The organism is Mesorhizobium sp. WSM4311, assembly GCF_002295115.1.
Lineage (GTDB): Bacteria > Pseudomonadota > Alphaproteobacteria > Rhizobiales > Rhizobiaceae > Mesorhizobium.
Map to the genome: position 1 here is coordinate 170,520 of NZ_NSFV01000002.1, position 112,831 is coordinate 283,350.

108 protein-coding genes and 1 pseudogene (2 of these 109 only partly in view) are annotated in these 112,831 nt (G+C 64.7%); 64 read left to right on the forward strand and 45 right to left on the reverse strand.

The features are described 5' to 3' along the window. The 8 genes from CK226_RS04605 to CK226_RS04640 all read right to left on the reverse strand — a co-directional run. Positions 1-814, reverse strand: partial view of a substrate-binding protein gene (locus CK226_RS04605; protein ID WP_095771259.1) — the 5' portion only. Its footprint begins 356 nt before the window's first position; only the first 814 of its 1,170 coding nucleotides appear in the window; its start codon is at positions 812-814; its stop codon lies beyond the left edge, outside the window. Positions 815-883: 69 nt separating this feature from the next. Beyond that, on the reverse strand, positions 884-1,585 hold the full coding sequence (locus CK226_RS04610; protein WP_095791174.1) for an ABC transporter ATP-binding protein: 702 nt from the start codon (positions 1,583-1,585) through the stop codon (positions 884-886). 2 nt (positions 1,586-1,587) lie between these two features. Beyond that, the gene (locus CK226_RS04615; protein WP_095786778.1) at positions 1,588-2,292 is read right to left on the reverse strand and encodes an ATP-binding cassette domain-containing protein; all 705 of its coding nucleotides are present in this window, start codon (positions 2,290-2,292) and stop codon (positions 1,588-1,590) included. Next, positions 2,289-3,275 carry a branched-chain amino acid ABC transporter permease gene (locus CK226_RS04620; protein ID WP_095791175.1) on the reverse strand — a complete coding sequence of 329 codons (987 nt, stop codon included), beginning with the start codon at positions 3,273-3,275 and terminating at the stop codon, positions 2,289-2,291. Before CK226_RS04620 ends, CK226_RS04615 begins: the two co-directional genes overlap by 4 nt. Continuing rightward, positions 3,272-4,189 carry an urea ABC transporter permease subunit UrtB gene (gene urtB / locus CK226_RS04625; RefSeq protein ID WP_245437659.1) on the reverse strand — a complete coding sequence of 306 codons (918 nt, stop codon included), beginning with the start codon at positions 4,187-4,189 and terminating at the stop codon, positions 3,272-3,274. The genes CK226_RS04620 and urtB overlap by 4 nt, the downstream gene beginning before the upstream one ends. After that, positions 4,134-5,255 (reverse strand): class II histone deacetylase, encoded by a 1,122-nt coding sequence (locus CK226_RS04630; protein WP_095791176.1) that lies wholly within the window; start codon positions 5,253-5,255, stop codon positions 4,134-4,136. The genes urtB and CK226_RS04630 overlap by 56 nt, the downstream gene beginning before the upstream one ends. Before the next feature lie 82 nt (positions 5,256-5,337). After that, positions 5,338-8,052 (reverse strand): LuxR C-terminal-related transcriptional regulator, encoded by a 2,715-nt coding sequence (locus CK226_RS04635; RefSeq protein WP_095791430.1) that lies wholly within the window; start codon positions 8,050-8,052, stop codon positions 5,338-5,340. Further along, on the reverse strand, positions 8,049-8,696 hold the full coding sequence (locus CK226_RS04640; protein WP_095786775.1) for a GNAT family N-acetyltransferase: 648 nt from the start codon (positions 8,694-8,696) through the stop codon (positions 8,049-8,051). Before CK226_RS04640 ends, CK226_RS04635 begins: the two co-directional genes overlap by 4 nt. A gap of 177 nt (positions 8,697-8,873) precedes the next feature. Here CK226_RS04640 and CK226_RS04645 point away from each other — a divergent pair, with 177 nt between their 5' ends. Genes CK226_RS04645 through CK226_RS04660 form a run of 4 tightly spaced genes read left to right on the forward strand, consistent with a single transcriptional unit; the run spans position 8,874 to position 13,216 of the window. Next, the gene (locus CK226_RS04645; protein WP_179300966.1) at positions 8,874-10,175 is read left to right on the forward strand and encodes an ArgE/DapE family deacylase; all 1,302 of its coding nucleotides are present in this window, start codon (positions 8,874-8,876) and stop codon (positions 10,173-10,175) included. Then, positions 10,172-11,230 carry a phosphotransferase gene (locus tag CK226_RS04650; protein WP_095791177.1) on the forward strand — a complete coding sequence of 353 codons (1,059 nt, stop codon included), beginning with the start codon at positions 10,172-10,174 and terminating at the stop codon, positions 11,228-11,230. The genes CK226_RS04645 and CK226_RS04650 overlap by 4 nt, the downstream gene beginning before the upstream one ends. Continuing rightward, positions 11,231-12,547, forward strand: a complete 1,317-nt coding sequence (locus CK226_RS04655; protein ID WP_179300967.1) for an aspartate aminotransferase family protein — start codon at positions 11,231-11,233, stop codon at positions 12,545-12,547. Positions 12,548-12,559: 12 nt separating this feature from the next. Continuing rightward, positions 12,560-13,216: a GntR family transcriptional regulator gene (locus tag CK226_RS04660; protein ID WP_095786773.1), complete on the forward strand. Its 657-nt coding sequence runs from the start codon at positions 12,560-12,562 to the stop codon at positions 13,214-13,216. A 21-nt stretch (positions 13,217-13,237) separates the two neighbouring features. Here the strand turns inward: CK226_RS04660 and CK226_RS04665 are convergent, their stop codons facing one another. The 5 genes from CK226_RS04665 to CK226_RS04685 are packed head-to-tail and all read right to left on the reverse strand — an operon-like array spanning position 13,238 to position 17,970. Beyond that, complete coding sequence (locus CK226_RS04665; protein ID WP_095791178.1) at positions 13,238-14,542, reverse strand: FAD-dependent oxidoreductase; 1,305 nt, start codon at positions 14,540-14,542, stop codon at positions 13,238-13,240. After that, the gene (locus CK226_RS04670; protein WP_179296358.1) at positions 14,539-15,522 is read right to left on the reverse strand and encodes a branched-chain amino acid ABC transporter permease; all 984 of its coding nucleotides are present in this window, start codon (positions 15,520-15,522) and stop codon (positions 14,539-14,541) included. The genes CK226_RS04665 and CK226_RS04670 overlap by 4 nt, the downstream gene beginning before the upstream one ends. Then, on the reverse strand, positions 15,519-16,427 hold the full coding sequence (locus tag CK226_RS04675; protein ID WP_095791179.1) for a branched-chain amino acid ABC transporter permease: 909 nt from the start codon (positions 16,425-16,427) through the stop codon (positions 15,519-15,521). The genes CK226_RS04670 and CK226_RS04675 overlap by 4 nt, the downstream gene beginning before the upstream one ends. Further along, on the reverse strand, positions 16,424-17,173 hold the full coding sequence (locus CK226_RS04680) for an ABC transporter ATP-binding protein (RefSeq protein ID WP_095791180.1): 750 nt from the start codon (positions 17,171-17,173) through the stop codon (positions 16,424-16,426). Before CK226_RS04680 ends, CK226_RS04675 begins: the two co-directional genes overlap by 4 nt. Then, positions 17,170-17,970: an ABC transporter ATP-binding protein gene (locus tag CK226_RS04685; protein WP_095791181.1), complete on the reverse strand. Its 801-nt coding sequence runs from the start codon at positions 17,968-17,970 to the stop codon at positions 17,170-17,172. The genes CK226_RS04680 and CK226_RS04685 overlap by 4 nt, the downstream gene beginning before the upstream one ends. A gap of 124 nt (positions 17,971-18,094) precedes the next feature. On the opposite strand from CK226_RS04685, the gene CK226_RS04690 reads away from it, so the two are divergent. The 7 genes from CK226_RS04690 (at position 18,095) to CK226_RS04720 (ending at position 24,074) form a co-directional block, all read left to right on the forward strand. Then, complete coding sequence (locus CK226_RS04690; protein WP_095771452.1) at positions 18,095-18,829, forward strand: GntR family transcriptional regulator; 735 nt, start codon at positions 18,095-18,097, stop codon at positions 18,827-18,829. Continuing rightward, positions 18,826-19,314, forward strand: coding sequence for a DUF3830 family protein (locus CK226_RS04695; RefSeq protein WP_095786769.1), 489 nt, complete (start codon positions 18,826-18,828; stop codon positions 19,312-19,314). The genes CK226_RS04690 and CK226_RS04695 overlap by 4 nt, the downstream gene beginning before the upstream one ends. A gap of 1 nt (position 19,315) precedes the next feature. After that, positions 19,316-19,669 carry a TIGR04076 family protein gene (locus CK226_RS04700; protein ID WP_095786768.1) on the forward strand — a complete coding sequence of 118 codons (354 nt, stop codon included), beginning with the start codon at positions 19,316-19,318 and terminating at the stop codon, positions 19,667-19,669. Continuing rightward, entirely contained in the window at positions 19,666-20,721 is a 1,056-nt protein-coding gene (locus CK226_RS04705; RefSeq protein WP_095791182.1) for an aldo/keto reductase, read from the forward strand. Before CK226_RS04700 ends, CK226_RS04705 begins: the two co-directional genes overlap by 4 nt. After that, positions 20,718-21,149 (forward strand): DUF4440 domain-containing protein, encoded by a 432-nt coding sequence (locus CK226_RS04710; protein WP_095791183.1) that lies wholly within the window; start codon positions 20,718-20,720, stop codon positions 21,147-21,149. Before CK226_RS04705 ends, CK226_RS04710 begins: the two co-directional genes overlap by 4 nt. 48 nt (positions 21,150-21,197) lie before the next feature. After that, a complete protein-coding gene (locus tag CK226_RS04715; protein WP_095791184.1) occupies positions 21,198-22,457 on the forward strand; it encodes an ABC transporter substrate-binding protein in 1,260 nt (419 codons plus the stop codon). Positions 22,458-22,670: 213 nt separating this feature from the next. Continuing rightward, positions 22,671-24,074, forward strand: a complete 1,404-nt coding sequence (locus CK226_RS04720; protein ID WP_095786765.1) for an FAD-binding oxidoreductase — start codon at positions 22,671-22,673, stop codon at positions 24,072-24,074. A gap of 47 nt (positions 24,075-24,121) precedes the next feature. On the opposite strand, the gene CK226_RS04725 is transcribed toward CK226_RS04720, so the two are convergent. From CK226_RS04725 to pcaQ, 8 genes and pseudogenes are all read right to left on the reverse strand, one after another. Further along, positions 24,122-25,567: an aldehyde dehydrogenase gene (locus CK226_RS04725; RefSeq protein ID WP_095791185.1), complete on the reverse strand. Its 1,446-nt coding sequence runs from the start codon at positions 25,565-25,567 to the stop codon at positions 24,122-24,124. 34 nt (positions 25,568-25,601) lie between these two features. Continuing rightward, positions 25,602-26,386, reverse strand: a pseudogene (locus CK226_RS04730) (coniferyl-alcohol dehydrogenase). A gap of 2 nt (positions 26,387-26,388) precedes the next feature. After that, complete coding sequence (locus CK226_RS04735; RefSeq protein ID WP_095791186.1) at positions 26,389-27,456, reverse strand: branched-chain amino acid ABC transporter permease; 1,068 nt, start codon at positions 27,454-27,456, stop codon at positions 26,389-26,391. Further along, a complete protein-coding gene (locus tag CK226_RS04740; RefSeq protein ID WP_095771232.1) occupies positions 27,453-28,349 on the reverse strand; it encodes a branched-chain amino acid ABC transporter permease in 897 nt (298 codons plus the stop codon). Before CK226_RS04740 ends, CK226_RS04735 begins: the two co-directional genes overlap by 4 nt. Beyond that, complete coding sequence (locus CK226_RS04745; RefSeq protein ID WP_095771231.1) at positions 28,346-29,074, reverse strand: ABC transporter ATP-binding protein; 729 nt, start codon at positions 29,072-29,074, stop codon at positions 28,346-28,348. The genes CK226_RS04740 and CK226_RS04745 overlap by 4 nt, the downstream gene beginning before the upstream one ends. Next, complete coding sequence (locus CK226_RS04750; protein ID WP_095786754.1) at positions 29,071-29,814, reverse strand: ABC transporter ATP-binding protein; 744 nt, start codon at positions 29,812-29,814, stop codon at positions 29,071-29,073. The genes CK226_RS04745 and CK226_RS04750 overlap by 4 nt, the downstream gene beginning before the upstream one ends. A 15-nt stretch (positions 29,815-29,829) precedes the next feature. Continuing rightward, on the reverse strand, positions 29,830-31,146 hold the full coding sequence (locus CK226_RS04755) for an ABC transporter substrate-binding protein (RefSeq protein WP_095791433.1): 1,317 nt from the start codon (positions 31,144-31,146) through the stop codon (positions 29,830-29,832). Positions 31,147-31,288: 142 nt separating this feature from the next. After that, positions 31,289-32,206 (reverse strand): pca operon transcription factor PcaQ, encoded by a 918-nt coding sequence (gene pcaQ, locus CK226_RS04760; RefSeq protein ID WP_095791187.1) that lies wholly within the window; start codon positions 32,204-32,206, stop codon positions 31,289-31,291. A 69-nt stretch (positions 32,207-32,275) separates the two neighbouring features. Between pcaQ and pcaD the strand changes: the two genes are divergently transcribed. Genes pcaD through pobA form a run of 6 tightly spaced genes read left to right on the forward strand, consistent with a single transcriptional unit; the run spans position 32,276 to position 37,112 of the window. After that, positions 32,276-33,109: a 3-oxoadipate enol-lactonase gene (gene pcaD, locus CK226_RS04765; RefSeq protein WP_179300968.1), complete on the forward strand. Its 834-nt coding sequence runs from the start codon at positions 32,276-32,278 to the stop codon at positions 33,107-33,109. Then, positions 33,102-33,509: a 4-carboxymuconolactone decarboxylase gene (gene pcaC / locus CK226_RS04770; protein ID WP_095791188.1), complete on the forward strand. Its 408-nt coding sequence runs from the start codon at positions 33,102-33,104 to the stop codon at positions 33,507-33,509. Before pcaD ends, pcaC begins: the two co-directional genes overlap by 8 nt. Continuing rightward, positions 33,499-34,254 carry a protocatechuate 3,4-dioxygenase subunit beta gene (pcaH, locus tag CK226_RS04775; protein ID WP_095791189.1) on the forward strand — a complete coding sequence of 252 codons (756 nt, stop codon included), beginning with the start codon at positions 33,499-33,501 and terminating at the stop codon, positions 34,252-34,254. Before pcaC ends, pcaH begins: the two co-directional genes overlap by 11 nt. Beyond that, complete coding sequence (pcaG, locus tag CK226_RS04780; RefSeq protein ID WP_095791190.1) at positions 34,254-34,868, forward strand: protocatechuate 3,4-dioxygenase subunit alpha; 615 nt, start codon at positions 34,254-34,256, stop codon at positions 34,866-34,868. The genes pcaH and pcaG overlap by 1 nt, the downstream gene beginning before the upstream one ends. A 19-nt stretch (positions 34,869-34,887) precedes the next feature. Beyond that, on the forward strand, positions 34,888-35,940 hold the full coding sequence (locus CK226_RS04785; protein ID WP_095771225.1) for a 3-carboxy-cis,cis-muconate cycloisomerase: 1,053 nt from the start codon (positions 34,888-34,890) through the stop codon (positions 35,938-35,940). Further along, positions 35,940-37,112 (forward strand): 4-hydroxybenzoate 3-monooxygenase, encoded by a 1,173-nt coding sequence (pobA, locus tag CK226_RS04790; protein WP_095791191.1) that lies wholly within the window; start codon positions 35,940-35,942, stop codon positions 37,110-37,112. Before CK226_RS04785 ends, pobA begins: the two co-directional genes overlap by 1 nt. Before the next feature lie 60 nt (positions 37,113-37,172). Here the strand turns inward: pobA and CK226_RS04795 are convergent, their stop codons facing one another. The 3 genes from CK226_RS04795 to CK226_RS04805 are packed head-to-tail and all read right to left on the reverse strand — an operon-like array spanning position 37,173 to position 40,215. Beyond that, on the reverse strand, positions 37,173-38,036 hold the full coding sequence (locus CK226_RS04795; RefSeq protein ID WP_095771223.1) for a carbohydrate ABC transporter permease: 864 nt from the start codon (positions 38,034-38,036) through the stop codon (positions 37,173-37,175). After that, positions 38,033-38,923: a sugar ABC transporter permease gene (locus CK226_RS04800; RefSeq protein ID WP_095771222.1), complete on the reverse strand. Its 891-nt coding sequence runs from the start codon at positions 38,921-38,923 to the stop codon at positions 38,033-38,035. The genes CK226_RS04795 and CK226_RS04800 overlap by 4 nt, the downstream gene beginning before the upstream one ends. Further along, positions 38,923-40,215: an extracellular solute-binding protein gene (locus CK226_RS04805; RefSeq protein ID WP_095791192.1), complete on the reverse strand. Its 1,293-nt coding sequence runs from the start codon at positions 40,213-40,215 to the stop codon at positions 38,923-38,925. Before CK226_RS04805 ends, CK226_RS04800 begins: the two co-directional genes overlap by 1 nt. Before the next feature lie 316 nt (positions 40,216-40,531). Between CK226_RS04805 and CK226_RS04810 the strand changes: the two genes are divergently transcribed. The 7 genes from CK226_RS04810 to CK226_RS04840 are packed head-to-tail and all read left to right on the forward strand — an operon-like array spanning position 40,532 to position 46,845. Then, positions 40,532-41,803 carry an extracellular solute-binding protein gene (locus CK226_RS04810; protein ID WP_095771220.1) on the forward strand — a complete coding sequence of 424 codons (1,272 nt, stop codon included), beginning with the start codon at positions 40,532-40,534 and terminating at the stop codon, positions 41,801-41,803. A gap of 52 nt (positions 41,804-41,855) precedes the next feature. Then, on the forward strand, positions 41,856-42,788 hold the full coding sequence (locus CK226_RS04815) for a sugar ABC transporter permease (RefSeq protein ID WP_095771219.1): 933 nt from the start codon (positions 41,856-41,858) through the stop codon (positions 42,786-42,788). Next, positions 42,785-43,642, forward strand: coding sequence for a carbohydrate ABC transporter permease (locus CK226_RS04820; RefSeq protein WP_095791193.1), 858 nt, complete (start codon positions 42,785-42,787; stop codon positions 43,640-43,642). Before CK226_RS04815 ends, CK226_RS04820 begins: the two co-directional genes overlap by 4 nt. After that, positions 43,639-44,379, forward strand: coding sequence for a PIG-L family deacetylase (locus CK226_RS04825; RefSeq protein ID WP_095791194.1), 741 nt, complete (start codon positions 43,639-43,641; stop codon positions 44,377-44,379). Before CK226_RS04820 ends, CK226_RS04825 begins: the two co-directional genes overlap by 4 nt. Next, entirely contained in the window at positions 44,376-45,251 is an 876-nt protein-coding gene (locus tag CK226_RS04830) for an ROK family protein (RefSeq protein WP_095791195.1), read from the forward strand. Before CK226_RS04825 ends, CK226_RS04830 begins: the two co-directional genes overlap by 4 nt. Further along, positions 45,248-46,018, forward strand: a complete 771-nt coding sequence (locus CK226_RS04835; protein WP_095791196.1) for a GntR family transcriptional regulator — start codon at positions 45,248-45,250, stop codon at positions 46,016-46,018. Before CK226_RS04830 ends, CK226_RS04835 begins: the two co-directional genes overlap by 4 nt. A gap of 35 nt (positions 46,019-46,053) precedes the next feature. Beyond that, positions 46,054-46,845, forward strand: a complete 792-nt coding sequence (locus CK226_RS04840) for an SIS domain-containing protein (protein WP_095771214.1) — start codon at positions 46,054-46,056, stop codon at positions 46,843-46,845. A gap of 103 nt (positions 46,846-46,948) precedes the next feature. On the opposite strand, the gene CK226_RS04845 is transcribed toward CK226_RS04840, so the two are convergent. Together CK226_RS04845 and CK226_RS04850 are read right to left on the reverse strand one after the other, a co-directional pair. Further along, positions 46,949-48,232, reverse strand: a complete 1,284-nt coding sequence (locus CK226_RS04845; RefSeq protein WP_095791197.1) for a D-tagatose-bisphosphate aldolase, class II, non-catalytic subunit — start codon at positions 48,230-48,232, stop codon at positions 46,949-46,951. Further along, positions 48,229-49,182, reverse strand: a complete 954-nt coding sequence (locus tag CK226_RS04850) for a sugar kinase (protein ID WP_095791435.1) — start codon at positions 49,180-49,182, stop codon at positions 48,229-48,231. Before CK226_RS04850 ends, CK226_RS04845 begins: the two co-directional genes overlap by 4 nt. A gap of 261 nt (positions 49,183-49,443) precedes the next feature. On the opposite strand from CK226_RS04850, the gene CK226_RS04855 reads away from it, so the two are divergent. Beyond that, complete coding sequence (locus tag CK226_RS04855) at positions 49,444-50,478, forward strand: LacI family DNA-binding transcriptional regulator (protein ID WP_095791198.1); 1,035 nt, start codon at positions 49,444-49,446, stop codon at positions 50,476-50,478. Here CK226_RS04855 and CK226_RS04860 read toward each other — a convergent pair. The 3 genes from CK226_RS04860 to CK226_RS04870 all read right to left on the reverse strand — a co-directional run bounded on the left by CK226_RS04860 (position 50,466) and on the right by CK226_RS04870 (position 53,708). Continuing rightward, entirely contained in the window at positions 50,466-51,416 is a 951-nt protein-coding gene (locus CK226_RS04860) for an alpha/beta hydrolase (RefSeq protein ID WP_095791436.1), read from the reverse strand. The genes CK226_RS04855 and CK226_RS04860 overlap by 13 nt on opposite strands. Before the next feature lie 113 nt (positions 51,417-51,529). Beyond that, a complete protein-coding gene (locus CK226_RS04865) occupies positions 51,530-52,678 on the reverse strand; it encodes a Gfo/Idh/MocA family oxidoreductase (protein WP_095791199.1) in 1,149 nt (382 codons plus the stop codon). A 268-nt stretch (positions 52,679-52,946) separates the two neighbouring features. Further along, a complete protein-coding gene (locus CK226_RS04870) occupies positions 52,947-53,708 on the reverse strand; it encodes a DeoR/GlpR family DNA-binding transcription regulator (protein WP_095771447.1) in 762 nt (253 codons plus the stop codon). A gap of 162 nt (positions 53,709-53,870) precedes the next feature. On the opposite strand from CK226_RS04870, the gene CK226_RS04875 reads away from it, so the two are divergent. From CK226_RS04875 to CK226_RS34735, 13 genes are all read left to right on the forward strand, one after another. Beyond that, positions 53,871-54,674, forward strand: a complete 804-nt coding sequence (locus tag CK226_RS04875; protein ID WP_095786737.1) for a class I fructose-bisphosphate aldolase — start codon at positions 53,871-53,873, stop codon at positions 54,672-54,674. A gap of 3 nt (positions 54,675-54,677) precedes the next feature. Further along, the gene (locus tag CK226_RS04880) at positions 54,678-55,628 is read left to right on the forward strand and encodes a PfkB family carbohydrate kinase (RefSeq protein WP_095791200.1); all 951 of its coding nucleotides are present in this window, start codon (positions 54,678-54,680) and stop codon (positions 55,626-55,628) included. A 90-nt stretch (positions 55,629-55,718) separates the two neighbouring features. Continuing rightward, on the forward strand, positions 55,719-56,864 hold the full coding sequence (locus CK226_RS04885) for an ABC transporter ATP-binding protein (protein ID WP_095791201.1): 1,146 nt from the start codon (positions 55,719-55,721) through the stop codon (positions 56,862-56,864). 134 nt (positions 56,865-56,998) lie between these two features. Further along, a complete protein-coding gene (locus tag CK226_RS04890) occupies positions 56,999-58,225 on the forward strand; it encodes a sugar ABC transporter substrate-binding protein (RefSeq protein ID WP_245437681.1) in 1,227 nt (408 codons plus the stop codon). Positions 58,226-58,358: 133 nt separating this feature from the next. Further along, positions 58,359-59,255: a sugar ABC transporter permease gene (locus CK226_RS04895; protein ID WP_095786734.1), complete on the forward strand. Its 897-nt coding sequence runs from the start codon at positions 58,359-58,361 to the stop codon at positions 59,253-59,255. A gap of 4 nt (positions 59,256-59,259) precedes the next feature. After that, the gene (locus tag CK226_RS04900; RefSeq protein ID WP_095771204.1) at positions 59,260-60,102 is read left to right on the forward strand and encodes a carbohydrate ABC transporter permease; all 843 of its coding nucleotides are present in this window, start codon (positions 59,260-59,262) and stop codon (positions 60,100-60,102) included. Between the two features lie 63 nt (positions 60,103-60,165). Further along, a complete protein-coding gene (locus CK226_RS04905) occupies positions 60,166-60,987 on the forward strand; it encodes a sugar phosphate isomerase/epimerase (RefSeq protein ID WP_095791203.1) in 822 nt (273 codons plus the stop codon). A gap of 12 nt (positions 60,988-60,999) precedes the next feature. Next, a complete protein-coding gene (locus CK226_RS04910) occupies positions 61,000-62,076 on the forward strand; it encodes a Gfo/Idh/MocA family oxidoreductase (RefSeq protein WP_095791204.1) in 1,077 nt (358 codons plus the stop codon). Beyond that, positions 62,076-62,894, forward strand: a complete 819-nt coding sequence (locus CK226_RS04915) for a sugar phosphate isomerase/epimerase (RefSeq protein ID WP_095791205.1) — start codon at positions 62,076-62,078, stop codon at positions 62,892-62,894. The genes CK226_RS04910 and CK226_RS04915 overlap by 1 nt, the downstream gene beginning before the upstream one ends. Beyond that, on the forward strand, positions 62,894-63,727 hold the full coding sequence (locus tag CK226_RS04920) for an alpha/beta hydrolase (protein WP_095791206.1): 834 nt from the start codon (positions 62,894-62,896) through the stop codon (positions 63,725-63,727). Before CK226_RS04915 ends, CK226_RS04920 begins: the two co-directional genes overlap by 1 nt. Further along, complete coding sequence (locus CK226_RS04925; RefSeq protein WP_095791207.1) at positions 63,724-64,446, forward strand: ribulose-phosphate 3-epimerase; 723 nt, start codon at positions 63,724-63,726, stop codon at positions 64,444-64,446. The genes CK226_RS04920 and CK226_RS04925 overlap by 4 nt, the downstream gene beginning before the upstream one ends. Next, positions 64,443-65,462 carry an ROK family protein gene (locus tag CK226_RS04930; RefSeq protein WP_095791208.1) on the forward strand — a complete coding sequence of 340 codons (1,020 nt, stop codon included), beginning with the start codon at positions 64,443-64,445 and terminating at the stop codon, positions 65,460-65,462. Before CK226_RS04925 ends, CK226_RS04930 begins: the two co-directional genes overlap by 4 nt. 4 nt (positions 65,463-65,466) lie before the next feature. Next, entirely contained in the window at positions 65,467-65,631 is a 165-nt protein-coding gene (locus CK226_RS34735; RefSeq protein ID WP_179295779.1) for a hypothetical protein, read from the forward strand. Between the two features lie 13 nt (positions 65,632-65,644). Here CK226_RS34735 and CK226_RS04935 read toward each other — a convergent pair whose 3' ends face one another. Then, entirely contained in the window at positions 65,645-66,973 is a 1,329-nt protein-coding gene (locus CK226_RS04935) for a dicarboxylate/amino acid:cation symporter (RefSeq protein WP_095791209.1), read from the reverse strand. Between the two features lie 321 nt (positions 66,974-67,294). Here CK226_RS04935 and CK226_RS04940 point away from each other — a divergent pair, with 321 nt between their 5' ends. From CK226_RS04940 to CK226_RS04950, 3 genes are all read left to right on the forward strand, one after another. Next, positions 67,295-69,115, forward strand: coding sequence for a sensor histidine kinase (locus CK226_RS04940; RefSeq protein ID WP_095791210.1), 1,821 nt, complete (start codon positions 67,295-67,297; stop codon positions 69,113-69,115). Then, a complete protein-coding gene (locus CK226_RS04945; protein WP_095791211.1) occupies positions 69,112-70,497 on the forward strand; it encodes a sigma-54 dependent transcriptional regulator in 1,386 nt (461 codons plus the stop codon). The genes CK226_RS04940 and CK226_RS04945 overlap by 4 nt, the downstream gene beginning before the upstream one ends. A 68-nt stretch (positions 70,498-70,565) precedes the next feature. Then, positions 70,566-70,988, forward strand: coding sequence for a GNAT family N-acetyltransferase (locus CK226_RS04950; protein WP_095791212.1), 423 nt, complete (start codon positions 70,566-70,568; stop codon positions 70,986-70,988). Here CK226_RS04950 and CK226_RS04955 read toward each other — a convergent pair. The 9 genes from CK226_RS04955 to murA all read right to left on the reverse strand — a co-directional run bounded on the left by CK226_RS04955 (position 70,985) and on the right by murA (position 81,768). Then, the gene (locus CK226_RS04955) at positions 70,985-72,100 is read right to left on the reverse strand and encodes an anhydro-N-acetylmuramic acid kinase (RefSeq protein ID WP_095791213.1); all 1,116 of its coding nucleotides are present in this window, start codon (positions 72,098-72,100) and stop codon (positions 70,985-70,987) included. The genes CK226_RS04950 and CK226_RS04955 overlap by 4 nt on opposite strands. Beyond that, positions 72,100-73,101 carry a serine hydrolase gene (locus CK226_RS04960; RefSeq protein ID WP_095791214.1) on the reverse strand — a complete coding sequence of 334 codons (1,002 nt, stop codon included), beginning with the start codon at positions 73,099-73,101 and terminating at the stop codon, positions 72,100-72,102. The genes CK226_RS04955 and CK226_RS04960 overlap by 1 nt, the downstream gene beginning before the upstream one ends. 223 nt (positions 73,102-73,324) lie before the next feature. Beyond that, a complete protein-coding gene (locus CK226_RS04970) occupies positions 73,325-75,073 on the reverse strand; it encodes an ABC transporter ATP-binding protein (protein WP_095791215.1) in 1,749 nt (582 codons plus the stop codon). After that, the gene (locus tag CK226_RS04975) at positions 75,070-75,909 is read right to left on the reverse strand and encodes an ABC transporter permease (protein ID WP_095791216.1); all 840 of its coding nucleotides are present in this window, start codon (positions 75,907-75,909) and stop codon (positions 75,070-75,072) included. The genes CK226_RS04970 and CK226_RS04975 overlap by 4 nt, the downstream gene beginning before the upstream one ends. Continuing rightward, positions 75,909-76,868 (reverse strand): ABC transporter permease, encoded by a 960-nt coding sequence (locus CK226_RS04980; protein ID WP_095791217.1) that lies wholly within the window; start codon positions 76,866-76,868, stop codon positions 75,909-75,911. The genes CK226_RS04975 and CK226_RS04980 overlap by 1 nt, the downstream gene beginning before the upstream one ends. Positions 76,869-76,902: 34 nt before the next feature. Further along, the gene (locus tag CK226_RS04985; RefSeq protein WP_095791218.1) at positions 76,903-78,420 is read right to left on the reverse strand and encodes an ABC transporter substrate-binding protein; all 1,518 of its coding nucleotides are present in this window, start codon (positions 78,418-78,420) and stop codon (positions 76,903-76,905) included. Between the two features lie 124 nt (positions 78,421-78,544). Next, positions 78,545-79,468 carry an N-acetylmuramic acid 6-phosphate etherase gene (murQ, locus tag CK226_RS04990; RefSeq protein WP_095791219.1) on the reverse strand — a complete coding sequence of 308 codons (924 nt, stop codon included), beginning with the start codon at positions 79,466-79,468 and terminating at the stop codon, positions 78,545-78,547. 162 nt (positions 79,469-79,630) lie between these two features. Continuing rightward, positions 79,631-80,515: an N-acetylglucosamine kinase gene (locus CK226_RS04995; RefSeq protein ID WP_095791220.1), complete on the reverse strand. Its 885-nt coding sequence runs from the start codon at positions 80,513-80,515 to the stop codon at positions 79,631-79,633. Next, a complete protein-coding gene (gene murA, locus CK226_RS05000) occupies positions 80,512-81,768 on the reverse strand; it encodes a UDP-N-acetylglucosamine 1-carboxyvinyltransferase (protein ID WP_095791221.1) in 1,257 nt (418 codons plus the stop codon). Before murA ends, CK226_RS04995 begins: the two co-directional genes overlap by 4 nt. A 164-nt stretch (positions 81,769-81,932) precedes the next feature. Here murA and CK226_RS05005 point away from each other — a divergent pair, with 164 nt between their 5' ends. From CK226_RS05005 to CK226_RS05020, 4 genes are all read left to right on the forward strand, one after another. Beyond that, positions 81,933-82,793, forward strand: coding sequence for a MurR/RpiR family transcriptional regulator (locus CK226_RS05005; protein ID WP_095786716.1), 861 nt, complete (start codon positions 81,933-81,935; stop codon positions 82,791-82,793). Positions 82,794-83,017: 224 nt separating this feature from the next. Then, positions 83,018-83,977 (forward strand): transporter substrate-binding domain-containing protein, encoded by a 960-nt coding sequence (locus CK226_RS05010; protein WP_245437661.1) that lies wholly within the window; start codon positions 83,018-83,020, stop codon positions 83,975-83,977. A gap of 1 nt (position 83,978) precedes the next feature. Further along, positions 83,979-85,340, forward strand: coding sequence for a cation:dicarboxylase symporter family transporter (locus tag CK226_RS05015; RefSeq protein ID WP_095791222.1), 1,362 nt, complete (start codon positions 83,979-83,981; stop codon positions 85,338-85,340). Next, on the forward strand, positions 85,337-86,149 hold the full coding sequence (locus CK226_RS05020; protein WP_095791223.1) for an amino acid racemase: 813 nt from the start codon (positions 85,337-85,339) through the stop codon (positions 86,147-86,149). Before CK226_RS05015 ends, CK226_RS05020 begins: the two co-directional genes overlap by 4 nt. Positions 86,150-86,160: 11 nt before the next feature. Here the strand turns inward: CK226_RS05020 and CK226_RS05025 are convergent, their stop codons facing one another. The 3 genes from CK226_RS05025 to CK226_RS05035 form a co-directional block, all read right to left on the reverse strand. Further along, on the reverse strand, positions 86,161-86,325 hold the full coding sequence (locus CK226_RS05025; RefSeq protein WP_179295777.1) for a helix-turn-helix transcriptional regulator: 165 nt from the start codon (positions 86,323-86,325) through the stop codon (positions 86,161-86,163). A 58-nt stretch (positions 86,326-86,383) separates the two neighbouring features. Further along, on the reverse strand, positions 86,384-87,739 hold the full coding sequence (locus CK226_RS05030) for a glutamine synthetase family protein (RefSeq protein ID WP_095771183.1): 1,356 nt from the start codon (positions 87,737-87,739) through the stop codon (positions 86,384-86,386). Positions 87,740-88,028: 289 nt separating this feature from the next. Continuing rightward, positions 88,029-88,727: a GntR family transcriptional regulator gene (locus tag CK226_RS05035; RefSeq protein ID WP_095791224.1), complete on the reverse strand. Its 699-nt coding sequence runs from the start codon at positions 88,725-88,727 to the stop codon at positions 88,029-88,031. A gap of 557 nt (positions 88,728-89,284) precedes the next feature. Here CK226_RS05035 and ftsZ point away from each other — a divergent pair. From ftsZ to CK226_RS05070, 7 genes are all read left to right on the forward strand, one after another. After that, entirely contained in the window at positions 89,285-90,316 is a 1,032-nt protein-coding gene (ftsZ, locus tag CK226_RS05040) for a cell division protein FtsZ (RefSeq protein ID WP_095771181.1), read from the forward strand. A gap of 175 nt (positions 90,317-90,491) precedes the next feature. After that, complete coding sequence (locus tag CK226_RS05045; RefSeq protein ID WP_095786712.1) at positions 90,492-91,535, forward strand: substrate-binding domain-containing protein; 1,044 nt, start codon at positions 90,492-90,494, stop codon at positions 91,533-91,535. A 36-nt stretch (positions 91,536-91,571) separates the two neighbouring features. Further along, entirely contained in the window at positions 91,572-92,843 is a 1,272-nt protein-coding gene (locus tag CK226_RS05050) for an ABC transporter substrate-binding protein (protein ID WP_095791225.1), read from the forward strand. Between the two features lie 167 nt (positions 92,844-93,010). Continuing rightward, positions 93,011-93,856 carry a sugar ABC transporter permease gene (locus tag CK226_RS05055; protein WP_095791226.1) on the forward strand — a complete coding sequence of 282 codons (846 nt, stop codon included), beginning with the start codon at positions 93,011-93,013 and terminating at the stop codon, positions 93,854-93,856. 13 nt (positions 93,857-93,869) lie between these two features. Continuing rightward, a complete protein-coding gene (locus CK226_RS05060) occupies positions 93,870-94,715 on the forward strand; it encodes a carbohydrate ABC transporter permease (RefSeq protein ID WP_095771177.1) in 846 nt (281 codons plus the stop codon). Positions 94,716-94,736: 21 nt separating this feature from the next. Further along, complete coding sequence (locus CK226_RS05065) at positions 94,737-95,777, forward strand: ABC transporter ATP-binding protein (protein ID WP_095791227.1); 1,041 nt, start codon at positions 94,737-94,739, stop codon at positions 95,775-95,777. A 22-nt stretch (positions 95,778-95,799) separates the two neighbouring features. Continuing rightward, positions 95,800-97,077, forward strand: coding sequence for a trehalase family glycosidase (locus CK226_RS05070; protein ID WP_095791228.1), 1,278 nt, complete (start codon positions 95,800-95,802; stop codon positions 97,075-97,077). 17 nt (positions 97,078-97,094) lie between these two features. Here CK226_RS05070 and CK226_RS05075 read toward each other — a convergent pair whose 3' ends face one another. Together CK226_RS05075 and CK226_RS05080 are read right to left on the reverse strand one after the other, a co-directional pair. Next, positions 97,095-97,820, reverse strand: a complete 726-nt coding sequence (locus CK226_RS05075; RefSeq protein ID WP_095791229.1) for an MgtC/SapB family protein — start codon at positions 97,818-97,820, stop codon at positions 97,095-97,097. A 106-nt stretch (positions 97,821-97,926) separates the two neighbouring features. Next, positions 97,927-98,085 carry a peptide ABC transporter permease gene (locus CK226_RS05080; protein WP_095771174.1) on the reverse strand — a complete coding sequence of 53 codons (159 nt, stop codon included), beginning with the start codon at positions 98,083-98,085 and terminating at the stop codon, positions 97,927-97,929. 188 nt (positions 98,086-98,273) lie between these two features. Between CK226_RS05080 and CK226_RS05085 the strand changes: the two genes are divergently transcribed. From CK226_RS05085 to CK226_RS05135, 11 genes are all read left to right on the forward strand, one after another. Next, the gene (locus tag CK226_RS05085; RefSeq protein WP_095791230.1) at positions 98,274-99,248 is read left to right on the forward strand and encodes a sugar-binding transcriptional regulator; all 975 of its coding nucleotides are present in this window, start codon (positions 98,274-98,276) and stop codon (positions 99,246-99,248) included. A 46-nt stretch (positions 99,249-99,294) separates the two neighbouring features. Next, entirely contained in the window at positions 99,295-100,740 is a 1,446-nt protein-coding gene (locus tag CK226_RS05090) for an extracellular solute-binding protein (RefSeq protein ID WP_095771173.1), read from the forward strand. 158 nt (positions 100,741-100,898) lie between these two features. Next, positions 100,899-101,822: a sugar ABC transporter permease gene (locus tag CK226_RS05095; protein WP_095771172.1), complete on the forward strand. Its 924-nt coding sequence runs from the start codon at positions 100,899-100,901 to the stop codon at positions 101,820-101,822. 9 nt (positions 101,823-101,831) lie between these two features. After that, positions 101,832-102,689 carry a carbohydrate ABC transporter permease gene (locus CK226_RS05100; RefSeq protein ID WP_095791231.1) on the forward strand — a complete coding sequence of 286 codons (858 nt, stop codon included), beginning with the start codon at positions 101,832-101,834 and terminating at the stop codon, positions 102,687-102,689. A 2-nt stretch (positions 102,690-102,691) separates the two neighbouring features. Further along, a complete protein-coding gene (locus CK226_RS05105; RefSeq protein ID WP_095771170.1) occupies positions 102,692-103,810 on the forward strand; it encodes an ABC transporter ATP-binding protein in 1,119 nt (372 codons plus the stop codon). Continuing rightward, positions 103,807-104,931: an ABC transporter ATP-binding protein gene (locus tag CK226_RS05110; RefSeq protein ID WP_095791232.1), complete on the forward strand. Its 1,125-nt coding sequence runs from the start codon at positions 103,807-103,809 to the stop codon at positions 104,929-104,931. The genes CK226_RS05105 and CK226_RS05110 overlap by 4 nt, the downstream gene beginning before the upstream one ends. Next, complete coding sequence (locus CK226_RS05115) at positions 104,931-106,484, forward strand: FGGY-family carbohydrate kinase (protein WP_095771168.1); 1,554 nt, start codon at positions 104,931-104,933, stop codon at positions 106,482-106,484. The genes CK226_RS05110 and CK226_RS05115 overlap by 1 nt, the downstream gene beginning before the upstream one ends. Before the next feature lie 10 nt (positions 106,485-106,494). Next, on the forward strand, positions 106,495-107,535 hold the full coding sequence (locus CK226_RS05120) for a 2-hydroxyacid dehydrogenase (protein ID WP_095786706.1): 1,041 nt from the start codon (positions 106,495-106,497) through the stop codon (positions 107,533-107,535). A gap of 45 nt (positions 107,536-107,580) precedes the next feature. After that, entirely contained in the window at positions 107,581-109,098 is a 1,518-nt protein-coding gene (locus CK226_RS05125) for a glycerol-3-phosphate dehydrogenase (RefSeq protein ID WP_095791233.1), read from the forward strand. Next, complete coding sequence (locus CK226_RS05130; RefSeq protein WP_095791234.1) at positions 109,068-110,156, forward strand: class II aldolase; 1,089 nt, start codon at positions 109,068-109,070, stop codon at positions 110,154-110,156. Before CK226_RS05125 ends, CK226_RS05130 begins: the two co-directional genes overlap by 31 nt. Positions 110,157-110,205: 49 nt before the next feature. Beyond that, positions 110,206-111,147 carry a TIM barrel protein gene (locus tag CK226_RS05135; RefSeq protein ID WP_095771164.1) on the forward strand — a complete coding sequence of 314 codons (942 nt, stop codon included), beginning with the start codon at positions 110,206-110,208 and terminating at the stop codon, positions 111,145-111,147. A 61-nt stretch (positions 111,148-111,208) separates the two neighbouring features. Here CK226_RS05135 and fba read toward each other — a convergent pair whose 3' ends face one another. Next, positions 111,209-112,273, reverse strand: a complete 1,065-nt coding sequence (fba, locus tag CK226_RS05140; protein WP_095771163.1) for a class II fructose-bisphosphate aldolase — start codon at positions 112,271-112,273, stop codon at positions 111,209-111,211. 275 nt (positions 112,274-112,548) lie between these two features. On the opposite strand from fba, the gene CK226_RS05145 reads away from it, so the two are divergent. Continuing rightward, positions 112,549-112,831, forward strand: the beginning of a protein-coding gene (locus tag CK226_RS05145; protein ID WP_095791235.1) for a DeoR/GlpR family DNA-binding transcription regulator. The gene runs 488 nt beyond the window's last position; the window shows 283 of its 771 coding nt (coding positions 1-283); it begins with the start codon at positions 112,549-112,551; the stop codon falls past the right edge of the window.

Genomic DNA, 112,831 nt, shown 5'->3' on the forward strand with positions numbered 1-112,831 from the left:
GCGCATAGGTGCCGGCGGCGACGCCTGGCGGCAGCGCGTCCTTGTTGAAAACCTCGTCGAGCGGCGCGATCAGCGGCTGCTTGATGTCGAAAGAACGATACTGCTTGAGCTGCGTGACGGCATCGTTGCCGACCACCATCGACCAGACGACATCGGGCTTCAGCGACTTGATCTTCTGGAAGGCCGGGCCGAAATCCGTGGTGCCGAACGGATAGTAGTCGGCGCCGATGATCTTGCCGCCGGTCTTCTCGTAAGCTGCCGTGATCGCCTCCGTCATCTTCTGCGGCCAGGCATAGTCGGAAGCCATGATGTAGATCGTCTTGCCGAGATTCTCGGCCACCCATGGCATCATCGGGTCGACCTGCTGCATCGGGATCGGCCCGGTGGCGACGAAGTAGCGATTGCATTCGCCACCCTCGAAATTGGTCGGGTAGAAGAACAGCTTCTTGGCTTTGGAGGTCACCGACAGCGTCGCGCTGCGCTCGGGCGAGATGATCGTGCCCATGACCACATCGACCTTGTCCTCGTTGATGAGCTTGCGCGCCTTGTCGATCGAGCCCTTGGTCGTGGTCTGGTTGTCCTCGATGAACAGTTCGATCTGGCGGCCGCCAATGCCGTTGGCGGCGTTGAGTTCGGCGGCGGCGAGCTTGTAGCAATTGAGCAGCGTCTCGCCGAGGATCGCCTGCAGCCCGGTGATCGGGATCGACAGGCCGACCTTGACGGTGTCGGCGGCGCGCAGGATCGACGGCGCGCCGACCATGGCGAAGGCGGCGGCAGCGCCGCCGGATTTCAGGATCGTTCTTCTGCTTATCATTGTTATGTTCCCTTCCAGTCCGGGCGCGCCCCATGCACGCCTTACAAAGTCAGCAGGTCCAGGCGCGCCTCATAGGGCCAACAGGTCCTTCAGCAGGCTCTCGTCGGCGAACGCCGCCGGCGTGCCCTCGTGCACGATCCTGCCCTTTTCCATCACCAGGCAGCGGTCCGCCGCCTTGAGAACGAGATCGAGGTTCTGCTCGACCAGAACGATCGCGATGCCGCGCTCGCGGGCGATGCGCGGCACCAGTTCGGCGATCGACTGCACGATGTTCGGCTGAATGCCTTCCGAGGGCTCGTCGAGCAGCAGCACCGAAGGCAGGCCGCACAACGCGCGGCCGATCGCCAGCATCTGCTGTTGGCCACCCGACAGCGTGCCGGCGATTTGCGCCTCGCGTTCGCGCAGGATCGGAAAATAGCCGAAGATGTCGTCAGGAATGCCGCCGTCGCCACGGTCCCTGGCTGCGCGCGTGCCGACCTCCAAATTCTGCCGCACGGTCAGCTGGTTGAAGATGCCGCGGCCCTGCGGCACATGCGCTATGCCCGCCCGCGCCCGGCGGAAGGCCGCCGCGTTGGTAAGGTCCTGATCGCCGAGAACCACGGCGCCGCCGCTCGCCCTCAGGCCGCCGGCGATGACGCGCAGCAGCGTCGTCTTGCCGGCGCCATTGCGGCCAAGCAGGCCGACAACTTCACCCGGTGCCACGCTGAGATCGATGCCGTTCAGCACAGGGAGCAGGCCGTAGCCGGCCGAGACCGCGAGTGTCCGCAGCATGGTCAGCGCCTCCCCAGATAGACATCGCGGACCATTTCGTCGGTCTCGATGTCGTGGAAAGGACCGCTGCGCAGCCGGCGTCCCTGGTGCAGCACCAGCGTCTCGCAGTTCAGTGCCCGCACGAAGCGGATGTCGTGCTCGACCGCGACGATCGAGAACTCGCCCTTTAGCCGCAGCAGCATCTCGGCGGTAGCCAGCGTTTCCTGCGGCGTCATGCCGGCGGTCGGCTCGTCGAGCAGCAGCAGCCTTGGTTCGATCGCCAGCGCCATGCCGATCTCCAGCCATTGCTTCTGGCCGTGCGCCAGTTCGCCGGCCAGCGTGGCCGCGCGGTTACCAAGCGCGACCAGGTCCAGCAGCTCACCGACCGGACGCACCGGTGAAGAGGCGCCCCACCGTGCGACCTTGAGGTTGTCCTCGACCGAGAGGCTCGGAAAGACCGACGGGATCTGGAATTTTCGGGCGATCCCGAGCCGGGCGATCCGGTGCAGCGGCAGGCCGGCGATGTCATGGCCGAGAAAGCGCACGCTGCCGCTGGTCGGGCGAAGCGTGCCGGTCAAAAGGTTGAGGAAGGTGCTCTTGCCGGCGCCATTCGGCCCGATGATGCAGCAGAGCTCTTTGTCGCGCACCGTCAGGTTCAACGCTTCCAGCGCCTGCAGCCCGCCAAAGCGGATGCCGACGTTCTCGGCCTGAAGCAGCACGTCGCTCATTGCGCCGGCCTCCTGCCGTTGAACAGGCTCTTCAGCCGCGCATAGATCGACAGGATGCCGTCCGGCAGCACGAAGACGATGATGACGAAGACGCAGCCGAGCAGCAGGGGCCACAGACTCGGGTTGAAGCTGCTGATCGTCTGCTGCGCGCGCTGGATGGCGATGGCGCCCAGCACCGGGCCAAGCAGCGTGCCGCGCCCGCCAACCGCCACCCAGACGATCACTTCCGTCGACAGCAGCAGCCCGGACAAATCGGGCGCCACCAGCCCGGCCATGCAGACATAGAGCGCGCCGGCAAGCCCGGCGATCGCAGCGGACAGGACGAAGGTGGCGAGCAGCCTTAGCGGCGCATTGTGGCCAAGGGCGGCCACCCGGACTTCATTGTCCTGGATGGCGGTGAGCACCATGCCCCAGCGACCACGGCTGATCGACCACAGCGCCAGTACAACCACCGCGACGATCGCCGCAACGAAGATGTAGGAGGGCAGGTCCTGGCTGAGATCGACATGCAGCCCGCCGAGATCGAACGCGATCGGCGGGATGCCGATCAGCCCGCTGTCACCGCCGGTGACCGAGCTCCAGGAGACCGCGGCCTGCTGGCAGATGACGCCCATGGCGAGCGTCACGATGGTGAAGTAGCTGCCGCGGATGCCGCCGAAGAACAGGAAGTAGCCGATAATGGCGGCGACGAAGGCAGCACCCGCAATCGCGCCCAGGATGCCGAGCACGCTGCCCAAGGGGATGGCGTCGTTGAGGGTGGTGAGCGCCATGATGTAGCCGCCAATGCCGAAGAAGGCGGCATGGCCGAAACACAGAATGCCCGTGCGGCCCCAGAAGAAGTCGAGGCTCGCCGCGAACAGGCCGAAGATCAGCGCGTCGCGGATCACCGTCAGCTGGTAGCCGTCGGCGAAGAAAGGATAGACAATCGCGAGCGTCACGCAGACGGCGAAGATCACCAGCCAGTTGCGGTCGCGCGCGATCATCGCGACGCTCCGTTGAACAGGCCGTTGGGCCGCAGCCGCACGGCGACGATGGCCGCCAGCAGCACGATCGCCTGTGCCAGCGATGGCGAGATCTGGTAGTTGAGCACACTCGTCAGCCCGCCGACGAAAACACTTCCGGCAACGAGACCGCCGATCGAGCCGACGCCACCGACAATCACGACGAAGAAGGCGTTGGCGAGATAGTTCACTCCCATCTGCGGCAGCACGATCGCCAGCGGCGCGACCAGCCCGCCGGCGAGCCCGGCGATCGCCGCGCCGAAGGTGAAGGCGATGGCGTAGGTACGCCGCGTGTTGATGCCGACGCCTTCGGCCATTTCGCGGTTCTGGATGACGGTGCGGATGTCGAGGCCGAACGACGTCCGGCTGATGAGCAGCACGACACCGAGCAAGGTCAGCATGGCTATGGCGATCAGGATTAGCCGATAGGCGGGATAGACGGTGAAGAACAGGTCGAGCGTGCCCTCGATCGGCGGCGTAACCGGCTTGGCGCCGAGACCGAAGGTCAGTTCCAGCCCCTGCTGCAGGATCAGGCTGACGCCCCAGGTGGCGAGTACGGTCGAGACCGGCCGCGAATAGAGATGGCGGATGATGGCGAACTCCAGGATGCAGCCGACCACCGCGCCGGCGATCGGGGCAGCAAGCAGCCCCAGCCAGAACGAGCCGCCGACGCTCTGGACGAAATAGACCGCGAAGGCGCCGACGGTGACGAATTCGCCATGCGCCAGATTGGTCACGTTCATCAGGCCGAAGCTGATCGCCAGCCCGAGCCCGACCAGCATCAGGATGCTGATCAGCGTCAGTGCGTTGAGGAGCGTGGTGACGACAAAATCCATCGTGTCAGGCAGCACTTGCGAGGCGTTGGCGCAGGCCGGCGAGCAGGCCTTCGGCCGCATCGATCACCGCGGCCTGATGCGGCTGCAAGTCCTGCCCGGCCCATTCGTCGATATGGTCCGACAGCGGATCGACCACTTCGGTGCGGTGATTGGCGAGCGTTTCGATGACGGCATGGCCGCAGAACGGCACATAGCCCTCGGAATAGCCGCCTTCATGGGTCATCATCAGCCGTCCGTTGGAAGTCTCGGCCGCCAGCGCCACCATGCGCGCGGCGAGGCGCCGGAAACACCCGCTGTTGAGCATCATGCGGCCGAGCGGATCGAAGCCCGACGCATCGAAGCCGGAGGCAACAATGACGAGATCCGGCTTGTAGGCGCGCAGCGCCGGAGCGACGACGCGGCCGAAGGTGGCTTCGTAGGCGCCGGTGCCGCTGCCGGCCGGCAGCGGTATGTTGATGTTGTAGCCTTCGCCTTCGCCCTTGCCATTGTCGGCCAGCGCGCCGCGCCCGGTCGGATAGAGATTGTCCTGGTGCAGGGAAATGGTCAGCACCGACGGATCGGAATAAAACACCGTCTCGGTGCCGTTGCCGTGATGCACGTCCCAGTCGACTATCGCCGCGCGGCCGAGCAGGCCTTCATGCTGCAACCGGCGCACGGCAACACCGATGTTGGAGAACAGGCAGTTGCCCATTGCCTGGTCGGGCTCGGCATGATGCCCCGGCGGCCGCGCCAGCGCATAGGCGTTGTCGACACGGCCGGTCAGCACCGCGCGCATCGCGGCATAGGTGGTGCCGGCGGAGAGCAGGGCGATGTCGAAACTGTTGAGGCCGATCGGCGCCTGCGGGCCGGCGAAGCCGGAACCGCGTTCGCTGAGCATCCTGATGTCGTCGACATGGCGCTGCGTGTGCACGCGCAGCAGATCCTCGACCGTCACCGGCTCGGCATGGATCGGCACCAGGTGGCGCGCCAGGCCGCTGACCTGGATGAGGTTGTTCAGCCGACGCTTCGACCCCGGCGATTCCAGGTGCCGGCCGGGTTCCACGAAACGGCCGGGAGGCATCATGTCGGCGCTGGGGCCGGTGTCATGCCACATCAGTTGTTCGTGAAAAACGTAACCTGTCGCCATAAGCAGCGTCCCTAAAGTCTGGACGACGCTAGCAGGCTAACGATGCCATGGCCCGACCCGAAAGAGGGGTTGTGCCTGGTATCTATGCCCCTCCTTTCGGAGGGGGACGGAGGTTTGCGGCCGCCAGCGCGGCACGCACGGCCTGGACGCGGTTCGAGACCGAGAGTTTGCCGAAAATGTTCTTCAAATGCCATTTCACCGTCGTTTCGCTGACCGACAGCGCGACCGCGATATCGCGGTTGGACATGCCTTCCGACAGGCAACGCAGCAGCTCGGATTCGCGCTGGGTGAGCTGTTCGTTCTCAGCCGCAGGTGCGGCCAACTTTCGTGTCGCCACGGGCATGGCCTGCGCGGCGTCAATGATGCGCGTCGCATAGGCCGACACGGACGGGTCGGTCTTTGCTTGCGCCGCCCGCAGCCGCATCAACGCTTCGACCACAGGCCTGCCTTCGTCGACGAAGGAGCGGATGAAGCCGGAAGGCTGGGCAAGGCGCAGCGCTTCGAGAAGATAACGGTCGGCCTCGCGCTGGTCATGGCCGGCGCTCTTGGCACGCAGGATCAACGCCAGTATGTGGCGGCGCATGCGCCCACTGCTTTTCGTCCGCTCCAGCAGCGCGTCGAAAAGCGCCGCGGCCGCCGCGGAGGATTTTTCCGCCGTCAGTAGCCGGCCTTCGGCGAAGAACTCGAATTCGTTGGCGACGGTGGGGGCGGCTTCCGCGCTTTCGCGGCGATGCTCGTCGAGCAGGGTGCGTGCCTCGGCGATGCGATTCTGGTCAATCAGCAGCCGGATGCGATCATGCACCAGCACCGAAGCGAGGCGGCGGTAGACGGAGCCACGCACGCGCTGGTAGACGCGTTCCAGCATGTCGAGTGCCGCGTCGCCGCGACCGGTCAACTGCAGGACGCGGGCATAGGTCGGCACGCTGGCCAGGGGATAGACGATGACCGCCGCACCCTCGATCAGCGGCCCGAGATTCTCGACCAGCGTCAGTGCCTCGCCGGATGCGTTGGTCTCGTAGGCGAGTTCGGCCAGCAGCGTTCCGGCCAGCGCCTCGGCATAGGAATTCGCGCCAATGCGCGTCCTGGCCTCGATGATCGTGTTGCGCAGCAATTTTTCGGCGGCGGGCAGACAGCCAGCCGAGCGTTCGATGACCGCCATGTAGCAATTTGCGATGGTGACGCCGAGCAGGCTGCCGCTTCGCTCATGCGCCTTGCGCGCCGCGTCCACCGCCGCCCGCGCCCCCTCGAGGTCGCCCAATGCGTAGAGATTGTAGCCGATGACATTGGCCGTCGCCCCTTCCATGAACCAGGCATCGGGCGCGATGATGCGCAGGGCGGCCAATGCGGTGTCGCGCGCGGCTTCGAACCGCTCCAGCGTGCTGTGGACGGCGGCATCGAGGACGGCGATTTCGGCCTCGATCGTGGTGCCGGTCAGCGTACCCGGATCCTTGCTGTCGGCCGGCCCGGTCTCAACCAGCTTGCGCGCATTGGCGAGCGTCTGCTGGGCGATCTCGGGCTGGCTGCTGTGCACCGCCAGCCACAGCACCACGAGCTGCAGGCGGATGCGCTGGTCGACCAGTTTCCTCGGCAGCAGCGCCAGCAATTGGCGCACGTAAAGCAACTGGCACTGGGCGATGAGCTCGAGCGCGTTGTTCTCGACGAACACCGCCGCGCGCGCGTGGTCGCCGGCGGCGAGCGCATGCCCGATCGCCTCGGTCAGCATCTTGCGTTCGCCGAACCATTCGGCGGCGGCCAGGTGCAGCGGTGCGATCATCTCCGGTTCGCGCCTCTCCATTTCGCGGCTGAGGAAGTCATGGAACAGATGATGATAGCGGAACCAGCGCCGCTCCTCATCGAGCGGCACCAGGAAAAGATTGCGGGTCTCGATCTCGGTGATATCGGCCTCGGCATCCGCCGCCCGCAGGACCGCCCGGCACGCTTCGGCGCTGAAGCGCTCGAAGATCGAACTGTGGAGCAGGAACTTCGCCAGGGCCGGCGGTAGCCCCAGGAAGACTTCGCCCATCAGGAAATCGGCGACGTTGCGGTTGGCGCCGGTGAAATTGCCGATGACGGTTTCCGGTGCATGCGCGGCGCTGAGCGACAGCGAGGCAAGTTGCAGGCCGGCGGCCCAACCCTCGGTCCGCGAGCACAGGGTCTCGACCGTGCCGCTGCTGACGCTGAGACCCAATTTGTCGTTGAAGAAGGCTTCGGCTTCGGACGAAGCAAAACGCAGGTCGTCCGGGCCGATTTCGAAAACGTCGCCAAGCACCCTGAGCTTGCCGAGCTGCAGGTCGGGCAGGTTGCGCGAACCGATGATGAAGGCGACGTTGGTGGGCGCCTGCCGCGTCAGGCGTTCCATGAACCGTTTGACCGCTGGCGCTTCGACGACATGGTAGTCGTCGAAGAACAGGGTGATTTCGGCGTCGCGCGCCGCAAAACCCGCCACCAGCGCCGCGAGCACCACATCGAGTTGCGGAATCGGGCTCGACTGGAAGGCGAGGTCGAGCTCGGCAGGATTCTGGACCAGGTGGCGCAGCGCCCCCACCAGATGCGACAGGAAGGCGCCTTCGTCATTGTCCGTCGCCTCGCAGGACAACCATGCCGTCAACCGGCCGTGGCGCGCGACCTCAGCCGCCCATTGCGCCATCGTCGTCGACTTGCCGAAGCCGGCGGGCGCGGCGAACAGCACGATGCGCGTGTCGACATGCCGCTCCAGCCTCGACAGGATGCTCTCGCGCCGCACCCACCGGCGATGGTGAGACGATGACAGGCCGGCGGGTTGCGAAGACGGTCTCATCTGGCGCCGGGCACCCATTCCGTTTCGATCAACGGGATTTGCGGGGCGGCATCGCGCGGCAAGGTTCCCTTGATCCGGGGATCATCGGTGATTTCGAAGCCGGCCGCATAGGGCTCAAACCCGCAAGCCCGGTAGAAACCGATGACGCTGTGATGGTCGATGCTGCTGGTGTGCAGCCAGATGCGGCCGGGGCCGAGGCGCCATGCCTGGTCGAGCGCGCCGGCCATCAGCCGTTTGCCAAGGCCGCGGCCGGTCAAGCCGGGGAACAGGCCGAAATAGGTGATCTCGATCTCGTTGCCGTCGGCCATGCGGAATTCGACCATGCCGACATGGCCGCCGCTGTCATCATGGCCATAGTAGAGATGCTGGCGCGGATCGGCGAAATGCGCTGATACTTCGGCATCCGACATTTCGGCGGCGCGATCCCACAGCCAGGGAGCGCCGATCACGAGGAAGATCGCGCGGTAGGCGGCGCTGTCGGGCTTGGAGATCCGGGTCATGGCCAGGGGCTGGGCGAGACCTGGTACCGGCGCCCGCGCTTCCATCCATGTCACCGCATTGACGATCTTGCCGGCCGGCACGCGCCGGTACCCTGACGTGAGATCGGTGATTTCATCCGGCAATGCGCCTTCGGTGACCTGCATCTGTCCTCGATCTTCGCCATGCAGCTTTACTGGCATGCAAGAAGCTGATGCCAACTCTGCGCCCGCCTGCCAAGAGATTCCCGGGTTGGGCCATAGTTTTGGCCCGACCTGTCTCCTTGCCTTTCCAGGAAATGGCATATGAGATATGATACACCATTCACGGGAAAGCGGAATATCATGCCTGAGCGAATTGCCGACGAAGCCATTTTGCGCGCGGTCGACGACGGCTTCGCGCGGCAAGTCGCGTTCCTGGCGGAACTCGTGCGCTTTCCCTCCCAGCGCGGCGAGGAGCACGCGGCGCAATCCTTCATGGCGGCCGCCTATGAGGCAGATGGCTATGCCGTCGACATGTGGCGTGTCGATGTCGACGCGATCCGCGACCTTCCGGGGTTTTCGCCGGTTGCGGTCTCCTATGACGATGCTTTCAATGTCGTCGCCACCCACACGCCGAGAAACGTCACCGGCCGTTCGCTGATCCTCAACGGCCATATCGATGTGGTGCCGACGGGGCCGCTCGACCGCTGGGTGCGCGACCCCTACGATCCGGCGATCGAGGATGGCTGGATGCATGGCCGCGGCGCCGGCGACATGAAGGCCGGCCTGTCGGCCTGTCTCTACGCGCTCGCCGCCTTGCGCAGCCTCGGCTGCCAGCCGGCCGCCAATGTTTACCTCCAGTCTGTGGTCGAGGAGGAGTGCACCGGCAATGGCGCCCTCGCCTGCCTGCAACGCGGCTACCGCGCTGACGCCGCCTTCATTCCCGAGCCCTTGGAACCGCGCTTGATCCGGGCGCAGGTCGGGCCGATCTGGTTCAGGGTCGAGGTCGATGGCGATCCGCAGCACGCTTCCGGCGCTTTCTCGGCCGGCGCCAATGCCATCGAGAAGGCCTTTCTCATCATCCAGGCGCTGAAGCAGCTCGAAATCGTCTGGAATGCGCGCAAGGTCGATGACAAGCATTTCTGCGATCACCCGCATCCGATCCGCTTCAACCTCGGGAAGATCGAAGGCGGCGAATGGACATCTAGCGTGCCGGCGCGCTGTGTATTCGAGATGCGGGTCGCCACCTATCCCGGCCAGAAGCTCGAGGACGCCAGGGCCGAGCTCGAAGCCTGCATCGCCGATGCGGCCCGTGCCGATCCCTTCCTGGCCAATCGCCCGCCCAAGATGAGCTACAATGGCTTCATGGCCGAGGGCTATGTGCTGGAAGGTGCCGACGAGATGGAAGCCGTGCTGCGCCGCAGCCATACCGCCGTCTGGGGCGAGCCGCTGACGGAGCATGTCACCTCGGCGACGACGGATGCGCGCTTCTTCGGCCTCTATGCCGACACGCCGGCGATCGTCTACGGCCCGATCTGCCGCATGCCGCATGGCTATGACGAGGCCGTTGATCTGGATTCGGTGCGCAAGGTGACCCAGACCATTGCGCTGTTCATCGCCGACTGGTGCGGGCTCGAGCCGATCGATACGGAGGTAAGCTCATGAATGCGGCCGTGCCAGACGGCTTTGGCGAAACGCTGGCCGAGGATGCGCCTGACGTTTCGATTGCCGACGCGCTTGCCATCTTGCGCCGGCACTACGGCCTCGCCGGCAGTGCGCGTCCGTTGCCCGGCGAACGCGACCACAATTTCCACATCCATACCGACGGCGAGGGCGAGTTCGTCCTCAAGATTTCCCATCCGGCGGAGGAGGCCGGCTTCACCGATTTCCAGAACAAGGCTCTCGACCACATCCTGGGGGTCGACCCGACCTTGCCGGTCCCTTCGGTGCGCAAGAGCCTCGAGGGCGAAGCGCAGTTCACGGTCAGCGTCGGCGGGTCGGCGCCGCGCATCATCCGGCTGGTCACCTATCTGCCCGGCCAGTTGCTGTCGCGCTGCCCCGCGTCGGCGGCGCAGGATCGCAATCTCGGCATTTTCCTCGCCCGGCTTGGCCGGGCTCTGCGCGGCTTCTTCCATCGGGCCGCCGGCAGCGACCTGCTCTGGGACATCCGCAAGGTCGCCAAGACGCGGCCGATGCTGGCGTTTATCGCCGACGCCGGCCACCGCGCCATGGTCGAGCGCGTCATCGATGCCTTCGAGGCGCGTGCGGCGCCGGTCATTCCGAGCCTGCGCGCCCAGATCGTCCACAACGACATGAACTCCTACAATGTGGTGATGGACGCCTCGCGGCCGGAGGTGGTGAGTGGCGTCCTCGATTTCGGCGACATGATCCACTCGCCGCTGATCTGCGATCTCGCCATCGGCGCCGTCTACCGCTGGCCGGCTGAAGGTCATCCGCTGGCGCCGGCCGCGCGCTTCGTCGCCGGCTATCAATCCGTGCAGCCGCTCGAGGCTGAAGAAATCGGCATCCTTTTCGATCTGGTCCGTGCCCGCCTTGCGCTCATTGCCAACATCGCCAGTTGGCAGGCGGAACGGTTTCCGGCCAAGCGCGCCTATGTGCTGCGCCTCATCGCCGAGGTCTGGACCTCGCTCGAACGGCTCGATGGGCTGTCATCGGATGAGGCCCGCCGTTATTTTCTCGACCATTCCAATCCGGAGTAGATGCCCGTGTCCCAGTCCTCACCCACGAACGTCCTTGCCGACGCCGACGCTTCGGCAGGCGATCGCGCTCTGCTCGAACGCCGCGCCAGGCTGCTTGGGCCGACCTATCGCGCCTTCTACCGCAACCCGATCCATCTGGTGCGCGGCAACGGCGTCTGGCTCTACGATGCGAGAGGCCGCAAATTCCTCGACGCCTACAACAATGTCGCCTCGGTCGGGCACTGCCATCCCCGCGTCGTCGAGGCACTGTCGGGACAGGCCGCCACGCTCAACACCCATACCCGCTACTTGAGCGAGATCATCCTCGATTACGCGGAAAAACTGCTCGGCACGGTTCCGGCCCATCTCGGCCATGCCATGTTCACCTGCACCGGCAGCGAGGCCAACGACCTCGCCATCCGCATCGCGCAGCATTCGAGCGGTGGCACCGGCGTCATCATCACCGATTTCGCCTATCACGGCGCCACGATCGCCACCGCGCAGCTGTCGCCGGCGGCGGTCGGCGCTAAGGGCGTGCCCCTGCACCACCGGACCGTGGCGGCGCCGGACACGTTCCGCGACCACGGCCGGGCCGCGAAGGACTTCGCCAAGAATGTCGCGGCCGCCATCGAGGACATGCGTGCGCAGAATATCCGTCCGGCGGCGCTGCTGCTCGACTCGGCCTTTTCCAGCGACGGCATTTTCTTCCCCGACGCGGCGGTCATGCGCGAGGCGGCGGATCACGTCAGGAAGGCCGGCGGCATCGTCATCGCCGATGAGGTCCAGTCTGGTTTCGGCCGCCTTGGCCAGGGCATGTGGGGTTTTGCCAATTATGGCCTCGAGCCCGACATCGTCACCATGGGCAAGCCGATCGGCGACGGCCATCCGATGGGCGCGGTGCTGGTGCGGCCGCGGCTTGTCTCATCCTTCGGCTCCAATACCGGTTATTTCAACACCTTCGGCGGCAATCCGGTCGCGGCCGCCGTCGGCATCGCGGTTCTGGACGTGATCGAAGGCGAGGGGCTGATCGAGAACGCGCGCAATGTCGGCGCCTATACGGCTGACCTGCTGCGCGCTCTGCAGGGCCGTCACGGCATGGTCGGTGACGTCAGGCACAACGGTCTCTATTTCGGCGTCGAACTGACGGCGGATGGCGACGCGGCGCTGGCCGCCAGCAAGACATCTTCTGTCGTCGAAGCCATGCGCGAGGATGGCGTGCTGATCTCGTCCTGCGGTCCGCGCGGCAATGTGCTGAAGATCAGGCCGCCTCTGCCCTTTGCCAGGGACAATGCCGAGCAGCTGGCCGAGACGCTCGACCGCGCTTTGTCGAATTGGTGATCTGGACCGCGCATGCTGAAGCTCGAACATCAAACCCTCAACGACCGCGCCTATGGCGCGCTCAAGCAGGAATTGATTTCAGGCGGTTTCAGCCCGGGCCAGACGCTGGTCATCCGCAAGCTTGCCGAGACCTTCGGCATCTCGACGACGCCGATCCGCGAGGCGCTGCAAAGACTGGTCGCCGAGCGGCTGCTCGAAATGCAGAACAACCGCTCTGTTATCGTGCCCTTGCTGTCGGCCCCGGCCTTCGAGGAATTGACCCATATCCGCATCGCCGTCGAGGGGTTGGCGGGTGAGATGGCCGCCACGCGGATGAGCGATAGCGGGCTGGTCGAGATACAGGCGACGCTCGCCGGCATGCAGCGCGCCATCGAGGCCGGCGACGCCAGCGCCTATCTCGCGCTGAACGAGGCGTTTCACTTCGCCATCTATCAGCATGCCGGCGCGCCGATCCTGTTGAACATGATCCGCGACCTCTGGGGCCGGGTCGGGCCTTATCTCAAGCTTCTGATGCAGGCCGAGCGATATATTCCGCAATCGAACGACGCGCATCGCAGGATTGTTGCTGCGTTGGAGCAGCGCGATGGCCCTGCTGTCCGGGTCTCCCTTGAACAGGACATCGCCCTGGCGGCCGCGGTTCTCTCTGAAAATCTTCGCACGACGGCCTGATCGGACGGCGGCTGGAGCGGCCTACGCTGTCTCGTCCAGCCGGTCGCGCAGCATGCTCCAGCCGAGCAGCGCGTTGGGCGCGTGCCGCAGCAGCGCGTGGAAGGGGATCGGCGCCGGCGGCGCAAAGGGCAGCGGCAAGTCGCGCGCTTCGGTCCCGGCGGCCCAGTCGGCCAGCGCCTTGCCCATCGCCGTCGTCATGGCGATTCCGCGACCGTTGCAGGCGCGGCCGGCGATCAGCCCTGGCCCGAGATCCAGGAGGTGCGGCAGGAAATCCGGTTCGACCGCGGCCATTCCCGACCAGCCACAGGCAAGCGGCGGCAGGTCCGGCAGGTCGAGATGCCTGGCCAGCCGCCGCCAGATTGTCTGCGGCACACGTGTGTCGGCGCCGGCGCTCAGAATATGCATGCCGCCGCTGATCAGCCGGTTGTCGGCATCGAAGCGGAAGGTGAAGAGATTGCGCCTGGTGTCGCCGACGCCTTGTCCGCCAGGAAGCAGACGCGTCCGCACCTCGCGCGGCAAAGGCTCGGTCGCGATCTGGAAAATCTTCAACGGAAAATAGCTACGTTGCAGCAGCGGATTGAGCGACCCGCCATAGGCGTTGGTGGCGATCAGCACCTTGCCGGCACGCACCGAGCCCGATGGCGTTTTCAGCGACCAGCCATCGGCCGCGCGATCGACCGAACTGACCGACGTGCGCTCGAAGATCTTGGCGCCAGCTTTCTGCGCCGCATCGGCCAGTCCGTTCGCGTAGGCGACGGGATTGAGCACACCACCCGAACGGTCCATCCAGCCGCCGACATAACCGCGCGCGCCCGTCAGGGTCTCGACGTGCTGACGATCCAACGTGACCGCAGGCCGGTCGCGCCGTGCCCATTGCCCGGCGCGGGATTTGACCCTCTCGAACGCTGCAGGCGAATGTGCCGGCTGGATCCATCCGTTCTGCACCGCGTCGCAGTCAATACCGTGCCGTTTGATCAGGCTGAAGACCAGGTCCGAACTGCCGGCGGCAAAGTCGATCAGGCGTTCACCGCGCTCGGGGCCGAGATGCGCAAGGATGCTGTCCGGGTCCATCTTGGCGAAGTTCGGCACGACGAAACCGGCATTCCGGCCGGTCGCGCCCCAGCCGATGATTTCGGCTTCGAGGACGGCGACCGAGATACCTTTTTCGGCGGCGTGCAGCGCGGCCGACAGGCCGGAAAATCCACCGCCGACGATGGCCAGATCGACATCCAGCCCGCCTTGCAGCGCCGGCAGTTCCCGGCGACTGGGGCTGACGGCGTGCCAGAGTGAGGCGCCGTGCGCTTCCTGCCCGATCGCAGCGGTCATGAGCCGAAACTGCTCTTGATCGCCGCCGCTTTTGCTCGCTTCCCGAAGCGCGGGCGACGCGGCCTGTCGCCGAACAGCCCGTTCGGCCGGATCAGCAGGATGACGCAGAGCATGACGCCGATGGCGACGATCTGCAGTGAGGCCGCACGCGCCTGCTGCTCGGGCGCAAACAGCGCACTGGTCAATGTACCCGACCCCGCCCATATCCCCCAGACCAGAATGCTGCCAATGACAGCGCCGAGATTGCTGCCGGAACCGCCGACGATCAGCATCACCCAGACCTGGAAGGTCAGGATCGGCAAATAATTGTCCGGCGCGATGAAGCCGGTGAAATGCGCCTGCAGCGCGCCGGCCAGGGCCATGATCGCGCCGCCGACGGCAAAGGCCTGGACGCGGTAGAAGCGCGCGCTCTTGCCCAGCGAGATCGCCGCCCGCTCATCCTCACGCAACGCCTTCAGCACGCGTCCCCAGGGGCTGCGCGACAGATGCTCCAGGGCGAGATAGGCGATGAGCGTGACCGCGCAGACGACGGCGAGGTTGGACAGGTTGAACAGCAGCGGCGTCTCGGCGAGGCTGCCGAACGGGCGCGGGATGAAGCCGATGCCGAACGGCCCGCCCGTCAGCTTCTGCGCATTGAGCGCGACCAGTTGCACGACGACGGCGACGCCGAAAGTGGTGATCGCCAGATAGTCGGACCTGAGCCGCAGTGTCGCCATGCCGGTCAGGGCAGCGGCAATGCCGCCGACGACCATGGCGCCAAGCCAGCCGACAAGGATCGGCAGGCCGAAGCCGCCCAACCGCGCGGCATCATCCGGTGTGGTCAGCAAGGCCGAGGTGTAGGCGCCGATGGCGACGAAACCGGCGAGGCCGACATTGAACAGGCCGGTCAACCCCCACTGCAGATTGAGCCCCAGCGTGACCAGCGAAAAGATCAGCGCGGTGGTCAGGAAGAAGGCGCCGTAACCGATGATATCGATCATCTTTCCCGAACTCCGAAAAGGCCGATCGGCCGCACGAACAAGACAGCCATCAGGATGATGAAGGACACGGCGGCGCGCCATTCGGCACCGATCAGCTGCACTGCGGCGGCCTCGGCGAGCCCGATGATCAGCCCGCCGAGCACCGCGCCCGGAATGCTGCCGATGCCGCCGAGGATTGCGGCGGCGAACATCGGCAGCAGCATGTCGAAGCCCATGAACGGACGGATCTGCACCAGAATGCCGATCGTCACGCCGGCGACGCAGGCAAGCGCTCCGCCGATGACCCAGGTGACGCGCACGACGCTGGCGACGTCGATGCCGACGATGCGGGCCAGCGCCGCGTTCTGGCTCAGTGCCTGCATGGCGCGGCCGGTCTGCGTGCGCGTCATCAAAAGATGCACACCGAGCACCAGCACGGCGGTCAGCAGCAGAAGCGCGATCTGGTCGGGGGTTATGCGTATGCCGAAGCCAACCGGCATGGCGATCTGGATCGCCCGGCTGAAATAGGTCGGCCGCGAGGTGAAGGTGAATTCGAGCAGGCTCCTCAGCGCCATCGAGGCGCCGAAGCTCGCCATCACCACGATGATTGCCTGGCCCTGCGAGCGCAGCCGCGAAAACAGCACCTTGTCGAGCAGCAGCGCCAGCAAGGCGGTAAAGGCCATGCCGACGACCAGGGCAACCAGGAGCGGCCAGCCGAAGGACAGCGGCGCGATGGGTGCCATCCTGCCAAAGGTGGCGCCAATGGCGCTGACGACGGCGAGCGTCGCATAGGTGCCCCAGGCCATGAAGTCGCCATGGGCAAAATTGGAGAAGCGCAGGATCGAATAGGTCAGCGTCACGCCGATGGCGCCGAGCCCGATCATCGAGCCGGTCAGCAATCCGTCGACGACAAATTGCAGGCTCATGCCGCGCCTCCCTTGCCGGCACGAGCAGGGCGCTGGCCGAGATAGAGTTCGGCGACGACCGGGTCGTTCCACAGCTCGGAAGCGACGCCCTCGTGCCGGTCCTTGCCCTCGACCAGTACATAGGCGCGGTCGCCGATGGCCAGTGCTGCCTTGGCATTTTGTTCGACCAGCAGGATGGTGACGCCGGATTTGCGGATGCCGGCCAGCATCTCGAACACCATCGACACGAATTTCGGCGACAGGCCGGCCGACGGCTCGTCGAGAACCAGCACCTTGGGATGCACGATCAGGGCGCGGGCGACCGCAAGCATTTGACGCTGTCCGCCCGACAGATTGCCCGCGGCGGTGCGGCGCTGGCGCACGAGATCCGGGAAGGCCGCATACATCTCGTCGATACGCGCAGGGATTTCACGTCGCTCGAGGATGCCGCAGGCGACTTTCAGATTGTCCTCGACCGACATCAGCGGAAAGATATTCTCGGTCTGCGGCACGAAGGCCAGGCCAAGCCGCACCATGGTATGGGCGGGCGCGGCCGTGATGTCCTTGCCGTCCAAAAACACCGTGCCGGCGGTGATCGGGACGAGGCCGGCGATCGCCTTGATGAAGCTGGATTTGCCGGCGCCGTTGGGGCCGAGGACGACGACGATCTCGCCCTTTCCGACAGTGATCGAGGCGCCGCGCACGATCGGCACGCCAGGCTCATAGCCGGCTTCGAGATCGTGGACATCGAGGACGGTCTCGCTCATGCCGTGCCTCCGAGATAGGCTTCGATGACACGCGGGTCGCGGGCGACCTGTTCCGCGGTGCCTTCGCTCAGCAACTGGCCGCTCGCCATGACCAGCACGCGGTGGCAGAGCCGCGTCACCATGTCGATGTTGTGTTCGATCAAAAGGAAAGTGATGCCGCGCGCATTGATGTCGCGGATGCGGTCGATGATGACTTCCAGCAGCGTCGCGTTGACGCCGGCTGCCGGCTCGTCGAGCAGGATGATCGCCGGGTCGGCCATCATGACACGGGCAAGTTCGAGCAGCTTGCGCTGGCCGCCGGACAGCACGCGCGCCGGCTCATGCGCCAGATGGGTGAGGGTCACCAGTTCCAACAGGTCGAGCGCCTTTGCCCTGGCCACCTTTTCCTGTGCCGCCACCCGCCATGGCGTGACGAAGTTTGCGAGTAATTTCTCGCCGGCCTGACCTTGTGCCGCCAGCACGATGTTTTCGATCAGCGTCAGATTGGGCAGCGGGCGCGGGATCTGGAAGGTGCGGCCAAGGCCACGGCCGATGCGCAGATGCGCGGCTTCGCCCGAGACGCTCGCGCCGTTGATAAGGATGTCGCCGCTGGAAGGCAGGATACTGCCGGCCAGCAGGTCGAACATGGTCGTCTTGCCGGCGCCGTTCGGCCCGATGAGGCCAAGGATTTCGCCTGCTTTGACGTCAAACGAGACATCGTTGACGGCGACGAGGCCGCCGAACCGCCTGACGACATGCCTTGCCGTCAGAACCGGCGCACGGGTGTCCTTCCCCTGCCGTTCGCTTGCCTCGCTCATCAAACCCTCTGGCCGAAGACGATCATCGCCGTCTCCTGATTTTTGATTTGTGATCACACTTGCTTTGATCACGCTATTCAGCTTTAATTTCATCCGCAAGCCGAAAACGGGGCAAAAGCCGGGAATGCAGAAGGCTGCCATCGAGCGAACCAACGAAACAATCGCAGCCCAGCTTACGCCGGTCGGCCGCGAGACCGTGCAGGATCGCGTCTATTCTGAATTGCGCCGCGCTTTGATCGGCGGCCTGTTCGAGCCGAACCAGGTACTGACCATCCGAGGCCTTGCCGATGCGCTGGTCACCTCGACCATGCCGGTGCGCGAAGCGCTCGGCCGGCTGATCACGGAAAAGGCGCTGGAGGCGCTGCCCAACCGCTCGGTGCGCGTGCCGCCGATCACGCTGGAGCGTATCGACGACCTTTTGCGCGCCCGTTCACTCATCGAAGGCGAGGCGATCGCGCTTGCCGCCACGCGCATGAACCCGCGCCAGATCGCTTCGATTGAAGCCATGCTCGGCGAGTGGGACGAGATGCGGGCCCTGAAGCACAAGAAGGATATCGACCGCGAAGCGACGCTCAACCAGAGCTTCCATTTCGAGATCTACCGCTGCTGCGGCTCGGCCGTGCTGATCCCGATGATCGAAAGCCTGTGGCTGCAATCGGGCCCCTGCATCCGCGTCGCCATCTATGCCTTTTCCGACGCCGGTGAGGTCGACACCGCGCACTATCACCGCCGCATCGTCGCGGCGCTCGCCAAGCAGGATGCGCAAGCGGCGCGCGAGGCGCTGGTGGCCGATATCAGCCGGCCCTTTGCCTTCCTGCGCGACAAGCTTCAATCCGCCGCCGCGAGAGGCCAGACATGAACAAGCCGGCCATCAGGATCACCGAACCGCGCTCGCAGCTTTCCGTGACGGCGCTGCTGCGGCCCGAAAAGGCGCCGGAAAACGCCGCCTTTCTCCAGGCGTACCTCGCCACGCCACGTGTCGTCCCCGGCATCCATGCGATGTGGACGGGACCGGAAATCTCCTGCCCGATTCCATCAGATGATCTCGATGGCCAGCCCTATGCCAGGCCCTTGCCGGCGGAGAACGCGACGCTGACGCCGCAGCCCGGAGACATCGTGCTGTCCTACGTGCCGCCGCGCATGTGGGGCGGCAACCCCGATGCCATTTTCGACATCGGCCTCTACTACGGACAGGGCGCGCGGCTTCTGTTCCCGATCGGCTGGCTGGCCGGCAGCGTGGTGGCGCAGCTACGCGCCGAAGAGCGCGACCAATTCGCCGCCTCATGTGGCGTCATCCGCCGCAACGGCGCCTGCGACGTCACCTTCAGCCTGGTGGAGGCCTGACATGGCCGACGACAGTTTCGAGCTCTTCGACCTTCGCGTCGAGGCGGTCATCCCGCAGGGCAAGCCGATCTATTGCGGCGCCAAGGCGGGTGATTATTTTGAACTCAAGGGCGAAATGCTGTCGATGCCGGCAGGGCAGGGCTTCTCGATCTATTCGCTCGCGGCCGTGCTGCCGCTGCTGGCGGCAAAGCAGCGCCCGACCGATGCCAATGACTGGATGACATCGGACGCCGAGATCGCCTGTCCCGATCCCAATTGCGCCAGCCGGCTACGAATCATCAGGACCGGCAAACGGCGGTTCAGCCATGCCGAGACGACGGCCGTGCCGCTGCCGAAGGAGAATGACAAGGGATGACCGCCAAGACTTTCGAACTCGGCCCCGGCTACACCATCTCGCGTGTCATTCGCGGCGGCTGGCAGCTTGCCGGCGGCCATGGCGCCATCGACCGACAACAGGCGGTGACCGACCTGATCGCCACCTTCGATGCTGGCATCTGGACCTATGATTGCGCCGATATCTACACCGGCGTCGAGGAACTGATCGGCGCCGCGCGCCTGCGGCTGGCCAGCGAGCGCGGCCTCGACGTTGCCGCAAGAATGAAGGTGCATACCAAGCTGGTGCCCGACCTGGAACGGCTGGCAACGATCAGCCGCGACTATATCAGGGGCATCGTCGAGCAGTCGCTGCGCAGGCTGAAGACCGAGCGGCTCGATCTCGTCCAGTTTCACTGGTGGGACTATGACCAGCCTCGCTATGTCGAGGCGATGGGCTGGCTCGACGAGCTTCGGCGCGAGGGCAAGGTGCGCAATCTCGGCACCACCAATTTCGACACGCCTCGGCTGGCCGAAATCCTCGCCGCCGGCATTCCGCTGGTCAGCCAGCAACTGCAATATTCGGTACTCGATCAGCGGCCTGCGCACAATCTCGCAGCGCTTGCGAAGACAAACGGCGTCAGCTTCCTCTGCTATGGTTCGGTAGCCGGCGGCTTCCTCAGCGACAAATGGCTTGGGGTCGCCGAACCCAGCACGCCGCTCGAAAACCGCTCGCTGGTCAAATACAAGCTGATCATCGACGATTTCGGCGGCTGGGACCTGTTCCAGCAGCTGCTCCAGGCATTGAAGGCCGTCGGCGACCGCCACGGCGTCGACATCGCCACCATCGCCAGCGCCTGGGTGCTGGATCAGCCGCGAGTCGCCGCCGTCATCGTCGGCGCCCGCAACCAGGCGCATGCGCTCGCCAATGCTCGCATCATGGACGTCCCGCTCGACGCCGATGACCGGGCGAAGATCGCGGCTGTGATCGCGCAGGGCCAAGGTCCCCTTGGCGATGTCTACGCGCTGGAGCGCGATCGTCACGGCCGCCACGGCTCGATCATGCACTACAATTTGAACGCAGGCCGCACATGAGCGCCAGCAACTCGACGCTGTTTTCGCGGGCCAGCGCCGAGGTCGTCGGCCTGCATCGCTTCTTCGTTGAATGGTTCGTCGCCGCGCGTGCGAACACGGTGGATTTCTCGCGCTTCGAAGACGTCATGGGCGAAGGCCTGACCATGATCGCACCGAGCGGCGAGATCCTCGACCGTGACGCTGTGATTGATCATGTCCGCTCAAGCCGCGCCACGTGCGACGACGGGTTTGCCATTTCGATCGAGGATATCAGGCCCGGTTGGCAAACCGAGGACTCCATCGTCGTCCTTTACGTCGAGGCGCAGTTGCGCGGCGGCAAGCACAGCCGCCGTCAGTCGAGCGCTGTCTTCACCCCCAGTTCATCGGCGCCCAACGGCGTCGAATGGCGACACCTGCATGAAACCTGGCTGCGGGTGCCGGAACGCTGAACAGGCTCCAGAGATCAATTAGTGTCGAGTAACGAAAGGGGAACAATAATGAGAAAGACGATACTCCAACTCACCACCGCGCTTGCTCTCGTCACGATGGCGGGCGCAGCGCAGGCCGCCGATTGCAAGATCACCGTCGGCCTCGTCATGGAACTGACCGGTCCGGCCGGCGAATACGGCCAGGCCGGCGCCAAGTCGGTCGAAATGGCTTTTCGCGACATCAACGAAGCCGGCGGCGTGCGCGGCTGCGATCTGGTGACCGATACGCGCGACAGCCAGAGCCAGGGCAACATCGCCGTCGACGCCGCGACCCAGCTGGTCCAGGTCAAGAAGGTGCCGGTCATCATCGGCGGCATCATCTCGTCGGTGTCGATCCCGATCCTGACCTCTGTTACAGCACCTGCCAAGATCGTCCAGGTCTCGCCGGCGTCGTCCTCGCCGACGCTGACCGCGCTTGGCCGCGAAGGCAAGACCAACGGCATCTTCTTCCGCACCATCACGTCCGATGCGCTGCAAGGCGTGGCTGCCGCCAAATACGCCATCGACAAGGGCTTCAAGAAACTGTCGATCATCCACGTCAACAACGATTTCGGCGTCAACATGGTGGCCGAATTCGCGCGCGCCTACAAAGCGCTCGGCGGCACCATCGTCTCCGACACGCCCTACAACGAGAAGCAGTCGAGCTATGCCTCGGAGGTGACTGCGGCGATGGCGGGCGAGCCGGACGGCCTCTATCTGGTCAGCACGCCGGTCGACGGCGCGACTGTTGCCCGCACCTGGATTTCGCAAGGCGGCGTGCAGAAATTCCTGCTCAATGACGGCATGAACAGTCCTGACTTCATAGAGTCCGTCGGCGCCGATTATCTGAAGGACGCCTACGGCACGTCGTCGGGAACCAGCCCGACCGCATCGACCGAGTACTTCACCAAGAATTACAAGGCATTCTCCGGCATCGAACCCTCCAACCCGGCGGCCGATCGTTCCTATGATGCCGGGGCCATTGTCGGGCTGGCTATCGCCATTGCCGGCTCGGAGGATCCGGCCAAGATCAAGGATGCCATGTACAAGGCGGTCGATCCGGCCGGCACGCCGATCTTCGCCGGCAAGGAGGAGTTCGCCAAGGCGCTCGGCCTGATCAAGGACGGCAAGCCGATCCGCTACGAAGGCGTCATCGGTCCGGTCGCCTTCGACAAATTCGGCGACATCACCGGCCCGTTCCGGCTGTGGAAGATCATCGACGGCAAGGTGACTACCGACGGCGAAATGACCACCGACGACGTCAACACGCTGCAGGCCAAGCTTCAGTAGGCAGACACAGTGGCGTCGGCATCAATCGCGTCTTACCGTGATTGATGCCGGTGTCGCTCAGGGCAGGCGATATCGCTTGCACGGCAGGCGATCCCGAATAGGATCGGCCGGCTGCAGTTGAAGGATGGCAAGCGTGTCGGACGGAAATACTCATCGGCCCATCCGGTCGCGGGACGCAGACGACGCGCTTCGCCACGCCGGCGCCTGAGTCCGATGTCACCTGAAACGCAACGGCTTCTCTCCGCCCTTGGCGATCGGCTGGGCGCGGGCGGCGTGCTTGCCGGCGCCGATGTCGACCAGCGCTATCGCGACGATCCCGACGGCAAGCTTGGCGTGCTGCCCGAAGTCGTGCTGCGTCCGCGCGATACCGTCGGTGTCGCGGCAGCGCTCGCTGGCTGCAACGCTCTCGGCCAGCCGGTCGTCGTCCAGGGCGGGCGCACCGGGCTGGCTGGCGGCACCCGCGTCCAGCCCGGCGAGATCGTGCTGTCGCTGGAACGCATGAGCGGCCTCGCCGCGCCGGACGCTCAAGCCGCCAGCATCGTCGCCGAAGCGGGCGCGACGCTGCAGGCGGTGCAGGAGGCGGCCGACGGCGCCGGGCTGATGTTCGGCGTCGATATCGGCGCGCGCGGCTCGGCGACGGTCGGCGGCAACATCGCCACCAATGCCGGCGGCATCCGCGTGCTGCGTTATGGCATGTACCGGGCGCAGGTGCTCGGGCTGGAGGCCGTGCTGGCCGATGGCAGCGTGCTGTCCTCGCTCAAGGGCCTGCCCAAGGACAATTCCGGCTATGACCTCGGCCAGTTCTTCATCGGCGCGGAAGGGACGCTCGGTGTCGTCACCCGCGCCGCGCTCCGGCTGCACCCCAAGCCGGCCTCCGAGGTGAACGCCTTCTGCGCGCTCGCTTCGCTCGATGCGGCGATCGCCTTGCTCGGGCTGCTGCGGCAAAGGCTCGGCCCGTTATTGTCTGCCTATGAGGTGAATTTCGCACCGCTCTATGACGTCATGGCTGCCAGCATGGCCATGCCGGCGCCGTTGCCTGTTGGCTCCCCGGTCTATGTGTTGGCCGAAATCCAGGGCAGCGAGCCCGAGCGCGACGGCGAGCGCTTCGCCGAGGTCCTGATGCAGGCGGTCGAGGACGGCGTGGTCGACGATGTCGTCGTCTCGCAGTCGCCGCGCGAATTCCGGGCGCTCTGGGACGTGCGGGAGGACGCCAATCGCGTGCTGTTTTCGATCAAAGGCCTGATCGGCGTCGACATCAGCATCCCGCTGGCGCGCATGGGCGCGTTCCTGCAAGAAGCCGACGCGGCCATCCATGCCGTCGATCCCAGTGCCGACATCTATGTCTTCGGTCATCTCGGCGACGGCAATCTGCATTACCAGGTGCTGACGGCGGATCCGGCGGCCGCCTACGGCATCGTCTATCGCGGTGTGGCGGCGGCGGGAGGTAGCGTTTCGGCCGAACATGGCATCGGCCTCGACAAGAAACAGTGGCTGCATCTGGTGCGCAGCGACGCCGAAATCGCCACGATGCGGCGGCTGAAGACGGCGCTCGACCCGAAGAACATCCTCAATCGGGGGCGTGTCTTCGACCTCGATCCAACTGCCGTTCCCCGATGACACGTGTCACCTTGTGAGCATATTGCCGACAGCGAGACGAGGCCGGCTCAGAACGGATAGTGCTGGCCGGGGTCCTCGATCGTCACCCAGCGCAAATCGGTGAATTCGGTGATCGAGGCCTTGCCGCCGAAGCGGCCATAGCCCGAGCCCTTGACGCCGCCGAACGGCATCTGCGCCTCGTCGCCGACGGTCGGCCCGTTAATGTGGCAGATGCCCGCCTCGATGCGCGCGGCGACCGCCATGGCACGCTTGATGTCGCGGCTGAACACCGCCGACGACAGGCCGTATTCCGTGTCGTTGGCGACATGCACCGCCTCGTCCTCGCCCTTCACCCGGATCACCGGCTTGACCGGCCCGAAGGACTCTTCGGCATAGACGCGCATGGCAGGCGTCACATGGTCGAGCAGCGTTGCCTCGACAACGGTACCAGCACGCTTGCCGCCGGCGGCAAGCTTGGCGCCCTTGGCGATGGCATCGGCGACAAGCTCCTCCATCTTGTCGGCCGCCTGGCTGCTGATCAGCGAGCCCAGCACGACATGGCCACGCGGATCGCCGGCCGGCAGGCTCGACGCGCGGGCGGCCAGCTTGGAAACGAATTCGTCGGCGATCCTTTCATCGACGATCAGCCGCTCGGTCGACATGCAGATCTGGCCCTGATGCATGAAGGCGCCGAAGGTTGCCGCATTGACCGCTGCGTCGATGTCGGCGTCGTCAAGAACCAGCAGCGGCGCCTTGCCGCCGAGTTCGAGCAGCGCCGGCTTCAGATGCCGCCCGGCAAGCTCGGCGATGATGCGCCCGACCTTGGTCGAGCCGGTGAAGTTGACGCGCTTGACCGAGGGATGCGCGACCAGCGCCTCGACGATCGCAGCGGCATCCTTGGGGTCGTTGGTGACGATATTGATGACGCCCTTGGGCAGGCCGGCCTCGACCAGCACCTGACCGATCAACCGGTGTGTGCCGGGGCACATTTCGGAGGCCTTCAGCACCACCGTGTTGCCGCAGGCGATCGGCATGGCGATGGCGCGGGTACCGAGGATGACCGGCGCATTCCACGGCGCGATGCCGAGGCACACGCCGGCGGGTTGGCGGATCGCCATGGCGATCGTGTCCGGCTTGTCGGAAGGGATGACCTCGCCCGAAATCTGCGTCGTCATCGCCGCCGCCTCGCGCAGCATGTTGGCCGCCAGCATCACGTTGAAACCGGCCCAGGGGCCGGTAGCGCCGGTCTCTTCCATCATCAATTTGGTGAATTCGCCGACCTTGGAGGCCATGACGTCGGCCGCCTTGGACAGCAAGGCGCGGCGCTCGCCCGGCCCGGTCTTCGACCACGTCGTAAAGGCAGCGGCCGCGGCTTCCACGGCAGCATTGGCGTCGGCAACGCTGGCAGCGGCAGCGCGCGTTGCCAGTTTGCCGGTGAACGGGTCCATGCGCTCGTAGGCGGCCGCGCCGGACGCATCCCTTTTGTCGCCGTCGATCAGAAGTCCGATATCCATGATTGTCTCCCTCGCTCCGTCTGGAGCTTCGCGGTTAGAAGCCGAGCACTTCGGCGTTGATCGATGCTTCGAGGCCGCCGTCGACCGGCACGTTGGCGCCGTTGACCCAGCGCGCGCCGTCCGAGCATAGGAACAGCACGACAGGCGCTATATCGCCCGATGTGCCGGCCCGTCCGACCCTGGCAATGTCGCTGTCGACGCGGGCATCGCCAAGCACGGTGCGGAACTGTTTCAGGATCGGCGTCTCGACCGGTCCAGGGCTCACCGCATTGACGCGGATGCCACGGCGTTTGAACAGATCCTGGTGCGCCGCGCGAAAGGTCCACAGCAGGAGCAGTTCCTTCGAGACGGGATAGCCTTCCTCGTTCCTGACCGCATGATCGGCGACCACCTTGGCGACATCCGGGAAACCCTCGATGCCGACCATCGAGGCCGCTCGTTGAGATTGGCGCGCCAGCCGTAGCCGGCGATCGAGGCGACATTGACGATGGCGCCGCCTTCGCGAAGTCTGGGCGTGAGCCCTTCCGAAAGCGCCCGCAGCCCGAAGAAATTGACGGCCAGCGTCGACACCGCGCCGGTGTTGCCGGAGAGGCCGGCGACGTTGCAGAGCGCATCGATGCGCTGTGGCAGGCGCGCGACCAACTCGTCGACGCCGGCCTTCGACGAGATATCGGCCTTGACGAAACTGCCCACCGCTGCCGCCGGCTCGCGTACATCGACGCCGATCACGTCCGCGCCAAGCTGGCCGGCGAGTTCCGCCGTGCGGGCGCCGATGCCGGAGGCAACGCCGGTGATGAGGATCGTCTTGCCGAAAAGCATGGTCATGCCTTCTCCTGACCAGGTGTGGTTCGCTCCGGCGAGGGGGCGCTGCCGTCATCGGCCGGAGCATTTTCCGGAAGCCTGACGCGGTAGCCGACCGGGAGCAGGCGCAAGCCGAAGCGCCCCTCGATCGTCCCCCACAGGCCGCGCGGCAAGAACAGCGAGAACAGCACGGCGGTGGCGCCGAGGCCGACGAGGTACCAGACCCCGGTGCCGCCGAACCAGGTCTCGATGAGGAAGAACACCAGCGCGCCAAGGATGGCGCCCTCGAACGTTCCGATGCCGCCGACCAGCACCATGAAGATCATGTAGGCGGTCCATTGGACGTTGAAGTAGGTTTTCGGCTGGAAGGTGATGGAGGTCGCCAGCCACAGCGCACCGGCAACGCCGATGCCGAAGGCGGCAAGCACGAACAAAAGCCGCTTGGTGCCGGTGACGCGCACGCCGACCGAGGCGGCGGCATCCTCATTGTCGCGGATGGCGCGGATGGCGGCACCCGTGCTGCCGCGCAGCAGGCCGAACAGGATGCCGAGCAGGGCGGTCATCGAGGCCAGCGCCAGCCAGTAGATTGCCACCCGCCTGGTGCCGGCATCGTAGACGTTGAGCGAGATCAGCGACGTGCCGGTTTCGCCTTGCACCAGCCGGTCGAGATTGACCAGGAGATGCGTCAGCGCCGCTATCACCCACATGCCGATGGCGAACTCGCCGTTCCTCAGCCGCAGCATGAACAACGACAGCGGCCAGGAGACAACGCCGACAACGATCGCCGATACGAAAAGCGAGGCGAAAGGGTTGAGGCCGGCATCGGCCAGCCGGATGGCGAAATAGGCGCCGAGCCCGAAGAACACCTGCTGGCCGACGGAAACCAGGCCGCCGAATCCGGCCAGTGCGTTCCACATCGCCGCCAGGATCACATAGATGAACAATGCCGTCATGCGGTCGACCGCGCCCGCCGAGAGGAACTGCGGCGCGATGGCGAGCAGCGCGATGATGACAGCGACCGCAATCGCCGCGATCCGCGACGTCGTCGTGCCGCGCTCGATGATCGGCGAGGACGAAACGGCGCTCATGACGCGCTCCGCGAAGGCAGGCGCAGCAGGCCGCGCAGGCCAAGGCCCGACGTGGACAGCCGCACAAACAGCACGACGAGGAACACGGCATGGCCGCCGATCAGAAAGCCTTGCGGATGCACTTGCGCGCCGACTGTCTGCGCAAGCGCCAGCACGATGCCGCCGACCAGCGTTCCCCACAGCGAACCGGCGCCGCCGATCACAGCGGCTTCGAAAGCGAACAGCAGTTGCGGCGCGCCGGCATAGGGATCGAAGGTGGCGCGCATGCCCAGAAAGGCGCCGGCAAGGCCGACCGTGACCATGGCGATGGAAGCGGCGATGGCATTGGCGCGACGCGCATCGACGCCGACCAAGCCTGCCGTATCGGGGTCTTCCGAGGTGGCGCGGATCGAGCGGCCAAGCCGGGTGCGGGTGAGGAACAGCTGCAGCCCGCCCAGCAGGATCACGGCGGTGGCGAACATGATCACGGCGAGCTTGCCGACATAGATGTTGCCTGGCCATTCCCAGGAATCATAGGACAGGCTGCCGATATAGGGCGCCAGCGAACGCGTGTCGGCGCCGAACTGCTCGAACAGCATGTTGTCGATGACGATCGCCAGCCCAAACGTGGTCAGGATCGGCAGCAGCGCACCGCCACGCGCGCTGCGTTCGAGCAGGAAACGCTGCAGCGCCCAGCCGATCGCCGCCATCAGCGGCAGCACGATCAGCAGGCCGACAAAGGGCGGGATATGGAACCGCGAGGCGAGCCACCACAGCGCAAAGGCCGCGAACACGGCAAGGCTGCCATGGGCGAGGTTGATGATGCGCATCACCGAGAACATGAAGGACAGGCCACAGGCGATCAGCGCGTAGTAGCCGCCGAGCAGGATGCCCTGGATGATCTGGTTGCTCATGCCGGAACGCTCCCGGGACTTTTCCGGTGCAGGCCGAAATAGGCTTTCGTCACCTCGTCGCGCGACACCGCCTTGCTCGGCCCTTCGAGCGCCACGCGCCCTTCGAGCATGCAGATCACCCTGTCGGAGACCGATAGCGCGCGGCTGAGGTCCTGCTCGACCAGGATGATCGTCGTGCCGGAAGCCATCAGCCCCTGAAGGGCCGCGTAGACACGGTCGACGATCAGCGGCGACAGGCCGAGCGAAACCTCGTCGAGCAAAAGCACTTCCGGGTTGCTCATCAGCGCCCGGCCGATCGCCGTCGCCTGCTGCTCGCCGCCTGAGAGATGGCCCGTCTTGGCATGGCGGCGCGGCTTCAGATTGGGAAACATGTCGAGCACCCTGTCGACGCTCCACTCGCCCGGCCGGCTGGCGGTTCTGCCGAGCAGAAGGTTCTCCTCGACCGTCATCTGCACGAAGAGTTTTCGCCCTTCCGGCACCAGCGCGATGCCCATGCCGACGCGCTTGTGCGACGGCACGTTGGTAAGATCGGCGCCGTCCAGCAGCACGCGGCCGGCCGCCGGCTGGTGCGCGCCGGCAATTGCCCTGAGCAGCGTCGTCTTGCCGGCGCCGTTGGCACCGACCAGCGCCAGCGTCTCGCCGCGTTCGATGCGGAAGCTGACGCCGCGCACCGCCTGCAGCAGGCCGTGGCGGACAACGAGATCCTCAACCGACAGCAGGCTCATTTCGGGCCTCCGCCGAGATAGGCGCGCACGACCTCCGGATCGGCCATGACGGCTTGCGGCTCGCCGTCGGCGATGATTTTTCCCGCATCCATGCAGATCAGCCGTTCGGCCACTTGCAGCAGGATGTGGACGATGTGCTCGATCCAGACGATGCCGATCTTGCGGCGGCGCAATTCCTTGATCGTGCCGACGAGCTCACCGGCTTCGCCGTCGGTCAGGCCGCCCCCGATCTCGTCGAGCAGCAGCAGCGTGGGCCTTGCCGCCAGCGCGCGCGCCAGTTCCAGCCGCTTGCGGTCGAGCAGTCCGAGCGTCTCGGCGCGGCGGTTGGCAATATCAAGCATGCCGCACAGCTTCAGCGAGCCGAGCGCCTCCTCATAGGCCTCGTCCCGCCCGAGCCCGGCGCCGTGCGAGGCCGCGACGAAGACATTCTCGAAAGTGGTCATGCCGCTGAATGGTTTGGGCACCTGATGCGTGCGCACCAGCCCGAGCCGGCAACGTTGCGTCGCCGGCAAGGACGTCACGTCATCGCCTTTGAACCTGACCGTGCCCGCACTCGGCGGAAAGGCGCCGGAAAGCACGCTGAGCAGCGTCGTCTTGCCGGCGCCGTTCGGCCCGACAATGCCGACCGCCTCGTCGGCCGCCATGGCGAAATCGACCGCATCCAGCACCACAAGCGCACCGAAGCGCTTGTGGATGCCGGCGGCAACGAGAACAGCCTGTTGTTGCGGATGGGTCACCACCTCGTCTGCGGTCCATCAGCCGTTGTAAGGCTGGAGCTTGGCTTCGACGGGCACCTTCGGATCGGTGGCGTTTTCGGTCACCACATAGTCGAGCGGGAATTTGCTGCCTTCCTTGGCGGCCACCCACTGCGTGCCGATGATCGGGCCGGGCGAGACATTGGCGACAGGGCCGCTGGTGAAATCGACCTTGCCGATCATAGTCTCGGTCTTCAGCGTGCTCAGCGCCTTGGCCACCGCCGCCTTGTCCTTGGCGTCGGTGCTGGCCTTCAGCGCTTCGAAGCCGGCGTCCAGCAGCGACATCGAGGCGCCGAGCTGCTGCGTCCACTGCTTGCCGCTCGCTGCCTCGTAGCCGTCGGCGAGCTCGGCACCCGAAACGCCGGTCAGCGGCGACTTGTAGGGGAAGGCCTTGTGCCAATAGGCAGCGCTCGAAATCTTCATGCCGAGGTCGCCGAGCGCCTCGATGTCGGACGGGAACAGGCCGGTCTTGGCGACCTGGGCGATCTTGATCTGCTTGATCAGGCCCTGCTGTGCCGCCTGGCGCCAGAAGGCGGCGAAGTCAGGCGGGATCGGGAAGGAGTTGAAGATCTCGACGCCCTCCTGCTTGAACAGCGCGATCTGCGAGGAATAGTCGGTGGTGCCGGTCTCGTAGGCGCCGGGGTCGACGATCGTAAAACCTTGCTTGGCCAGGAGCGGCGCCAGGTTGGCGCGGATGGCGTTGCCGTCGGCGTCGTTGGGATACATGACGCCGACCTTCTTGTTGGTCTCGATCAGGTTCCATTGCGAAATATAGGTCTTGAAGAACTCGCCGACGCCGAAGCCGAAATGATAGGTCCATTTGAACGGCGAGGGTGCGCCGGGTTTCGCGCCACGGCCGAAATACCAGGCCTCCCACGGCATGACGGTCGACAGGCAGGGCACCCCCGCGGCCTCGCAGGCATCGGCCACCGGGTTGATCACCTCGGGCGTCGACACCGCCAGCATCAGGTCGATGGCCTGGTTGTTGATCAGGTCCTTGGCGAGCTGGCCGGCGCGGGAGGGATCGGACTGCGTGTCCTGGTCGAGGATTTCAACGCTGTACTTCTTGCCGCCGATCTCAAGGCCGCCGGCCAGCGCCTTGCGGGCAAGGTCAAGCACATAGCCGTCGGTCTGGCCGAAGCCAGCCAGCGGCCCGGTGCGCGGGCTGACGAAGCCGACCTTGAGCGTTTCGCCCGCCTGGGCGAAAGCGCTCTTGCCGCCGAGCGCAAGGGCCGCGCCGCCGGCGATCGAGGTGGCGATGAACTGGCGTCGCGAAATGTCGCGAATGCTGGATCTGCTGCCGATAGAATGGGTCATGCGTTCCTCCCTCTGTGGCTCCTCCATCGGCACAGTGCACCAGCGTTTTGGTTCGGTAAAATGATATTTTGCGGTGTTTCATTAACCGCTGGGTTAGGGGATTTTCGGCAAAGACGAAGCGCGGTCCGAATGGTCCGACGCCTCACCTGCCCGGCCTTGCCGCCTCGCGAATGGTCTGCAGCAGGATGGTGAAGGCCGGCGATGGCGCCGTATCGGTGCGCATCGTCAGGCCGACCGGTCCCTTGGTTTCCTCGGTGTCGACCGGCAGGGAGACGAAGGCGCCGCTGGCGATCTCGTTGGCAACCACGCCGGCCGAAATGATCCACACCGCATTGCTCTGCCGCATGAAGGAGCGGCCAAACGAATCCGAGACGGTTTCGATCTCGGTCGCCGGCGCGGTCATGCCGTTGGTGATGAACAGGCGATCGACGAAGGGGCGGATGACGGATTCCCGGGTCGGCATCAGCACCGGGAATTCATCGAGCCTGGCGAAGATATCCGCTCCCGGTTCGAGCAGCGGATGTCCGGCCCGCACCACGAACAGCACCTGTTCGGAATAGAGATGCTCGAAGAAGAAGCCGGTCATGTTTTCGGGCGCTGCCAGCCGACCGACGACAAGATCGAGCGCGCCGGTGCGCAATTGCTCAAGAAGCACCGCGTTTTCGCCGGTGACGATCTTGATCGCCGCGCCGGTATTTTCCCCAAGGAACAGGCTCATGGCCTTGGGCATGACCTTCGCCGACACGGTCGGCAGCGCGCCGATGCGGATCGGATGCCGGTTGATGGCGTCGTCCTGGCGAACCGAATCGACGCCGCGTTTCAACGCCGTGATCGCCGAACCGGCATGGCTGAGGAAGATCTCGCCAAGCCTTGTGACCCGGATACCGCGCCCGTCACGCTCGACAACGGCGACACCGAGCGCCTCTTCCAGCTCACGCAACGTCTTGGTCACCGCCGGCGCGCTGACATGCAGGAAATCGGCGGCGCGGGCAACGCTGCCCTGCCGCGCGACCTCCAGGAAGGCCTGCAGATGACGAAAGCGGATGCGGCTCTCGGCCATGGATTTGATAACCCCCGAGTTAATGAAATGGCGCAAAATATCATTTTACCGAACCAAATGCCTTGTGCAATGTGGAGGTGGAGGATCGAAATCGTGTCATTCGTCACCATTGGCGGCATCACGCTGCATCATCGCCACCTCAAGGCCCCCGGCAATGCGCGCGCGCTCATATTCATCAATTCGCTCGGCACCGACTTTCGCATCTGGGACGATATTGTCTCGGCGCTCGATGGGGAAATGTCCTTGCTGGTCTATGACAAGCGCGGCCACGGGCTGTCCGACATCGGCGAGATCAAGTCGATCGACGATCATGTCGACGATCTCTCGGCGCTCATCGATCATTTCGGCTTGAAGAAGGTCGTGCTGTGCGGCCTTTCGGTCGGCGGCATGATCGCGCAAGGGCTCTACGCCAGGCGCCCAGGCATCGTCGAGGCCATGATCCTGTGCGACACGGCCCACAAGATCGGCACCAACGAGAGCTGGAACACCCGGATCGCGGTCGTCGAACGCAAGGGCATCCAGGCCATTGCCGATGGCGTGCTCAAACTGTGGTTCACTCCCGCCTTCCACACCGCGCGGGTGGCCGAACTGGACGGCTATTGGAACATGATGACCCGGCAGGCTGTCGCCGGTTACGTCGGGACTTGCGCAGCCATCCGCGCCGCCGATTTTACCGATGCAGCACGCCGCATCGCGGTACCGACGCTCTGCGTCGTCGGTGACCAGGACGGCTCGACGCCGCCCTCTCTCGTCCGCTCGCTGGCCGCTCTGATCCCCGGTTCGCGTTTCGAGATCGTCCGCGACGCTGGACATATTCCCTGCGTGGAACAGCCTGAAGCGCTCACCGCGCTGATCCGCGATTTTGTCGCATCGCTTGCCCCTGGAGCAGAAAACCATGGATGAAGTCCCCGGCAACGCAGCCAGATATCGCACTGGCCTCGCGGTGCGCCGCGCGGTGCTCGGCGATCGGCATGTCGATCGGGCCGAGGTCGCTGCCACCGATTTCGATCAACCCTTCCAGGAACTGATCACCGAGGCGGCCTGGGGCACTGTGTGGGCCCGTCCGGGCCTCAGCAAGCGCGAGCGCTCGATCGTCACGCTGGCGCTGCTGGCGGCACTCGGCCATGATGAGGAGGTCGCCCTGCATGTGCGCGCCACCGCCAACACCGGTGCGACGCGCGACGATATCTGCGAGGCGTTCCTGCATGTCGCCATCTATGCCGGTGTGCCGGCCGCCAACCGTGCCTTCAGAATAGCCAAGGACGTGTTTTCGGAAATGGACGGAGCCGACAATGCCCTCTGAGTCCGGCTCGAACCGGAAGCCCGAAACCGGCACCTTCTTCCAGCGCGAAAGGACATGGCATCCTCCGGCGCTGACGCCGGGCTATAAGAGTTCGGTGCTGCGCTCGCCGCAAAAGGCGCTTTTGTCCTTCGACAACACGCTGTCGGAAATAGCCGGACCGGCCTTCGGCCACGCCATGCTGGGCGAGCTCGACAACGACCTGATCCATAATTTCGCCAGGCCGGGCGAGAGCGCCATCGGCGAACGCATCATCGTCCATGGGCGTGTGCTCGATGAGCGAGGCATTGGCGTTCCCGGCGTGCTCATCGAATTCTGGCAGGCCAATGCCGGCGGCCGCTACCGCCACAAGAAGGACGGCTATCTGGCGCCGCTCGACCCGAATTTCGGTGGCTGCGGCCGCACCATTACAGGCGAGGATGGTGGCTATGCCTTCCGCACCGTCAAGCCCGGGCCCTATCCCTGGCCGAATGGTCCCAATGACTGGCGCCCGGCGCACATCCATTTCTCGGTTTTCGGCCACGGCTTCGCGCAGCGGCTGATCACGCAGATGTATTTCCAGGGTGACCCGCTGATCTGGAAGTGCCCGATCGTGCGCGGCATCGCCGACAAGGCGGCCATCGAGGCGCTCACGGCCATCCTCGACACGCAGGCGACCATTCCGATGGATGCGCTCGCCTACAAGTTCGACATCGTGCTGCGCGGCCGCCGCTCGTCGCTGTTCGAAAACCGGCCGGAGGGCAATTGATGGCCCAGTCGCTCGACCGGCTCAGGGAAAGCGCTTCGCAGACCGCGGGACCATACGTCCATATCGGGCTGACGCCGAACTTCTGCGGCATCAGTGGCGTCTATGCGACCGATCTTGGCTCGACCATGGTCAGCGACAAGACCAAGGGCGAGCGCATCGGTCTCAAAATCCGCGTGCTCGACGGCACCGGCACGCCGCTCAAGGACGCCTTGATCGAGATCTGGCAGGCGGATGCGGACGGGCTCTACAATTCGCCGACCGAGATGCGCGGCGCGGCCGATCCGAACTTTTTCGGCTGGGGCCGCTGCCCGACCGACATGGAAACCGGCGTCTGTGCATTCGAGACGATCAAGCCCGGCCGCGTGCCGTTCCGGGATGGAAGGCTGATGGCGCCGCACGTCACACTGTGGATCGTCGCGCGCGGCATTAATGTCGGCCTGCACACACGGCTCTATTTCTCCGACGAGCAAAAGGCCAATGGCGAGGATCCGATCCTGGCGCGCATCGAGCACCGCGTCCGCGTGCCGACGCTGATCGCCGAGCGCCAGGGCGACATTTACGTCTTCGATGTCCATCTCCAGGGGGAGAAGGAAACGGTCTTCTTCGACAGTTGATGGTCAGGAGAAGCAAGACATGACCGTATCGCCCTTTGACCATCCGCTGCTCTCGGCTCTCCTCGGTGATGAGGAAGCATCGCGGCATTTTTCCGTCGAGGCGGAAATCGAGGCAGCGCTGGCGTTCGAGCGTGCGCTGGCGGAAGCGGAGGCCCGAAACGGGATCATCGGCAGGGATGCCGCGGCAGCGATTGTGACGGCGCTTGGCACGTTCCGGCCGGACACCGCCTTGCTCAGGGCGGGTGTCGCCAAGGACGGCGTCATGGTGCCGGAACTGGTGCGCCAGATCAGGGTGGCGGTCGGTGAACCGCATGGTGACATGGTGCATTTCGGTGCGACCAGCCAGGACGTCATCGACACGAGCCTGGTGCTTCGGCTGAAAGCGATCGTCGAGCATATCGGCCTGCTGCTGACCGAAACCGTTTTGCGCCTCACCTCGCTTGAGCAGCGCTTTGGCGGCAGGGCACTGGCCGGCATGACCCGCATGCAGCCGGCGATCCCGGTCAAGGTGGCGGATCGCGTCATGGCGTGGCGGGCGCCGCTGCAAAGGCATCAGGAGAGGCTGTCGGAACAATCCACTCGCCTGCTGGTGGTACAATTCGGCGGCGCCGCCGGCACGCTGGAAAAGCTCGGCGACAAGGGGCCGGCGGTGCGCGCCGCGCTTGCCGCAAAACTCGGCCTTGCCGATGCAGCGCAATGGCAGAGCCAGCGCGACACGCTCGCCGACTTCGCCGGCTGGCTGTCGCTGCTGACCGGCAGCCTTGGGAAGTTCGGCCAGGACATCGCGCTGATGGCGCAGGGCGGAATCGACATCACGCTCTCCGGCGGCGGCGGCTCGTCGGCCATGCCGCACAAGCAGAACCCGGTGAAGGCCGAGGCGCTGGTGGCGCTGGCCCGCTTCAACGCCATGCAGCTTTCCGGCATGCATCAGGCACTGGTGCATGAACAGGAGCGCTCGGGCGCGGCCTGGATGCTGGAATGGCTGTTGCTGCCACAGATGGTCGTCGCCAGCGCCGCGTCGTTGCGGCTCGCCGCCGAACTGGCCGGACAGATCGAAAGCCTCGGTCACTGATGCGCACGCAGGTCGCCATTATCGGCTCGGGACCCTCCGGCCTGCTGCTTGGCCAGCTTCTGGCCGGCATCGGCGTCGAGACGGTCATTCTGGAACGATCGAGCCGCGAGCATGTGCTTGGCCGCGTGCGGGCAGGGGTGCTGGAACAGGGCACGGTGGAACTGCTGGAAGAGGCTGGTGTTGCCGCAAGGCTGCATGCCGAAGGCCTGCCGCATTCCGGCATTTCGCTGGCTTTCGACGGGCGCCTGCACCGCATCGATCTCGCCGCACTCACCGGCGGCAAGCATGTCACCGTCTATGGCCAGACCGAAGTGACGCATGATTTGATGGACAAGCGCGAGGCGGTCGGGCTGACCACGGTCTACGAGGCGGCCAACGTTGCGCTGCATGGTTTCGATGGCGCCGCACCGTTCGTCACCTACGACAAGGACAGCGTCTCTCATCGCATCGATTGCGATTTCATCGCCGGCTGTGACGGTTATCACGGCGTCAGCCGCAAATCGGTGCCGGAGCGCGCGCTGAAAACGTTCGAGCGGCAGTATCCGTTCGGCTGGCTCGGCGTGCTCGCCGAAGTGCCGCCGGCCGATCACGAACTGGTCTACGCCAATCACGAGCGGGGTTTTGCGCTGTGCTCGATGCGTTCGACGCATCGCAGCCGCTACTACGTGCAGTGCCCGCAAGATGACCGGGTTGAGGCCTGGTCCGACGACCGTTTCTGGGACGAGCTGCGCCGCCGCTTGCCGGAACGGACGGCGGCAAGCGTCACCGCCGGGCCATCCTTCGAAAAGTCGATCGCGCCGCTGCGCTCCTTCGTCGCCGAGCCGATGCGTTTCGGCCGGCTGTTCCTGGTCGGCGATGCCGCCCACATCGTGCCGCCGACTGGTGCCAAGGGTCTCAACCTCGCCGCCAGCGATGTACGCTATCTCTTCGCCGGCTTGCGCCAGTTCTACGTGGAGAAGTCGCAAGCCGGCATTGAGGCCTATTCGCAAAAGGCGCTGGCGCGGGTGTGGAAGGCGGTGCGCTTTTCCTGGTGGATGACGACCATGCTGCACCGCTTCCCCGATACAGGCGATTTCGGTCAGCGCATCCAGGAAGCCGAACTCGACTATCTCGTGCACTCGCGGGCCGCGTCGACCGCGCTCGCCGAGAACTATGTCGGCCTGCCCTGGTGAAGGCTCTTTCTTTGACGCAATCCGGACGGAAAACCGCTCAACGCTTTTCCTGGAATTACTTTATCCCTTGATGGCCGAGCCGACGATGGAATCAACGAAGAAGCGCTGCAGCAGGACGAACAGGATGAGCGGCGGCAGCACGGCCAGTGTCGCGCCGGCCATCACCAGGCCGGTATTCACCGCGCCACGATTGTAGCTCAAGAGCCGGCTCAGGCTGATGACGATCGGGTAGGCGTCGGCATTGCCCTGCAGCACGGTCAGCGGCCAGAGATAGCTGTTCCAATGGTAGACGAAGGCGAACAGGGCGAGTGCGGCGATCGCCGGCGCGACGCTGGGCGCCACGATCTTGAACAGGATCAGCAACTCCGAAGCGCCGTCCATGCGCGCGGCGTCGATGAGGTCGTCCGGCACGCCGGCGATGAACTGGCGCATCAGGAAGATGCCGAAGGCATTGGCCAGATTGGGCACGATGATGCCGGCCAGGCTGGCATTGAGCCCGATCGAGCCGACGAGGCGATAGAGCGGGATCAACGTCACGATCGGCGGCAGGAACATGGTGGCGATCAGCAGCGAAAACAGCAGCGATTTGGCGGGGAAGTGGTATTTGGCGAAGGCATAGCCGGCCATCATGCTGGTGCTCAGGATGCCGGCGGTGGTGATCGTGGCGATGACCAGGGAGTTCCACATCGAGCGGCCGACATTGACCACGCCGGAAACTTTTTCATAGGCGTCGAGGCTCGGTGTGTGCGGTATCCACACCGGCGGCACCTGCATGCTCTCGGCCGGGGTTTTCAGGCTCGACAGCACCATCCACACCAGCGGGAAGGCCGAGGCGACGGCGACCAGCAGCATCAGCGTCGCCAGCAGCGCCTTGCGGCCGGACGGGCGCTTGCGTGACAGCCGGCTCGACGATCCCCCGCTCATTCCTGATCCTTCCGGTTGGCGAGGGCAAACAGCGCGCAGACCACGACGATCAGCGACAGCATCAGCATGACCGCCATCGCCGAACCCAGTCCGCCTTGCGCGCGTTCGATGCCGACGCGGCGGATGTGGTAGGTGAGCACATTGGTCGAGCCGACCGGCCCACCCTGCGTGATCAGCGCCACCGGCTCGAACACCTGCACGGCGTTGATGATGGCGATGACGGCGCTGAACAAAAGCGTGCGCCGCATCAGCGGCAGTGTGATGAAGCGGAACTGCTCCAAGCGATTGGCGCCGTCGAGCTTGGCCGCCTCGTAGAGGCTGCCCGGGATCTGTGTGAGGCCAGCGATCGCCAGCACGGTGAAATAGCCCATCTGCTGCCAGACATTGAGCAAGACGATCGAGACCAGCGCCGAGCGCGGCGACGACAGAAAGGGCTGCGGGCCGATGCCGATGAGGCCGAGCATCTGGTTGAGCGGCCCCTCGCTCGGCGAATAGAGCTTCGACCAGACCAGCGCCACCGCGATCATCGGCACCATGTAGGTGGAAAACAGCACCGTCCTTAGCGCCGTGCCGCCGGCGACGTCATGCTGGTAAACCATCAGGCCGAAGGCCACCGACAGCGGCAGGATGAGGATGACGGAGAGCGCGGTGTAGATGGCGGTGTTGGTGAGCGCGCCCTTGAAGTCACGCCCGACCGAGGAGGCCCCAAAGATCTCGCGGAAATTGTCGAGGCCGATGAAGCTGGCGCTGGAAAACGGCGTCTGCGTCGACCAGTCCTGAAAGGACAGCCAGACGGTGAGCAGCATCGGCAACAGGATGAAGATGCCGATCAGCGTCACGGCGGGCGCAAGCATGATGCCCGCCGAGGCACGGTACCTCTGGATCATTATTTGGCGGCGCGCTCCAGGATCGAGGTGGCGTCAGCCTGTGCCGTCGCCTGCGCATCCTTGGCCGAGACCTGGCCATACTGCAACGCCTCGAGCGTCTGCTGCAGGGATTCCGAGAATTCCTGTCCGCCCGGCACCACCGGGAACGGCTTGGCATCGGTCAGCACGCTGACATAGCCGGAGAGGAATTCCGAGCCGAGCTTGTCCTTGTGCGCCTCGATGTCGGACAGGCGCGAGGGCAGGATGCCCATCGACATCAGGATGTCGGACATCGCCGAGGCGCCGTTCTTGCCGGATTTCGGATTGTTCAGCCAGGCCAGGAATTCCCACGCCGCCTTTTGCTCGGCCGCGCCGGCATTGGCGTTGACCACGGTCATCCAGGAATAGGAGATCGAATGCGGCTTGTCGCCGCTCGGGCCGACCGGGATCGGCGCGGTGGCGATGTCCGCGAATTTATCGCCCATGCCGGTCTTCAGCGCGCTCTCCCACCAATTGGCCATGATGATCATGCCGGTCTTGCCGGAGACGAAATTGTCGAGGAACGGACCCGTGGTGTTGGCATCCGCCGTCGCCATCGCCGGCACGCTGGCGCTCGACTTGATCAGGTCCTCATAGAGCTGGAAGGTCTGTGCCGCCTGCGGGCTGTCCAGCGCCGGCTTGCCGTCCTTGACCAGCTCGCCGCCGTTGGAAACGAGCAGCGAAGCGAAGGGATGGACGACGCCGGCCGCCCAGCTGTTGATCATACCGAAACCTTGCTCGCCGGCCTCCTTGTTGGTCAGCTTCTTCGCCGCATCCTTGAACTCGTCCCAGGTTTTGGGTGGTGCCGCGATACCCGCCTGCTTGAACAGCGCCTTGTTGTAGTTCAGCGCATAGACGTCGATCTCGTTGGGAATGCCATAGAGCTTGCCGCCGACAGAGGCAGCGCTGGTGACGCCCGCCGGCCACGCGCCCTTGACCTCGCTGGCCACCGCGTCGGGCGCGGGCGCAACCAGCTTGTCGCGGGCGAGTTCCGGCAGCCACAGATCGTAGATGCCGCCGATCGTCGGCCCGTCCGAGCCGCCGCCTTGCGAGCGCAGCGTGGTCAGGAGATCACCGAAGGGCACGGCGCGCACGGTGACGCTGACGTCCGGATTGGCCTTGGCATAATCCTTGGCCGCAGCCTCCAGCAGCGCAACCGTCTCCGGCGACCAGTGCGTCAAATAGGAGATGTTGACCGATTGCGCCCATGCCGTGGCAGGCAGGATGGCCAGGCCCGCGGCCAGCGCCAGTTTCGAAGTCCAGGCAAACGACATTCCTCATCCTCCTATCGATCACCATGACGTTATGACAACTTTAGGCGGTGGCGCAAGAGCCTGTCGGCGAAAAAGCTTTGTATTGACCGGTTTCAGATTCTTCCGCCTTGTCGGTTACGATAGTTTTGTCGTTTGAAAACAAAATGTTGATGGCATCTGGTTGCCCGTTTTTCCTCGCTGGAGCCATCCAGGAGGTGTGCCAGACCTCTTGCGAACGCTGCTATGTCGTTATAATGACTTTGCTGGAGCCAATGACTCTTTCGCGGCGTCGCAGCGCCTCGGGACGCCAAGGACAGAAAACAATGGGAGACTGGCAATGAGCATGCTTTCACTTCACCGGCGCGCCGCCCTTGGCCTGATCGGCGGCCTTGCCGCTGCTTGCGCCGGCGTCCTCATCACCTTGCCGGCGAGGGCCGACAGCACGGTGACACTGTGGAGCTGGCGCACGGAGGACGAGGCCGCGATGCGCCGCATCTTCGACGCCTTCGAGGCCAAGAACCCCGGCATCAAGGTCGACATCCAGTTCACGCCGGACGCCGATTACCAGAACCGGCTGAGCACCGCCCTGCGTGGCGGCCGCGGGCCCGACATCGCCCAGCTCAAGGCCTACGGTGAATTGCAGCCCTTCGTCGACGCCGGCTATCTCGACGCGCTCGACGACAGCGTGCCCGAATTGAAGAACATGGCGGACGCCGCGCTGGGCGGCGCGCGCGGCCGCACCGACGGCAAGCTCTATGGCGTGCCCTATTCGGTGCCGATGATGGGCGTCTTCTATAACCAGGATATCTTCGCCGCCCAGGGCATCGAAATCCCCAAGACCTACAAGGATTTCGTCGCCGCCTGCGAGAAGCTTAAGGCCGCAGGCATCACGCCGATCGCCACCGGCGGCGCCAACGGCTCGGCTTGGGAGCTTGAGATCGGCGTCGGCGTCATCGGCCCGACCGTCTACGGCCCGGGCTTCTACGACGAGATGATGACCGGCAAGGCGACCTTCGAGGATCCGCGCTATGTCGCGGCGCTGAAGCGCTTCGCCGAGCTGAAGCCTTATTTTCCTGATGGCTTCGCCGGCATCGACTACACCACCGCCACGCAACAGTTCATTGGCGGCAAGGCGGCGATGTTCCTCGGCGGCTCGTTCGAGAACGGCAGCTTCAAGGCGCAGAACCCGAAGCTGAAATTCTCGATCTTCCCGTTCCCGGCCGACGATGCCGGGGCAAAGCTCTACACCTCAGCCTTCTCCGACGGCTCCTATGGTCTGGTTTCGGAGAGTCAAAACAAGGAGGCCGCGACCAAAGTGCTGGGCTTCATGGCTTCGGCCGAATTCGCGCAGATGTTCGCCGACGAGCTCGGCTGGCCGCCGGCCCGCACCGATGTCACGGTGAAGGATCCGGTGCTGGCCGAGATGATGGCGATGTCGAAGAACTCGACGCCCTATCTGACGCTGGTCGGCTTTCGCTGGCAGTCGCCGACGGCCTCTTCGGTGCTGCAGTCGGAGATCATCGACATGGTCGAGGGCAACATCGCGCCGGAGAAACTGGCGGCCGACATGCAGGCCGCCGTCGCCACCTGGTTCAAGCCGAAACAGTAAGGAGCCGGCCCGTCGCATCGCGGCCGGCCTCTCGTCCGGACACAAACAGCGCATGACCACCCTTCGCCGCACAAGCAGCCTGAAGCGCACGCAGCAGCGCATGGCCGTGCTGTTCATCCTGCCGGCGCTGGCGGTCTATGCCCTGTTCGTCCTCTATCCCCTGGCGATGTCGCTATGGGGTAGCTTCTTTGTCTGGAAGGGGCTGCGCATGGTGGAATTCGCCGGCCTGTCGAATTTCTCGCGGCTGTTTGTTTTCCCCAGCGGCGCGCGTCTCTACGGCGCGCTCTGGCACAACACCGCCTGGTTCTTCGGCATCATGGCCTTCCAGAACGGCATCGGGCTTTTGTTTGCCTGGCTGCTGTTCCTGCGCGACAAAGGGACCGCCTTCTTTCAGTCGGTCTTTTTCTTCCCGGCGGTGCTGAGCCCGGTCATCGTCGGCGCGCTCTGGCGGCTGCTTTTGGCGCCGGGCGGTGTCGTCGAATGGGCGCTGAACGGGCTCGGCCTGCACCAGGGCAGTCTCACCGTGCTCGGCAACAGCCATACGGCGCTTGGCATGCTGATCGCCGTCGACGCCTGGAACTGGATGGGCCTGCCGGTGCTGATCTACACGGCGGGTCTGCGGCAGATTTCCGGCCAGATTTTCGAGGCGGCGAAGCTCGACGGCGCCGGCAATGCGCGCATGCTGTTCTCGATCGCGCTGCCGCTGTTGATGCCGGCGCTCGGCACGCTGACGACGCTGTCCTTCATCAACACCTTCAACCAGTTCGACATCGTCTATGTCATGCAGGGTGTGCAGGGCAATCCGAGCTATTCGACCGACACGCTGGTGACCTACTTCTACCGGCTCGCCTTCGGCGCGGAGGGGGCTGTCGGCATCACCGATATCGGGCTCGCTTTGGCGCTGGGCACCATGCTGTTCCTCATCCTCAGCCTCGGCACGCTGATGATGCTGCGCTTCTTCGACCGCCGCACGGTGCAGCTATGAGCGCGCTGGCGATTTCGGGGAGGCCGGCGCTCTCGCGGCAGCTGGCGCGGCTGCCGGGTTGGACGGTGCTGGCCGTGTGGACGGCGGCCGTGCTGTTGCCGCTCTACATTCTCGTCGTCTCCTGCTTCAAGACCACGGCCGAGATCTACGACAACCGGCTTGGCCTGCCGCGGAGCTGGGCACTCGACAATTTCGTCAACGCCTGGACGCGCGCCAATCTGGGCCATAATTTCCTCAACAGCCTGATCGTCACCGGCGCTGCGGTGGTGCTCACCATCGTCGTCTCGGCCATGGCCGCCTATCCGCTGAGCCGCTACCGGCTCGGCTGGAACGCCGTCATGCTCGGCCTGTTCCTGTCCGGCATCATGCTGCCGATCCGGCTGGCCTCGGTCGAGCTGTTCACGCTGATGCGCAATCTCGGCCTCCTGGATTCGCTGACCGGATTGATCCTGGTCTATTCGGCGATCCGCATTCCTTTCGCCGTCTTCATCTTCGCCAATTTCATGCGCGTCTTACCCTCCGAACTCGACGAGGCGGCGCGCATGGACGGCGCCGGCGAGGTTCGCATCCTGTTCCAGATCATCCTGCCGATGGTGAAGCCGGCGGTGTCGATCGTCGCCATCTTCACGGCAATCGCCGTGTGGAACGATTTCTTCTTCCCGCTGATCTTCATCTTCGACGATCGCTACAAGACCGTGCCGCTGGCGATCAGCGTCTTCGTCGGCCAGTTCCGCACCGATTGGGGCCTGGTGTTCGCCTCGCTGGCGATCTCCATGGCGCCCATCCTGATCATGTATTGTCTGCTCGCCCGCCAGATTCGCGAAGGCGTCGGCGCCGGGGGAGGCATGAAATGATCGAGGACAGGATCTACGCCGCACACTCCATCCTGGTGATCGGCGCGCATGCCTTAGATGCCGAGGTGATCGCCGGGCCGTTGGCGGCGGCCGCCGTCAAGCGCGGGGCCGCGGTAACCTTCCTGCATCTGACCATGGGCGAACAGGGGCACCCCTGCCTCATCCCCGAGCATTATTGCGTGCAGAAGGAAGAAGAAGCGGGCAGGGCGGCCGCGCGTCTTGGCGTCACCTCGCGCAGTCTTGGCCTGCGCGATGCCTTCTTGCCTTCCAACGACGAGACGGCGCTGGAAGTGTGCGACGTCATTCGCGAGCTGAAGCCCGAGATCGTCATCACCCATTGGCACGGCAGCTGGCACAAGGACCATCGCGCCGCCGCGCATCTGACGCAGACCGGCATCTTCTTCGCCGCCCTGCCGACCATTGCCAGCGATCATGCGGCGCACACGCCGCAGCTGCTCCTGTTCGGCGAGAACTGGGAGGACGATGACGGTTTCCGCCCCGAGCATCTCGTCGATGTCAGCGACGGCTTCGAGGCCTGGACCGACGCGGTCCAGGAATATGAGCTGGCGCGTGGCCTGAGCAGCTTCCCCTATGTCGATTACTACAGCGCGCTCTACCGGCTGCGGGGCTGCCTGCGCGGCACGCGCTATGCCCAGGCTTTCGCGGCGGCGTCGCATTCCTGGAATGCCGGCAGCGGCCTGTTCTCGCCACCGTTCGGCAAAGGGTCGAGCCGATGACGCGGGTTCTGGCCATCGATCTCGGCGGCACCAATCTGCGTGCCGCGATCTCGACCGGCGACATCGCCGCATTGAAGGTGCTGAGCCGTGAGCCGGCGCCGGCAAGCCTCGATGCTTTTGTCGCCCGCATCAACGCGCTGTGCGCGGAAACCGGCCCGGTCGAGGCGCTTGGCATCGCCGTGCCGGGGCTGGTCGAGGGCTCGGCCTGCCGCTGGATTCCGAACCTGCCGTTCCTCGACGGCGTCGATCTCCAGGCCCTCTTTCCAAACCTGCGCATCGCGCTTGGCAATGACGCGCAGATCGCGTTGCTGGCGGAAGCCGTCGAAGGCAGCGCCAAAGGCATGTCTGACGCGATCCTGCTGGCCATCGGCACCGGCATCGGTTCGGCAGTGCTGGCCAATGGCCGCATCGTTGCCGGCGCGCATGGCGGCGCCTGCTCCTTCGGCTGGGCCTGCGCCGACATCAAGGACGATGGCGCGGAACGCAGCGGCTGGCTGGAGCGTGTCGCTTCCGGTCGGGCGCTCGATGCGCTTGCCGGCCAGATCGGGCTCGCCGACAGCCGCCAGCTGATCGCCGCTGCCCGCGCAGGCGAACTCGCCGCGCAGACCTTGCTTGAAGTGCCGGCACGCCAGCTCGGCACCGCACTTGCCGGTGCGGTGGCGCTGCTCGATCCACAGGCCGTGCTGATCTCAGGCGGGTTGGCCGAGGCGCTGGACGTGATGCGGCCGCCGCTGCTGGCGGCGCTGCGCCGTCAGTTGCCCTCGCATCTGCGCGGCATCGAGATCCAGCCCGGCCAGTTCGGTCCGGGGGCGGGACTAGTCGGCGCGGCGCTGGCCGGCCGTGTGGGGGAAGGGTGGAGGCAGGTGCGATGAGCGAAGCGAGCTTTCAGCAGCCGGACCGCAGAAGGCCGGAGCCGCTCTGGTATCAGGTCGAGGAAGCGATCCGCGCCATCGTCAAGAGCGGCGAATGGGCAACGGGCGACCAGATTCCGGCCGAGGACAGGCTGTGCGCCTTGTTCGGCGTGAGCCGCATCACCTTGCGCCATGCCTTGCGCAATCTCGAGGAGGCCGGGCTGCTGCGCCGCGAACATGGCCGCGGCACCTTCGTGCGCTCGACCACGCTGGTCGCCGGCACCCGAGAGCTGACCAGCTTCACCCAGGAGATGGGCAATATGGGCGTGGTCGCCGGCTCGCGCCTTCTCGATTGCAGCCTGACCACGGCCAATGCCGCCGCCGCCGGCGCGCTGGAGATCGAGGAGGGCGATCCGGTGGTGCGCATCCGGCGCCTGCGGCTCGGCAACAATGAGCCGATCGGCATCCAGACGGCGCAGCTGTCGGCCGTGCGCGTGCCGGGCTTCCTCGACGCCGGCCTGCTACAGGGCTCGCTCTACGAAGCGCTGGGGCGCCATTACGGCATCGTGCCGGTGGCCGCGCGGGAGAATTACCGCGTTGGCGCCGTCGGCGCGGCGGATGCCGAACTGCTCGATCTCCCGGCCGGCAGTCCCGCTTTCGTCGTCGAGCGCATCACCACCGACGAGCGCGGCCCGTTCGAATTCACCGTCTCGATCATGCGGGGCGACCGCTATGAAATCCGCTCGACGCTGCGCGCCGGCCGCGTCCCGTCAACCCCCAGAAGCTGATCCTTTCCAAGCTAGATATCAACAGGAGTACCCAAGTGTCCGATCTCTACATCCACCGTCTCACCGCCCTCATCGACCAGGCGGCAAAAGCCAATGAAGAGGCTTTCGGCCAGGCCGCCAGCCGCTTTGCCGACTCGCTTGAAGGCGGCGGGCTGGTCCATCTCTACGGTTCGGGCCATTCGGTGCTGCCGGTTCAGGAAGTGTTCCCGCGCTACGGCAGCTATGTCGGCTTCAACCCGCTGACCGACCCGCGTGTCATGTGGCACAACGTACTCGGCGCCGGCGGAGTGCGCGAGCTCCTGTGGCTGGAGCGGACGGAGAAATACGCCGAGAAATTCCTCGACCACCAACCACTCAACAAGGGCGACTCGATCATCATCTTCGGCCACAGCGGCCGCAATTCCTCCGGCATCGACACCGCGCTCTATGCCAAGAAGCGCGGCATCTTCGTCGTCGCGGTGACCAGCAAGAACAATCTCGACAAGCCGGCGACGCACTCCTCCGGCAAGCGGCTGGCCGATGCGGCGGACCTCGTCATCGACACGTGTTCGCCGATCGAAGACGCCATCGTGCCGGTCGAAGGCTGGAGCCGTCCTGTGTCGGGCTCATCGACCGTGCTCGCCATGATCTTGGCGCACGAACTGATCGCGCGCACCGCCGAGCAACTCGCCAAGCGCGGCATCGAACTGCCGGTCTTCGCCTCGCCGACGATATCAGGCGTGACGCTGCACGACACCGACGTCATCTACGGCGTCTACCGCGAGCGCATGCTGGAAGCGCAGAAGAAGCACCTGCCGACCTTCCAGGCGACAATGCGCGGCGAGTGAGATCCCGAGATCGGGGAGGCGCTGCCTCCCCGACGCGCACCGCGATCTGGAAGCCCGTATATGGCTGGGCGCTGGTCGTGCCAACGAAGCCGTAACCGTCGGATCAGCCGGTTGCGCTGGCGTAGATGTCAAGAACCTCCGTCACGCTGGCGATCAGCAACTCCTCGGCTTTTGGCGCGACCGACCCGTTCGCCACCACGCCGTTCAGGCGGCCGAGATACTGGCTGATGAGGGGCAGGGGGATGTCGCGGTCGCCGAGCGCCTGCATCAGCGCGTCGGTGGCCTGCCGGGCTGCCGGGGCGGGCCAATAGTAGCGGATGCGGTCGCTGTAGGAGAAATGGCGTTCGATGCGCTGTTCGGCCTCCGAGCCGTTATAGTAGTTCTTCCAATTGCCCGGCGCCGCCAGCATGACGCGTTCCATCGCCGCGGGCAGTCCTTCGCGCGCCGGGTCGGGAGCCAGAATGTCGGCGATATGGCTCAGGCCATAAAAAGCTTCGCGCAGCGCGAAGGTCAGCCACGGCCCGACCTTGAGGATGGCGAAGCCGTCGTCGACCAGCGCGGTCAGTGCCGAGACCGGCTGGTAGTCGGTCGAATGCGCCTCGAAGACGAATTGCGGCAGATCCCGCAACGTGCCGGCCAGTGCACGGGCGCGTTCCGGTTTATAGCTGATCACCTCGGCATTGCCGAATTCGACACCCGGCTGCACGACGACACCGACCGCCCGCGAGAACGCCCGGTCGAGGCCGCGCTGGCTGAAGGCATCGCGGTGGATACGCACCGTCTCTCGTGCCGCCTCGGGCGTCGTCACCGCCAGATGGTCCATCGCTTCCAGGGCGCCGCCCGGCACCGGCACTTCGGTGCCGATGACATAGACAGGCTTGGGGCCGCCCGCTCGTTCGGCCGCGGCCTCCGCCACCTCGGCCAGTTCGGCGGCGCGCGCGGCGATCGTCGCATCGGGCGGAGCGGCACTTTCGCCGGCGCAGCCCATGCTGGCGTCGAGATGGATCTTGGTGAAACCGGCCTCGGCATAGGCGTCGACCATGCGCGAAGCCTTGGCCATGGCCTCGGGCGCCGGCAGATGCTTCCACGGATTGGGGCCGAGATGGTCGCCGCCGAGCACCAGCCTGTCGAGGGGAAAGCCGATCCTGCCTGCGATCGTCTGGACGAAGCGACGGAAATCCGCCGGTGTCATGCCGGTGTAGCCGCCTTCATGGTTCACCTGGTTGCAGGTGGCCTCGATCAGCACGTCGGCGCCGCGCGCCTTGCCGTGGCGCAGCGCCGCTTCGATGACCAGCGGATGGGCCGAGCAGACCGAGGCGATGCCGCAGCGTTCGCCGGCCGCACGACGCGTCGCGATGGCCGCCAGCCTGTCCGTCGCCTGGCTCATGCCGGCGTTCCGGTCCGGGCGGTCGCGAGGAAGGCCTCGACCGTGGCAAGCGAGGCGATGCCCTCCATCGGTCCCTTTTTGGTCACCGCCAGCGCACCGCAGCCATTGGCGACGCGCAGTGCCTTTTCGGGCGCCTCTCCGCGCAGCCAGAAGGAGACGAAAGCCGCGGCAAAGCAGTCGCCGGCGCCGGTCGGGTCGATTTCGTCGACGACGAAGCCGGGTGACGCGGTGCGTGCGGTCCTGTCGTAGTGAACGGCGCCTTGCGCGCCTTTCTTGATGACCATGGTAGAGATACCGCGGTCCAGCATTTCGCGCACCGCGCTCGCCTCGTCGGTCGCCTTGGCGAAGATGAACAGTTCCGGCCCGCTCGGCAGGAAGACATCGGTCTTCGACAGCACGAAATGCAAGGCATCGCGCATGCCCGGCAAATCCAGCATCTCCTTGCGGATGTTGGGGTCGAAGGACACCGTGCCGCCGCGCGCCTTGACCGTCTCGATCCCGCTGCGCGTGACCTCGATCACTTCTGGCGAGAACAGCGAGGTGCCCATGACGTGAAAATGGTCGGCGCCGGCCAGCAGCGTGCGCGCCTCGGCACCGATCTCGATCAGGCCGGCGGCACTGTGCTTGATGTTGTAGACGAAGTGCCGGCTGCCGTCGGTTCCATAGGTGACGAAGGCGGTGCCCGTGGCGGCGCCCCGATGGACCTTGATGGCCGAGATGTCGGCCCCGTCGGCGCGCAGGCGCTCGATGTTCAAATGACCGAAATCGTCGTCGCCAACGGCCGCGATCAGGCCAGCCGGCTGGCCGAGCCGCGCCGCCTGGTCGATGAAGATCGCCGGCGCGCCAGATGGAAACGGGCCGACGAGCGGGCCGGGGGCAAGGAAACTCTGACCGATCCGCTCGGCCATGATCTCGACCAGGATCTCGCCGGCGCAAACCAGTTTCTTCATGTCCTCACCATTGCCGGATGGTTGGCGGCCGGTTGCCGAGCGCCTTTCGTCATGTCCGTGCGGGTTCAAAACCTAGGTTGCAGCTTTAGGAGCGTCAATAAAGAATTTGACGCGCGCAACTCTTTTGCGTTGTACTGGAAACGCAAAAATTTGACTGAACAAATTCGGTCAAGCAATGCTGCCACACGGCAACGGCCGCAAGAGTGATTCTGGCCCGACCGGGAAGGTTGGCGGGCGCGGGCAAGGGGGCTGGAAAAATCGATGGCGGAGAAGACCCACCGCACGATGGATGATTTCGCCAGGGCGTCAGGCGTGTCGCGGCCGACCCTGTCGAAGTATTTCGACGATCCGGCCAGTGTTAAGCCGGCGACGCGGGCGCGCATCGAGGCGGCGCTGCGATCCTCGGACTATCAGCCGAACGTTTTCGCGCGCAATCTCAACCGCAAGCGCACCCGCAATGTCGGCATCGTCGTGCCGGCGCTCACCGATCCGTTCTACGCCGAAATGGTCAGCCGCATCGAGTTGCGCTGCCGCGACGAAGGTTTCTGGCCGATCGTCATCTCCTCGCACGGCTCGCCGAAGCTGGAGGCGGAATCAGTCAGGACGCTGATGTCGCTGAAGGTCGCCGGCGCCATCGTCGCTCCGCTGGGGTTGGTCTCCGAACCCGGCGTCTTCGAGCGGATGAGCAAGGACATTCCGATCGTTTATTTCGACACCTATATCGAGGGCGACACGCCTTTCGTCGGCAACGACAACCACCAGAGCACGTCGACCATCGTCGACTATCTCTGCCGGTCCGGCGAACCGCCGGCCTATGTCGACATTCCGCACGTCAACCACAATTCCGGCGAGCGCCTGCAGAGCTATATCGACACGATGCGGGCCGCCGGCCTGGAACCCGTCGTGCTTAAGGCGGCGGGCGACTACAGTTGGGATTTTGAGCGCATCGGCCATGAATGGATGGACAGGACGCTCGAGACAGGCGGCCTGCCGGCGCGCACGCTGCTGTGCGCCAATGACCGCCTCGCTTTCGGCGTCATGGCGGCGGCCTTCTCGCGCGGGCTGAAGATTGGCCGCCGGGCCGATTGCGATTTCCGTGTCGCCGCCCATGACGATCATCCGCTGAGCCGTTACACCTGTCCGGCGCTGACCACCATGGCGCAGGATTTCGCCGCCATGGCCGGCCGCAGCGTCGAGATCCTGCTGGCCTTGCTGGACGAGGCCGATTCACCCGGCCAGGGTCCGGCACGCAACGTCAAGCTCGGTGCGACGCTGGTGATGCGTCAGTCTGCCTGAACACGCGTCTGCAATTGCAGCCAGGCGGCCGCCTCGCTCACCGCCTGCCGCGCCGCCAGTATATGGCGGCCCATCGAGACGAAGCCGTGGATCTGACCGAGCCAGGGCCGCAGGATCAGAGGCACGCCTTCGATCCGCAGACGCTCGGCATAGGCCGTGCCTTCGTCGGCAAGAATGTCGTGGCCGGCGATCACGACGAATGCAGGTGCCACGCCGGCAAGGCTTGATGCCAGCAGCGGCGAGACGCGCCAGTCCGTGATGTCGTCCGGCCTCCGCACATAGTGGTCGCGGAACCAGGCCATGGTGGCGGCGGTGAGCCCGAAGCCGTCGCCGAAACGCCGATAGCTGTCCGCCGTCTGGCGGGCGTCGGTGTTGGGATAGATCAGGACCTGCGCGGCAAGCGGCGGCGCCAGCCCGTCGCGGGCAAGCAACGCCAGAACGGCGGCAAGGTTGCCGCCGGCGCTGTCACCGGCAACGGCGATACGGGCCGGGTCGACGCCGAGCGCGCCGGCATTCTGCGCCATGAAGCGGAGCGCTGCCGTGCAATCCTCGAGCCCGGCGGGAAATTTATGCTCCGGCGCCAGTCGGTAATCGGGGTAGACCACGACGGCGTTGCTCAGATTGGCCAGCCATCGGCAGATCTCGTCATGCGAGGAGAGATTGCCTATGACCCAGCCGCCGCCATGCAGATAGAGCACGGCGCGCGCCCCGGTGCGCGGCGCGCCGATGCCGCGATGGATGCGGATCGTGACCGGGCCGTTCGGCCCATCGATCTCTTGCCGCAAGGTCGCCGCCACTGGCTCGTGTTCGCCCTGCTGTGTCGGGAACGAAGCGTTATAGGCGGCCCGAGCCGCCGCCACACTACCGTCTTCGAAAGGCTCGCCGCCGGCCGCACGGCCCATCTCAAGGACGTGCAAAGCATCAGGGTCAAGCGTCATCGCCATCTCCATCGAAAGCAATTCCAGGAAAAGTGTACGGCGGTTTTCCCTTGGGAATTGCGTGAAAACAAGAGATAGGGCGGTTCGCCGTTGCCGCGAAACGGCGAACCGTTCTAGGCGAGGAGACTGCTTGCCTCGTCCTCGGTCAACAGCGCCGGCTGGACGACATCACCGGTGATGGCGACGGAACTTTTCGTTTCACCGGAGTGCAGAATGGCCTCCATGATCTCCAGCACATGCAGCGCCAGATTGCCGGACGCACGGGGTGCGGCGCCTGTCTTCAGCGAACGCACCAGATCGGCGACGCCGAGCATGCGGTAATTGGCACGATCAGGCGCCGCATAGGGCCAGTTGCGGGCGCCGTAGAACTCGCTTTCGCTGGCGAAATCCTTCCACTGCGCGCCACGTTCGGACAGCGAGACGGTGCCGCCGAACGTGTCGGGATCGGGCAGGCGCAGCGAGCCTTCCGTGCCGTGCAATTCGATCGGATGGTTGGAATGCTTGAAGACGTCCCATGAGGCGCCGAAGGTAACGGTGGCGCCCGAGCGGAATTCGAGCAGGGACAGCACGTTGGTCGGCGTCCCGACCTTGAATGTCGTGTTCTTGAACGGCCCTTCGGCCGTGATCAGGCGTTCCTCCTGGCCGCGTGTCGCCAAAGCCATGACGCGCGCGACCGGGCCGAGCAGATTGACCAGCATGGTCAGGTAATAGGGACCCATGTCGAACACCGGGCCGCCGCCCCGCTGATAGTAGAACTGCGGATTGGGGTGCCAGTGCTCCATGCCGCGCCCCATCATGAAGGCGGTGCCGGTGACCGGGCGGCCGATGGCGCCCTCATCCATCAGGCGGCGGGCGCGGCGTCCGGCGGCGCCGAGGAAGGTGTCGGGCGCCGAGCCGAGCAGCACGCCGCGCTTGGCCGCCTCCGCCACCAGACGGCGCCCATCGCTGGCCGACGTCGCCAGCGGCTTTTCGGTGAAGACGTGTTTTCCCGCCGAAAGGGCTGAAAACGAAATGTCGAAATGCGCGGCGGGAATGGTCAGGTTCAGGACCAGATCGATCTCGGGGTCGGCCAGTAGCGCATCGACACCGAGCGCCCGGATGCCATATTCCTTGGCCCGCAACGCCGCCATGTCGGCGGAGATATCGGCGCAGGCGCTCAGTTCGATTCCACCGAAAATGGCGGCATTGCGCAGGTAGGTCATCGAGATGTTGCCGCATCCGATGACGCCAATTCCCAGCTTCGCCTTTGATCTTGCCTGCATTTCTGGTCGGTCCTCTCACTAGGCTCATGCTCTCCCGGATCCGCTGCGCCGGCAACGGATCGTGGTGGAAGAGCGCTATACAACATTTTAAATCTTGACGCGCGTAAAATTTTTATAGATCATGCGAAAATGCTGGTGCAACGTCGGGAGGCTGCCAGCCCGAGGAGGAGAAAATGACAGACCGGAAAAAACGGCCGGGCGCCGATGCGAATCCCGTTGGCCATGAGCGCATTGGATATTTCCGTCGCGGCCAGGGACCGCGACGCGGTCAGGCATAGATCACCTTGGCCCCGGTCCTATCAAGCTGGCTGCGTATCGGGTCGGACAGGCCATCGTCGGTGATCACAACATCGACGCTCGACAGCGAAAATGCCTTGGAGGTCCCGCTGACACCCCATTTGCTCGAATCCGCAAGGAGGACAACGCGCCGGGCCATGCGCACGAGGTTTCGCTTCGTTCGCGCCATGTCTTCGTTCACGTCGACCACATCCAGTGACGAGTCAATCGCATGCGCTCCAACAAAGACCTGATGCGCTACCAAGCCGCCGAGAGCCGTGTCGGCATCGGTGATCAGCGTGCTCACCGTGTCTGGATAGACCCGGCCACCGATCATGTGAACGTCGAGCCCGGGCCGATGCATCAGATGCTGCACGATATTCATCGCCGTGGCCGCGACCACGACATTGCTGAGTGGCGGTAACAGCATGGCAACCTGCATCAGTGTCGAGCCGCCGTCGAAGATGACCGATTGGTTGTCCTCGAACAGTTCCACCGCTGCCCGGGCGATGCGTTTCTTTGCATCGAGGTTCGTTTGCATCCGCCGGGCGAACGCGGCCGTGGTCGAATCTGTGGTCCGGGTCACCGCTCCTCCACGGGTCTTGGTCAGCAGTCCCTTGCGGTCCAGTATCTCGAGGTCGGAGCGCACCGTGACTTCCGACACGCCAAAACCGTCTGACAGGTCCTTGATGCGAACCTGTCCGCTGCGTTGCACTTCACCCAGGATCGATTGGCGTCTCTGCTCTGACAACATTGCCTTGTCCTTGCCTCCATGCGCCATGCGATCGCCCTGGCCTCGGTTCACTCTACCAAAAATACGCGAATTCGAAAGATTTCGAAAGATTGCATTTGTCATTTCTTTCGCAAACACTGGGTCCGGGATTTTGAAATCAATCGATTGGAGAGTTTTGGACTCATGAGCCTCGGAACCAAGGTGCGCCTCGCGCGCCTCTTCTCACATCCATCGGGGAATCTTTTTGGCGGCGCGGTCGACCACTTTGTCGGCTATGGCGACGTGCGCAAAGGCGGCCTTGCCGATCTGCCGGGCGCGCTTGCACGCGTCATGGTGGGCAAACCCGACTACGTCAGCATCCAGCCCGGCACCGCGCGCCATCTGTGGCCGCAATATGCGGGCAAGGCTTCGCTGGTGATCCAGGCCGGCTGCTTCACCCCAGACGATCGCATCAGTGAACTGATTGCAACGCCCGAGGATGCGGTGCGCGCTGGCGCCGATGCGTTGGCCGTGGCCATTCCGGTGCGCGGCGCGACCGAGGGCAAATACATTCGCTGGCTGACCGATTCGGTGAATGCGGCGGCCCGCTATGGTATGCCGGTGGTGGCGCATATCTATCCTCGCGATTTCACCGACGGGGCAAAGATCGTCTTCACCCCCGACGAGATCGCCTATGCGGCGCGCATCGGCTACGAGTCCGGCGTCGACGTGATCAAGATCGGCTACACGGGCGATTTCGAGTCGTTCCAAGAGACCGTGCGAACCTGCCCGGTGCCGGTTGTGATCGCGGGTGGGCCGAAGACCGATACGCTGCTCGGCGCGCTTCAGCAGACGGCGGACGCCATCCGCGCCGGCGCGCGCGGGGCCGTGGTGGGCCGCAATCTCTGGGGGCATGGCGATCCTCAGAAGGCAGCGCTTGCCTTTCGGGGCGTCATCCATGACGGCCTTTCGGCGCAAGACGCCTTGGCGAGAGCGGGGGCGGCCTGAGCGATGCCCACCGTTCCCTCAATCCTCGGCTTCGGTGCTATTGCGATCGACGACATCGTCTATGTCGATCAGCCGTTGTCGGCGGGCAAGGGGAAGGTTCTGCAAAGTGCCCGAGCTTTCGGGGGAAATGTCGCGACGGCCCTTGCCACCGTCGCGCGGCTCGGCGGAGCCGCCGGGTTCGTCGGATGGCTGGGCAGTGCCGCGGACGACGCCGTGCTGTGCGATCTCGTTGCGAGCGGCGTTGAAACGGCATTCGCGCCGCGCCACCCGGATGCGCGCCCGGTGCGCTCGCGGATCACCGTCGGCTCGGATGGGGAGCGGTTCATCGCGTATGACGATGAAGCGATGCTGGGCACCGCGCTGGACTTTCCGGATGAAGTCCTCAGCCGCGCGACCGTCCTGATCGTCGATGGTTATGCGATCCGGTCACTGGATGTCGTGGCCCGGGCTCGCGATCTCGGCCTTGCGATCCTCGGCGATATCGAATGGAGCAGCGGCCCAGCCACGGATCGGCTGATCGCGCTCTGCGACCATCTCATTCTTCCGCTCGGTTTTGCGCGGACTGCCACGGGGTGCCGATCGCCCGCCGAGATGCTCGATGCATTATGGTTGCCGTCGCGGGCCGCCGTTGTTCTGACCGATGGCGGCAGGGGCGTGTACTATCGCGGGCGTGAAGAGACACGGCTCTGGCACCTGCCGCCGCACCGGGTTGCCGTCGTCGACTCGACCGGCGCCGGTGACTGCTTTCACGGCGCCTATGCCCATGCATTGACGCGCGGGGCCGACACCGCAGGCCGGGTGGCATTCGCTGCCGCGGCGGCGGCCCTTTCGATAACGGGGCGTGGCGGGCGCGAGGCGCTTCCGACGAATGACCGGGTCACGGACCTGCTGGCGTCGGCGAACGCGCCGTCGGCAGTCGAACTGAAATATGCGGAACTCGATACCGGAACATAGCCTGAAACGATCCGAGGAAACATTTTCACAGGTGAAAATAAGCCAAGGAGAATAACAAAATCAACGGCTTAGACTTGTGGAGGGAGGAAGATGGCAGAAGTCATTCTTGAGAATATTTGCAAAACCTACGGGAACAATTTTCGCGCAATCGACCAATTGAACCTGTCGGTCGAGGACGGCGAGTTCTTGATTCTCGTCGGGCCGTCCGGCTGCGGCAAATCCACCGCGTTGCGAATGATCGCGGGATTGGAGGACATCACCAGCGGCAGCCTTCGGATCGGCGGTACCGACGTCGTCGACATGCCGCCCAAGGACCGCGACATCGCGATGGTCTTCCAGAGCTACGCGCTCTACCCGCATATGACCGTGTTCGAAAACATCGCCTTTTCGATGCGGCTGGCAGGCAAGCCCAAGGCCGAACGCAAGAAGCGCGTGGACGAGATCGCCAAGACCCTTCAGCTGACGTCTTTGCTGGACAGCAAACCCGCCAACCTTTCCGGCGGACAGCGTCAAAGGGTTGCCATGGGCCGCGCCATGGTTCGCGAGCCGGCCGCCTTTCTGATGGACGAGCCCCTTTCCAATCTGGACGCGAAGTTGCGCGTGCAAATGCGCGCCGAAATCACCAGCCTGCAAAAGCAGCTCGGCGTCACGACCATATACGTGACCCACGACCAGACCGAAGCGATGACGATGGGGGACAGGGTCGCGGTGTTGAAGGGTGGCGTGCTGCAGCAGGTCGACACGCCCAAGAGGCTCTATGAATCACCGGTGAACGCCTTCGTTGCCGGCTTCATCGGCTCTCCTTCGATGAGCCTTTTCGAAGCGACCCTGACGGGCGACGAGCTTATGGCCGGCGCCTTCACCATCCGGCTGCAGGATGCGGCCTTCGTGCGCAGGCCGGGTTTGAGATCATATGCGGGGCGCAAGGTCGTGTTCGGGATTCGACCGGAGCATCTCTATGACAGCAGCCTCGAATCCGGCCGCAAATATCAGACGATACCGGCAAAGGTGACCTCGATCGAAGAACTCGGATCCGAACACATCGTCCATCTCAACATCGACGCGGTCCGGGTGGACTCCGGCGACCCTGACGCGGTGCAGGATTTCGGCCTGGCGTCGAATGCGGTGGCGAAATTCGAACCGGTCAGCACAGTCCGTTCCGGCTCGGAAATCAGGTTGGCCCTGGATGACGCCAAGCTGCATTTCTTCGATCCCGAGACGCATCTGGCGATCTGAATATCCGCGACGAGACCCGCGAGCGAGGGTGAGGCGCCCGCATAAGAAGACTTCTGAATAACCAGACGATCGGCCGCATTGTGCGGTCGATCCTAAAGAAGGAGGAGAAAATGATGTTTCGTATAAAACCCGCGATGCTGAAAATGGCCGCGGCCGCATGGTTGCTTGGCGCAACCGGTACCATGGCGGCGGACACGACGCTGGAATTCACCCAATGGTGGGAGCCCGAATTGCCGGCTGGCTCGCTCAGGGCAATCATGGATGACTTCGAGGCAGCAAACCCCGGAATCAAGGTGACGCTGGTCAGCGGCCCCTACGCGACCACGCGAGACCAGATCTCGGTTGGTGCTGCAACTGGAACGCTCAGCGACGTCGTCGGTCTCGACGGTGCCTGGGTGAACAATCTGAATGCGCAGAACGCACTCGCCGACATGAGCCCGATGATGGATGCGAGCGGTTTCGACAAGAGCCAGGTCGCGGACATCATCAAGGTGGACGGCAAGGCGGTGATGTTTCCCGTGGCTTCCTTCGTCTATCCGGTCTTCGTGAATTTGGACCTCGCCGCCCAGGCGGGCGTGACCAAGCTGCCGTCGACCCGTGCCGAGTTTCTCGAAGCCGCCAAGAAGATGACGCACGCCGACAAGAACCAGTATGGCTGGGTGCTGCCCCTGTCGCTGCAAACGCCATCCGGCGTCCAGAACGACATGATGTCATGGGTTTGGGCTTCGGGTCAGTCGATGATGGCGAACGGCAAGCCAGCCCTTGAGGGCAAACCGGTGGTGGATATGCTCACCTTCGTCAAATCACTCAACGACGCCGGCACCATCTCGCCCGGCATCGCCACCAAGACCGAGCAGGAAAAGGTCGAGGAATTCGTCAACGACCGCGTCGGAATGATGATCGACTCGCTCGCGCATGTGAACCTCATCCGCAAGCGCAATCCCAAGCTGAACTTCGACCTCATCCCGGTCCCGGTCGTGGAAAACTATACCGGCAAGCGCGGCCTTCCCTATGCCTCCTGGGGCATCGGCATCTCTGCTGTTTCGAAACATCAGGAAGAGGCCTGGAAACTCGTCCAATATCTGATGAGTGAAAAGGTGAACGCCAAGCTCGTGTCGCTTGCAAACGCCTTCCCAGGCAACGTCAACGCCAAGCCCGATTTCGTGACCTCGGACAAGGCTTTCGGCAAGGCTTTTGAAATCTTCAAGACCGGCTATCTCGCCAATGAGTTCACGGGTCTGCCGGTCGCTGAAGACCTGATGACCCAGTTCGACGTGCAAGCCCAGAAGATGCTCGCCGGCGAGCAGTCTCCGGAACAAGCCGCTGCCGCCGCTCAGAAGGGCTGGACGGCGAAATTCTGATCGGCCCGTTCCCGTCTGCTGTCTCTACCGGGTGGCCTGACTTCGGGCCACCCGGCAATAACGGATCGGCAATTTTAGATGGACCTGTTTCCGAAGCTTACCTTCTCTTGAAGGCGTATCCCAAGGTTGGCACATGACCCGGCAAAAGCGCTCCCACCACAAGCTGAAACGAGCGGTCGCACCCTACCTCTATCTGACGCCCTCGCTGCTCATAATCGGGCTTCTGATGCTGCTGCCGATGGTGACGGTGATTGCCTATTCGTTCCAGAACAGCGCGGTGCTGCGTCGCGACCCATCCTTTGCCGGACTGAAACACTACCAGGCGATCTTCGACGACCCCGTGTTCTGGGCTTCGCTGTGGCACACGCTCTACTTCACATGCATGAGTGTCATTTTCCACATGACCATCGGCATGGTCTTCGCGCTGATGCTGAACAACGACCGCATCAATCCGACACTGCGCAATATTCTGCGCGTGCTCTACATACTGCCCTGGCTGTTCACCGCGGTGATTATCGCCGTGATCTGGCGCCTCCTGCTTGAGCCGAACGGTGTCGTGAACAGCATTCTCATGCAAATCGGCATCATCGGTTCCAAGGTCGAGTGGTTTTCCTCGCCTGAAACCGCGCTGCACGCCGTTACCTTCGCCAATATCTGGGCGGGCTATCCGCTCTTCATGGTCAGCCTGCTCGCGGGTTTGCAGGGCATTCCCAAGGATTTCTACGAGGCCGCCGATATCGACGGGGCGAAGGCCTACCAGAAGCTGATCTTCATCACCATCCCGCAGCTGATGCCGATCATCATCAGCATCTCGCTGCTCGACTTCATCTGGACCATGCAGGTCTTCCCGTTGATCTGGATAACGACGGGCGGCGGCCCGATCTACTCGACCGAGGTCCTCAGCACCTACACGTACAAGCTGGCGTTTTCGAGCTACAACCTGTCGCAGGCTTCGGCGAGCGCTGTGGTCATCTTGTTGATCTCTCTCGGCCTGACGCTGTTCTATATTCGCTATCAAAAGGCTCGGTAGTCCCATGAGGAAAAGGCATACGCCGAAAGACAGGCTGATCACCGCCGCGCTCCATGTAGCGCTTGCAGCGGGGCTCTTTTTCGCGGCATTCCCGATCTACTGGATGCTGAACAGTTCGTTCAAATCGAACACCGAAATCTTTGCCCTGCCACCGACCATCCTGCCAAAGGCATTCACGCTGGAAGCCTATGCTGCCATCCTCGGCGACCCGGTAAAGCTGCGCTTCTTCTTCAACAGCTATTTCGTGGCGGGAGCGGTGACCGTTCTGACGGTGGTGATCGCCTTGCTGGCGGCCTACGGCTTCAGCCGCTTCAACTTCCGCGGCAAGGGCAGCCTGAACACGCTCATCATCAGCACGCAGACCATTCCGCCGATCACACTTTTGATCCCCTTCTTCGGGCTTGTCGTCTCATACGGTATTTTCGATACCTACGTCGCACTGATCCTGACTTACCTGGTGTTTACACTGCCATACGCGATCCTGCTGATGACGGGATATCTGAACACCTTGCCCCGCGATCTAGATGAAGCGGTGGCTGTCGATGGCGGCACCAGTTGGACAGCGCTTTGGCGGGTGATTGTCCCGATTTCACTGCCTGGTATCGTGGCGACGTCGGTCTACACCTTCCTGTTATGCTGGAACGAATTTCTGTTTGCGCTGACGCTGACGAAGTCAACGTCCATGCGCACCGTCCCGATCGGCATCCAGCTGTTGATGGGCCAGCACGCCTTCGAATGGAACCAGATGATGGCGATGAGCGTGCTCGGCTCGCTACCGCTCTTGCTGATCTACCTCGTTGCCCAGAGGTACTTCCTCGCCGGCATGACCGCGGGCTCGGTCAAATAGGATGTCCTTCCCACGGCGACGCAGCGTGGCATCAAGTAATGAGCAGTGTCAAGGATTGAAAGGATGAACGTGAAAGACCTCAAAGTCGGCTGCCAGACCTTTACATGGGAAATGCTCGGCGACCGTTTTGTCGGTGGCCCCGACGATCTCCTGAAGGCGATTGCCGACGGCGGTTACTCCGGCATCGAGATCACCGACACCATGATCGGCCGCTACGCCGACCGGCCGTCGGAGTTCGCCGCCGCGCTGAAATCCTCCGGCCTGACGCTCGTTTCCTTCGCCTTCGGCTCGAGGAGCGGTTTCACGCTCAAGGAGGAGATCGGCGCCGACCTCGAGGCGGCGCAGCGCTGGATCGACTTCGCTTCCACCTTTCCCGGCGCGCTGGTGTCGATGGGGTCGGCAACCGTGGTGTCCGACGGGCCGCGCGGCGACAAGTTCGCCATCGCGGCGGAGGTCTACAACAAGGCTGGCGAGCTTGGCCGCAAGGCCGGTGTCCAGGTGGCGGTGCATCCGAGTTCGCACCACAACACGCTGCTGTTCGACCGCGCCGACTACGACAGGATCTTTGCCTTGCTGGACCGCGATCTGGTCGGCTGGGTGCCGGATACCGGTCATATCTTGCGCGGCCACAAGGACATGGCCGATACGCTGCGCACCTATCGCGATCGCATCCGCTACATCCATTTGAAGGACGTCGACGCCAACGGCACCTGGGCGATGCTGGGCAAGGGGGTCTGCGACACGCCGGCGGTTATCGAGGTCGCCGGCGCCGCCCCGCGTTTCAACGGCTGGCTGGTGCTCGAAGAGGAATCCGAAACGGCCGCCGCCGATCCCGCCGGGGCGGTCAAGACCAACCGCCAGACGATGCGCAGCTACGGCGCCTGAAGAAACGAGACGATGATCAAGAAACAAGACAGACGCCTTAGGGTCGGTGTGCTCGGCTGCGGCCCGATCGCGCAGTTCGCGCATCTGGAATCCTGCGTGAAAGCCGGCAATGCCGATCTCTACGCCATCTGCGACGCGGCCCCCGACCTGCTCGCGCGCATGGGCGCCACCTACGAGCCGCAAAAAATGTATGCCGACTATGACGCCATGCTCGCCGATCCCGAGCTGGAGGCGGTGATCGTCGCCACTTCGGACGCCTATCACGTGCCCATGTCGATCAAGGCGCTCGACGCCGGAAAGCACGTGCTGTGTGAAAAGCCGATCGGCACTTCGGTCGAGGAGGGCGAGGCGCTGGCGGCGGCGGTGAAGCGTTCGGGCAAGGTGCTGCAGGTCGGGCACATGAAGCGCTTCGATCCGGCGCTGGAGGCCGCACGCGACTTCGTCCGTGACGAGATGGGCGAGGTGCTGGCGCTGAAGGCCTGGTATTGCGATTCCACCCATCGCTACACCAACACCGATGCCGTGCAGCCGCTGCCGGTCACCAGCAAGCTGGCCAGGAAACCTTCGGGCAATCCGAAGGCGGACCTGCGGCAATATTTCATGCTGGCGCATGGCTCGCATCTCGTCGACACGGCCCGCTTCCTGTGCGGCGAGATCACCGCCGTGCGCGCCCGCCTCAATGAACGCTTCGGCGCCTATTGCTGGTTCGTCGAAACCGAATTCGCCGGCGGCGCGCTCGGTCATCTCGATCTCACCGTCGCCGTGCGCATGGATTGGCACGAAGGGTTCCAGCTCTATGGCGAGAACGGTTCCGTCATCGCCAAAACCTTTAACCCCTGGTACTTCCGCGCCAGCGAGGTCGATATCTTTCATGAGAAGGATGCGACCTCGCGCAAGCCGCTTGGCGCCGACGGCCACTTCTTCCGCCGCCAGTTGGAAGGTCTTGCCGACACGGTGCTGACCGGAACGCCGATGCGCGGCGCCAATGTCGAGGACGGCATCGCCTCGATCCGCGCCATGGTGGCGATTGCCCGTTCTGTCGAGACAGGCGAGCGGGTCGAACTCGCCTCGGTTTCGGGTGGGGTCTGATGCGCCTCGGCATCTTCGCCAAGACTTTCCCGGGAACAGATCCCGCCGCCGTGCTGGCTGCGGTGAAGCAGACCGGATATGAGACGACGCAGTTCAATCTTGCTTGCGCCGGCCTGCCGTCTATGCCGGATGCCGTCCCGGCGGATGCCAGCGCTTCCATCCGCGCTGCAGTGCAATCATCAGGCGTTTCGCTTGCAGCCCTCTCGGGCACCTACAACATGGCGCATCCCGACAGGGCGGTGCGCGATGATGGTCTTCGCCGTCTTGGCGTCGTCATCAAGACGGCTGCATCCCTCGGCATCCCGCTGGTCACCCTTTGCACCGGATCGCGCAATATCGCCGATCAATGGGCCTATCATCCCGAAAATGCCACGCCTTCCGCCTGGTTCGACATGGCTGCCGAGATGGGCAAGGCGCTGGCGCTGGCCGAGGATGCCGGCGTCGATCTCGGCATCGAGCCCGAACAGGCCAACATCGTAACCTCGGCCAGCGACGCGACACGTCTGATCGCCGACATGCGCTCGAAGCGACTGAAGATCGTGCTCGATCCGGCCAATCTGTTCGAGTACGCCACGCCGGACGAGGCACGTGCCATCGTCGCCGCCGCGATCGATGAGGCTGCCGGCCACATCGCCATGGCGCATGCCAAGGACCGGCATGGTGACGGCCGCTTCGCCACGGCAGGGCAAGGCATCGTCGATTTTCCGGATTTCGTCGCGCGGCTGAAGGCTGTGGGCTTCGACGGCGCGCTCGTCACGCACGGACTGCCCGGCGATGAGGCGCCCGATGTCGCCGCCTTCCTGCGAGGGCTGCTCTGATGGGCGACGCGCCGACGATCATGCTACGCGACGATGCCGCGCTTCGTGTCTTCGACACGGGGCAGGGCGGGCTACCCGTCGTCTTTCAGCATGGTCTCGGCGGTGATGCCAACCAGGTGGCGCAGAACTTTCCTGACCAACCATCATACCGCCGGCTGACCGTGGAATGCCGCGCGCAGGGCGGCTCCAGCGCCGGCAGCAAGCGTCCGTTCTCGATCGCCATGTTCGCCGACGATGTGCTGGCCGCCGCCGACGCCGCCGGCCTCGACCGTTTCGTTGCCGGCGGCATTTCGATGGGCGCGGCCATTGCCTTGCGGCTTGCCGCCCGCCATCCGGAACGCGTGCTTGGCTTGGTGCTGGTGCGTCCTGCCTGGGCCTTCGACGCGGCGCCGCAAAACATGCGTCCCTACATGGACGTGGCGGAACTCATTCGCCGGCTTCCGCTGGCGGAGGCCCGCGATGCCTTCGAGTCCTCCGCGACATCGGCCCACTTTCGCGCGGAAGCACCGGACAATCTCGCCTCGCTGCTCGGCTTCTTCGCGCGCGAAAACGCAACCGTCTTTGCCGAAGTGATGCAGGCGATCGCCAATGATGGACCTGGCGTGACGCAGGCGGCGGCCGCTCGCCCCGCAATTCCCTCGCTGGTCATCGGCAGCGACATCGATCTCGTCCATCCCCTGGCGACCGCCCACGAGCTTGCTGAGACCATCCCCAATGCGGCCTTCGTCGAGGTGACGCCGAAAGCGGCCGACAAGGATCGCCATTTCGCCGAAATCCGCGCCGCTATCGGCGGATTTCTCGACAGACATTTCAACAATCAGGACCAATCATGACTTCCAAGCCCCTGTCAGGCCCGGCCGCTATCGCCGCATTGCCGCGCGATCGCTTGATCGCCGAATTCTCGCTCTGGTCCGCCAATCTCGCCAATTTCGAGAGCGACCTCAGGCGCATCGAACCCCATGTCGATCTGCATCACATCGATGTGGCGGACGGCCATTTCGCGCCATCCTTCCTGTTCTTCCCCGATCTCGTCGCCCGCATCGCCGGACTGACGGCCAAACCCATCCATGTCCATCTGATGGTCGATGCCGCAATCGTCGAGGCGCAGACGCGCCAGTTCATCGATGCCGGCGCCGACATGATCAGCGTCCATGCCGAAAACGGCGAGGCGGGATTGCGCGCCGTGCGGCTGGCGCGCGAACTCGGCGCCGAAGCGGGCGTCGTGTTGAGGCTTGAGACGCCGGTCGAGGCAGTGAAGCCTTTCGTCTCCGAGGTCGCCTTCGTCACGCTGCTCGGCACCGCGATCGGCGTGAAGGGTCAGAGCCTGTCGGACAAGGCATGCGAAAGGCTGGGCGCTGCCCGTGCCATCTTGCGAGGAGCCGGCCGTGAGGCAGAAGTGGTGCTTGCCGCTGACGGCGGCATCCGCCACGAAACCGTGCCCTTGCTGCGTGCCGCCGGTGCGGAGACCGTGGTTCTCGGTTCGCTCGCCTTCGGCGACAAGGATCTCGCCGGCCGCATCGGCTGGCTGCATGGGCTGAAGGTTGCGGCATGACCACTGAAGCCGCCCTCGCGATCGATCTTGGCGGCACCGAGCTTCGTGCCGCGCTGGTCGACCGTGACGGCAAGATCCTGGCCTTCGCCGCCGTGCCGACGCAGGCACAGGCCGGACCCGACGTGGTGATCGGCCAGATCGAGGCGCTGGCCGCGACCGTGCATGCCGAGGCGCCGGGCCTCGCCGTTGTCGGCGTCGGCGTCGGCGCGCCGGGGCCGCTCGACCCGCTGGCCGGCATCGCCGTCGGACCGCCGACGCTGGCCGGCTGGCAGGATGTGCCGCTGGCTGACATCCTCGAGCGTAGGCTCGGCCTGCCGGTGCGGCTGGAAAACGATGCCAACGCGGCAGCACTTGGCGAATGGCGCTTCGGTGCCGGCCATGGCGCCCGCTCGCTGGTCTTCGTCACGGTTTCCACCGGCATTGGCGGCGGTGTCGTTGTCGACGGGCGCATCTTGCATGGCCGCCGTGGGCTGGCCGCGGAGATCGGTCATATGACCATCACCAACGAGGGCGAGCGCTGCGTGTGCGGCGTCGTCGGCTGCTTCGAGGCCATCGCCTCGGGCACGGCACTTGGCCGCCGCGCCAACGCCGCGACATCGGCCTTTGACGGCTCGACGTTGCGCCGCCTCTCGGCCAATGCCGAGGTCACCGGCCGCCACGTGGTCGAGGCGGCGCGGCTGCAGGACGGCCTCGCTCTGGCCCTGCTCGAGGAAGAAGCACGCTGGCTGGGCGTCGGCTTCACCAATTTGCTGCACCTCTATTCGCCCGACGTGCTGGTCGTCGGCGGCGGCATCGCCAATGGGCTAGACCTGATGCATCCGGTCATCGAGGCGACCATCCGGCAGCGCGCCATGCGCGCTTACCGTGATGTGCCGGTCGTCCAGGCCCAGCTCGGCCGCCACGCCGGGCTGGTCGGCGCCGCCAGCCTTGTCCTGTTCGACGATGGCAGCCTGGCAGCCCGCATGCCCGTCGGTCCAAGCACGTTTCCCGAAGCGAGGAGGGACTTCAACGGCTGAGTTCATGCTCGACGGTGCGCGCATCAATCAGGTCGATCCGTCCCACTGCCATCTCTTCGCTGCCGATGCAGAGCGCTGGCGCCGCTCGGCAAGACCCGTTCCGCGTGACATCGTCACCCACATGAAAATGGCCGGAGGCATCGCTGCCTCCGGCCATTCGTATTGCTAAACGACCGCGCGAATTACTCGGCAGGAACGATATCCGCCGGCAGGCTGTCGTCGGCCGTGCCGGCCAAAGCCCTGGCGAGCTTGGCCTCGTCGAGCTCGCCTTCCCAGCGCGCGACGACCAGTGTGGCGACGGCATTGCCGATGAAGTTGGTCAGCGCCCGGCATTCCGACATGAAGCGGTCGACGCCGAGGATCAGCGCCATGCCGGCGACCGGCACCGAAGGCACCACCGAAAGCGTCGCGGCAAGCGTGATGAAGCCGGCGCCGGTGATGCCGGCGGCACCTTTCGAGGACAGCATCGCCACCAGCAGCAGCAGGATCTGGTCGCCCATCGACAGATGGATGTTCGTCGCCTGCGCGATGAACAGCGCGGCCAGCGTCATGTAGATGTTGGTGCCGTCAAGGTTGAAGGAATAGCCGGTCGGGATGACCAGGCCAACCACCGAGCGCTTGGCGCCGGCCTTCTCCATCTTCTCCATCAGCGAGGGCAGGGCCGCTTCCGACGAGGAGGTGCCCAGCACCAGCAGCAGCTCTTCCTTGATGTAGCGCAGCAGCGACAGGATGGAAAAGCCGTTGTAGCGGCAGACCGCGCCCAAGACGACGAACACGAACAGCAGAGACGTCGCGTAGAAGGTGCCGACCAGCATGGCGAGGTTGATGACCGAACCTATGCCGTATTTGCCGATGGTGAACGCCATGGCGCCGAACGCGCCGATGGGGGCGGCCTTCATCAGCACGCTGACCAGCTTGAACATCGGCGCCATCAGCGCCTGCAGGAAGTTGAGCACCGGCGCGCCCTTGTCGCCGACCAGCGCCAGCGCGATACCGAACAGCACCGAGAAGAACAGCACCTGCAAGATGTCGCCGTCGGCGAAGGCGCCGACGATCGTGCCGGGGATGATGTTCATCAGGAAGCCGGTGACCGACTGGTCATGCGCCTTGGCGGCGTAGGTGTTGACGGTCGAGGCATCGAGCGTCGCCGGGTCGATGTTGAAGCCGGCGCCCGGCTGCACGACATTGGCGACGACAAGGCCGATGATGAGGGCCAGCGTCGAGAAGGTGAGGAAGTAGAGCATCGCCTTGCCGGCAACGCGGCCGACCTTCTGCAGGTCGCTCATGCCGGCGATGCCGGTCGCCACGGTCAGGAAGATGACCGGGGCGATGATCATCTTGACCAGCTTGATGAAGGCGTCGCCGAGCGGCTTCATGCTCTCGCCGATCGACGGATAGAAGTGACCGAGCAGGATGCCGACGGTGATCGCGACGAGCACCTGCACGTAGAGTTGGGCATAGAAAGGCTTGCGCTGCGCGGCAGCCGCGCCTGATTGGTCTGCGATGTGCATCGAACTCTCCCTGGCCGGATGGACGGAACCCGCCCTGCGTGACTTCTCCCATCGCGGCGTTCCGGTCGCCCGCCGCTGGCAAGGAGTTTGCAAGCGATGTGCCAGATCGGGGGAAGCCGTGAATCCCGGGATTTCTGCGGTTGTCCGGTGCTTTGCGGCAAATGCCTGTGCGGATTTCCGCACAGGCACCGTTTGCCTGGGCGGAATTACGCATTACACTGGCCGCCAAGCCGCGAAGAAACGGGGCCGCGAAAAAAAGGGAGAGGGCAGACGCCGCAAGCAGGCACCGATAGCGGGTCCGCAGGGTTTCCGGGCCGTGAATTGCTGCGCGAGGCGGTGGCCCGGCTGCGCGATGGCCGCTGGCTTGTTATCGTCGTCGCCCTCGCGATCCTGGCGGGCGCGATCGCCGTTGCCGGACGCATTGCCACCGGCCAGGCGACCAATGGTCTGCGTGATGGCGCGCTCGCCGCCCTGCCGCTGGCGGCGGGAACGCTGACAGGCGAAATCGAGAAACAACGCCTGGTGCCGCTGGTGCTGGCTCGCGACGATGCGGTGCGTGGGGCGCTGCGCCGGGCCGGAAAGATGCAGGAAGCGGCCCTCAACGAAAAGCTCAAGGCGATCGCCGGCGATGCCTCCGCGTCCGCCATCTATGTCATCGACACGGCGGGCATCGCCATATCGGCCAGCAATGCCGGCGAGCCGACGAGCTTCGTCGGCATCGACTATAATTTTCGCCACTATTTCAACGAGGCGATGTCAAAGGGGTCGGCCAGCCAATATGGCCTCGGCACGATCAGCGGCCGGCCGGGCCTCTACCTTGCCAGCCGCGTCGACGACAATGGCAAGCCGCTGGGCGTCGCGGTGCTGAAGGTCGAACTCGACGGCGTCGAAGCCAATTGGCGCTCCAGCGGGTTTCTCGTTTTCGTCACGGACGAACGCGGCGTCGTGCTGGCCACCAGCCAGCCTGAGTGGCGGTTTCACGCGCTGGCGCCGCTCTCCGCCGAAGACGCCGCAGCTGCCCACGAGCAACTGCAACTGGACGATGCCGCCTTCGAACCCCTGCCGATACGGCGCGGTGCCGGCGACGGCCTGGCCACCATCGACGGCCCCGGCAAGCCACGTCAATTTGTCGAGGTGGTGCAGGACCTGCCCGGCGCGGTTCCCGGCTGGCGCCTTTGGGTGCTGACGCCGGCGGATGCCGCTCTCTCGTCGGCGGCCAACACGGCGCGGCTGACGACGCTGCTCGGGTTGCTGCTGACCGGCCTGCTTGCCTACGTATTCACAAGGCGCCGCCGCACACGCCGGCTGCGGCAGGAGGCGCTGGCGCGCATGAATGCCGAGCTGGAAAGCCGGGTCAGCACACGGACCGCCGAGCTGACACTCTCCAACACCGCGCTCGCCGGCGAGATCGCCGAGCGCGAAAATGCCGAGGCCAAGGTTCGCCGGCTGCGCGACGATCTCGCCCAGGCCAACCGGCTCTCCATCCTCGGCCAGATCGCCGCCGGCGTGGCGCATGAGATCAACCAGCCGGTCGCCGCCATCCGCACCTATGCCGAGAATGCCGGACGTTTTCTCGACAGCGGCAAGACCCAACCGGCGAGCGGTAATCTGACCTCGATCGTCTCGATGACCGAGCGCATCGGCGCCATCACCAGCACCTTGCGCACCTTTGCCCGCCGGCCCGGTGTCGCCGCTTCGCCGTTGCCGGTGCGCGAGGCGATCGACGGCGCGCTGTCGCTGCTTTCCGGTCGCATCCGCGATTCCGGCGTCACCATCGTCAAGCCGCGCGGTACCGCCTCGCCGGTGGTGATGGCAAGCCGCATCCGGCTGGAACAGATCCTCGTCAACCTGTTGCAGAACGCGCTGGACGCCATGAAGGACCAGCCCGATCCCCGCATCGAGATTGACCTCGCCGAGCGCGACGATCGCGTGCTGATTTCGGTGCGCGACAATGGTCCCGGCCTCGGGCCGGAAGCAGCCGGCAATCTGTTCATGCCGTTCCAGACCACCAAGGAGAAGGGGCTCGGCCTCGGGCTGGTGATCTCGCAGGAGATCGCCCAGGAATTGGGCGGCACGCTGCGGCTCGACCCCGACAGCGCCAACGGCGCGTCCTTCACCATCGATTTGAGGCGAATTGAATGAATGAGGGATCAGGGCTGGTGGCGCTCGTCGAGGACGATGCCGATCTGCTGCACGCCACCACGCAATTGCTCGAACTCGCCGGTTTCACTGTGGTCGCGCGCGAGGCCGCCGAGCCCGCACTTGCCGTCGTCGACAGGGACTTTGACGGGGTGGTTGTCAGCGACATCCGCATGCCGGGCATGAATGGGCTGCAGCTGTTCGACCGCATCAAGGCGATCGACCCTGACATACCGGTGATCCTGGTCACCGGGCATGGCGATGTCGATCTTGCGGTGGCCGCCCTCAAGGACGGTGTCTACGACTTCATCCCAAAGCCCTATGCGGGCGATCGCCTGGTCGAGGCGCTGAGACGGGCATCGGAGAAGCGGCGGCTGGTGATGGAGAACCGGCGGCTGCGCGAAGCCGCGGCGCTCGCTGCCGACGGCCTGCCGCTGATCGGCGAGGCGCCGGCCATCCGGCGCCTGCGCGAGACCTTGCGGCAGATCGCCGACATGGATGTCGACGTGCTGGTGGAGGGCGAGACCGGAACCGGCAAGGAAGTGGTGGCCGACCTCTTGCACCGGTGGGGCCGGCGGCGTTCCAAACCCTTCGTGGCGCTGAATTGCGGCGCCTTGCCGGAAACCGTCATCGAAAGCGAACTGTTCGGCCACGAGGCCGGCGCCTTCACCGGCGCGCAGCGGCGGCGGATCGGCCGCGTCGAGCATTCCAGCGGCGGTACGCTGTTCCTCGACGAGATCGAATCCATGCCGCCGGCCCTGCAGGTCAAGCTGCTGCGGGTGCTGGAGACGCGCAGCCTCACGCCGCTCGGCTCGAACGAGGTCCGGCGCCTTGATCTGAGGGTCGTCGCGGCAACCAAGGTCGATCTCGGCCGGCCCGACCAGCGCGGCGATTTTCGCGAGGATCTCTATTTCCGCCTCAACGTGGTGACGCTGCGCATCCCGCCGCTGCGCGAGCGGCGCGGCGACATCCCGATGCTGTTCGGTCATTTCCTCGGCAAGGCGGCTGAACGGTTCGGCCGGCCGGTCGCCAAGGTCAATGCCGCGGTCAGCGATCATCTCCAGTCGCATGCCTGGCCGGGCAATGTGCGCGAGCTCGCCCATTTTGCCGATCGCGTAGCACTTGGCCTCGGCCCGGACGACGAGGTGAAGGGGGTTTCCCCGAAATCGACGGAACCTGCCGCCTCGCTGCCCGAGCGCGTGGGCCACTACGAAGCGCAACTCATCCGTGACGCACTGCGCGACCACGGCGGCGACGTGCGTGGCGCGATCGACGCGCTCGGCGTGCCACGCAAGACTTTTTACGACAAGCTCAAGCGCTACGGCATTGCCGCATCCGAATTCCGCAATGGCGGCGACCCGCCCCCCGTTCGAGAGCAGACATAGAAATTGCGCGAGAGCCTCGTGCTCCGCAACCCTTCATCCCATCCAGCCGAGCTTTGCGGAAAGAGCCCATGAACACGACACTCGAAACAACGGCAAACCCCTTGCCGAAAGACCTCGCCTTTCTCGCCGAACGGCTGACGGCATTCAACGACGGCGATGTCGGCGCCTCCCAAAGAAAGGCGCTCGCTGTGTTCGTGCGCGACGAGGATGGCGCGGTCGTCGCGGGCATTTCGGGCTACACCGCTTGGGGCTGGCTCTACGTGCAGTGGCTGTGGGTCGATGAAAGGCTGCGCGGCCAGCACATGGCAGGCCGGATGCTGGACGCGGCCGAGCAGGAAGCCGTGGCGCGCGGTTGCAACAACGCCTGGATCGACACCTTCAATCCAAACGCCGCCAAGGTCTACCAGCGCCAGGGCTATCAGCTCTTCGGCAGGCTGGCCGATTTCCCAGTCGGTCGCAGCCGCATCTTCCTGCAGAAGAGGCTGGTTTAGCCGGCAAGCTTTCCGCCGCGCATCGGCTGCGGCGCACCGGTGGTGCTTGGAAAACTGATCGGCAGGCCGCGCAGCACGCGCACCGCCAGGAAGGCAAAACATTCTGCCTCCACCGCGTCGCCGCTCCAGCCGAGGCTTTCCGCCTGCACCACCTCGACGCCGGCGCGGCTGGCGAGCATTGCCATCATCGTCGGATTGTGGCGCCCGCCGCCGCTGACCACCAATTTTCTGGGCCGGCTCGGCAACAGGTCGAGTGCCTTGCCGACGGCGCTGGCGGTGAAGGCGGTTAGCAGGGCCGCGCCATCCTCGGCATTGAGGCCGTCGGCCATGGCTGCGCCGAAATCGAAACGGTCCAGCGATTTGGGATAGGGCTTGGTCAGATAGGGATGCTGCAACAGCTTGGCGAGCCGGGCCTCGTCGACCTTGCCCGCGCGGCCGAGCGCGCCGTCGCGATCCATGTCGCCGAGCCCCTTCGATTTGATGAAATCGTTGAGCGGCGCATTGGCCGGTCCCGTGTCGAAGGCGACGACATTGTCGGCGCCGTCCCACCAGGTGATGTTGGCGACGCCGCCGAGATTGAGCACGCCCACCTCGCCACTGGCGCCGGCGCTGCGCATCAGCGCGGTGTGATAGGCGGCGGCCAGTGGCGCGCCTTGCCCGCCGGCGCGCATGTCGGCCGAGCGGAAATCGTAGGCGACCTTGGTGCCCAATAGGGAATGCATCAGTTCGCCGTCACCCAATTGCCGCGTCTGGCCGAGCCGTCCGACCTGCGGCGCGCGATGCAGCACGGTCTGGCCGTGAAAGCCGACGACGCCGATATCGGCCATCGTCATGCCATAGCCCTCGACCAATTCCTTCACCGCCGCCGACTGGGCACGCGTCAGCGCTTCCTCGGCCTTGCGGAAGATCGCCGGTTCCGGCCCGACAAAATTCCAGGCCCGCGCCGCCGTCAGCGTCTCTTCCAGCAGCGAGCGGATCGATGGGGGATAAGGCATCAGCCGGTAGGTGCCGAAATCATCGATGCGCTCGCCATCGGTCTTGATCAGCGCGACGTCGATATTGCCGTCAAGCACGGTGCCGGTCATCAGGCCGACGGCCCAGATTGGTCCCATCATTGAACTCCATTCATCAGATCGCCGACCGCTTGCCGAAGCTGAACGATTCCGCTGTCGAAATGACGTGTCGGATGGATCCGGTTGGTGAGCAAGGTCCAGGCCTTGCCCTTGTCGAAATCGATCCACAAGCCGGTGCCGGTAAAGCCGGTGTGGCCGATCGTTCCCGGGCTGCACAAGGCCCCGCCGGACCAGCCGTCATAGGAGCGCTCCCAGCCATGGGTGCGGGTGGCGGACAAGGGCGTGCGCATCAGCGCGGTCGAATTCTTGGAAGCACCGGACAGCAGCCCTTGCGCGAAATCAAGCACCGAAGCCGCCGTGCCGAACAGCCCGGCATGACCGGCGCCTTGCAGCGCCGAGCAATTGTCGTCGTGGACCTCGCCGGAGAGCATACGATGACGCCAGGTGCAGTCCTCGGTCGCCGCGGCGGCATCCGGCTCCGTGGACCAGGCAAATCCGGTGCCGGGATCCATGTCGCGGATGGTCTTGCCCGACAGCCGCTCCAGCGCAAAGCCGAGCAGGATGAAATTGATGTCGGAATAGACGGGGTCACGGGCTCGCCATTCGCGCTGCAGGATGAAGGCGCGCAGCAATTCGGGATCGCGCCCGTAAGTGTAGATCGGTTCGACTGCCGGGAAGGGGGTCTGGTGGCCAAGGCACTGGCGGAATGTCACCTTCCGCTCCCACGCCGATTGATCGTACTGGCGAAGGTCGGGCAGCACGGAGGTCAGCGGCGCGTCGAGATCGATGACGCCGGTTTCCGCCAGCGCCAGGATGCGCGGCGTGGTGAAGATGACCTTGGTCAGCGATGCCAGGTCGAACCAGGTTTCGACGGTCATTGGACGCTGCTTGGGCACGAGGTGCGCCGAGCCGATTGCCCTGACGATGCGATGGCCATTGCTGTCGACAATGCCGAGCACGCCGCCGGGAATGCGCTTGGTGGACACCGCGGCTTCCAACGGTGCGAACGCGCGGTCGAAGAGCTGGGCGAGGGCGGTCAACGCCCCCCTCCTCTTGAAAGGCCGAGATCCTTCGCGCCCCCCTCTGTTCTGCCGGACATCTCCCCCACGAGGGGGGAGATCAGTAGCGTTGACGTTCCGCCAGCCTTCCAACGTTGGAGATTTGCGAAAGCCGCGACGACATCCGATCTCCCCCCATGTGGGGGAGATGCCCGGCAGGGCAGAGGGGGGCGCTGTCCCGCTAACCTGAGATATCCCTGGGCCATCACGCCTCGACCCTCGCCATATGATCCCTGCCAAACTGCTCCCATTTCGCCGGCGCCGGCTCGAACCCTTGCGGGCGCACCAGCGAGGGAACCTGGCGGGTGTCGATCTCGAAATGCTCGCGCCGCCGCTCGATGGTCGGAACGGCGGCGATCAGCTTCTTCGTATAGGAGTGCTTCGGTTTCGACAGCACCGAGGCCGTGTCGCCGATCTCGACGATCTGGCCGGCATAGATGACGGCGATGCGGTGCGCGATCCGCTCGACCACCGCCATGTCGTGCGAGATGAAGAGATAGGCCAGACCGAACTCGCGCTGCAATTCGACCAGCAACTCCAGCACCTTGGCCTGCACCGAGACGTCCAGTGCCGACACCGCCTCATCGAGAACGACCACCGACGGGTTGAGCATCAGCGCGCGGGCAATGCACAGCCTCTGCCGCTGGCCGCCAGAGAATTCATGCGGATAGCGCTGCAGGCTATTTCGGGGCAAGCCGACGCGTTCCAGCAGGCTCGCCATTCTGGCGCGTGTCTCGGTGTCCACACGACCACCGTTGGCGATCACCGGTTCGGCCAGGATGCTCTCGATGGCCAGCCTCGGATTGAGCGAGGCGTAGGGGTTCTGAAACACCATCTGCACGGGCTTGGCGCGGCGCTCCGCGGAAGCCGCTCGAGCGCCGACCGAGAAGCTGCCGCGCGTCGAGCGCACCAGTCCGAGCACCGCCTTCGCGGTTGTCGATTTGCCGGAGCCGCTCTCGCCGACGATGGCCAGCGTCTCGCCCGGCATCAGGTCGAAGTCGACGCCGTCGACGGCATGCACGGCGCCGGTGGCGCGGCTGAAGAAATTGCTCTTGAGGGGGAACCGCACCACCAGTCCGTCGACCTTCAAGGCCGGCTCCGTGTTTTCACCCTTGTCGCGCTGGCCGTCCGCGCGCGTCGCGCTTCCATTGGCGAAATGCGGCACGTCCTGCAGCAGATGCTGGGTGTAGGGGTGCCGCGGCCTGTCGAGGATCTGGTTCAGCTCGCCTTGCTCCACGGCTTGCCCGTTCTGCATCACCATCACCTTGTCGGCGATGCCGGCAACCAGGCCGATATCGTGGGTGATGAAGATGACGGACATGCCTGTTTCGCGCTTCAACTCGGCCAGCAGCGCCATGATCTGCGCCTGCACGGTGACGTCGAGCGCGGTGGTCGGCTCGTCGGCGATCAGCAGGCGTGGGTTGCAGGCGAGCGCAATGGCGATCATCACCCTTTGCAGCATGCCGCCCGACAGCCGGTTTGGCGTGTATTTCAGCCGCCGCGCGGCATCGGGAATACGCACGCGGTCGAGCGCATCCCTGGCCGCCGCCGTGGCTTGCCGGCCGGTAAGGCCGCGATGCAGCCGGAACGATTCCTCGATCTGTGTGCCGATGGTCAGCACCGGATTGAGCGAGGTCATCGGCTCCTGGAAGATCATGCCGATCTCGGCGCCGCGAATGCCGGTCAGCTGCGGTTCGGTGGCAGCTATCAGGTCGAAGAGGCTGCCGTCGGCCCGCTTCAGCGTCATCGCGCCGCCGGTGATGCGGCCGCCGCCAAAATCGATCAGCCGGTTGATCGACAGCGCGGTGACGGATTTGCCGGAGCCGCTTTCGCCGACAATGGCAAGTGTTTCACCATCGGCAAGGTCGAAGCTGACGCCGCGCACCACCTCATTGGCGTGCGGATCGCGGCCGAAGCCGACGTGCAGATCACGGACCGACAGCAGCGGCGTCATGCCGGCGCCCTCCGCATCCTGGGGTCGAGGATATCGCGCAAGGCATCACCCAGCAGGTTGAAACCGAGGATACTGATCATTATGGTCAGTCCCGGAAAGATCATCAGCCAGGGCGCGGTCTCCATCAGATTGCGGCTGTCGCTCAGCATCAGGCCGAGCGAGGCGGCCGGCGGCTGTGTGCCCAGCCCAAGGAAGCTCAACCCTGCTTCCGTCAGCAGCGCCCAGGCCAGCGCCAGCGTCACCTGGACGGTCAGCGGCGCCACCAGATTGAGCAACAGATGGCGCGTGACGATATAGGTCGAGCTGCTGCCGAAGGTGCGCGCGGCATCGACGAATTCGCGGGCCTTGAGCGAAAGGGCAGGGCCGCGCACCACGCGTGTGAAAATCGGCGTGTAGACGATGCCGATGGCCACCACGCTGGTCCATGTGCCTGGCCCGGCGACGGTGACAATGAGCAATGCCAGAAGGATCGCGGGGAAGGCCAGCAGCACATCCATGATGCGCATCACTACGCCATCCCAGCGGCGTCCGAGCCAGGCTGCGGCCAGCCCGAGCACGGCGCCGGCAAGGGTCGCGAAGGCCACCGAGAAGAAGGCGACGGTGAAGGATTGGCCGGTGCCGGCCATCAATCGGCTGGCGACGTCGCGGCCGAAAAGGTCGGTGCCCATCCAGTAGGTGCCGTTCGGTGCGTGCAGCCGGTCGACGCGGAACTGCGTGATCGGGTTGTGCGGCGTCAGCCCGAGCAGGCCGAGGATGGCTATCATGAGATAGATGCCGACGATGACGCCGCCGATGCGGCCGCTGCCATGGCCGAAGATGGCGCGCAGGATGCGCATCACTGCTCTCCCAGCCGGATGCGCGGATCGAGCGCGACATAGGCGAGGTCGACCAGGAGATTGACGATCATGAAGTTGAAGGCGATGAACAGCACGGCTCCCTGCACCAGCGCGTAGTCGCGCTGCAGGATGGCGTCCAGCACCATGCGACCGAGGCCGGGCAAGGCATAAATCTGCTCGACGATGACGGCGCCGCCCAGGAGATAGCCGAATTCGATGCCGCTCAGCGTCACCACCGGGATCAGCGCATTGGGGAGCGCATGCCGCCAGATGACGCTGCGGGCCGACGCCCCCTTGCTGCGCGCGGTGCGTACATAGTCGTCGCTCAAAACGTCGAGCATGGCCGAACGCGATATGCGCGTGACCGACGCTGCGAAGGCAAAGCCGAGCGTGATGGCGGGCAGGATCAGTTGGCTGAGATTGCGCAAGGGATCTTGCCAGAGCGGCGCGAATTCGCCCATCGCCGGCAGCACGCCGAAGCCGGCCGACAGCGTATAGATGATCAAGAGACCGAGCACGAAGCTCGGCGTCGACTGGCCGATCATGGCGACGACGCGGACCCCGAGATCGGACGGTTTGTCGCTATGCGTGGCGGCATGGATGCCGGCCGGCATGCCGACGGCAAGCGCGATGACCATCGACAGCAGAGCCAATTCCAGCGTCAGCGGGAAGCGTTCGAGGATGACATCGAGCACCGGCCTGCCATAGGTGACCGAAATGCCGAAATTGCCGTGCAGGATGCCGCCGATCCAGCGCCAGTACTGGACGAACCAGGGCTGGTTGATGCCGAAATAGGCGGCGAGCGAATCCCGCTGTGCCGGCGTCAGCAGCCCCGCCTCCGTCCCCAGCATCGCCGTGATCGAATCGCCCGGCACCATCCGGATCGCCACGAAGACAAGGATGGACACGCCAAGCAGGACGAGAGGAAACGTCGCCAGTCGTCGCATCAGATAGTTCACGCGAAGGATACCTCTCGTCCAATGCCTGCTGCGGCTACTTCTGGATGGTAACCTTGCTCAGGCTGAACAGCGTGCCTGTCGGCGTCGGCACGAAGCCGGCGATGTTCTTCTGCTGGGCCGTGTAGCTGTAGGAGGTGTAGAGCCAGATCCACGGCGACATCTCGGCGAGGTGCTTCTCGAATGCGGCGAAGATCGCCTTGCGTTTGGCCGGTTCGGTCTCGGCGCGGCCCTGCTGCATCTGGCTGTCCAGCGTGTCGTCGATGTAGTTGGCCACCTTCTGCAGATTGCCTGCCTTGGTCCAGTAGCGGTTGTACATCGTGTACGGGTCGGCGCGGCCGCCATTGAGCGCGATCGCCATGTCGAAATCGCCCTTCAGCCAGGCGTCGACATAGACGTTGAGCTCCATCATCTTGATGTCGAGCTTGACGCCGATTTCAGCCAGCTGCGACTGGATGACCTGGGCTTCCGCGGCCGCCGTCGGCGGCTCGCCGGTGGCGCCGATCACGGTCGCCGAAAAGCCGTCGGCAAAGCCGGCCTCGGCCATCAGCTTCTTGGCCTTTTCGACATCGCGCTTGTAGCAGAACAGCTGGCTCGGATCGGTCGCCAGCGCTGGGATGGTCAGCGGTCCGGTGACCTTGCCTTCGCCCAGCGAAGCCGTGTCCAGCACCTCCTGCCGGTCGATGGCGCAGGAGATCGCCTGGCGCACCTTGAGCTCGGTCATCGGCTTGCGCGACGGGTTGAGCTGCAGCACGTGATAGGCAAGCACCGGCACGCGGTTCAGCTGCAGGCTGGCCTCCTTCGGCACCAGTGTCGCGACCAGCGGATCGTTGAGCAGGGCGAAATCGATCTGTTTGGTGCGCATGGCGGCCAGGATCGCCGCTTCGTCCGGCAGCACGCTGATCTCGATGCCGTCGACGCCGGTCGCGCCGCCGGCCCAGTCCTTGTTGGCGCTCAGCATCTCCTTGGCGTTGGGGTCCCATTTGTCGAGCTTGAACGGGCCGGAACCAAGCGCCTTGGTGCCGATCGACCCGGCCTTGATTTCACTGGCTGGGACGATCGCCGCGTTGACATCGCTCATCGCCGTCAGGATCGGCACGTCGGGCTGCGACAAATGGAAGACGACGGTGGCCGCATCAGGCGTGTCGATGCCGGCGATCGACAGGAAATTGGCGCGCGCGGCCGCGCCGGTCTTCTCGTCGAGGATGCGCTCGAACGAGGCCTTGACGTCGGCGGAGGTGACGGCCGTGCCGTCCTGGAATTTCGCCTTGGGATCGAGCTTGAAGGTCAGCTCCTTGCCGTCCTTGGAGAATTCCCAGGAAGTGGCGATTGCCGGGATGATCTGCAGGCTGGCATCGACGCGCACCAGCGGCTCATAGATCAGTTCCAGGAGCCGCAGCGACGAAAAGGCCGTCTGTTTATGCGGATCAAGTCCCGTGGCGTCCTGCGACCACGCCATGTGCAGCGTCGCGGCCTGTGTCGAAACCACAGCCACGCCGAGCATCGCGGCAACCGTGATGGCCGACAGGAGTGTTCTTGTGAGATGCCTTGCCATTTTCGTCTCCCATTATGATTTGAACTTGAGGCCTTGCAGTTTCTACGGACCGCTTCCAAGACACACATGCTTTGGAGTATCGGCCCAGTCTATGCGGCTTCACGCCGTCTTGTCTAAAGCGGCTTCATGCCGTCCTGTCGCTGATCGCCTTTCGCAGGAAACCTCCGGCCTTGCCGAGCGCCGCGCGCGCCGCCTCGACATCGAAGCCTGTGATCGCCACCAGGATCGCCAGCTTCACATCATTGCCGGTCTGGGCGAGCACCTGTTTGGCACGCTGCGCCGTGCAGCCGCTGGTCTGCATGACGATCCTGATGGCTCTCGCGACCAGCTTTTTGTTGGACGGGTTGAGGTCGACCATCAGATTCTCATAGCTCTTGCCGATGCGGATCATCGAGGCCGTGGTCAGCATGTTGAGCACCAGCTTCTGCGCCGTTCCCGACTTCAGCCGGGTCGATCCGGTGAGAACCTCAGGCCCGACGACCGGCGAGATGGCGATGTCGGCGATGCCGGCAATGGTCGATGCCGGATTGCAGGACAGGGCAACCGTGGTCGCGCCGACCTGCTTCGCATAGTTCAGTCCGCCGATGACGTAAGGCGTGCGCCCGCTGACGGCGATGCCCACCACGACATCGTCCGGTGTGAGCCCGATCTCCTGCAGGGCCTGCGCGCCCATTTTCGGGTCATCCTCGGCACCTTCCGTCGACCGCACCAAAGCGTCCGGGCCGCCGGCGATCAGGCCGATCACCATGTCCTCGGGCACGCCGAAGGTGGGCGGGCATTCCGACGCATCGAGGACGCCGAGCCGGCCGCTGGTGCCGGCGCCGACATAGATAAGCCGCGCGCCTTTCTGGAAGGCAAGCACGATCCGGTCGACCGCGGCGGCGATTTCCGGCAGCACCTTTTCGACAGCCACAGGCACAATACTGTCCTCGTCATTGATCTTGCGCAGCACATCGATGGTCGGCAGCAGGTCGATATCCATCGTCCGCGGATTGCGGCCTTCGGAAACCAGTAGGTCCAGCTCAGACATCAACCCTTGCTCGGTCATTCCAGTGCTTTCAAAAAATTCTGCTGCCGGCGTCCGACATGGCTCAACGGGCCCCAGGCACACGGACCTTGGGTCCGTCATCACAGGTTTTTCTTTGTTAACTTTTTAGAATTGGATATTCGTATCGTCAACAGGAAATTGGAATATTTTATTCCTATGTCGCTAAGCCTGCCCTACGCAGAATGATCTCTTGGCAAGGATGATCGCACCGGACACGGCGTCGCCGTCGGCGGGCTTCAGGCGGCGCCTTACATCGGGCGAAAGCCAGGGTTCGAGCGGGCTGGCGAGGCCGCCCAGCAGGGTCACGCGCGGCGCGCCTTTTTCGAACAGCACCCGCACCAGCGTGTCGATCTGCTCGGCGGCACTTTGCACGATGCGTCGTCCGGCCGGATCGCCCTGGTCGGCATGGCGCATCACCATCGGCGCCAGCGCGGCGTAATCCGTGGCACTGGCGCCGTCCATCCAGGCGACCGCTTCCATGGGATCGCCCTCGAAGCGCTGCATCACTTCCGCCAGCAGCGCCGTCCGCTCGTGCCGCCCGTCATGGGCGCGCAACGCCATTTGCACGGCTTTCAGGCCGAGATCGGCGCCGCTGCCTTCGTCGGAGATCGGAAAACCGTAGCCGCCGACGCGCAGGTCGCGCCCTTCGACGAAGCCGAGGCCGATCGAGCCGGTCCCGGCAATTACGATGGCGCCATCCCTGCCGGAATGGGCGCCCAGGCAGGCGCCGACACCGTCGCTGACGTAATCGATGCTCGCAAAGGGGTGCGCGATCGCCCGCAGCACTTCCAACGCGCCCTTCCGGCCGATACCGGCAAGCCCGATGCCGGCGCGGATCCGGGAGGTCTCGCTCGGCCCAAAGCCAGCCTCCTCGATCGCCGCACCAAAGGCTTTGGCTATGGAGGCCCAGGCCGCGTCGATGCCGAGCCGCGTCGTCGCCGGGCCGGACAGGCCCTGTCCAAGCACGTAGCCTTCCGCCTCTTCGATACGAGCCCTGCAGCCGGTGCCGCCACCATCGACGCCGAGAAAATAGTCAGCGCCGCTCATGTGCTCAGCCGCTCGATGTCGGCACCGCAAAGCCGCAGCTTGCGGTCCAACTGCTCATAGCCGCGGTCGAGATGATAGACGCGGTTGATGATCGTCCCGCCTTCGCTGACCAGCGCTGCCAGAACCAGCGACACCGAGGCGCGCAGGTCGGTGGCCATCACCTGCGCGCCATGCAGTTTCTCGCCGCCGCGCACCAAAGCCATGGTGCCTTGCAGCTTGATGTTGGCGCCGAGGCGCATCAGTTCGGGCACATGCATGAAGCGGTTCTCGAAGATGGTTTCACGCAGCAGCGACGCACCCTCGGCGCAACACATCAGCGCCATGAACTGTGCCTGCAGGTCGGTCGGAAACCCCGGATAGGGTTCCGTCGTGAGATCGGCGGCCTTGAGCGGCCGGTCGCGCGACACGATGAGCCCGCGATCACCGGGCCAGACGCTGACGCCGGTGGTTTCCAGCAATTGCACCACCGAGGCCATATGCTCGAGCCGGGCATGGGTGAGCTCGAGCTGGCCGCCGGTGATTGCCGCGGCGATGGCATAGGTCCCGGCCTCGATGCGGTCGGGAATGATGTCGTGCCTGGCCGCGTGCCAACCGGTGTCGCCGGCGATCAGGATGCGGTGCGTGCCGGCGCCCTCGATGCGCGCTCCCATGGCGTTGAGGCAAGCGGCGAGATCGGCCACTTCCGGCTCGCGCGCCGCGTTGAGGATCTCGGTTTCGCCCCTGGCCGTGGTCGCCGCCATCATGGCGGTTTCCGTTGCCCCGACGGACGGCGAGCTGAGCACGATGCGCGTCCCGGTCAGCCCGCTCGGCGCCGAAGCGACGATCAGGCCATTCTCGATGGCGATCTTGGCGCCGAGCGCGGCGAGGGCGGCGACATGCATGTCGACCGGCCGCGCGCCGATCGCGCAGCCGCCCGGCAGCGAAACACGGGCATGGCCGAAACGGGCCAGCAGCGGCGCCAGAACCAGCACCGTCGCGCGCATTTTTCGTACCGTGTCGTAGGATGTCTCCTTGGAAACGGCGGCACTTGTGTCGATCATCGCGGCATGCGCCGATCGCGTCACTTCGGCGCCGTGAAGCCGCACCACGCCCAGCATGTTCTCGACGTCGGTCACATCAGGCAAATTGGTCAGCTCGAGCGGGTAGGGGCTGAGCAGGGCGGCCGCGATCTGTGGCAAGGCAGCGTTCTTGGCGCCGGAAATGGTGACCGCGCCTTCCAGTCTTGGTCCGCCGACGATCCGCAATCTGTCCATGGCTGAACCCTTTCGTGGCGAAAGCCCGGTCGGAGGCCGGTCTCTCCGGGAGAGCCATTCGATTCTCGAACCTGGCAGGTTCGAGATTTAATTCTGCGTTCTTGGCTGTCAATCGAAATTGGAATATTTTATTCCTCCGAGCATCGAAGCGCTCCTGAGGGTCCATGTCCGTTCTCAAGAAGATCAATGCGAAGCTCGACGGCATGGCGCCCGGCGACCGCGAGATCGGCCAGTACATCGTCGACAATCCCGACCAGATGCTGCGCCTGTCGACGGCAGCGCTGGCAGCCGAGATCGGCCGTAGTCAGTCGAGTGTCGTCAAGTTCAGCCAGAAGCTCGGCTATGCCAGCTACCAGGAGCTCAAGCTCGCCGTCAGCGAGGCCAAGGCACAGGACTGGCAGGTGCCGGCCGGCGTCATCCACGGCTCGATCGAGGTTGGAGACACCTATCCGGTCATCCTCAAGAAACTGATCGGCAGCAAGCTTCTATCGATGCAGCAGACCGTCGCCGCCAACAGCGAGCGCATCATCTCCCGGACGCTTGAGCTGCTCGATGGCGCGCGCCGCATCCACCTGGTCGGCGTCGGCGCCTCCTCGCTGGTGGCGCGCGATTTCTCCTACAAGCTGATGAAGCTCGGCCGCAACGTGCTGCACGACAGCGACAGCCACATCCAGATGGCCAATGCCGCGACGCTCGGGCCTGGCGACGTGTTGTTCGCGCTGTCCTATTCCGGCGCCAGCATCGAAACCTTGCGCATCGCCGAGCTCGCCGCCAAGCGCGGCACGACAGTGATCGCCGTCACCGGCCTGCACGACAATCCGCTGAGCCGGGTCGCCGACATCCGCCTCTACACCATCGCCGACGAGGAGCGCGCGCGCTCTTCCTCAATCACCGCACGCGACGCGCAGCTGACGCTGACCGATCTGTTGTTCATCCTTTTTCTGCAGAAGCAGCCGGACGCCAACGACTATGTCCACAACAGCGAGGCGGCGGTCTCGGTGCTGAAGGCCGAGCGGTCCTCGTAGGCGTAGGCCGCCTGGTCGGCGGATGGGTTATCGCTGGCGGGGTCAGCAAAGCGCTACCAGGTCGTGTGCACCCTCAGCTTGAACGAACGGCCTTCGGCCAGGCGCGCCCGGTGCCGATCCAACCACCGGCTTGAACCGGCAGGTCGGCCCGCGATTGCCCTCAAACGTGCAGCAACGCGCCCATTTCCGCGATCTTATCTATCAGGAAATACTTATATTTTGAGATGCTGTGCCGCTTCGCTCACTATCCAGAAAGAGCGCAATGTAAAATATACGCTTACTTAACCTCCGCGTGCATACTGCGGAGTGGGCAGACCTGCTTGCTTGCTCTCCCGCACGAATTGAGAATGCGCATGTCGGTTACGCGTCGTACGCTGCTTATGGCCGGAAGCGGTGGGTTGCTGATCTCGCAGGCTCAGGCGGCCAGCACTCAGGCGCAGGACGCCCCAAAGCCCGTCGCAGGCGGCGATGTGTTGCGTATCGCAATGCCGGCTTTTGCTTCCAATCCGTTCTTCCCGGCCGATGGGCTGGGCGACAATGGCATAGACATGGAACTGGCGCACGGCATCGCTGCGCAGCTTGGCGTGGAGCCGGTGTTCGACCGCTCCGCCGCAACATTCGACGGCATGGTGAACCTGGTGAGTTCCGGCCAAGCGGATCTGGCGATCGGCAAGCTCAGCCGGACCCTTCAGCGCGGTCGGTCGATCGTCTATTCCCGGCCCTACGCCATGCTGCGCCAAGGGCTGATCGCCAACCGGCTCAACCTGGCGCGTATTGCGCAAGGCAAGCCGCCCGAGCAGATCATCCGCGAATTCACGGGCGATCTCGGCGTGATCGAGGGCTCTTCATTCGCCACCTATGCGCCGACAACCTTCCCGCACGCGCAGATCCGCCGCTTCGCCAGCTGGGATTTGATCATCGATGCGATCCGCAACGGGACGCTCGACATGGCCTACCGCGATGATTTCGAGATCAAGAAGCTGATGGTCGACGATCCGTCGATGACGGTCGTCGCGCGCTCGATCACGCTGACCGACAAAGTCGACACCATCGCCGTCGGCGTGCGGCCGGACAATCCGCACCTCGCGGCCTTTGTCGACCTCTATCTCGATCTCGCCCGGGGGCAGCAGGTCCTCAACACGGACGAGATCATCGCCCGCTATCGCCAGGGGAGCAAAGCCTGACATGGCCATCTCCGACGTAGCCGGTCCCGTGCCTTTCGATTGGCGCCTCGCGGCAAGGCGCATCTTGCGCTCGCCGGTGACGACGCTCGCGATGATCGGGGCAGGGATCCTGTGCGGTCTCTACTATCCGGCCTTTGCCCATGCGATCAGCCCTGTCGCGCAGCTCTACCTGAATTTCCTCAAGATGGTCGTCCTGCCTTACCTGGTCTCGTCGGTCATCTTCTCCATCACGGCGATGGTCCAGGACCCCAAATCGGTGCGTTACCTCGGCAAGGTGGGTATGGCCGTTCTGGTCGTGTCGTTCCTGGGCGTACTGGTGAGCGGCAGCTTGTCGCTGATCCTCCAGCCGGGCCAGATCGAGAACCACCAGTCGCGAATCGAGCTTGGCGAGTTCATCAATTCGCAGGGCAGCGTCTCCACCGATCTCGCCTTCCCGTTCCAGCCGCCATCCAATGAAGGCGCCGACAGCGGGCATTCGATCCTGCTCGACCTGGTGCCGAACAATGTCTTCAACGCGCTGGCCTCGGGCCAGACCATCCAGGTCCTGCTGTTCTGCCTGCTTTTCGGGCTCGCCATGGGCAAGATCCCCCAACCTTCATCCATGAGCCTGACTCAGGCGCTCAACGCGGTCTACCGGGCCTGTACGGTCCTCACCAACTGGTTCATCTGGGGATTGCCCTTCGCAACCTTCATCCTGATCGCGGACCAGGCTGCGACGACCGGGACCAAGCCGCTCATGCTGATGGGCGGTTACCTGCTGGTGATGGGGCTTTCCTGCCTCATATTCGTCGCCGGCGCCTTTGCCATTATCGCCATCCGGTCGCGGCGCAGCTACTGGACGACGATCAAGACCTGCCAGCCCCTGCTGATGGTGGCCATCACCACGCGCTCCACCGTCGCTTCGCTGCCGTGGGTCATCAACCTGTTGAGCGAGCGCCTGCGGTTCAACCTCGTGGTCGTCGAACTGCTGGTGCCGCTGCAGGCGGCATTGCTGCGCACCGGCCCGGCGCTGCTCTACACCTCGGGCACCCTGTTCATCGCCCAGCTCTACGGCCATCCGCTCGGCGTGTCTAACCTCGTGCTGGTCGGCATCGCTTCCGCGCTTCTCGCGCTCACGACCGGCGGCATGGGCAGCCTGCTCATCCTGTCCCAGATGTCCATCGTGTGCGGCTACCTGAAGCTCCCCTTTGAAGCGGCGTTTGCCCTGTTCGTCGCGGTGGATGCGGCCGTGGACACGTTCATGACGCTGGCCAGCGTTTGCACGGTCGCGGCGAGCACGGCAATGGTCGCGCCCAGCCACAGGGAGGCGACGCAGCCTGTCGAAACCGTCTCGGAACAGCTCGAAGCCGAGCCGGTCCGATGATCGACGACAGCATCCGTCCCCAACTCGGCATTATCGGCGGCCTCGGGCCGCTTGCATCGGCCGACTTCTACTTCAAGCTGACCCGAATGACCCAGGCATTCCGGGACAACGACCATGTGCCTGCCGTCATCCTCAGTGTGCCACAGCTGCCCGACAGGACCGAGGCGATCCTTGGCAACCATGACGGACCGCTGGCGCCTCTGAAAGCCGCGGTCTCGACGCTCAATGTGCTCGGTGTTACCTGTATTGCCATGCCTTGCAACACCGCCCATCATTGGTACGACCAACTGGCGGCGAATTCGCAAGCGCAGATCATCCATATCGGCGACGCAGCCGTGGCCGAAACGCGTCGTGGCCTGGACCGGGGCCGGGTTGCGATTCTCGCCACCCAGGGCACGCTGGTCTCCGGCTTCTATCAGGACAAGATGTCGGCGGCGGGATTTGGGCTCTGCCTTCCCGCGAACACCGAGTTCCAGGAGCGCGTCGACAACGCGATCAGTCTCGTCAAGGCCGGTTCGACGATGGAGGCGGCGATCGAGACCGAGCGCGCGCTTGATATCGCGCAAACGGCCGGCGCCGATGCCGCCCTTCTTGGCTGCACCGAACTGTCGGTGGTGGCCGCCAGCCTCAACGATGTCAGTGGATTGGTCGTCATCGACAGCAATGCGGCCCTGGCGCGAGCCTGTCTGACACGATTGGGTTTCGGTGCGCAAGACGCTCGGGGCCTGCTGGCCGTACCGCAGCTGCCGGGACATGACCGATCGCTGCACGCCAGTTCTGTCATACTGGCTAGATGCTCGGTTCCATGAAGGTGGAAATGTCACGGGCTGCCGGCGCTCTTCATCCAGGCGCCGGGCGTCACTCCGACCACGGACTTGAACACGCGCGTCAGATGCGCCTGGCCGAAGAAGCCGGTCGCTTCCGCGGCAAGCGCGGCGGCGTCATGTGCCATCATCGCCTTCGGCCTGCCGATCCGCGTCTGCATCTGCCAGCAATGCGGCTGCTGGAAAGTCGTCCGCGCCGATGCTTATGGTCAGTTGAGCCTAAACGCTTTCGAGATAGGTCTCGATCTCGAAATCGCTGACGTTGAGAGCAAACGTATTCAACTCCTGGCGTTTGCAGGCGACGAAGGAGTCGCGCAGGATCGCCGGGAAGATCTCCGCCACATGCGTACCGCTTTCGAAGGTGGCGATCGCCGAGGCCCAGTCCGGCGGCAGCTTGGCTGGTGCCGCGCCTTGTCCGTCGCTCCCGGTCGGCTCGCCCGGCGACATCTGCCTTTCGATGCCGATCAGGGCCGCGCCCAATATGGCGGCAAGCACCAGATAGGGATTGGCGTCCGCCCCCGACACGCGATGCTCGATGCGGCGCGCTCCGGTCGGGCCGCCGGGAATGCGGATCGCGACCATGCGGTTCTCGTAACCCCAGGCGACCGCGGTCGGCGCATAGGAACGCGGGCGGAGCCTGCGGTAGGAATTGAAGTGCGGTGCGAACACCAGCGTGCTCTCGGCCATCGCCGCCAACAGCCCGCCGACCGCGTGGCGCATGGTTTCCGAGCCCTGGTCGGTGCCGTCGTCGAACACATTGCGCCCTTCGGCGTCGACCAGGCTGAAATGGACGTGAAAGCCGTTGCCGGCGCGGTCGCCATAGGGTTTGGCCATGAAGCAGGCGGCAAAGCCGTGCTTGCGGGCAATGCCCTTCACCGTGCGCTTGAACAGCACGGCGTCGTCGGCCGCCCGCAGCGCGTCGGCGACATGGTTCAGATTGATCTCGAACTGGCCGACGCCATTTTCGGCAATCGCCGTGTCGACGGGAATGCCTTGCGCCCGGCAGGCTTCGTAGACGTCGTGGATGAAGGCTTCGAAATCGTCGATCTCGTCGATCGACAGCGCCGCGTCGGAATCGAGGCGCCGCCCGGTGACCGGCGAGACAGGGCCGACCGGCCGCTGCGATTGCGGATCAACCAGATAGAATTCAAGTTCCGTTGCCGCGACCGGGGTCAGGCCGAGCGCCCTGTAGCGGTCGAGGATACGGGCCAGCGCCCGCCGCGGATCGCCGAGATACGGCGCGCCGCTTTCATCGGCGAGCCAGAGCGGGACAAGCGCGGTCGGATGCGCCGTCCAGTCCACCGGCAGGATGCCGCGTCCCGTCCATTGGCAGAGTCCATCGGCATCGCCGGTGGAGAAGACCAGCGTGTTGCCTTCGATATCCTCGCCCCAGATGTCGAGCCCGATCAGCGAATAGGGCATGCGCAGCTTGCCTTCCAGCGCCTTGCGGGCCTGCTCCACCGGTATGCGTTTTCCCCGCATGACGCCGTTGAGGTCGCACACCGCCGCCCTCAGGCTCTGTATGTCGCTTCTGCTTTCAAGCCAGCTCAGAACGTCCGCAATTGCATCGCTCAATTTTAAAACCTCTGGTTTTCGAAGGTGCCCAAGCCCTGCCGGCTGCGCTATCCCTGGTAAAAAATGCTTGTGAGTTTTCGGAAAGCCTATCCAGCCACTGCGGGATATTTTTCCTTATTTTTTCAAGTCACTAGCTGGGATATCGGGAGGCATTTCAAAACCAATTGCGCGATCTGCGATCGCAACATAAGGGCTAGAAGGCGGAAAGCCAAGGGGCATTCGGCATGCCTGCTTCGCCGCCGGGCTGGCACGATCGGCCTTTGGGGCGAGCGACTATCGCCGTCCAATCCTAGCCTCTGGCGCCCGGAAATCTGGCCTGGCGCAGGATGTGCGCCGCGCCTTCGTCGATGTCGCGAGCGATGGCCGCGCGAGCACGCGCCGCGTCCTGCGCCTCGATCGCGGCGACGACTTCCTCGTGATAGTCGATGTCGAGGATGGAGGCGAGATCGTCCTCGAACCCCATGGCGAGGTTCCTGAGGAAGGGGCCGACCTGCATCCACACGGTCTCGATCAAGAAGATCATCTGCTCGTTACCACAATGGCGATAGATCGAGAATTTGAAGGCGTAATTCTTCCTGAGATAGTCGTCGATATCGCCCTCGCGCGCAGCCAGGGTCAATTCGGTGCTGTGGCGTCGGATCGTCCGCAGATTGTTGCCGTTGATGCGCTTTGTCGCGAGTTCGGTCGCCGAGCCTTCCAGAATCGTGCGCACGGCGGTCAATTGCGAAAACCGTTCGGCCGAAATGACCGGCACTTCGACGCTGCCGTTCGGCATCGGGCTTAGCGCGCGCAGCGCCTGCAGCCGCATGAAGGCGCTGCGCACTGGCATGTCGCTGGTGCCGAGTTCCTTGGCGAGCTTGCGCGACGTCAGCTTCTGGCCGGGCGTGAACTGGCCCGACATCAGTGCCCGCACAAGCTCCAGATAGACCTTCTCATGCAGGGGTACGCTGTCGATGGCGCTCAGCCCGAATTGTGTTCTGTCGGCCATTGGCGGGCGCTACTTCGTTCGTTCTGAAATCTGGCCTGACGACGGCAGCCGCAGGTGATCCTGATTGGGCCGAGCACGGCGGACGCCGAAGTCAGCGATATATCGGTGCATGATAGACGCCTCAATCGTTACGCGGCAAGCCGTCAGCAATGCGGCCAAAGGGGCAGGTAGCGCGGCACGAAGCCGGCGCACGTGGTAGACTGTCCTGCAGCCCGGTTTCGCGCAGCTCGGACAAAGCAGCCGGGCTTTGTCGGTGATTGGCATGCATATCAGCGTATGCGCCATGTATCGCGTTCGCCTCGCCGCAATGTACGCTGGGCAGCGCAATTGCTGGCCTTTCGGCTTGGTTTGCCGGCACGCGGCATCCGCTTGGCGGTTTGCAATATCGCGATCACAAATCTTGACCTTGCGCGCACTTGCACGTCCGGCCGCTCTCTGGCTTTTTGGGGCACCCATCCGAACGGACTGATTCGCGTCATGTCGCTCGATTGCAATGTCTTGCAGACAGTCTGCTCGTGGGTCGTGAAGCGCGCGCAATTGGCGAAGGAGAAGCAGGCATGGCCGAGTTCAAGAAGCCGGAAATCTCCGAGATGAGGCCCAAGATCACCGTTATCGGCGTCGGCGGCGGTGGCGGCAACGCCATCAACAACATGATCGTGGAGCAGCTTCAGGGCACTGAATTCATTGCCGCCAACACAGATGCCCAGGCGCTGACCATGTCGAAGGCGACGCGGCTGATCCAGCTTGGCGCGCATGTCACCGAAGGTCTGGGCGCCGGCTCGCTGCCCGAGATCGGCCGCGCCGCGGCCGAGGAATCGCTCGACGAGATCATGGACCATCTGGCCGGCACGCATATGTGCTTCGTTACTGCCGGCATGGGCGGCGGCACCGGCACCGGCGCAGCCCCGATCATCGCGCAAGCGGCGCGCAAGGCCGGCATACTGACGGTGGGCGTCGTCACCAAGCCCTTCACTTTCGAGGGCCGGCGTCGCATGCAGATGGCCGAGGAGGGCATCGAGCGGCTGCGCGAAGCCGCCGACACCGTGATCGTCATCCCGAACCAGAACCTGTTTAGGATCGCCGATGCCAAGACCACCTTCGCCGATGCCTTCGTCATTGCCGACCGGGTGCTTTATTCCGGCGTCAGCTGCATCACCGATCTCATCGTCAAGGAAGGCCTGATCAATCTCGACTTCGCCGACGTCAAATCGGTCATGCGCGGCATGGGCCGCGCCATGATGGGAACCGGCGAGGCATCAGGCGAAAGCCGGGCGATGAAGGCGGCGGAAGCCGCGATCGCCAACCCACTGCTCGACGAAGTGTCGATGAAGGGCGCCAAGGGCGTGCTGGTCTCGATATCGGGCGGCCGCGACATGACCCTGTTCGAGGTCGACGAGGCCGCCACCCGCATCCGCGAAGAGGTCTACGAGGATGCCGATATCATCGTCGGCGCCATCTTCGACAAGAGCATGGAAGGCCGTTTCAGGGTTTCCGTGGTAGCAACCGGTCTCGATAGGGCGATCGGCGACGCCGATGCCGGCATCGCGCATGACCATTCCATGCCATCCGCCGCGCGGATCTTGCAGTAGACTTTTCTCTTCGAATTGACGGGGCCTCGGAGAGGCGGCCTGCGGAGTTACGCAGGCGCGCCGCATTTGCTTGCGTTCCCTTGGACAAAGCGGCGACTTCCGATTGAAATTTAAAACGTTTGCATTTTTGCAAAAGGCAATTACAAACGTTTCAAACTCGCCTGAGGGAGGATCGATGACCACCCGCGTCATCACGCTGAAGGAGCTTGCGGCAAGCCTCGACCTGTCGATCACGACGGTTTCGCGGGCGCTTGCCGGCCATGAGCAGATCGCGCTGAAGACGCGTGAGCGCGTCGCGCAGGCGGCGCGCCAGGCCGGCTATGTGCCCAACACCGCGGCGCGTACGCTCGTCTCGGGTCGCAGCGGTTTCGTCGGCCTCGTCCTGCCGATACGCGGCCCCAATCTTGTCGATTCCTTCCTGGGCGAATTCGTCACCGGGCTCGGCGAAGGGCTGGTCTCGCATGGCGCCGACCTCATTTTGGCCACGGCCGCACTTGGCCATTCCGAACTGTCGGTGCTGCGCCACGTCGTCGAATCGGGGCGCGCCGATGGCGTCGTCGTCACCCGCATTGCCGAGACCGACGAGCGCCTTGCCTATCTGCGCGAGCGTGGCTTCCCGTTCGTCGCTCACGGCCGGCTGCTCGACAGCGACTTTGGCTACAACTGGCTCGACACGGATGGCGCGCACGCCTTCGGCGAAGCCTTTGACATGCTCTATGATCTCGGCCACCGCCATTTCGGCCTGGTGACGATCTCGGAAGCGATGACCTTTCGCCATCTCAGGCAAGATGGCCTTGCCGCGGCCATCGCCCGGCGGGGCGACCCCTCGGTGCGGCTCGACGTGGTCACGGCGCCGCGCTTCGACCAAGAGGCGCGCATCGAGGCCGTCAACCGGATGCTGCGAGGCCCCGACAGGCCGACGGCCATTGTCGCTTTGTTCGACGAACTGGCGCTGACCGTGATGGAGGAGGCCGCCCGTGCGGGGCTCGGTGTGCCGCGCGACCTGTCCGTTATCGGCTTCGACAACATCGCCGCCTCCGCCTATGCGCCGCCGGGCCTCACCACATTCGACGCCTCGATCCGCCACTGCGCGCGCGAGATCGCCGACATGCTGCTCACTGTCATTGCCGAGAAACCCGGCAAGCCGCTGACGCGGCTGATCCGGCCGACACTGGTAGCGCGGGCAAGCCATGGGCCGGCGCCACGGACAAGAAGCTGACGCCGCAATGCCGGCGCATATCCAGGGAGGAAGACCATGATGAGAGCATTGAAGACACTGGCTGGTGCCGCGCTGGCGCTGTCGATCGCCGTCGGTGGCGCCCAGGCTCAGCAGGTGCTGTTTTGGTCGACACAGGCGCGCCCGGTCGAGGAGACGCAGAAGATGCGCGACGAGGTGCTGAAAGGCTTCGAAGGCGCGGTCGACTATCAGGTTGCCGAGGACGGTCCCTGGCTCACCCGCCTGCAGGCGGAATTGCAGGCCGGCTCCGGCACGATCGGCCTGCTTGGCGGCCTGCACGGCGATTTCTCCACGGTCGGCGCCAATCTTGTCGACCTGTCGGCTGTCGATGTCGGCGGGGTCAAGGTCAACGAGGCCTACAAGAAGCTCGGCATGCTCGGCACCGGCGAGCAGAGATACCTGCCCTGGATGCAGGCCACCTACCTGATGGCGGCCAACAAGCAGGCGCTGCAATATCTGCCGGCGGGCACCGATCTCAACACCATCACCTATGACCAGCTGATCGAATGGTCGAAGAACATCGCCGAGAAGACCGGCTCGCCGAAATTCGGTTTTCCGGCTGGCCCCAAGGGACTGAAGCATCGCTTCTTCGAAGGCTTTCTCTATCCGTCCTACACCGGTTCGATGGTCACGAAATTCCGTTCGGCCGAGGCCGAGACGGCGTGGAACAGGTTCAAGGAATTGTGGCAGTACACCAACCCGAACTCGACCAACTATGCCTTCATGCAGGAGCCGCTGCTTTCGGGCGAAGTCTGGGTGGCGTTCGACCATGTCGCGAGGCTCGCCGATGCCTTCAACAAGAAGCCGGATCAGTTTGTCGCTTTTCCCGCGCCGGCCGGGCCTGCCGGCCGCGGCTTCATGCCTGTCGTGGCCGGCATTGCCATTCCGAAGACCTCGCCGGACCAGGAGAAGGCCAAGGCGCTGGTCGCCTATATGCTGAAGCCGGAAACACAGATCGCGACGCTCAAGGCGACCAATTTCTTCCCCGTCGTCGACGTCAAGCTGCCCGACGACATGCCGGCCTCGGTCAAGGCGTTCGGCCCTGCCATCGCCACCATGACCGGTGCTCCCGATGCAGTGCCGGCGCTGTTGCCGATGGGGCTCGGCGACCTCGGCGGCAAGTTCAATCAGGTCTACACCGACTCCTTCGAGCGCATCGTGCTCGGCGGTGAGGACGTGCACGGCGTCCTCGAACAGCAGGCGGCCGCCCTGAAGGCGATCATCGACCAGGCGAAGGCGCCATGCTGGGCGCCCGACAAGCCATCCCAGGGCGCTTGCCCGGTGGAATAGGCAGACCATGATCCCGAACCGAAGGACCGCGTCAGCGAAAAGTGGAAGCCGGATTTCGCAAGAGATCATGGTCAAACGATAAGACATCCTCCCGAGGGGGCGTCCGGAGTTTGTTGCACTCCGGGCGCCCAGGCCGCGGCACGGCGGCATCGCAAAGGACAAACACCATGCACGGAAAGGCTCTGCCCTATCTGCTGTTGATGCCGGCGACGCTGTTCCTGTGGATCTTCTTCCTCTATCCATTCGCGCTCGTCGCCTTCGAGGCGGTCACCCGCGACGGCGCCTTCACCCTCGACAATTTCCGCACCATGGCGGGCAGCTGGAAATTCCCCGCCACGGTGCGCAACACCTTGCTGCTTGCCGCGATCGTCGTGCCGATCCAACTGACCATGGCGTTGCTGATGGCCAGCGTCGTGTCGCGGCTGGAGACCGGGCGCAGCGCAGCCCTTTACGTCTTCGCCATTCCGCTCGGCATTTCCGACCTCGCCGCCGGCCTGATCTGGCTCGCCATCTTCGACCAGTCCGGCTTCCTCAACACGCTGCTTTCCAGCCTGGGGGTCGTCGACAGGCCGGTCATGTTCCTCGGCTACCAGAGCAAGCTGACCATCTTCATCGCCGTGGCGCTGGCGGAGATCTGGCGGGCCACTGCAATCATGATGGTCATCCTCGTCGCCGGCATGGGCCTGATCCCCAAGGAATATTACGAGGCGGCCGAGGTGTTCGGGGCAAGCCCGTGGCAGCGCTTTGTGCGCATCACGCTGCCGTTGCTGCGCCCCAGCCTGCAGACGGCGATCATCCTGCGCGTCATCCTCGCCTTCGAGGTCTTCGCCGTGGTCGCGGCACTCGGCGGTACCAATCTGCCGGTGCTGATGGGCGAAACCTACAACTGGCAGTTCACGCTGCAGGACCGCAATGTCGCCGCCGCCTCGGCGCTGCTCATCCTCGCCATCTCGATCGGCTTCACGCTGTTTTTCCTCAGGGTGCTGCGTGTGCCCAAGGAGGCACGGATATGAAGGAGGCCCGGATATGAGCGCCGTTGCGGAGACGCCGGTCGCAGCCGTCGCCGACGCACGCAAGGCCGGCGACTGGCTGCTGATCGCCACCGCCATCCTGCTTGGCGTCTGGGTGCTGTTGCCGATCTATCTGCTGATCGTCAACGCGCTGTCGTCGCCCGATCAGGTGACGGCTTTCCCAAAGCGCTTCTTCCCGTCCTTCGATCTCGGCAGCCTCTCGTTCTTCATCAATTTCGCCGGCGTTGCCAGGGCGCTGTGGAATTCGGTGCTTGTCGCCACGCTGACGATGATCCTGGCCATCGGTTTCGGCGCGCCGGCCGGTTACGCGCTGTCGCGCTTCGATTTTCCGGGGAAGGGCAGCTTCCGCTTCCTGGTGCTGATGACCCGGGCCTTCCCACTGCCGCTTCTGGCGCTGCCGCTGGCGGTGATGTTCATCCGCACCGGCCTCGACGACACCGCCATCGGTCTGGCGCTGGTGCACACCACGCTGGCGCTGCCGTTCGCCGTGCTGATCACCTTCTCACTGTTTTCGGGCATTCCCGTTGAGCTGGAGGAAGCAGCCTGGACGCTCGGCTGCACGCGCTGGCAGGCCTTCCGCAAGGTGATCCTGCCGCTGGCGCTGCCGGGCATAGCCGCATCTGCGGTATTTGCCTTCACCATCTCCTGGAACGAGGTGTTCGCGGCTGCCGTGCTCACCATCGAAAACCGCACGCTGACCGCCTTCCTGCTGCAGAGCCTTGGCGAGTCGCCGCTCTATCTCAAATTCGCCGGCGGGGCGGCGCTGGTCGTGCCGGCGCTGATCTTCATCTTCGCCGTCCGCAAATACCTTTTCGCCATGTGGGGGATCGCCAACCGATGACGCGTTACACGGAGACGGCCCATGGCTGAAATCGCGATCAAGGGCGTGGCCAAGCGCTTCGGCGGCTTCACCGCGCTGCATCAGGTCGACCTCACAATATCAGACCAGGAATTCATGGTGCTGCTCGGCGCGTCGGGCTGCGGCAAGACCACGTTGCTCAGGATTGTCGCCGGGCTGGAACGGCCAAGCCAGGGCGAGGTGTGGATCGGCGGCCGCCGCGTCGACCATCTGCCGCCACGTGAGCGCGGCATCGCCATGGTGTTCCAGAACTATGCCGTCTTTCCGCATCTGACCGTGTTCGAGAACATCGCCTTCGGCCTGCGCATGAAGAAATTGCCGCAGCAGGAGGTCGAGCGCCGCGTCAACCGCACTGCCGAACTCATGCACATCGAGCAATTGCTGAAGCGCTATTCCGGCCAATTGTCCGGCGGCCAGCGCCAGCGTGTCGCGGTCGCCCGCGCCCTTGCCATGGAGCCCGACGTCATCCTGATGGACGAGCCGCTGTCGAACCTCGACGCGCTGCTGCGGCTGGAAATGCGCGCCGAACTCAAGGGCGTGCTGGCGGCATCGAAGACCACCACCATCTATGTCACCCACGACCAGGTCGAGGCGATGAGCCTCGCCGACCGCATCGCCGTCATGCATCAGGGCCGCATCGTCCAGGCGGCCTCGCCGGTCGAGGTCTACCGCAATCCGGCCGCGCGTTTCGTCGGCTCCTTCATCGGCAATCCGCCGATGAATTTTATCCCGGCGACCAAGGCCGCGAACGGCAGCTGGACCGTTGCCGGGCTGACGCTGCCAGGTCCCAGCTTAGATAAGCAGAAGCTCGAATTCGCCATCCGTCCCGAGGATGTCGACGCGGGCGCCGAGGGTTTGCACGCCACGGTGCGCGTCATCGAGCCGCTCGGGCCGCACACACTGGTCACCTGCGATGTCGAGGGCGGCCTGTTCCGCGCCATCCTGGACTCCAACGCCAGCATTCAGGTCGGCGACGATCTGCGCCTGGCGCCCAAACCCGACCGCATCCGCTGGTTCGATCCCGAAACCACCAATGCCCTTTGACACCGAAAGCCCTGAAACGCCCATGACTTCTTCTGCCAATGCCGACATCATCGCCCGCGCCGTCGAGGTGCTCAGGGAGAACGACCATGGCGCCTACACCATCCCGACAAAGGATCTCTACCCGTTCCAGTGGAATTGGGATTCCTGCCTGACCGCGCTCGGCCTTGCCCATTACGACGAGGCGCGGGCCTGGACCGAGATGGAGACCTTGTTCGCGCATCAGTGGCCGGACGGCATGGTGCCGCACATCGTCTTTCATGTCTGGAACGACGGCTATTTTCCCGGCCCCGAAGTCTGGCGGACTGGGCGTCCGACAGCGACATCCGGCATCACCCAGCCGGCGGTCGCCGGCTTTGCCGCGCGCCGGCTGTTCGACCGGGCGAACGACAAGAAACTGGCGGCGGAGCGGGCTCGTGCATTGCTGCCGAAGATCGATGCCTGGCACCGCTGGTTCTATGAGAACCGCGACCCCAAGGGGGAGGGGTTGGTCGCCATCATCCATCCCTGGGAGTCCGGCCGCGACAATTCCATTGACTGGGACGATGCCTTCGAGCGCGTGCCGACCGACGGCGTCGAGCCCTATACGCGCCGCGACACCTTGCACGCCGACCCGGCGCATCGGCCAACGCGCGAGCAGTATGACCGCTACATCTGGCTGGTGCAGCACTTTCGCGGGCTTGGCTGGAACAATGCGAGGCTGCATGACGCCTCGCCCTTCCAGGTCGTCGATCCCGGCTTCAACGCCATCCTGATCCGTGCCGCGACCGATCTTGCCGATCTCGCCGAGGCGCTCGGCGAGACCGAAATTGCCGCCGCCAACCGTGCCCGCGCGCAAAAGGGCCTGGCGGCCATGGAGCGGCTGTGGAGCGAGGCGCGTGGCCAATACCTCTGCCTCGACCGCGTCACCGGCGAGTTGATCGACAGCGTGTCGGTGGGCGGCCTCCTTCCGGCCTTCGCGGCCATCCCCAAGCCTCGTGCCGCCGCAATCGCCGCAACCGTCGAACGGCTTGCCGGCAAGGCACGCTATGTCGTGCCGTCGCATGATCCAGGCGATCCGCGCTTCGACGCCAAGCGCTATTGGCGCGGTCCGGTCTGGCTGGTGGTCAACTACATGATATCAGATGGGCTTACCGCCGCCGGCCACGGCCAAGTGGCGCGGCGCATCACTCAGTCCAGCCTCGATCTCATCCGGGAAAGCGGCTTTGCCGAATACTACGATCCGCTGACCGGCGAGCCGCTCGGCGGCGGCCGTTTCACATGGACGGCGGCGATGGTGATCGAGTTCCTGCGTGGTGCGTAAGTGCGCTGGCCGCCTCTTCAGGACGCTTTCTCGCCGATCAGCTCAAACCGTTCGATCTCGCATTGCCGGGCGACCAGCGCCAGGATTTCCGTCGACGGTTCGATCGCGTCGGGCTGCTTCCATTCGAGATTGAACGAGTAGATGAAGCGGTCGCGGTCGGCGTCGTGCTCCATCATCGAAAGGCGCGCGTCATAGCCAAGCGGCCGCATCAGTTCCTGAAGGTCGGGCGGGGATCCCTTCGCCCAGGAGACTGACAGGACCGCATGGTGGTCGCGCGGGATCCGCAGGTCGACCCATTTCAGCGCCTGAAGCGTCACCAGGGTCAGCAGCGTCGTGATTGCGGCAAGGCCGAACTGGCCGCCGCCAAACGCAAGCCCGATCATCGTCATGATCCACATCGTGGCGGCGGTGGTGACGCCGGTCACGAGATCGCCGCGCCGGAGGATGGCGCCGCCGCCGATGAAGCCGACGCCGGTCAGCACGCCAAGCGGAAAACGCAACACATCCATGCGAGCGAAGGAGTCCGCTCCCTTGCCCATCGTATCGAGCAGCAAGTTGGCCTGGATCATGGCAACCGCGGCGGCAAGCCCGACCAGGATGGTCGTCCGAAGCCCTGCGGTGTGGCCGCGCGCTTCCCTGTTCAGACCGATCAGGAAACCTGCCGCCAGCACAAGCAGGAGGCGTGCGACGAGATCGGGCCAGGTCGGATGAAGCGGCATATCGCAGCAAAGCGGTTCGAACATCGTTCCGTGCTCCGCCCCCCATTCCCGGGATTTTCAACACCGCCCGGCACCGATGGTTCCTCGCGGCGCTATGCTTCACGCCCTCGGGGCGAGCCTGGCGTGTCGGTCACCGGACGGCGAAACCCAGCACCAGTGCCAGGACAACGATACCGACCAGGCCGGCGATGAAGATGATTCGCTGCGCGCGGGTGCGCAGGATGATTTCGCCCTGCCTTGCGTCCTGTCCGGAAAAAACCGGTCCCTGCCTGCCGCGATCCTTGCTCATGACGTGCTCCTTCCGGCCGGCGGTGCGACCCTGAACCTCAACTGAAGAACCGTTTTGCCCCCTGGAGGTTCCAGCCGAACGCGCGGCCCATCGACCACGCCGCCGCGCGATTTGAACGGCGGCGCTTGACTCCGGCGAAGCCTTGTGAAAAATTTTGCAGCAACTGATAAAAATATCATAGGGTGGAAATGGTAGGGTTCGGCAACGGCCTCCTGCGCGACGACGAAACCAGCATGGCGACGCGTGCCGCGTGGCTTCACTATGCCGGCGGCCTGACCCAGTCCGAGGTCGCCAAGCGGCTGGGGCTGACCAGCCTCAAGGCCCATCGCCTCATCACCAAGGCCAACCAGGAAGGGCTGGTGAAGGTCTATATCGACGGCGAAGTGTCGGAATGCGTCGAGCTCGAGGACGAACTGTCCCGCCGCTACTGCCTCGATTATTGCGAGGTGGTTCCGGACTTCGATTCCGAGGATCTGCCGCTCAAGGCGCTCGGCATTGCCGGCGCGCAGTTCCTCAAGCGCGAGATCGAGCGCGGCGAGGAAGCGCTGATCGGCGTCGGCCATGGCCGCACGCTTGCCGCCTGCGTGGAATATCTGCCGCGCACCTCGACCGACAAGATCCGCTTCGTCTCGCTGCTGGGCGGCCTGACGCGCAAATTCTCGGCCAACCCGCATGACGTCATCCACCGCCTGGCCGAACGCACGGGCGCCGAAGCCTATGTCATGCCGGTGCCGATGTTCGCCAACACGGCCGAGGACCGCACCGTCCTGCTCGGGCAGAAGGGCATCAGCGAGGTCTTCGATCTCGCGCGCTCCGCCGACCTGTTGTTCGCCGGCATCGGCACCGCCGAACGCGAGGCGTCGCTGGTTGCCACCGGCATGATCGAAAAGGGCGAGATGGAGGAGATCCGCCGCAATGGCGGCGTCGGCGAATTGCTTGGCCATTTCTTCGACGAGGCCGGCAAGGCGGTGGCGACGACCGTTTCCGACCGGGCGCTGGCCTTGACGCGCGAGGACATTGCCAGCCGCCGGATCGTCGCCGTCGCCGGCGGCAAGATCAAGGTTCGCGCCATCAAGTCGGTGCTCGAAGGCCGCTATCTCAAGGGCTTGATAACAGACGAGCGGACGGCGCGATCGCTCGTGGAAGAGACGCCGGTCGGGTAGCCGGTATCAGTTTCAGTTGAAACTACCCTGTGGAGGAGAAGACGAAATGCATGAGAAAGAGAAAGACCTCATTGATGCCTTCCTGCGCGGACAAGTCGACCGTCGCGGGCTGATCAAGGGCCTCGGTGCCATGGGCCTTGCCGCCGGCACCGCCGGCACGCTGCTCAATCTTGGGCAGACCCGCGCGCTTGCCGCCGACTTCGACTGGCAGGCGCATAAGGGCAAGACCATCAAGCTCCTGCTCAACAAGCATCCCTATGCCGATGCGATGATCGCCGATCTCGAAAACTTCAAGAAGCTGACCGGCATGAACGTCGTCTATGACGTGTTCCCGGAAGACGTCTATTTCGACAAGGTCACGGCAGCTCTTTCGGCAAGCTCGCCCGAATACGATGCCTTCATGACCGGCGCCTACATGACCTGGACCTATGGCCCTGCCGGCTGGATCACCGACCTCAATGAATGGATCAAGGATCCGGCCAAGACCAACCCGAACTATGCCTGGGACGACTTCCTGCCCGGCGTCAAGAACTCCTGTGCCTGGAATGGCAAGCCGGGCGGCGCGCTGGGTTCGGATGATGCAAAGCAGTGGTGCATTCCGTGGGGCTTCGAACAGAACAACATCACCTACAACAAGGCGATGTTCGACAAGGCCGGCGTCACCATTCCCGGCAACATGGACGAGATGGTTGCCGCGGCGGCCAAGCTCACCAAGGATGTCGGTGGCGGCGTCTATGGCATCGGCGTGCGTGGCTCGCGTTCCTGGGCGACGATCCATCCGGGCTTCCTGTCGGCCTACGCCAATTTTGACCAGAAGGACCTCAACGTTTCGGCGGACGGCAAATTGTCGGCCGCTATGAACACCACCCAGTCCAAGGCTTTCCACAAGCAGTGGGTTCAGATGATCCAGGAGAGCGGCCCCAAGGACTGGTCGACCTACACCTGGTATCAGGTCGGCACCGATCTCGGTGCCGGCGCCTCGGCGATGATCTTCGACGCCGATATCCTCGGTTACTTCATGAACGGCGGCGACAACAAGATGGCCGGCAAGCTCGCCTTCGCAAGCTTCAAGGCCAACCCGGCAGCCAAGGCGGCGACACCCAACATCTGGATCTGGTCGCTGGCGATGTCCAATTTCTCGAAGGACAAGGACGCCACCTGGTATTTCATGCAATGGGCCTCCGGGCCGGAGCATGGGCTGTTCGGCGCGACCAAGATGGACTTCGTCAATCCGGTCCGCCAGTCGGTCTGGAAGGACGAGATGTTCCGCGAAAAGCTGAACAAGAGCTATCCCGGTTATGTCGAGATGTTCGACGCCTCGGCGCCGGGCGCCTCGATCAAGTTCACCGCCCAGCCGCTGTTCTTCGATCTCACCACCGAATGGGCGGCGACGCTGCAGAAGATGGTGGCCAAGGAAGTGCCGGTCGACGAGGGCCTCGACAAGCTCGCCGAAAGCATCAACGGCCAGCTCAAGGAAGCCGGGCTCGGCTAAGTCGCAACGAGGGCCGGCCTGCCTGGCCGGCCGGCCCTCATCACGCCTTTTCACGTTTGCGATGCGGTGCCGGAAGGTGGCCGCCATTCGCCCCACCGGTCGCCTTGCTCCCTTGGGCGGCCGGCAGGGCGAAGCGACAGCAACAACGGAGCAACTCGATGACTGCGGTGGTATCGCAAAGGCCCAAGCCATCCGGCTTCAGGATCAGCAAGCGGGTGCTGCCCTATGTGCTCAGCCTGCCGGCGTTGCTCGTCTGCATCGGCATCCTGATCCCGTTCCTCACCTCGGTCGTCTATTCCTTCCAGCGCTATCGGCTGAGCCAGCCTTGGGCGCGGCAGTTCAACTGGGGCGACAACTACATCTCCTTCTTCACCGACCCGAAATTCTGGAACACGCTCAAGGTGTCGCTGCTCTATGCCGGCACCACAGTCGTGCTGGAACTGCTTCTCGGCCTCGCCATCGCCTTGCTGCTGCAGAAGCGCTCGACGCTGAACAACTTCATCTCGATCATGCTGTTGATGCCGCTGATGACGGCGCCCGCACTTGCCGCGCTGATGTGGAAGCTGATGACCAATCCCGGCTTCGGCGTGCTCAGCTATGTCGCCAGCCTCATCGGCCTGCAGGATTTCCGCTGGGCGTCGTCGCCGTCGACGGCGCTGTTCACGGTGGTGCTGGTCGATATCTGGGTCTACACGCCCTTCATCATGATCCTGCTGCTCGCGGGCCTGCGCAGCCTGCCGACGCAGCCCTTCGAAGCGGCCGCGCTCGATGGCGTGCCGCGAAGCTTCGTCTTCTTCCGCATCACACTGCCGATGCTGACGCCCTACATCCTGACGGCGACTTTGTTCCGGCTGCTCGATTCCATCCAGCAGTTCGATATCATCTATGCGATGACACAAGGCGGGCCGGGCGACACGCTGACCGTCTTCCAGGTCGAGGCCTATCTCAACTTCTTCCAGTCGACCAATGTCGGCCGCTCGGCGGCGCTGATGATCATCCTGTGGGCGATCACCTATTTCCTCTCCAACATCTTCATCAAGAACTGGCTCAGGCTGCGCGAACGCGCCCGTGGCCAGGCATAGGAGGCCGGGATGGAACACACCTCGCTTCTCGAGCGCATCCTGCGCGGCATGGCCCTGACGCTGGTCGTGATCTTCTTCATGTTCCCGATCGTCTGGATCTTCATGATGTCGTTCCAGACCAACGAGACGATCCTGCGCATCCCGCCGCAGCTGATCTTCGAGCCGACGCTCGCCAACTACACCGCGCTGGTCACCGGCAAGCTGATGACCGCCGCCGGCACGCTCGACATCGCCTTCATGCGCAACCTCTGGAATTCGGTGTTCCTGTCGGTGACCTCGGTCGCGGTCTCGCTGCTTCTCGGCGTGCCGGCGGCCTATGCCTTCGCGCGCCACAAATTCCGAGGCTCGGAGGACATCGCCTTCACACTGCTGTCGTTCAAATTCGCGCCGGCGCTGCTGGTGCTGCTGCCGCTCACCCTCTATTTCCAGAAGCTCGGGCTCGCCAACACCTATGTCGGCCTGATCTGGGTCTACCAGCTGATCTGCCTGCCGCTAATCCTGTGGATCGTGCGCGGCTATTTCGAGGATATTCCGGCCGACATCGAATATGCCTACCGCATCGGCGGCCATTCCTGGTTCGCCACCTTCCGCAAGATCGCGCTGCCGCTCGCCGGTCCCGGCATCGCCGCCGCCGGCCTGCTCGCCTTCATCTTCGCCTGGAACAATTTCGTCTTCGCGCTGGTGCTGGCCTCGGCCGACAAGCAGCCGGTGACGGTCGGCGCGCTTGCCTTCATCACCTCCTCCGGCATCCAGTACGGCCAGATCTCGGCGGCCATCGTGCTCTCGATCACACCGACGCTGGCGCTCGCCCTCTATGCGCAGCGCTATCTCGTCGAAGGCCTCTCGCTTGGCGCGGTGAAAGGATAGACATGGCCAGCCTCGAACTCAAAAACATCGTCAAGCGCTACAAGAGCCAGACCGTCCTCGACAATCTGTCGCTGACGGTTGCCGACGGCGAGACCCTTGTCCTGTTCGGCCCGTCCGGCGCCGGCAAGACGGTGCTGCTGCGCCTGGTCGCCGGCGTCATCGATCCGGATGAGGGCAAGATCTTCATCGGCGGCGACGACATGACCGATGTCGACGCGGAATTCCGTGGCGTCGGCATGGCGTTCCAGAATTTCGCGCTGTTTCCGCATATGAGTGCGTTCGACAACATCGCAACGCCTCTGGAGGCCAAGCGGTCCTCGCCAGGCGCCATAAAGGCCGGCGTCGAAAGCGTCGCCAAGCTGTTGAAGATCGCCCATGTGCTCTCGCACAAGCCGCGCGCGCTCTCCAATGGCCAGAAGCAGCGCACGGCACTTGCCCGCGCTTTGGTCGGTTCGCCGCCGCTGCTGTTGCTCGACGACCCCTTGCGCAATGTCGACGCCAAGCTGCGTTTCGAGATGCGGCTCGAACTGCCGCGCCTGCTTGCCGATCGCGGCGCCACCGTCGTCTACGTCACCCAGGATTACAAGGAAGCCATGGCACTCGGCGATCGCATTGCCGTCATGTCACAGGGCGTCATCCGGCAGCTCGGCACGCCCGAGCAGATCTATCGCGAACCGGCCAATATCGAGATCGCGCGGCTGTTCGGCGACCCCACCATCAATCTGCTCGACGTGAAGCCCGCGCGGGATACCAGGGGGATCTATGTCGGCCTGTCCAACGTCCAGGTCCATCTGGCCGGCGCTTACGACGCGGCGGTCGGCCGCGATTGCGTCATCGGTTTGCGGCCGGAAGCGCTGAGCTTCGTCGAGGAGGGTATCCCGGGCGCCATCCCGGTGACGGTCGAGGCCGAGACGCCGCTCAACGAAAAGATCGTCACGCTTGTGCGCACCGTGCGCGGCCGCGAGATCCTGGTCTCGCGCCCGGCCGGAACGCCGGGCCGCAGCGAGGGCAAGGTCCATATCGCCGTCGACGGCAAGAGCGCCTTGCTGTTCGATCACGCCAGCGGCGACCGCCTCGGTTCGAAGAACGTCGTCACCTTGCGCAATGGAGAAGCCGCATGAGCCAGAGCGCGCTCACCATTTCAGGTGTCGACAAATTTTACGGCCCGATCGATCGCGGCGTGCATGCGGTCAAGAACCTGACGATGGAAATCGGCAAGGGCGAGATCGTCGCCCTGCTTGGCTCGTCCGGCTGCGGCAAGACGTCGACGCTGCGCATGATTGCCGGTTTCGAGGAGGTGTCGCGCGGCGCCATCTCGGTCGGTGGCCGTCGGGTGCACACCTTGCCGCCGGTCAAGCGCAATGTGGCGATGGCCTTCGAAGGCTATTCGCTCTATCCGCCGCTGACCGTGCGCGAGAATATGGCCTTTGCGCTCAAGGCTGCCCGGCTGCCGAAAAGCGAGGTCGACGCTAAGGTCGCCAGCATCGCCAAATTGCTCGAGATCGAGGACATATTGGAGCGCTATCCGAGTTCGATTTCCGGCGGCCAGCAGCAACGCGCCAGCCTTGGACGGGCACTGATCCGCGAGGCCGACCTACATCTGCTGGACGAGCCGATGGGACAGCTCGAACCGCAGCTTCGCGCCGTGCTGCGCGGCCGTATCAAGCACTTCATCAAGGAGCGCGGCCTGACCGCGATCCTGGTCACTCACGATCAGACCGAAGCCAATGCGCTTGCCGACCGCATCGCGGTGATGGAAGGCGGCGTGCTGCAGCAGTTCGACACGCCGGACCAGATCAAGGAACGCCCGGCGAACCTGTTCACCGGCACCTTCGTCGGCGAGCCGCCGATGAACGTCTTCGAGGCCTATGTCGCAACCGCCGCCGGCCGCATCAATCTCAAGCTGCCCGACGGCCTGTCGCTCGACTACGACAAGGACGCCTTCAGCGCTCCGGTTCGCGATCAATTGCTCAGTCGCGAGCGGGTGGTTATCGGCATCAGGCCTTACGCGGTCCGACGCTCGAAGGAGGGTGTTCCCGCCAGGGTCTCGGCTAACCAATGGCTCGGCGACCAGACCCACATCGCCGCCGACTTCGCCGGCGGTTCGCTGGTCCTGGTCGAACACGACCGCACCCGCCTCGATCTGGGTGCGCCGATCAATGTCACCATCGATCCGAAAAACCTGCATGTCTTCGACCAGGCGAGCGGCAAGGCGATCTCGCACGGCATGGAGCTTGCCTGATGCGCGACATCCTGATCGGCATCGACGCCGGCACCTCCGTCATCAAATCCATCGCCTTCGACACGTCGGGCCGGCAGATTGCCGCCGCCGCGTTGCCCAACCACTATGAAACGCTGCCGGGCGGCGGCGCCGAACAGGATCTGGCGCGCACATGGAGCGATGCCGCCACGACCTTGCGACAGCTCGCCGACAAAGTGCCCAATCTGGCCAACCGGACGGTGGCGATAGCAGTCACTGGACAGGGCGACGGCACCTGGCTGATCGACGACAAGGGCGAGCCGGTCGCCAAAGGCTGGCTCTGGCTCGACGCGCGCGCCGCGGCCATCGTCGAGGAAATCCGCGCGCGGCCCGAGGACCGGCTTCGCTTCGAGAAGACCGGCAGCGGGCTCGCCGCCTGCCAGCAGGGTTCGCAATTCGTCTTCATGAAGCGCGCCATGCCCGAAATGCTTGGTAAGGCGGCAACGGCATTCCATTGCAAGGACTGGCTCTATTTCAAGCTGACCGGTGAACGCGCCACCGATCCGTCCGAGGGCACCTTCACTTTCGGCGATTTCCACACCCGCGACTACAGCGACGATGTGCTCGACGTGCTCGGCGTCACCGATCTGAGACATCTGCTGCCGCCGATCGTCGATGGCACCAGGCACAGCACCGCTCTGTCGCAGGCAGCAGCCGATGCCACCGGCATGCTGGCTGGCACGCCGGTCGTGCTCGGCTATGTCGACGTCGTCTGCACCGCGCTCGGCGCCGGCCTGCTCGACCGCGAGCGCAAGCCCGGCTGCTCGATCATCGGTTCCACCGGCATGCATATGCGGCTGGCCGCAACCCCTGACGACGTGCAACTGAACGAAGCGGCGACCGGTTATACGATGGCGATGCCGGCGCCCGGCGTGTTCGCGCAGATGCAATCCAACATGGCGGCGACGCTCAACATCGATTGGGTGCTTGGGCTCGCCTCGGGCATTCTCGCCTCGCAAGGCATTTCGCGCAGCAATGGCGAGATGATCGCGCTGGTCGATGCCTGGATCGCGGCCGCGCAGCCGGCCTCGCTGCTCTATCAGCCCTATGTGTCGGAAGCCGGTGAGCGGGGGCCATTCGTCGATGCCAATGCCAGGGCCGGCTTCGTCGGCATTTCCTCGCGGCACGGCTATGCCGACCTTGTCCGCGCCGTCTTCGAGGGCTTGGCGTTCGCGGCACGCGACTGCTACGCGGCCATGGGGCCGCTGCCGCGCGAAGTCCGCCTCACCGGCGGCGCCGCCAGAAGCCCGGCGCTGCGCAAGATCCTGGGGGCGGCGGTGGGGGCCGATATCCGCACCAGCGCGCGCGAGGAGGCGGGCGCCGCGGGCGCGGCGATGATCGCCGCGGTCTGCGTGGGTCTCTACCCGTCCATGGACGCGTGCGTCGGCGAATGGGTGACGCCGCTGCTTGGCGAGGCCGAGCCGAGCGACCGGAACCTCGCCGCGATCTACGACAAGATGACCCCGTCCTACATGTTGGCGCATCAGGCGTTGCGGCCTGTCTGGCGCGCGATGGCTTCAGTGCAGGCAAATTGAGAAGTCGAGTATGCGCAAGAAAATAGCGATCATTGGCGACAACTTCATGCTTCCGCAGGTGTTTCGCGCCGAAATCGAGAAGGTCGCGCGTGGCGACCTGGATATCAGGACATTGCAGACGGCCTGGCCCGATGAACCGATGGAATTCGGCGATCCGGCGCTCGGCCTCGACAAGGTCAAGGAGTATTTCGGCCATCCCGACGAGGTCGTTGATTTCATCGGCGATGCCGAGATCCTCGTCACCCAGCTGGCGCCCCTGTCGGAGGCCATGATGCGGCGCTTGCCGACGCTTAGACTGGTCGCGGTCTCGCGCGGCGGACCGATCAACATCGACATGGCGGCGGCCAAGGCGCAAGGCATCACCGTGGTCAATGTGCCCGGCCGCAACGCGAGTGCCGTGGCCGAGTTCACCCTTGGCGCCATCCTGGCCGAGACACGGCTGATCCGGGTCGGCCACGAGGCCTTGCGCAAGGGCGAATGGCGCGGCGACCTATACCGCGCCGACCGCACCGGCCGCGAGCTCAGTGAGATGACCGTCGGCGTCATCGGCTACGGCAACATCGGCACCAAGGTCGTTCGGCTGCTGCGCGCCTTCGGCTGCCGCGTCCTGGTTTGCGACCCCTATGTGCAGTTGAGCGCCGACGACCGCAATGCCGGTGTCGAACTCGTCGCTCTGGACAATCTGCTCGTCCGCTCCGACGTGGTCACGCTGCATCCCCGGGTGACCGAGGAGACGCGCGGCCTCATCGGCAAGGACACCATCGCGCTGATGAAACCGGGCGTGATTCTCATCAACACCGCGCGCGGGCCGCTGGTCGACTATGACGCGCTCTACGAGGCGCTGGTTTCAGGGCAGATCGCCAGCGCCATGCTGGAGACGTTCGCCGTCGAGCCGGTGCCGTCGGACTGGCCCTTGCTGCTGCTTCCCAACGTGACGCTGACGCCGCACATCGCCGGCGCTTCGGTGCGCACCGTCACCTATGCCGCCGAACAGGCCGCCGAAGAGGTGCGCCGCTACCTCGCCGGCCTGCCTCCGGTCAATCCGTGCTGAGGCAGTGGCCATGACGCATGAAACCGGCATCGAGGCTGCGGCGACATGAACGGCGGCCTTGAAATCGTCGACCTCTTCGTTGTCGGCGGCGGCGTCAATGGCGCCGGCATCGCCCGCGACGCAGCGGGCCGCGGCCTTTCCGTCATCCTGTGCGAAAAGGACGATCTCGCCGAAGGCACCAGTTCGCGCTCGGGCAAGCTCGTCCATGGCGGCCTGCGCTATCTCGAATATTACGAGTTCCGCCTGGTGCGGGAGGCGCTGATCGAGCGTGAGGTGCTGCTGGAATCGGCGCCGCACATCATCTGGCCGATGCGCTTCGTGCTGCCGCACAGCCCCGACGACAGGCCGGCCTGGCTGGTGCGGCTCGGCCTGTTCCTCTACGACCATCTCGGCGGCCGCAAGCGGCTGCCGGCGACTCGAACGCTCAACCTGCGCACCGCGCCCGAGGGCGCGCCGATCAAGGATGCCTTCCGGCGCGGCTTCGAATATTCTGACTGCTGGGTCGACGATGCCCGCCTCGTCGTCATCAATGCGCTCGACGCCGCGGAGCGGGGCGCCAGGGTTTTCACGCGCACCGCCTGCACCGCCGCCCGCCGCGAGAACGGCCTGTGGGTTGTCGAGATGCAGGAGGGCAGGACGGGTATCAGGACGGTGGTTCGGGCGCGCGCGCTGATCAATGCCGCCGGCCCCTGGGTCAACGACATCGTCAACCGCGTTGCCGGCCAGAACTCCAGGCGCAACGTACGCCTCGTCAAGGGCAGCCACATCGTCGTGCCGAAATTCTGGGAGGGGCGGCAAGCCTATCTCATCCAGAACAGCGACAAGCGCGTGATCTTCATCAACCCATATCAGAACGATCTCGCTCTGATCGGCACCACCGACATTCCCTATGAGGGCCGGCCCGAGGACGTGGCGGCGGATGAGAGCGAGATCGATTACCTGATCAAGGTGGTCAACCGCTATTTCAAGCGCGGCCTTGGGCGCGGCGATGTCGTCTATTCGTTCTCCGGCGTCAGGCCGCTCTATGACGACAATGCCGACAACCCAAGTGCCGTGACCCGCGACTATATTTTCGAGCTCGACGCGCCGGACGCACAGGCGCCGCTGCTCTCCGTCTTCGGCGGCAAGATCACCACCTTCCGCAAACTGGCCGAGCATGCGCTGGACAGGATCGCGCCGTTCTTTCCCAAAATGGGCAAGCCCTGGACCGCGAAGGCGCATCTGCCCGGCGGCGATATCGCCAATGCCGATTTCGAACAGTTCCTCGGCGATCTCGGAGGCGAATATCCCTGGATGCCGGCATCTCTGCTGAAGCATTACGGCCGGCTCTACGGCACCAGGACACGGGCTTTGGTTGGCGCGGCGCGTTCGCTCGATGAGCTTGGGCGCTGCTTCGGCAAGGATTTCTTCGAGCGCGAGGCCGCCTATCTCTTCGACCGGGAATGGGCCGTGACGTCAGCCGATATTCTCGAGCGTCGCACCAAGCACGGCCTGCATCTGTCCGCCGAGGAAAGGGTGGCCTTCGAGCATTGGTGCGCGAACCGGTTGGCGAGGGCAGGCTGATGGTCCATTCCGTCGATACTGGCACCACGGAATTCCGCATGCTGCGCTCCTTGTCGGCCAGCATCGGCGCCGACCCGTTGCTGGTTCAGGGTGCCGGCGGCAACACCTCCATCAAGCAGGCCGGTGTGCTGTGGATAAAGGCGTCGGGCACGTGGCTGAAGAACGCGCGCGACGACGAGATCATGGTGCCGGTCGCGCTGGCGCCGTTGCTCGATGCCGTGGCGCATCGCAGCCCGGCGGCGGAGACCGCGGGGCAGTTCACGCTGGCGGACCTCAACCCTCGTCAGCTGCGGCCCTCCATCGAGACGACGGTGCATGCGCTGCTGCCGCAGAAGATCGTGGTCCACGTCCATTGCGTCGAGACGATCTCGATCGCCGTGCAGGCCAATGCCGAAGCCTTGCTGGAGGGGCGCCTGCGCGGCCTCGACTGGGCCTTCGTGCCCTATCGCCGACCCGGCCTGCCGCTGGCGCAGGCGATCGCCGAGCGGCTGAAGCCCGCGGCCAACGTGCTCGTGCTTGGCAATCACGGCCTGGTGGTCGCTGCCGATACGGTCACCGAGGCAGCCTTGCTGCTGCAACGGGTGACCGGGCTGCTCGCACGGCAGCCGCGCCCGGCTCCGCCCCCCGATCTCGATGCGCTGCTGAGGCTCGCCGCAGGCAGCGACTACCGGCTGCCGGCCTCGACCGCCGCGCATGCCGTTGCGACCGACCTCGCCAGTTGCCGCATCGCCGCCTCCGGCAGCCTCTACCCGGATCATGTGATCTTCCTTGGCGTCGGCTCGGTGATCGCCGGCCCTGGCGAGGACGCGGCGGCGGTCGTTGCCCGCACTGGAGCCGCGCCGACGTCCATCCTCTTTCCCGGCAAGGGTGTGCTCATGCGCCGGGATGCCAATGCCGGCGCCGAAGCGATGGCGCGTTGCCTGGCCGACGTCGTCGCGCGCGTCGATGGCGCTGCGCGCGTCAACTATCTCAGTCCGAAGGAGAACGCCGAACTGCTGAACTGGGACGCCGAGAAATACCGCCAGCAACTCAACCGCGAAGGGGTGACGCTGCAATGACGGCATTCCGCTCCAATGTCTTGCTTTGCGTCGGGGAGGGATAGCGACCTTGGCCTTCACGCTCTCCCTCAACACCAATCCGCTGGTCAATCGCTTCGCCGATCCGGACGACCTGATCGACACCATCGCCTATGACATCGGCATAAGGGACGTGCAGCTCACGCATGAATTCATCAATCCCGGCTGGCCCGCCGCGACGATCGTCAAATTCGTCCGCCTGTTTCGCGGCGCACTCGCCCGCACCGGCGTGCGTGTCACGTCCGGCATGACCGGTCCTTACGGCAGGCTGAATCATTTCGGTCACCCCGACGCCGATGTGCGCCGCTACTATGTTGACTGGTTCAAGACCTTTGCCGACCTCTCGGCCGAGCTTGGCGCCGGTGGCATGGGCACGCAATTCGCCATCTTCACCCATCGCGACTTTGACGACCCCCAGCGCCGCGTGCGGTTGTTCGACATCGCGCTGGACTGCTGGCGCGAGGTCGCCGAGCACGCCCGTGCGGCCGGCCTGACCTATCTGTTCTGGGAACCGATGTCGGTTGGCCGCGAGTTCGGCCACACCATCGAGAATTGCCGGCTGCTGCAGCGTACGATCGACGCCGCAGGTATGGCGATCCCGCTGGAGATGATGGTCGACATCGACCATGGCGACGTCACCTCGAGCAATCCGGCTGACATCGATCCGTACGCCTGGGCCGAAGCCTTTCCCACGAAATCGCCGATCATCCACATCAAACAGTCGTCGATGAACAAGGGCGGCCATTGGCCGTTCACATCAGCCTACAACAGGGACGGCCGCATCACGCCTGAAAAACTGCTGCAGACGGTGCGGCGCGGCGGCGGCACCGACAACGAGATCTGCCTCGAACTGTCGTTTCGTGAGCGCGAGCCGGTCGACCATCAGGTGGTCGCCATGATCCGCGAGTCCGTCGACTACTGGGCGCCGTTCATCGAGACAGGCAGGTCCGATCTTCTGCCAAAGGCCGGTTAGAAAACGGGCAGGGGCCGATGCGGCTCCTGCCCGTTGAATTCAGCAGATAATCGCCCGGAACTCAGCCGAATTTGGGGTCGAGGCTGCCCGACTTGTAGCGCTTGGCCATTTCCGAGACCGGCAGCGGCTTGATCTTCGGTGCGTTGCCGGCGGTGCCGAACTGCTCGAAGCGCTCCTTGCAGAGCTTGCGCATCGCGGCCATTGCCGGCGTCAGATATTTGCGCGGATCGAATTCGCTGGGGTTTTCCGTCAGCACCTTGCGGATCGCTCCGGTCAGCGCCATGCGGTTGTCGGTGTCGATGTTGATCTTGCGCACGCCATGCTTGATGCCGCGCTGGATTTCCTCCACCGGCACGCCCCAGGTCGGCTTCATCTGGCCGCCATATTTGTTGATGATCTCCTGCAGGTCCTCCGGTACCGAAGACGAACCGTGCATGACCAGATGCATGTTCGGCAGGCGGCGATGGATCTCCTCGATGACGTTCATCGCCAGCACCGCGCCGTCCGGCTTGCGCGAGAATTTGTAGGCGCCGTGGCTGGTGCCCATGGCAACCGCCAGCGCGTCGACATGGGTGTCGCGCACGAACTGTTCGGCCTGCACCGGATCGGTGAGCAATTGGTCGTGGCTGATCGCGCCTTCGACGCCGTGGCCGTCTTCCTGCTCGCCGCCGCCGCTCTCCAGCGATCCCAGCACGCCGATCTCGCCTTCGACAGACACGCCACCCCAGTGCGCCATGTCGACGACGCGCTTGGTGATGCCGGAATTATAGGCGTAGTCGGCCGGCGACTTGCCGTCTTCCTTGAGCGAACCGTCCATCATCACCGAGGTGAAGCCGTACTGGATCGCGGTGACGCAGGTGGCTTCGTTGTTGCCGTGGTCGAGATGCATGCAGACCGGGATGTCGGGATGGATCTCGACCAGCGCGTCGATCAGCTTGGCCAGCACCACGTCATTGGCATAGGCACGCGCACCGCGGCTTGCTTGCAGGATGACAGGCGATTTGGTCTCTTCCGCCGCCTCCATGATGGCGAGGCCCTGTTCCATGTTGTTCATGTTGAAGGCCGGCACGCCATAGCCGTATTCGGCGGCGTGATCGAGCAATTGTCTCAGTGTGATGCGAGCCAACGAATAGTCTCCCGTATCTGGTTTCAAACCTGGTGGTTGCGGACTGTCCGCGCATCGTCCAGCCCACCGATGCTTCTGGCCGGATTTCCGCGCAACCGCAACCGTCACCGGCCGTCCCGGCAGCAATTCTTGTTACAGCGCCGCGATCGGGGCAAGCGGAATATCCCAAGAATCCATCTCATTATCACAGAAAACTTGATACTTTTGCGACGATAGCTGTTATATCTCTGAACTCCGATCAAGCAGCCGCGCTTCGGCGTTGGCGGTCAGCGGCAATGAAGAGCGACATCAGACGGCAAGGCATTATGGAGTTTCTGATGGACGCCGGTCAGGCCGGCGTCGACGATCTCGCCTTGCGCTTTGGCGTCTCGAAGATGACCGTGCATCGCGACCTCGACGAGCTCGAGGAAAGCGGTTTCCTGCGCAAGGTGCGCGGCGGCGCTTCGATCCAGCCGAGCAGCCTGTTCGAAAGCGACTTCCGCTACCGGCAGAAGCAGGCGACCGAGGAAAAGCAGCGTCTGGCGGTGGCTGCCGTGGCCATGATCGAACCTGGCCAGA

Bases quoted from the DNA above. Each gene is read 5' to 3' on its own strand.
- CK226_RS04610 (WP_095791174.1), bottom strand. From the start codon at position 1,585: ATGCTGCGGACACTCGCGGTCTCGGCCGGCTACGGCCTGCTCCCTGTG.
- CK226_RS04615 (WP_095786778.1), bottom strand. From the start codon at position 2,292: ATGAGCGACGTGCTGCTTCAGGCCGAGAACGTCGGCATCCGCTTTGGC.
- CK226_RS04620 (WP_095791175.1), bottom strand. From the start codon at position 3,275: ATGATCGCGCGCGACCGCAACTGGCTGGTGATCTTCGCCGTCTGCGTG.
- urtB (WP_245437659.1), bottom strand. From the start codon at position 4,189: ATGCGGCCGAAGGCCTGCTCGCCGGCCTGCGCCAACGCCTCGCAAGTG.
- CK226_RS04630 (WP_095791176.1), bottom strand. From the start codon at position 5,255: ATGGCGACAGGTTACGTTTTTCACGAACAACTGATGTGGCATGACACC.
- CK226_RS04635 (WP_095791430.1), bottom strand. From the start codon at position 8,052: ATGAGACCGTCTTCGCAACCCGCCGGCCTGTCATCGTCTCACCATCGC.
- CK226_RS04640 (WP_095786775.1), bottom strand. From the start codon at position 8,696: ATGCAGGTCACCGAAGGCGCATTGCCGGATGAAATCACCGATCTCACG.
- CK226_RS04645 (WP_179300966.1), top strand. From the start codon at position 8,874: ATGCCTGAGCGAATTGCCGACGAAGCCATTTTGCGCGCGGTCGACGAC.
- CK226_RS04650 (WP_095791177.1), top strand. From the start codon at position 10,172: ATGAATGCGGCCGTGCCAGACGGCTTTGGCGAAACGCTGGCCGAGGAT.
- CK226_RS04655 (WP_179300967.1), top strand. From the start codon at position 11,231: ATGCCCGTGTCCCAGTCCTCACCCACGAACGTCCTTGCCGACGCCGAC.
- CK226_RS04660 (WP_095786773.1), top strand. From the start codon at position 12,560: ATGCTGAAGCTCGAACATCAAACCCTCAACGACCGCGCCTATGGCGCG.
- CK226_RS04665 (WP_095791178.1), bottom strand. From the start codon at position 14,542: ATGACCGCTGCGATCGGGCAGGAAGCGCACGGCGCCTCACTCTGGCAC.
- CK226_RS04670 (WP_179296358.1), bottom strand. From the start codon at position 15,522: ATGATCGATATCATCGGTTACGGCGCCTTCTTCCTGACCACCGCGCTG.
- CK226_RS04675 (WP_095791179.1), bottom strand. From the start codon at position 16,427: ATGAGCCTGCAATTTGTCGTCGACGGATTGCTGACCGGCTCGATGATC.
- CK226_RS04680 (WP_095791180.1), bottom strand. From the start codon at position 17,173: ATGAGCGAGACCGTCCTCGATGTCCACGATCTCGAAGCCGGCTATGAG.
- CK226_RS04685 (WP_095791181.1), bottom strand. From the start codon at position 17,970: ATGAGCGAGGCAAGCGAACGGCAGGGGAAGGACACCCGTGCGCCGGTT.
- CK226_RS04690 (WP_095771452.1), top strand. From the start codon at position 18,095: ATGCAGAAGGCTGCCATCGAGCGAACCAACGAAACAATCGCAGCCCAG.
- CK226_RS04695 (WP_095786769.1), top strand. From the start codon at position 18,826: ATGAACAAGCCGGCCATCAGGATCACCGAACCGCGCTCGCAGCTTTCC.
- CK226_RS04700 (WP_095786768.1), top strand. From the start codon at position 19,316: ATGGCCGACGACAGTTTCGAGCTCTTCGACCTTCGCGTCGAGGCGGTC.
- CK226_RS04705 (WP_095791182.1), top strand. From the start codon at position 19,666: ATGACCGCCAAGACTTTCGAACTCGGCCCCGGCTACACCATCTCGCGT.
- CK226_RS04710 (WP_095791183.1), top strand. From the start codon at position 20,718: ATGAGCGCCAGCAACTCGACGCTGTTTTCGCGGGCCAGCGCCGAGGTC.
- CK226_RS04715 (WP_095791184.1), top strand. From the start codon at position 21,198: ATGAGAAAGACGATACTCCAACTCACCACCGCGCTTGCTCTCGTCACG.
- CK226_RS04720 (WP_095786765.1), top strand. From the start codon at position 22,671: ATGTCACCTGAAACGCAACGGCTTCTCTCCGCCCTTGGCGATCGGCTG.
- CK226_RS04725 (WP_095791185.1), bottom strand. From the start codon at position 25,567: ATGGATATCGGACTTCTGATCGACGGCGACAAAAGGGATGCGTCCGGC.
- CK226_RS04735 (WP_095791186.1), bottom strand. From the start codon at position 27,456: ATGAGCGCCGTTTCGTCCTCGCCGATCATCGAGCGCGGCACGACGACG.
- CK226_RS04740 (WP_095771232.1), bottom strand. From the start codon at position 28,349: ATGAGCAACCAGATCATCCAGGGCATCCTGCTCGGCGGCTACTACGCG.
- CK226_RS04745 (WP_095771231.1), bottom strand. From the start codon at position 29,074: ATGAGCCTGCTGTCGGTTGAGGATCTCGTTGTCCGCCACGGCCTGCTG.
- CK226_RS04755 (WP_095791433.1), bottom strand. From the start codon at position 31,146: ATGACCCATTCTATCGGCAGCAGATCCAGCATTCGCGACATTTCGCGA.
- pcaQ (WP_095791187.1), bottom strand. From the start codon at position 32,206: ATGGCCGAGAGCCGCATCCGCTTTCGTCATCTGCAGGCCTTCCTGGAG.
- pcaD (WP_179300968.1), top strand. From the start codon at position 32,276: ATGTGGAGGTGGAGGATCGAAATCGTGTCATTCGTCACCATTGGCGGC.
- pcaC (WP_095791188.1), top strand. From the start codon at position 33,102: ATGGATGAAGTCCCCGGCAACGCAGCCAGATATCGCACTGGCCTCGCG.
- pcaH (WP_095791189.1), top strand. From the start codon at position 33,499: ATGCCCTCTGAGTCCGGCTCGAACCGGAAGCCCGAAACCGGCACCTTC.
- pcaG (WP_095791190.1), top strand. From the start codon at position 34,254: ATGGCCCAGTCGCTCGACCGGCTCAGGGAAAGCGCTTCGCAGACCGCG.
- CK226_RS04785 (WP_095771225.1), top strand. From the start codon at position 34,888: ATGACCGTATCGCCCTTTGACCATCCGCTGCTCTCGGCTCTCCTCGGT.
- pobA (WP_095791191.1), top strand. From the start codon at position 35,940: ATGCGCACGCAGGTCGCCATTATCGGCTCGGGACCCTCCGGCCTGCTG.
- CK226_RS04795 (WP_095771223.1), bottom strand. From the start codon at position 38,036: ATGAGCGGGGGATCGTCGAGCCGGCTGTCACGCAAGCGCCCGTCCGGC.
- CK226_RS04800 (WP_095771222.1), bottom strand. From the start codon at position 38,923: ATGATCCAGAGGTACCGTGCCTCGGCGGGCATCATGCTTGCGCCCGCC.
- CK226_RS04805 (WP_095791192.1), bottom strand. From the start codon at position 40,215: ATGTCGTTTGCCTGGACTTCGAAACTGGCGCTGGCCGCGGGCCTGGCC.
- CK226_RS04810 (WP_095771220.1), top strand. From the start codon at position 40,532: ATGAGCATGCTTTCACTTCACCGGCGCGCCGCCCTTGGCCTGATCGGC.
- CK226_RS04815 (WP_095771219.1), top strand. From the start codon at position 41,856: ATGACCACCCTTCGCCGCACAAGCAGCCTGAAGCGCACGCAGCAGCGC.
- CK226_RS04820 (WP_095791193.1), top strand. From the start codon at position 42,785: ATGAGCGCGCTGGCGATTTCGGGGAGGCCGGCGCTCTCGCGGCAGCTG.
- CK226_RS04825 (WP_095791194.1), top strand. From the start codon at position 43,639: ATGATCGAGGACAGGATCTACGCCGCACACTCCATCCTGGTGATCGGC.
- CK226_RS04830 (WP_095791195.1), top strand. From the start codon at position 44,376: ATGACGCGGGTTCTGGCCATCGATCTCGGCGGCACCAATCTGCGTGCC.
- CK226_RS04835 (WP_095791196.1), top strand. From the start codon at position 45,248: ATGAGCGAAGCGAGCTTTCAGCAGCCGGACCGCAGAAGGCCGGAGCCG.
- CK226_RS04845 (WP_095791197.1), bottom strand. From the start codon at position 48,232: ATGAGCCAGGCGACGGACAGGCTGGCGGCCATCGCGACGCGTCGTGCG.
- CK226_RS04850 (WP_095791435.1), bottom strand. From the start codon at position 49,182: ATGAAGAAACTGGTTTGCGCCGGCGAGATCCTGGTCGAGATCATGGCC.
- CK226_RS04855 (WP_095791198.1), top strand. From the start codon at position 49,444: ATGGCGGAGAAGACCCACCGCACGATGGATGATTTCGCCAGGGCGTCA.
- CK226_RS04860 (WP_095791436.1), bottom strand. From the start codon at position 51,416: ATGACGCTTGACCCTGATGCTTTGCACGTCCTTGAGATGGGCCGTGCG.
- CK226_RS04865 (WP_095791199.1), bottom strand. From the start codon at position 52,678: ATGCAGGCAAGATCAAAGGCGAAGCTGGGAATTGGCGTCATCGGATGC.
- CK226_RS04870 (WP_095771447.1), bottom strand. From the start codon at position 53,708: ATGTTGTCAGAGCAGAGACGCCAATCGATCCTGGGTGAAGTGCAACGC.
- CK226_RS04875 (WP_095786737.1), top strand. From the start codon at position 53,871: ATGAGCCTCGGAACCAAGGTGCGCCTCGCGCGCCTCTTCTCACATCCA.
- CK226_RS04880 (WP_095791200.1), top strand. From the start codon at position 54,678: ATGCCCACCGTTCCCTCAATCCTCGGCTTCGGTGCTATTGCGATCGAC.
- CK226_RS04885 (WP_095791201.1), top strand. From the start codon at position 55,719: ATGGCAGAAGTCATTCTTGAGAATATTTGCAAAACCTACGGGAACAAT.
- CK226_RS04890 (WP_245437681.1), top strand. From the start codon at position 56,999: ATGCTGAAAATGGCCGCGGCCGCATGGTTGCTTGGCGCAACCGGTACC.
- CK226_RS04895 (WP_095786734.1), top strand. From the start codon at position 58,359: ATGACCCGGCAAAAGCGCTCCCACCACAAGCTGAAACGAGCGGTCGCA.
- CK226_RS04900 (WP_095771204.1), top strand. From the start codon at position 59,260: ATGAGGAAAAGGCATACGCCGAAAGACAGGCTGATCACCGCCGCGCTC.
- CK226_RS04905 (WP_095791203.1), top strand. From the start codon at position 60,166: ATGAACGTGAAAGACCTCAAAGTCGGCTGCCAGACCTTTACATGGGAA.
- CK226_RS04910 (WP_095791204.1), top strand. From the start codon at position 61,000: ATGATCAAGAAACAAGACAGACGCCTTAGGGTCGGTGTGCTCGGCTGC.
- CK226_RS04915 (WP_095791205.1), top strand. From the start codon at position 62,076: ATGCGCCTCGGCATCTTCGCCAAGACTTTCCCGGGAACAGATCCCGCC.
- CK226_RS04920 (WP_095791206.1), top strand. From the start codon at position 62,894: ATGGGCGACGCGCCGACGATCATGCTACGCGACGATGCCGCGCTTCGT.
- CK226_RS04925 (WP_095791207.1), top strand. From the start codon at position 63,724: ATGACTTCCAAGCCCCTGTCAGGCCCGGCCGCTATCGCCGCATTGCCG.
- CK226_RS04930 (WP_095791208.1), top strand. From the start codon at position 64,443: ATGACCACTGAAGCCGCCCTCGCGATCGATCTTGGCGGCACCGAGCTT.
- CK226_RS34735 (WP_179295779.1), top strand. From the start codon at position 65,467: ATGCTCGACGGTGCGCGCATCAATCAGGTCGATCCGTCCCACTGCCAT.
- CK226_RS04935 (WP_095791209.1), bottom strand. From the start codon at position 66,973: ATGCACATCGCAGACCAATCAGGCGCGGCTGCCGCGCAGCGCAAGCCT.
- CK226_RS04945 (WP_095791211.1), top strand. From the start codon at position 69,112: ATGAATGAGGGATCAGGGCTGGTGGCGCTCGTCGAGGACGATGCCGAT.
- CK226_RS04950 (WP_095791212.1), top strand. From the start codon at position 70,566: ATGAACACGACACTCGAAACAACGGCAAACCCCTTGCCGAAAGACCTC.
- CK226_RS04955 (WP_095791213.1), bottom strand. From the start codon at position 72,100: ATGGGACCAATCTGGGCCGTCGGCCTGATGACCGGCACCGTGCTTGAC.
- CK226_RS04970 (WP_095791215.1), bottom strand. From the start codon at position 75,073: ATGACGCCGCTGCTGTCGGTCCGTGATCTGCACGTCGGCTTCGGCCGC.
- CK226_RS04975 (WP_095791216.1), bottom strand. From the start codon at position 75,909: ATGCGCATCCTGCGCGCCATCTTCGGCCATGGCAGCGGCCGCATCGGC.
- CK226_RS04985 (WP_095791218.1), bottom strand. From the start codon at position 78,420: ATGGCAAGGCATCTCACAAGAACACTCCTGTCGGCCATCACGGTTGCC.
- murQ (WP_095791219.1), bottom strand. From the start codon at position 79,468: ATGACCGAGCAAGGGTTGATGTCTGAGCTGGACCTACTGGTTTCCGAA.
- CK226_RS04995 (WP_095791220.1), bottom strand. From the start codon at position 80,515: ATGAGCGGCGCTGACTATTTTCTCGGCGTCGATGGTGGCGGCACCGGC.
- murA (WP_095791221.1), bottom strand. From the start codon at position 81,768: ATGGACAGATTGCGGATCGTCGGCGGACCAAGACTGGAAGGCGCGGTC.
- CK226_RS05005 (WP_095786716.1), top strand. From the start codon at position 81,933: ATGTCCGTTCTCAAGAAGATCAATGCGAAGCTCGACGGCATGGCGCCC.
- CK226_RS05010 (WP_245437661.1), top strand. From the start codon at position 83,018: ATGCTGTGCCGCTTCGCTCACTATCCAGAAAGAGCGCAATGTAAAATA.
- CK226_RS05015 (WP_095791222.1), top strand. From the start codon at position 83,979: ATGGCCATCTCCGACGTAGCCGGTCCCGTGCCTTTCGATTGGCGCCTC.
- CK226_RS05020 (WP_095791223.1), top strand. From the start codon at position 85,337: ATGATCGACGACAGCATCCGTCCCCAACTCGGCATTATCGGCGGCCTC.
- CK226_RS05025 (WP_179295777.1), bottom strand. From the start codon at position 86,325: ATGCAGACGCGGATCGGCAGGCCGAAGGCGATGATGGCACATGACGCC.
- CK226_RS05035 (WP_095791224.1), bottom strand. From the start codon at position 88,727: ATGGCCGACAGAACACAATTCGGGCTGAGCGCCATCGACAGCGTACCC.
- ftsZ (WP_095771181.1), top strand. From the start codon at position 89,285: ATGGCCGAGTTCAAGAAGCCGGAAATCTCCGAGATGAGGCCCAAGATC.
- CK226_RS05045 (WP_095786712.1), top strand. From the start codon at position 90,492: ATGACCACCCGCGTCATCACGCTGAAGGAGCTTGCGGCAAGCCTCGAC.
- CK226_RS05050 (WP_095791225.1), top strand. From the start codon at position 91,572: ATGATGAGAGCATTGAAGACACTGGCTGGTGCCGCGCTGGCGCTGTCG.
- CK226_RS05055 (WP_095791226.1), top strand. From the start codon at position 93,011: ATGCACGGAAAGGCTCTGCCCTATCTGCTGTTGATGCCGGCGACGCTG.
- CK226_RS05060 (WP_095771177.1), top strand. From the start codon at position 93,870: ATGAGCGCCGTTGCGGAGACGCCGGTCGCAGCCGTCGCCGACGCACGC.
- CK226_RS05065 (WP_095791227.1), top strand. From the start codon at position 94,737: ATGGCTGAAATCGCGATCAAGGGCGTGGCCAAGCGCTTCGGCGGCTTC.
- CK226_RS05070 (WP_095791228.1), top strand. From the start codon at position 95,800: ATGACTTCTTCTGCCAATGCCGACATCATCGCCCGCGCCGTCGAGGTG.
- CK226_RS05075 (WP_095791229.1), bottom strand. From the start codon at position 97,820: ATGTTCGAACCGCTTTGCTGCGATATGCCGCTTCATCCGACCTGGCCC.
- CK226_RS05080 (WP_095771174.1), bottom strand. From the start codon at position 98,085: ATGAGCAAGGATCGCGGCAGGCAGGGACCGGTTTTTTCCGGACAGGAC.
- CK226_RS05085 (WP_095791230.1), top strand. From the start codon at position 98,274: ATGGTAGGGTTCGGCAACGGCCTCCTGCGCGACGACGAAACCAGCATG.
- CK226_RS05090 (WP_095771173.1), top strand. From the start codon at position 99,295: ATGCATGAGAAAGAGAAAGACCTCATTGATGCCTTCCTGCGCGGACAA.
- CK226_RS05095 (WP_095771172.1), top strand. From the start codon at position 100,899: ATGACTGCGGTGGTATCGCAAAGGCCCAAGCCATCCGGCTTCAGGATC.
- CK226_RS05100 (WP_095791231.1), top strand. From the start codon at position 101,832: ATGGAACACACCTCGCTTCTCGAGCGCATCCTGCGCGGCATGGCCCTG.
- CK226_RS05105 (WP_095771170.1), top strand. From the start codon at position 102,692: ATGGCCAGCCTCGAACTCAAAAACATCGTCAAGCGCTACAAGAGCCAG.
- CK226_RS05110 (WP_095791232.1), top strand. From the start codon at position 103,807: ATGAGCCAGAGCGCGCTCACCATTTCAGGTGTCGACAAATTTTACGGC.
- CK226_RS05115 (WP_095771168.1), top strand. From the start codon at position 104,931: ATGCGCGACATCCTGATCGGCATCGACGCCGGCACCTCCGTCATCAAA.
- CK226_RS05120 (WP_095786706.1), top strand. From the start codon at position 106,495: ATGCGCAAGAAAATAGCGATCATTGGCGACAACTTCATGCTTCCGCAG.
- CK226_RS05125 (WP_095791233.1), top strand. From the start codon at position 107,581: ATGAACGGCGGCCTTGAAATCGTCGACCTCTTCGTTGTCGGCGGCGGC.